Source organism: Ruminococcus sp. zg-924 (assembly GCF_024433635.1).
In the GTDB taxonomy this organism is placed as follows: Bacteria; Bacillota; Clostridia; order Oscillospirales; family Acutalibacteraceae; genus UBA7067.
Genome location: NZ_WNJZ01000011.1, coordinates 1 through 94,159, shown reverse-complemented (window position 1 = coordinate 94,159; position 94,159 = coordinate 1). Strand labels below are relative to the sequence as shown.

At 42.2% G+C, this 94,159-nt stretch carries 83 protein-coding genes and 1 riboswitch; of the genes, 61 read left to right on the top strand and 22 right to left on the bottom strand.

The window, feature by feature from the left end; genetic code table 11:
• Window positions 1–250 precede the first annotated feature (250 nt).
• On the top strand, window positions 251–598 hold the full coding sequence (locus GMA13_RS06735) for a PadR family transcriptional regulator (RefSeq protein ID WP_255883335.1): 348 nt from the start codon (window positions 251–253) through the stop codon (window positions 596–598).
• Window positions 588–1,565, top strand: coding sequence for a hypothetical protein (locus GMA13_RS06730; RefSeq protein ID WP_255883333.1), 978 nt, complete (start codon window positions 588–590; stop codon window positions 1,563–1,565). The genes GMA13_RS06735 and GMA13_RS06730 overlap by 11 nt, the downstream gene beginning before the upstream one ends.
• Before the next feature lie 151 nt (window positions 1,566–1,716).
• Here GMA13_RS06730 and GMA13_RS06725 read toward each other — a convergent pair whose 3' ends face one another.
• The 5 genes from GMA13_RS06725 to aspS are packed head-to-tail and all read right to left on the bottom strand — an operon-like array spanning window position 1,717 to window position 7,331.
• Complete coding sequence (locus tag GMA13_RS06725; RefSeq protein WP_255883332.1) at window positions 1,717–2,343, bottom strand: zinc ribbon domain-containing protein; 627 nt, start codon at window positions 2,341–2,343, stop codon at window positions 1,717–1,719.
• Window positions 2,344–2,380: 37 nt separating this feature from the next.
• Entirely contained in the window at window positions 2,381–3,793 is a 1,413-nt protein-coding gene (gene gatB, locus GMA13_RS06720) for an Asp-tRNA(Asn)/Glu-tRNA(Gln) amidotransferase subunit GatB (protein ID WP_255883331.1), read from the bottom strand.
• Entirely contained in the window at window positions 3,790–5,259 is a 1,470-nt protein-coding gene (gatA, locus tag GMA13_RS06715) for an Asp-tRNA(Asn)/Glu-tRNA(Gln) amidotransferase subunit GatA (protein WP_305119710.1), read from the bottom strand. Before gatA ends, gatB begins: the two co-directional genes overlap by 4 nt.
• Window positions 5,260–5,283: 24 nt before the next feature.
• Window positions 5,284–5,565, bottom strand: coding sequence for an Asp-tRNA(Asn)/Glu-tRNA(Gln) amidotransferase subunit GatC (gatC, locus tag GMA13_RS06710; protein ID WP_255883330.1), 282 nt, complete (start codon window positions 5,563–5,565; stop codon window positions 5,284–5,286).
• A gap of 17 nt (window positions 5,566–5,582) precedes the next feature.
• Entirely contained in the window at window positions 5,583–7,331 is a 1,749-nt protein-coding gene (gene aspS / locus GMA13_RS06705) for an aspartate--tRNA ligase (RefSeq protein ID WP_255883329.1), read from the bottom strand.
• Between the two features lie 272 nt (window positions 7,332–7,603).
• On the opposite strand from aspS, the gene GMA13_RS06700 reads away from it, so the two are divergent.
• On the top strand, window positions 7,604–8,278 hold the full coding sequence (locus GMA13_RS06700; RefSeq protein WP_255883328.1) for a lactate utilization protein: 675 nt from the start codon (window positions 7,604–7,606) through the stop codon (window positions 8,276–8,278).
• Window positions 8,279–8,322: 44 nt separating this feature from the next.
• Here GMA13_RS06700 and GMA13_RS06695 read toward each other — a convergent pair whose 3' ends face one another.
• Complete coding sequence (locus GMA13_RS06695; RefSeq protein ID WP_255883327.1) at window positions 8,323–8,517, bottom strand: hypothetical protein; 195 nt, start codon at window positions 8,515–8,517, stop codon at window positions 8,323–8,325.
• A 63-nt stretch (window positions 8,518–8,580) separates the two neighbouring features.
• Between GMA13_RS06695 and GMA13_RS06690 the strand changes: the two genes are divergently transcribed.
• The 7 genes from GMA13_RS06690 (at window position 8,581) to GMA13_RS06660 (ending at window position 14,833) form a co-directional block, all read left to right on the top strand.
• Entirely contained in the window at window positions 8,581–9,930 is a 1,350-nt protein-coding gene (locus tag GMA13_RS06690) for an RsmB/NOP family class I SAM-dependent RNA methyltransferase (RefSeq protein ID WP_255883326.1), read from the top strand.
• A 9-nt stretch (window positions 9,931–9,939) separates the two neighbouring features.
• Window positions 9,940–10,806, top strand: coding sequence for a 16S rRNA (adenine(1518)-N(6)/adenine(1519)-N(6))-dimethyltransferase RsmA (gene rsmA, locus GMA13_RS06685; RefSeq protein WP_255883325.1), 867 nt, complete (start codon window positions 9,940–9,942; stop codon window positions 10,804–10,806).
• A complete protein-coding gene (locus GMA13_RS06680; RefSeq protein WP_255883324.1) occupies window positions 10,803–10,988 on the top strand; it encodes a hypothetical protein in 186 nt (61 codons plus the stop codon). The genes rsmA and GMA13_RS06680 overlap by 4 nt, the downstream gene beginning before the upstream one ends.
• A gap of 81 nt (window positions 10,989–11,069) precedes the next feature.
• Entirely contained in the window at window positions 11,070–11,660 is a 591-nt protein-coding gene (locus GMA13_RS06675; RefSeq protein WP_255883323.1) for a cyclase family protein, read from the top strand.
• A 12-nt stretch (window positions 11,661–11,672) separates the two neighbouring features.
• Window positions 11,673–13,532 (top strand): outer membrane protein assembly factor, encoded by a 1,860-nt coding sequence (locus GMA13_RS06670; RefSeq protein WP_255883322.1) that lies wholly within the window; start codon window positions 11,673–11,675, stop codon window positions 13,530–13,532.
• 13 nt (window positions 13,533–13,545) lie between these two features.
• Window positions 13,546–14,202 (top strand): HAD family hydrolase, encoded by a 657-nt coding sequence (locus GMA13_RS06665; RefSeq protein ID WP_255883321.1) that lies wholly within the window; start codon window positions 13,546–13,548, stop codon window positions 14,200–14,202.
• Complete coding sequence (locus GMA13_RS06660) at window positions 14,195–14,833, top strand: epoxyqueuosine reductase QueH (protein WP_255883320.1); 639 nt, start codon at window positions 14,195–14,197, stop codon at window positions 14,831–14,833. The genes GMA13_RS06665 and GMA13_RS06660 overlap by 8 nt, the downstream gene beginning before the upstream one ends.
• A gap of 80 nt (window positions 14,834–14,913) precedes the next feature.
• Here the strand turns inward: GMA13_RS06660 and nifU are convergent, their stop codons facing one another.
• Genes nifU through rnhA form a run of 3 tightly spaced genes read right to left on the bottom strand, consistent with a single transcriptional unit; the run spans window position 14,914 to window position 17,013 of the window.
• Complete coding sequence (gene nifU, locus GMA13_RS06655; RefSeq protein ID WP_255883319.1) at window positions 14,914–15,354, bottom strand: Fe-S cluster assembly scaffold protein NifU; 441 nt, start codon at window positions 15,352–15,354, stop codon at window positions 14,914–14,916.
• Window positions 15,355–15,356: 2 nt separating this feature from the next.
• On the bottom strand, window positions 15,357–16,553 hold the full coding sequence (gene nifS, locus GMA13_RS06650; RefSeq protein WP_255883318.1) for a cysteine desulfurase NifS: 1,197 nt from the start codon (window positions 16,551–16,553) through the stop codon (window positions 15,357–15,359).
• Window positions 16,554–16,575: 22 nt separating this feature from the next.
• The gene (rnhA, locus tag GMA13_RS06645; protein WP_255883317.1) at window positions 16,576–17,013 is read right to left on the bottom strand and encodes a ribonuclease HI; all 438 of its coding nucleotides are present in this window, start codon (window positions 17,011–17,013) and stop codon (window positions 16,576–16,578) included.
• A 457-nt stretch (window positions 17,014–17,470) separates the two neighbouring features.
• Between rnhA and GMA13_RS06640 the strand changes: the two genes are divergently transcribed.
• The 9 genes from GMA13_RS06640 (at window position 17,471) to GMA13_RS06600 (ending at window position 30,868) form a co-directional block, all read left to right on the top strand.
• A complete protein-coding gene (locus tag GMA13_RS06640; protein ID WP_255883316.1) occupies window positions 17,471–19,408 on the top strand; it encodes a ribonuclease J in 1,938 nt (645 codons plus the stop codon).
• 27 nt (window positions 19,409–19,435) lie between these two features.
• Complete coding sequence (locus GMA13_RS06635; protein ID WP_255883314.1) at window positions 19,436–21,403, top strand: DHH family phosphoesterase; 1,968 nt, start codon at window positions 19,436–19,438, stop codon at window positions 21,401–21,403.
• Entirely contained in the window at window positions 21,400–21,846 is a 447-nt protein-coding gene (rplI, locus tag GMA13_RS06630; protein ID WP_255883313.1) for a 50S ribosomal protein L9, read from the top strand. The genes GMA13_RS06635 and rplI overlap by 4 nt, the downstream gene beginning before the upstream one ends.
• 15 nt (window positions 21,847–21,861) lie before the next feature.
• The gene (dnaB, locus tag GMA13_RS06625) at window positions 21,862–23,226 is read left to right on the top strand and encodes a replicative DNA helicase (RefSeq protein WP_255883312.1); all 1,365 of its coding nucleotides are present in this window, start codon (window positions 21,862–21,864) and stop codon (window positions 23,224–23,226) included.
• Window positions 23,216–24,598 carry a tRNA lysidine(34) synthetase TilS gene (gene tilS / locus GMA13_RS06620; RefSeq protein ID WP_255883311.1) on the top strand — a complete coding sequence of 461 codons (1,383 nt, stop codon included), beginning with the start codon at window positions 23,216–23,218 and terminating at the stop codon, window positions 24,596–24,598. The genes dnaB and tilS overlap by 11 nt, the downstream gene beginning before the upstream one ends.
• Window positions 24,599–24,641: 43 nt before the next feature.
• Window positions 24,642–26,603: an ATP-dependent zinc metalloprotease FtsH gene (ftsH, locus tag GMA13_RS06615; RefSeq protein WP_255883310.1), complete on the top strand. Its 1,962-nt coding sequence runs from the start codon at window positions 24,642–24,644 to the stop codon at window positions 26,601–26,603.
• Window positions 26,604–26,928: 325 nt separating this feature from the next.
• Window positions 26,929–29,181 carry a formate C-acetyltransferase gene (pflB, locus tag GMA13_RS06610; RefSeq protein WP_255883309.1) on the top strand — a complete coding sequence of 751 codons (2,253 nt, stop codon included), beginning with the start codon at window positions 26,929–26,931 and terminating at the stop codon, window positions 29,179–29,181.
• Window positions 29,182–29,259: 78 nt separating this feature from the next.
• On the top strand, window positions 29,260–30,012 hold the full coding sequence (gene pflA / locus GMA13_RS06605; protein ID WP_255883308.1) for a pyruvate formate-lyase-activating protein: 753 nt from the start codon (window positions 29,260–29,262) through the stop codon (window positions 30,010–30,012).
• A gap of 7 nt (window positions 30,013–30,019) precedes the next feature.
• Entirely contained in the window at window positions 30,020–30,868 is an 849-nt protein-coding gene (locus GMA13_RS06600) for a metallophosphoesterase (RefSeq protein WP_255883307.1), read from the top strand.
• A gap of 55 nt (window positions 30,869–30,923) precedes the next feature.
• Here the strand turns inward: GMA13_RS06600 and GMA13_RS06595 are convergent, their stop codons facing one another.
• Window positions 30,924–32,312, bottom strand: coding sequence for a PLP-dependent aminotransferase family protein (locus GMA13_RS06595; protein ID WP_255883306.1), 1,389 nt, complete (start codon window positions 32,310–32,312; stop codon window positions 30,924–30,926).
• A 153-nt stretch (window positions 32,313–32,465) separates the two neighbouring features.
• On the opposite strand from GMA13_RS06595, the gene GMA13_RS06590 reads away from it, so the two are divergent.
• The 7 genes from GMA13_RS06590 to GMA13_RS06560 all read left to right on the top strand — a co-directional run bounded on the left by GMA13_RS06590 (window position 32,466) and on the right by GMA13_RS06560 (window position 39,858).
• Window positions 32,466–33,146, top strand: coding sequence for a sugar transferase (locus GMA13_RS06590; protein WP_255883305.1), 681 nt, complete (start codon window positions 32,466–32,468; stop codon window positions 33,144–33,146).
• 20 nt (window positions 33,147–33,166) lie between these two features.
• Entirely contained in the window at window positions 33,167–34,660 is a 1,494-nt protein-coding gene (locus GMA13_RS06585) for an O-antigen ligase (protein ID WP_255883304.1), read from the top strand.
• 16 nt (window positions 34,661–34,676) lie between these two features.
• Window positions 34,677–36,587 carry an NAD(+) synthase gene (locus GMA13_RS06580; RefSeq protein WP_255883302.1) on the top strand — a complete coding sequence of 637 codons (1,911 nt, stop codon included), beginning with the start codon at window positions 34,677–34,679 and terminating at the stop codon, window positions 36,585–36,587.
• A 67-nt stretch (window positions 36,588–36,654) separates the two neighbouring features.
• Window positions 36,655–37,137 carry an Lrp/AsnC family transcriptional regulator gene (locus GMA13_RS06575; protein ID WP_255883301.1) on the top strand — a complete coding sequence of 161 codons (483 nt, stop codon included), beginning with the start codon at window positions 36,655–36,657 and terminating at the stop codon, window positions 37,135–37,137.
• Window positions 37,137–38,312: an aminotransferase class I/II-fold pyridoxal phosphate-dependent enzyme gene (locus GMA13_RS06570; protein WP_255883300.1), complete on the top strand. Its 1,176-nt coding sequence runs from the start codon at window positions 37,137–37,139 to the stop codon at window positions 38,310–38,312. Before GMA13_RS06575 ends, GMA13_RS06570 begins: the two co-directional genes overlap by 1 nt.
• Before the next feature lie 12 nt (window positions 38,313–38,324).
• Window positions 38,325–39,200 carry a 4-(cytidine 5'-diphospho)-2-C-methyl-D-erythritol kinase gene (gene ispE / locus GMA13_RS06565; RefSeq protein ID WP_255883299.1) on the top strand — a complete coding sequence of 292 codons (876 nt, stop codon included), beginning with the start codon at window positions 38,325–38,327 and terminating at the stop codon, window positions 39,198–39,200.
• A 55-nt stretch (window positions 39,201–39,255) separates the two neighbouring features.
• Window positions 39,256–39,858, top strand: a complete 603-nt coding sequence (locus tag GMA13_RS06560) for a stage II sporulation protein R (protein ID WP_255883298.1) — start codon at window positions 39,256–39,258, stop codon at window positions 39,856–39,858.
• Window positions 39,859–40,004: 146 nt separating this feature from the next.
• Here GMA13_RS06560 and GMA13_RS06555 read toward each other — a convergent pair whose 3' ends face one another.
• Entirely contained in the window at window positions 40,005–41,453 is a 1,449-nt protein-coding gene (locus GMA13_RS06555) for a TrkH family potassium uptake protein (RefSeq protein WP_255883297.1), read from the bottom strand.
• 25 nt (window positions 41,454–41,478) lie between these two features.
• Window positions 41,479–42,837 carry a Trk system potassium transporter TrkA gene (gene trkA / locus GMA13_RS06550; protein WP_255883296.1) on the bottom strand — a complete coding sequence of 453 codons (1,359 nt, stop codon included), beginning with the start codon at window positions 42,835–42,837 and terminating at the stop codon, window positions 41,479–41,481.
• 267 nt (window positions 42,838–43,104) lie between these two features.
• On the opposite strand from trkA, the gene GMA13_RS06545 reads away from it, so the two are divergent.
• From GMA13_RS06545 to ade, 3 genes are read left to right on the top strand one after another with little or no spacing between them, the layout of a single operon-like run.
• Window positions 43,105–46,407 (top strand): PD-(D/E)XK nuclease family protein, encoded by a 3,303-nt coding sequence (locus tag GMA13_RS06545; RefSeq protein ID WP_255883295.1) that lies wholly within the window; start codon window positions 43,105–43,107, stop codon window positions 46,405–46,407.
• 2 nt (window positions 46,408–46,409) lie between these two features.
• Window positions 46,410–49,928: a helicase-exonuclease AddAB subunit AddA gene (addA, locus tag GMA13_RS06540; protein WP_255883294.1), complete on the top strand. Its 3,519-nt coding sequence runs from the start codon at window positions 46,410–46,412 to the stop codon at window positions 49,926–49,928.
• A gap of 5 nt (window positions 49,929–49,933) precedes the next feature.
• The gene (gene ade / locus GMA13_RS06535; protein WP_255883293.1) at window positions 49,934–51,625 is read left to right on the top strand and encodes an adenine deaminase; all 1,692 of its coding nucleotides are present in this window, start codon (window positions 49,934–49,936) and stop codon (window positions 51,623–51,625) included.
• A gap of 43 nt (window positions 51,626–51,668) precedes the next feature.
• On the opposite strand, the gene GMA13_RS06530 is transcribed toward ade, so the two are convergent.
• The 7 genes from GMA13_RS06530 to GMA13_RS06500 all read right to left on the bottom strand — a co-directional run bounded on the left by GMA13_RS06530 (window position 51,669) and on the right by GMA13_RS06500 (window position 58,835).
• Window positions 51,669–52,124, bottom strand: a complete 456-nt coding sequence (locus tag GMA13_RS06530; protein ID WP_255883292.1) for a DUF3021 domain-containing protein — start codon at window positions 52,122–52,124, stop codon at window positions 51,669–51,671.
• A gap of 13 nt (window positions 52,125–52,137) precedes the next feature.
• The gene (locus GMA13_RS06525) at window positions 52,138–52,578 is read right to left on the bottom strand and encodes a LytTR family DNA-binding domain-containing protein (RefSeq protein WP_255883291.1); all 441 of its coding nucleotides are present in this window, start codon (window positions 52,576–52,578) and stop codon (window positions 52,138–52,140) included.
• A gap of 123 nt (window positions 52,579–52,701) precedes the next feature.
• Window positions 52,702–53,760 (bottom strand): FkbM family methyltransferase, encoded by a 1,059-nt coding sequence (locus GMA13_RS06520; RefSeq protein ID WP_255883290.1) that lies wholly within the window; start codon window positions 53,758–53,760, stop codon window positions 52,702–52,704.
• A gap of 8 nt (window positions 53,761–53,768) precedes the next feature.
• Window positions 53,769–54,584 carry a putative RNA methyltransferase gene (locus GMA13_RS06515; RefSeq protein ID WP_255883288.1) on the bottom strand — a complete coding sequence of 272 codons (816 nt, stop codon included), beginning with the start codon at window positions 54,582–54,584 and terminating at the stop codon, window positions 53,769–53,771.
• A gap of 101 nt (window positions 54,585–54,685) precedes the next feature.
• The gene (locus tag GMA13_RS06510) at window positions 54,686–57,307 is read right to left on the bottom strand and encodes a cation-translocating P-type ATPase (RefSeq protein WP_255883287.1); all 2,622 of its coding nucleotides are present in this window, start codon (window positions 57,305–57,307) and stop codon (window positions 54,686–54,688) included.
• Between the two features lie 236 nt (window positions 57,308–57,543).
• Window positions 57,544–57,858, bottom strand: a complete 315-nt coding sequence (trxA, locus tag GMA13_RS06505) for a thioredoxin (RefSeq protein ID WP_255883286.1) — start codon at window positions 57,856–57,858, stop codon at window positions 57,544–57,546.
• Between the two features lie 44 nt (window positions 57,859–57,902).
• The gene (locus tag GMA13_RS06500; RefSeq protein ID WP_255883285.1) at window positions 57,903–58,835 is read right to left on the bottom strand and encodes a peptidylprolyl isomerase; all 933 of its coding nucleotides are present in this window, start codon (window positions 58,833–58,835) and stop codon (window positions 57,903–57,905) included.
• Between the two features lie 187 nt (window positions 58,836–59,022).
• Between GMA13_RS06500 and GMA13_RS06495 the strand changes: the two genes are divergently transcribed.
• From GMA13_RS06495 to GMA13_RS06465, 7 genes are all read left to right on the top strand, one after another.
• The gene (locus GMA13_RS06495) at window positions 59,023–59,952 is read left to right on the top strand and encodes a S1 RNA-binding domain-containing protein (RefSeq protein WP_255883284.1); all 930 of its coding nucleotides are present in this window, start codon (window positions 59,023–59,025) and stop codon (window positions 59,950–59,952) included.
• Between the two features lie 116 nt (window positions 59,953–60,068).
• A riboswitch (NiCo riboswitch) is annotated at window positions 60,069–60,147 on the top strand.
• Window positions 60,148–60,214: 67 nt separating this feature from the next.
• Window positions 60,215–62,746 carry a cation-translocating P-type ATPase gene (locus GMA13_RS06490; protein ID WP_255883283.1) on the top strand — a complete coding sequence of 844 codons (2,532 nt, stop codon included), beginning with the start codon at window positions 60,215–60,217 and terminating at the stop codon, window positions 62,744–62,746.
• A gap of 291 nt (window positions 62,747–63,037) precedes the next feature.
• Window positions 63,038–63,739, top strand: a complete 702-nt coding sequence (locus tag GMA13_RS06485; RefSeq protein ID WP_255883281.1) for a hypothetical protein — start codon at window positions 63,038–63,040, stop codon at window positions 63,737–63,739.
• A 14-nt stretch (window positions 63,740–63,753) separates the two neighbouring features.
• On the top strand, window positions 63,754–64,287 hold the full coding sequence (locus GMA13_RS06480) for a phosphatase PAP2 family protein (RefSeq protein WP_255883280.1): 534 nt from the start codon (window positions 63,754–63,756) through the stop codon (window positions 64,285–64,287).
• Between the two features lie 239 nt (window positions 64,288–64,526).
• Window positions 64,527–64,874 (top strand): PadR family transcriptional regulator, encoded by a 348-nt coding sequence (locus GMA13_RS06475; protein ID WP_255883279.1) that lies wholly within the window; start codon window positions 64,527–64,529, stop codon window positions 64,872–64,874.
• Between the two features lie 135 nt (window positions 64,875–65,009).
• Entirely contained in the window at window positions 65,010–65,798 is a 789-nt protein-coding gene (locus tag GMA13_RS06470) for an SDR family oxidoreductase (protein WP_255883278.1), read from the top strand.
• On the top strand, window positions 65,798–66,157 hold the full coding sequence (locus GMA13_RS06465; protein ID WP_255883277.1) for an MmcQ/YjbR family DNA-binding protein: 360 nt from the start codon (window positions 65,798–65,800) through the stop codon (window positions 66,155–66,157). Before GMA13_RS06470 ends, GMA13_RS06465 begins: the two co-directional genes overlap by 1 nt.
• A gap of 131 nt (window positions 66,158–66,288) precedes the next feature.
• Here GMA13_RS06465 and GMA13_RS06460 read toward each other — a convergent pair whose 3' ends face one another.
• The 3 genes from GMA13_RS06460 to GMA13_RS06450 all read right to left on the bottom strand — a co-directional run bounded on the left by GMA13_RS06460 (window position 66,289) and on the right by GMA13_RS06450 (window position 68,374).
• Complete coding sequence (locus GMA13_RS06460; protein WP_255883276.1) at window positions 66,289–66,693, bottom strand: hypothetical protein; 405 nt, start codon at window positions 66,691–66,693, stop codon at window positions 66,289–66,291.
• Window positions 66,694–66,769: 76 nt separating this feature from the next.
• Window positions 66,770–67,477 (bottom strand): RNA polymerase sporulation sigma factor SigE, encoded by a 708-nt coding sequence (sigE, locus tag GMA13_RS06455; RefSeq protein WP_255883275.1) that lies wholly within the window; start codon window positions 67,475–67,477, stop codon window positions 66,770–66,772.
• Window positions 67,478–67,519: 42 nt separating this feature from the next.
• Window positions 67,520–68,374: a sigma-E processing peptidase SpoIIGA gene (locus tag GMA13_RS06450; RefSeq protein WP_255883274.1), complete on the bottom strand. Its 855-nt coding sequence runs from the start codon at window positions 68,372–68,374 to the stop codon at window positions 67,520–67,522.
• A gap of 243 nt (window positions 68,375–68,617) precedes the next feature.
• Between GMA13_RS06450 and GMA13_RS06445 the strand changes: the two genes are divergently transcribed.
• The 25 genes from GMA13_RS06445 (at window position 68,618) to nrdR (ending at window position 93,992) form a co-directional block, all read left to right on the top strand.
• Window positions 68,618–68,926, top strand: a complete 309-nt coding sequence (locus tag GMA13_RS06445) for a hypothetical protein (RefSeq protein WP_255883273.1) — start codon at window positions 68,618–68,620, stop codon at window positions 68,924–68,926.
• A gap of 18 nt (window positions 68,927–68,944) precedes the next feature.
• Complete coding sequence (locus GMA13_RS06440) at window positions 68,945–70,963, top strand: V-type ATP synthase subunit I (RefSeq protein ID WP_255883272.1); 2,019 nt, start codon at window positions 68,945–68,947, stop codon at window positions 70,961–70,963.
• Window positions 70,956–71,438 carry a V-type ATP synthase subunit K gene (locus GMA13_RS06435; RefSeq protein ID WP_255883271.1) on the top strand — a complete coding sequence of 161 codons (483 nt, stop codon included), beginning with the start codon at window positions 70,956–70,958 and terminating at the stop codon, window positions 71,436–71,438. Before GMA13_RS06440 ends, GMA13_RS06435 begins: the two co-directional genes overlap by 8 nt.
• Window positions 71,439–71,479: 41 nt before the next feature.
• A complete protein-coding gene (locus GMA13_RS06430) occupies window positions 71,480–72,067 on the top strand; it encodes a V-type ATP synthase subunit E (RefSeq protein ID WP_255883270.1) in 588 nt (195 codons plus the stop codon).
• A gap of 14 nt (window positions 72,068–72,081) precedes the next feature.
• Window positions 72,082–73,050 carry a V-type ATPase subunit gene (locus GMA13_RS06425; protein ID WP_255883269.1) on the top strand — a complete coding sequence of 323 codons (969 nt, stop codon included), beginning with the start codon at window positions 72,082–72,084 and terminating at the stop codon, window positions 73,048–73,050.
• Entirely contained in the window at window positions 73,043–73,360 is a 318-nt protein-coding gene (locus tag GMA13_RS06420; protein WP_255883267.1) for a V-type ATP synthase subunit F, read from the top strand. The genes GMA13_RS06425 and GMA13_RS06420 overlap by 8 nt, the downstream gene beginning before the upstream one ends.
• 37 nt (window positions 73,361–73,397) lie before the next feature.
• Window positions 73,398–75,170, top strand: coding sequence for a V-type ATP synthase subunit A (locus tag GMA13_RS06415; protein ID WP_255883265.1), 1,773 nt, complete (start codon window positions 73,398–73,400; stop codon window positions 75,168–75,170).
• Window positions 75,170–76,543 (top strand): V-type ATP synthase subunit B, encoded by a 1,374-nt coding sequence (locus GMA13_RS06410; RefSeq protein ID WP_255883264.1) that lies wholly within the window; start codon window positions 75,170–75,172, stop codon window positions 76,541–76,543. The genes GMA13_RS06415 and GMA13_RS06410 overlap by 1 nt, the downstream gene beginning before the upstream one ends.
• 19 nt (window positions 76,544–76,562) lie before the next feature.
• Window positions 76,563–77,210 (top strand): V-type ATP synthase subunit D, encoded by a 648-nt coding sequence (locus GMA13_RS06405; protein ID WP_255883263.1) that lies wholly within the window; start codon window positions 76,563–76,565, stop codon window positions 77,208–77,210.
• Between the two features lie 510 nt (window positions 77,211–77,720).
• A complete protein-coding gene (locus tag GMA13_RS06400; RefSeq protein WP_255883262.1) occupies window positions 77,721–79,169 on the top strand; it encodes an aminotransferase class I/II-fold pyridoxal phosphate-dependent enzyme in 1,449 nt (482 codons plus the stop codon).
• Between the two features lie 17 nt (window positions 79,170–79,186).
• Window positions 79,187–80,059, top strand: a complete 873-nt coding sequence (speE, locus tag GMA13_RS06395) for a polyamine aminopropyltransferase (RefSeq protein ID WP_255883261.1) — start codon at window positions 79,187–79,189, stop codon at window positions 80,057–80,059.
• A 4-nt stretch (window positions 80,060–80,063) separates the two neighbouring features.
• The gene (locus tag GMA13_RS06390) at window positions 80,064–81,323 is read left to right on the top strand and encodes a saccharopine dehydrogenase family protein (RefSeq protein ID WP_255883260.1); all 1,260 of its coding nucleotides are present in this window, start codon (window positions 80,064–80,066) and stop codon (window positions 81,321–81,323) included.
• 4 nt (window positions 81,324–81,327) lie between these two features.
• Window positions 81,328–82,455, top strand: a complete 1,128-nt coding sequence (nspC, locus tag GMA13_RS06385) for a carboxynorspermidine decarboxylase (RefSeq protein WP_255883259.1) — start codon at window positions 81,328–81,330, stop codon at window positions 82,453–82,455.
• Window positions 82,455–83,585: an agmatine deiminase gene (aguA, locus tag GMA13_RS06380; protein ID WP_255883258.1), complete on the top strand. Its 1,131-nt coding sequence runs from the start codon at window positions 82,455–82,457 to the stop codon at window positions 83,583–83,585. The genes nspC and aguA overlap by 1 nt, the downstream gene beginning before the upstream one ends.
• Before the next feature lie 10 nt (window positions 83,586–83,595).
• Window positions 83,596–84,474: an N-carbamoylputrescine amidase gene (aguB, locus tag GMA13_RS06375; RefSeq protein ID WP_255883257.1), complete on the top strand. Its 879-nt coding sequence runs from the start codon at window positions 83,596–83,598 to the stop codon at window positions 84,472–84,474.
• 191 nt (window positions 84,475–84,665) lie between these two features.
• Window positions 84,666–85,604: a glycosyltransferase gene (locus tag GMA13_RS06370; protein ID WP_255883255.1), complete on the top strand. Its 939-nt coding sequence runs from the start codon at window positions 84,666–84,668 to the stop codon at window positions 85,602–85,604.
• A 63-nt stretch (window positions 85,605–85,667) separates the two neighbouring features.
• Window positions 85,668–88,262 carry a hypothetical protein gene (locus GMA13_RS06365; RefSeq protein WP_255883254.1) on the top strand — a complete coding sequence of 865 codons (2,595 nt, stop codon included), beginning with the start codon at window positions 85,668–85,670 and terminating at the stop codon, window positions 88,260–88,262.
• A complete protein-coding gene (locus GMA13_RS06360; RefSeq protein ID WP_255883337.1) occupies window positions 88,259–89,116 on the top strand; it encodes a mechanosensitive ion channel domain-containing protein in 858 nt (285 codons plus the stop codon). The genes GMA13_RS06365 and GMA13_RS06360 overlap by 4 nt, the downstream gene beginning before the upstream one ends.
• Before the next feature lie 26 nt (window positions 89,117–89,142).
• The gene (locus GMA13_RS06355; protein WP_255883253.1) at window positions 89,143–89,643 is read left to right on the top strand and encodes a hypothetical protein; all 501 of its coding nucleotides are present in this window, start codon (window positions 89,143–89,145) and stop codon (window positions 89,641–89,643) included.
• Window positions 89,644–89,662: 19 nt separating this feature from the next.
• On the top strand, window positions 89,663–90,418 hold the full coding sequence (locus tag GMA13_RS06350) for an exodeoxyribonuclease III (RefSeq protein ID WP_255883252.1): 756 nt from the start codon (window positions 89,663–89,665) through the stop codon (window positions 90,416–90,418).
• A gap of 10 nt (window positions 90,419–90,428) precedes the next feature.
• Complete coding sequence (ybaK, locus tag GMA13_RS06345; protein ID WP_255883251.1) at window positions 90,429–90,902, top strand: Cys-tRNA(Pro) deacylase; 474 nt, start codon at window positions 90,429–90,431, stop codon at window positions 90,900–90,902.
• Window positions 90,903–91,076: 174 nt separating this feature from the next.
• Window positions 91,077–91,706: a hypothetical protein gene (locus tag GMA13_RS06340; RefSeq protein ID WP_255883250.1), complete on the top strand. Its 630-nt coding sequence runs from the start codon at window positions 91,077–91,079 to the stop codon at window positions 91,704–91,706.
• An 82-nt stretch (window positions 91,707–91,788) separates the two neighbouring features.
• Window positions 91,789–92,610 (top strand): prolipoprotein diacylglyceryl transferase, encoded by an 822-nt coding sequence (locus tag GMA13_RS06335; RefSeq protein ID WP_255883249.1) that lies wholly within the window; start codon window positions 91,789–91,791, stop codon window positions 92,608–92,610.
• A gap of 12 nt (window positions 92,611–92,622) precedes the next feature.
• Window positions 92,623–93,420, top strand: a complete 798-nt coding sequence (locus GMA13_RS06330; protein ID WP_255883248.1) for a sugar phosphate isomerase/epimerase — start codon at window positions 92,623–92,625, stop codon at window positions 93,418–93,420.
• 116 nt (window positions 93,421–93,536) lie between these two features.
• The gene (gene nrdR / locus GMA13_RS06325) at window positions 93,537–93,992 is read left to right on the top strand and encodes a transcriptional regulator NrdR (protein ID WP_255883247.1); all 456 of its coding nucleotides are present in this window, start codon (window positions 93,537–93,539) and stop codon (window positions 93,990–93,992) included.
• Window positions 93,993–94,159: the final 167 nt, after the last annotated feature.

Here is a 94,159-nt window from a genome sequence, read left to right as displayed (position 1 = left end):
ATATCGTATTCAAACAAAAACAAAACTGACTCCGCTAGAAAAACGAAATCAGTTTGTTGCTTAAATTTTAATTTTAACTACATCAAGTAGGCTTTTTTGTACTGTCTGCATAACTTGGGGCAGTTCATTTATACCGTTTGGGGATATTTTTTTTGCAAAAAGGCTTGACATAGTGTGTGATACACATTATAATACGAGTATAGAGTGTGACACACACTATAAATACTTACACAATATTGGAGGGAATAAAATGGACTGTGACGAGATTGTGTCCGGTCTTATCCTTGAATTAAGACGAGGCACGTTAATCCTTTTGGCGCTTAGCCAGCTTAAAAAGCCCACCTACGGCTATGAGCTTGTAAAAAAACTTAAGGAAAATGGTATACCGATTGAAGCAAACACGCTTTATCCGCTTATGAGAAGGCTTGAATCACAGGGGCTTTTAAAAAGTGAGTGGGACACAAGCGAGGCTAAGCCGAGAAAGTATTACAGAATTACAGACGAAGGACTGGTCGTTCTTGAAAAGACAACTGAGCATTGGAGAGAATTCTCAAAGAATGTAAATAACTTGTTGGGAGGAAAAAATAATGAAGAATGATTTAATTGAAAGATATATCTATGCACTTGTAAAGCGACTGCCTGAAAAGAAGAAAGAGGATATATCAAACGAGTTGCGAGGTCTTATTGATGATATGCTGCTTGAGCGTTGCGGTGATTTAACACCGACTGGCCACGATGTAAGGGTAGTTCTTACAGAGCTTGGAAATCCGTATGAGCTTGCCGAAAAATACAGTGGCAACGGTAAAAACTGCCTTATAGGAGCACCGTATTATTCAACATACAAATTTGTTCTCAAAATTGTTCTGATATGCGTAGTATGCGGAATCACTTGTGCAGAAATTTTGTCCGGTATTTTTTCTCCGTCGGGTGTTTGGTATTTTGCAGTTGGAGGCTTTATATCTGCAATCTTTGTAAGCTCTTTTCAAGCATTTGCGTTTGTTACTCTGCTTTTCGCATTTTTCTACCATAAGGATATAAAAATAAATACATACGGTGGTGTTGACAGCCTGCCGCCTGTACCGAAGAAAAACGAGAAAATTTCAAGGGCTGGCTCAATTATAGGAATCTGCTTTTCTGTGGTTTTCCTTATAGTTTTCCTTTTTGCACCTCAGATTTTCTGCGTTATTATATCGGGACAGAACCTTGTAATACCAATACTCAACGCCGAGGTGTTAAGAGAATGTTGGTATATATTAGTGATGTTTGCACTCGCAGGAATTGTGCGTGAAATCATAAGGCTTATTGAAGGCAGATATAATTTCAAGGTTATGCTTACAACGGCAATTGCAAATACATTTTCCATAGTGCTTGCCATCTGCTGGTTGCTCAATACAAATATTATGAGCAATGAGTTTTTATCATGGATTCCCGACGTATTCTCGGATACGCCGCAGTTCATAATTTCAATATTCAACAATTTCCAGCTCTTTTTACTCGTAGTTATCTTGTTTGCAATTCTTATCGACACCGTTGAAACAGTGGTAAGATACATAAAAAGCAGATAGTGAAATGTTCTATAAACCTCGACATTCCGTATGAGGTAGAGAATTTCAAAAAAATAAAGCAACGCGGCACACCGCTATTGTGCTGAGTTGCCACAGAAAAAAGGAACGGCGTGTAATCCGTTCCTTTTTTAATGATGTTAATATTATGTAATCAATACTCTCTTAAAATTCTGATTTTTCCAATAACGGGTAGCTCCCTTGCAAATCCCTTAACGGCGTTGTATATGCCTATTGCTGCAAGCAGCACAAACGAGCCGTAGAGAATAATTGAAATGATTGAATTGATAATTGTAACGGCAATCAATGCACCAATACCAGAGTATCCTGCTATGCCGATTATGCTTGTCAAAACAGTGTTAAGGATTGATACAGCAACAAGATACAAACACAGGGTCAAGCCTTGATTGCCGTGAAATCTCAGATAGCGAGAATACGGCTTTACTATCATCGGGATAAAGAAGAAGTAGCCAAGATAGCTGACAAGCGCTAAAATCTTGTTTTCCTGAACATCGCTGACATCCTGCATTGAGGTTTCATCGGCGGTGTTAAAGAAAAAGGTCTTTGTTTTGTTTACCGCTGAATTAACACCTGCCTTGAATTTGTCTGATGTTGTGCCGTTGTAGTTTTGCTGTGCTGAGTTCTGGAACGGGTTTTGCTGCGCTGTGTTGTTCTGGGCAGCTCCGTTTGGCTGGCTCTGATGCGTTACGTTTGTACCGCACTTTGAGCAGTAAACAACTCCGTCATTCAACTCTGTTCCGCATTTCGGACATATTAACATAATAAATTACCTCCAACTTTTATATTAAGAATAAATTTTAGCCAATCATATTGATAAGCTTCTGCTCGGCTGCCGCAGCGTCTGCTTTGCCTCGGCTGTTCTTCATAATAAAGCCCACAAGAGCCTTAATAGCCTTAACCTTGCCGTTTTTGTAGTCGGAAACAGCATTTGGATTAGCCTCAATAGCCTGCCTGCAAAGCTCATCAAGAGCACTTTCATCCAGACCGCCCATATCGCTTTCATCTATAAGCTCAGACGGCGCCTTGCCTGTTTCAAGCATCTTGGCAAGGGTCTTTTTAGCAAGGTTCATCTTGATTTTGCCCTCGTCAAGCAGCTTGATTAAGGCATTCAAATTCTCGCCGCTTACCTTTATGTCGAACGCTTCCTTTGCGCTGTCATTATCAAGAATAGAGAAAATCTGACCGATAATGAAGTTTGCGGCTGTTCTCGGCGTTTTTGTGTTCTCGCTTGCTTTTTCAAAGAACTGTGCAACCTTGTGGTATTTAACAATAAGCCTTGCATCGTTTTCCGGAATCTCAAGCTCGTTTATATATCTCTCAAGCTTTTTGTCGGGCAGCTCCGGCAAAGTTGCCTTGATTTTCTCAACCTTTTCAGCAGGAACGTGAATGGTAACAAGGTCAGGGTCACGGAAATAACGGTAATCGTTAGCATCCTCCTTGCCTCTCATAGAAGAGGTGGTGTCGCTTACCTCATCATATCTGAGGGTCTGCTGTTCAACCTTGCCGCCGCTTTCAATCAAGTCAACCTGACGTGAAAACTCATATTCCATCGCCTTAGCCATATATGTGATTGAGTTCATATTCTTAATTTCTGTTCTTGTGCCAAACTCCTCACTGCCCACAGGTCTTACAGAGATGTTCACATCACATCTCATAGAGCCTTCCTGCATTTTGCAGTCGGAAACGCCGATATACTTCATTATAAGCTGAAGCTTTTCAACATATTCCTTAGCCTCTTCAACTGAGCGAATATCAGGTTCACTTACTATTTCAATTAGCGGAACGCCGCCTCGGTTATAATCAACGTATGTGTCGCCGTGATTGTGTATGAGCTTACCTGCGTCCTCCTCAATATGAATACGTGTAAGGCGGATTTTTCTGCCGTTGCTAAGCTGAACGTAGCCGTTTACGCACAGCGGCTTGTCATACTGAGAAATCTGGTAAGCCTTCGGCAGGTCGGGGTAGCAGTAGTTTTTTCTGTCCATTTTTGCAATTTCAGGGATTTCGCAGTTTGTTGCAAGTCCTGCCTTAATCGCAAAGTTAACTACCTCCTCATTAAGCTTTGGAAGGGTACCCGGCAGGCCAATACAAATAGGGCAGCAGTGTGTGTTGGGGTCACCGCCGAATTTTGTTGTGCAGCCGCAGAAAATTTTAGTGTTGGTTGCAAGCTCTACGTGAGTTTCAAGTCCGGCTACCATCTCGTATTTCATAGCAATACCCCCATTTCAGTAGATTTGAATATATCTGTTCCAACGCTATGCTCATACTGCCAAGCGGCGTTAAGTATTTTATCCTCGCAGAAACTGTTTCCGATAAGCTGCATACCAATCGGCATACCATTTGCGTTGAAACCGCAGGGGATAGATACCGCAGGAAGTCCTGCAATGTTCACCGGAACGGTGCATATATCGGTAAGATATGTTTCAATCGGGTCGCTTACCGCCTTGCCACACTCAAAAGCTGTCATAGGAACGGTAGGTGCAAGCATAACGTCACAGCACTCAAAGGCTTCTCTGAATGCTTTAACGATTGCGCCTCTGAGATTCTGAGCCTTTTTGTAGTATGCGTCATAGTAGCCTGCACTCAGAACGTAGGTGCCGAGGAGGATTCTTCTTTGAACCTCCTTGCCGAAGCCCTCGCTTCTTGTCTTGCAAATCATATCGTTTACATCGTTGTACTTCGGTGTTTTGTAGCCGTAGCGGATACCGTCGTATCTGCCAAGGTTTGATGAAGCCTCGGCACAGGCGATAATATAGTAAACAGGAAGAGCGTACTTAAGAGAGGGGAGGTCGAAATACACAATCTCTGCTCCAAGGCTCTCGTACACCTTAGCAGCGTTGAGGATAGCCTCCTTAACGTCATCTCTAATGCCCTCAAGGTATTCTCTTGCAATGCCTATCTTTATACCCTTGATTGAATTCTTCAGGGTGTCGCAAGCAGCACGTTTTTTACCCTGTGAAGTAGAATCCATTTTATCATATAAGGATATAGCGTCAAATACTGTTGCCGCATCCTCAACTGTTGTTGTAATAGGTCCTATCTGGTCAAGGCTTGAAGCATAAGCGATGAGGCCGTAACGGGAAACAGAGCCGTAGGTCGGTTTTAATCCTACTATACCGCAGAAGCTTGCCGGTTGGCGGATTGAGCCGCCCGTGTCGGAGCCAAGACCGTAAGCCGCAATATTTCCGCCGACTGCCGAAGCAACGCCGCCGGAGCTTCCGCCTGCAACGTGATTAGTATTGTGCGGATTTTTTGCACCTCCGAAGCAGGAGGTTTCGCAAGATGAACCCATTGCGAACTCGTCCATATTAGTTTTGCCGAGAAGTACGGCATTCTGATTTTTAAGGTTATGCCACACCGTTGCGTCATAAATCGGCTTGTAGCCCTTAAGTATCTTTGAGCAACAGGTGGTTTCGATTCCGTTTGTGGAAATGTTGTCCTTAAGGGTCATTGGAATACCCTCTAAGGGTGCAAGCTCCTCGCCCTTTGCAAGCTTTTCATCAACCTTTTTTGCCGTTTCAAGCGCAGTGTCAGGTGTGACGTTTACATAAGCGTTAAGCTCACCGTTTATTTTATCAATTTCAGAGAGATATTGTTCTGTAAGCTCGGTACAGGATATTTCACGGCTTTTGAGCATAGAGCTTATTTTGCTGATTTTTCCCTGAATTTGGCTCATTTTGTTTCAGTCCTTTCCAATGGATTAAAGCACTCTCTTTTTAACAAGAAAATGATCGTTTTCGCTGTCGTTTGCATTCTTAAGAATCTCATCAACATCAAGCGACGGCACAACCTCGTCCTTTCTGAGTACATTTGAAAGGTTGTTGATATTGTCAAAAGACTCGCCGTCCTCGGCAGCGTTGTTGATTGTATTAGCAAACTCAATAATCTCGCCCATATCCTTTGTCAAAGCGTCAAGCTCCTCCTCGGGGACTGATAATTTCGCAAGATTAGCAATCTGTAAAATATCCTCATGCGTTACCAAAGCATTCACCTCTTTGTTTATCTTAATTTAATGTGTACCTCACGCAGCTGCTGCTCCGATACCTCGTTCGGAGCGCCAAGCAAAACGTCTTGTGCGTTGCTGTTCATAGGGAAGGCAATAACCTCACGGATATTTTCCTCGCCGCAAAGCAACATAAGCATTCTGTCAACACCCGGAGCCATACCGGCGTGCGGCGGTGCTCCGTACTGGAATGCGTTGTAAAGTGAAGAGAACTTGTTTTTAAGGTCCTCCTCGCTGTAGCCTGCAATCTCAAATGCCTTTATCATAATGTCAAGGTCGTGGTTTCTTACAGCGCCGGAAGAAAGCTCTACGCCGTCGCAGACAATGTCATACTGATATGCTAAAATGTCGCACGGGTCCATATTCTGAAGAGCCTCCATACCTCCCTGCGGCATAGAGAATGGGTTGTGTGTAAATATAATAGCACCTGACTCCTCGTCATGCTCATACATAGGGAAGTCAACAATAAAGCAAAGCTCAAAGCGGCTATTGTCAATAAGTTCAAGGCGGTTTGCAACCTCTGTTCTTATCTGACCTGCAAGCTTCGGTGCATTCTCGGCTGAATCGGCGATAAAGTAAATTACGTCGCCTGATTTTGAATTGTTAATTTCAATAAGCTTCTCACGGTCGCCCTCTTTGAGGAACTTGTCAATAGGACCGTCAAAGGTTAAGTCCTCTCTTACCTTTACATATCCAAGACCCTTCATACCGATAGACAGAGCAAATTCCTCCATCTTTTTGAACCAGGTCTTTGACTGTTTTGCAGCGTCGGGTACATTTATTGAACGAACCGTCTTTTTAAGGAACGGCTTGAAGTCTGTTTCAGCGAACATATCGCTTATATCCTTGATGATAAGCGGGTTTCTGAGATCCGGTTTATCCGTACCGTAGGTTATCATAGCCTCTTTGTACGGTATTCTCTTAAACGGCGGCTTTGAAACCTCTTTGTCGCTGAACTTTGTAAAGGTTTCATAAAGTACCTGCTCAGCTATATCAAAAACATCTTCCTGAGTTGCAAAAGCCATCTCAAAGTCGAGCTGATAGAATTCGCCCGGTGAACGGTCTGCTCTTGCGTCTTCGTCACGGAAGCAAGGAGCAATCTGGAAGTATTTGTCAAAGCCCGAAACCATCAAAAGCTGCTTGAAAATCTGCGGAGCCTGCGGCAGAGCATAGAACTTGCCCTTGTGCTTTCTGCTCGGAATAAGGTAATCTCTTGCGCCTTCAGGTGAGCTTGCAGAGAGGATAGGCGTGTTAATCTCGTTGAAGCCAAGCTCTGTCATCTTTGAGCGCAGGAAAGAAACAACTCTGCTGCGGAACAGTATATTATTGTGTACCTTTGGATTTCTCAAATCAAGAAAACGGTACTTAAGTCTTATATCCTCTTTTGTGTCGGTTGAATTGAGAACCTCAAACGGTAGGTTGTTCTTGCATTTGCCGATAACCTTAAGCTCTTCGGTTACAATCTCAACAGTACCTGTTGCAATCTTGGGGTTGATTGTTTCTTCATCTCTTTTAACAACCTTGCCGCTAATTGTAACGGTACATTCCTTGTTAACGTCTTTCAGAAGCTCGTCGTCGTGAACAACAACCTGAACAACGCCGTACTGGTCACGAACATCAATGAACATAACGCCGCCGTGGTCACGGATTGTTTCAACCCAGCCCGAAACTCTGACTGTTTTTCCAATGTCGCTTTCTCTCAAATCACCGCAAAGATGTGTGCGGTATACGTTTTCTTTAATCATAATATAATGTTCCTTTCGGGTAATAGTTTTCTATTAAGCATTGCCAAATCAGGCAGTTTGCCGCATTATTAGCTTATTATAGCATTAATTCAGATTTCTTTCAATATTTTTCCGCCGAAAAATTCCTCTTTGCATAATTTTATCATTCTCATTTTCTATTTTATATATGTCGGCAGTTATTGCGGTGTTTTCCACGCTTTTTGTCGTTTTGCTCTTTTTTTATTTAGCGTAATGTGATATACTAATATAAATATGATTTTAGGGTGGTCTTTATGGAAAAAATACCGATGGAGATTCTTGAATTAAGAATTAAAAAAACTATTGAAAATTTGAAAAAAAATAATATGGAGGCATATTGCTGTGAAAATACCGCAGAGGCTCTGGAGCTTTTCAAAAAGCTTGTTAAGCCCGGCGATACTGTAACTCACGGCGGCTCCGAAACCTTAAAGCAGCTTGGCATCAGGGAACTGTTAAAAAGCGGCGAGTATAATTATCTTGACAGAGACAAGTCGGGTCTTACAAGGGAAGAAATAGAGGAAATTTACCGCAAGGCTTACTTTGCCGATGTTTACCTTACAAGCTCAAACGCCGTTACGGAAAACGGAGAGCTTTACAATGTTGACGGCAACTCAAACAGAATTTCCGCAATTCTTTATGGTCCTAAGTCGGTTATTATGTTTGTCGGCTACAACAAGCTTGTAAGAAATCTTGACGAGGCTATAATGAGAGTCAAAACCCTTGCGGCTCCTGCAAACACAGTCCGCTTAAGCTGTGAAACACCTTGCAGCAAGACAGGCGAGTGTATTTCACTTAAGAAAGATAATCCGTCAATGTGTGACGGCTGTGGCGGCAGCGGCAGAATCTGCTGCAATTATGCTGTTTCGGCACAGCAAAGACATAAGAACAGAATTAAGGTAGTTATCATAAAGGAGCAGCTCGGTTATTAATATGTATCAGGAAACCCGAGGGGTAATTCGGGTTTCCTGCAAAATCAGAAGTTCTGGTTCTGTCTGTTGTTTCTGAAATTCTGATTTTGGTTATTGTTCTGGTTATTGTTCTGGTTATTATTCTGGTTGTTGTTCTGGTTGTTGTTCTGGTTGTTATTCTGGTTGTTGTTCTTATTGTTATTCCTGTTGTTCTGGAAAATGTTGTTGTTATTGTTGTTCTGATTAAATCTGTTGTTCATTCTTTTCACCTCCCGACAGATTTTATTATTAGTAAATACGTTTTGTTTATACTTGGAGATACTATGAATATAAGCTTACCGCAAGAATTTATATCAGATATGAAAAAGCTGCTCGGTGATGAAGCAAAAAATCTTTTTGACGAATACAAAAAGCCGCCTTATAAAGGGCTGAGAGTGAATACATTAAAATGCACTGCTCAGAAGCTTGAAACGGTTTTTTTCGGTAAAATTCAAAAAAATCCCTTTGCTGAAAACGGCTATTATCTCGATAACAGTGTTCAAAGCATTGGTACAACGCCGCTTCACCACGCAGGAGCGTTTTACGTTCAGGAACCGTCGGCGATGAGTGCTGTTACTCTGCTTGACGTTAAGGAAAATGACAAGGTTCTCGATTTATGTGCAGCTCCCGGCGGCAAGTCAACGCAGATAGCAGCAAGGCTTAACGGAACAGGACTTTTGTGGAGCAACGAGATAATAAAATCAAGGGCAAATATTCTTTTGTCGAATATTGAACGCTGCGGCGTTAAAAATGCCGTTGTGTCAAGCGAAACCCCAAAACGCCTTTGTGATGAGCTTGCAGGCTATTTTGACAAGGTGCTTGTCGATGCTCCGTGTTCGGGCGAGGGAATGTTCAGAAAGGACAACGACGCAATAGGCGAGTGGAGCAGGAGCAACGTGTTGCTCTGTAAGTCACGTCAGCTTGAAATCTTGGATTGCGCCGCAAAAGCACTTAAAGAGGGCGGCGAGCTTGTATATTCTACCTGCACCTTTTCTTATGAAGAAAACGAGGAGGTAACAGCCGAGTTTTTGCGAAGGCACTCTGATTTTATTTCGGTTGAAAGCGGTGAAAAATTCGGCAGAAAAACAGATAACAACGGCTTGCGAATTTTTCCTATGGACGGCGGCGAGGGCCATTATGCTGTCAAACTTAAAAGAGTAGGTGAAAACCCGTACCACACGCCTGAATTTAATTTTTTAAGCCTTAACACCCGTGAGTTGACGGCAATTAAAAAGGATATTTTCACATTGTATGAAGGCATAGTGAAAAAACCGCAGGATTGTTGTTTTATGCTTCAAAGGGACAACATTTTGATTTTGCCGCAGATAATGCCGTCCTTTAGCGGACTGAATATACTCCGTGCCGGCGTGCTGTTTGCTCAGCAGAAGAAAAACCGCCTTGAGCCTCACCACAGCTTTTTTATGTCGCTTTCACCGTCTGAAGCTCGGCAGTGTGTTGATTATTCAAGTGACAGTGCAGAGATTAAGGCGTTTCTTCACGGTGAGGAAACAGAATGTGATGAAAAGCTCAAGGGCTATTGCCTTGTTGCGGTTGACGGTGTAAGCACAGGCTTTGCAAAGGCTGTGAACGGACGACTGAAAAATAAATACCCCAAAGGGTTAAGAAATAATTAAGGTTATATAATGGAAAAGCTATCAAACATTTCAAATATAAAATCAATACTTTCACGTCACGGCTTTACTTTTTCAAAATCGCTTGGGCAAAACTTTTTGATAAATCCATCTGTATGTCCGAGGATGGCGGCGGAAAGCGGAGCAACACAGGGAGTCGCAGTTATAGAGATAGGTCCGGGTATCGGCGTTCTGACCTGTGAGCTTGCACGCCTTGCAGACAAGGTTGTTGCGGTGGAGCTTGATAAAAGACTTTTGCCGGTGCTTTCGGAAACGCTTGCAGATTTTGACAATATTAAGGTTATAAACGATGACGCACTCAAGGTTGACTTTAACCGACTGATTGACGAGGAGTTTAAGGGAATGTCTGTGTGCATATGCGCAAACCTTCCGTATTATATTACATCCCCGGTTATTATGCGATTGCTTGAATTGCGGTTGCCTATACAGGCGATAACCGTAATGGTGCAAAAGGAGGCGGCTCAGCGAATCTGTGCAGAAGTAGGAACACGGCAGTCCTCTGCACTTACGGTTGCTGTTAATTATTATGCCGAGGCTCAGATGCTCTTCGGCGTGTCAGCTGGTAGTTTTATGCCTGCTCCAAAGGTGGATTCGGCTGTTATCAGGTTGAATATCAACAAAACTCCGCCTGTGTCTGTGTCTGACGAAGCCTTGCTTTTCAAAATAATAAAAGCAGCCTTTGCCCAAAGAAGAAAGACGCTGCCGAACTGCTTAAGCTCAGGCTTGAACATTGAAAAGACTAAAATAAATATTCTGCTTGAAAAATGCGGAATACCGTCAAACTACCGTGCCGAACAGCTTACGCTGCAAAGCTTTGCTGATTTGTGCAATGAAATGACAAAGGAGAGCGTAAAATGAAATTTATAAATCAATACAGTATCATTTTTTGTATAATCGCAGCGGCGATTGTGCTGCTTATTTCATTTGCCTCGTATCTTTTTGCGTCATCCTCCGAAAGAACGCTTATTGCAATTGCGTCTTGCATGTTTGCTCTGCTTGGAATAGTAATCGGATTGCTTAAATTTGACAAAGAGGAATAAGCTGCTTTTGCTGTAAGGTTTTGTCGAAAAATTTTCTGAAATATGGTAGAATACACTTTATTGATTGAGGGAGTGTAAAATATGCTTCTGTATGATATTTCGCAGGATATATTAAATTCACCGATATATCCGGGCGACCCGAAGCCTAAAGCGGAATGGCTTTCTAAAATTGAATACGGTGAAGAGTACAACCTCTCGGAAATATCTATATGTACTCATACGGGAACGCATATAGACTCGCCATACCACTATCTTGACGACGGTGAAAAAATAGGCGATCTTTCGCTTTCACGCTTTTACGGGCAATGCACCGTTGTAACGATAAGCGGCATAATAACAGGTGAGGATATGGAGCAGATTTTGCCGCACTGCCGCAAAAAGCTTTTGATAAGGGGAGAGGGCGAAGCGTACTTAACCCCAAGCGCAGTGTTTGTGCTGAGCGATTTCGGAATAAATCTAATTGGTATAGACGGGCTTTCCGTTGCACAGCCTGACGAGGAATTTGAAATTCACCGTGAGTTGTTTTTGCATAATATTTTAATTTTAGAGGGTCTTGATTTAAGCTCAGTAGAGGACGGAAACTACATTCTATCAGCGTTTCCACTGAAACTGTCAGCTCTTGAAGCGTCACCTGTAAGAGCAGTGCTGCTGGCACAGGAAAAGGGAATATAAGGAGGAAGGAAAATGAAGAGAAAATTAACGTCTTTTTTGCTTATACTGCTTTTAGCTGTACCGCTTTTTACCTTTTACGGCTGTGGCGAAAAGACCTTTGAATACGAGAGTATGCTTAAAATTGACGCCCAATTCAAGGGTGTTCGCACAATGACGCTGAACTCAGGCTCAGCGTTTACAAGCAGCTCTGATACAAGGGCAAAATTCAACGAGATTATAGGCGAATACTGTCCATCGGTGCTTCAGCGTGAGGAGGTAGAGGAGGACGGAAACTTAAAATATATATTTACGCTCACCTTTGATTCAAGGTCAGATTATCTCTCCAAGCTTGCAGCTATAACCAACAAGCAGGTGCAGGCTTCTCTTGTTCACCCGAACAGCGAGCTTGCAAAGGGCTGGCACTATATTGAGGACATAAAAACAGACGATTTGTTCAGCTGGCTTAAAAACGGAATTGAAGAGAAAAAATACAATGATTTGCAGTTCGATTTAAGCTGTACATCAAACGTAATCAATATGGGCGGCGATATTCAGAGCTGTAAGAGCGAAAACACAGAAATAAACGCTGTTAAGGGTTATCCTGTTACTGCAATATATATTGAAACAACAAACAATAAAAAGGATAATTATGACCGAAAATTTACCTTATCAGTTCCGCAGAAAACATATGAGGAAATGGGCGAAAAGCTTATTTCTATTATGAAAAAAAGAACTCTTCAGGACGCAGCATACAGCGGCTGGACTCAGCAGGGCAACAATCAGGAATACCAGATTGTATATAACGGACTGTCTCTATCGGAGCTTCAAAATGCAACCGCTACATTTTTAGACTGCGATACTGTGTCGCTCTACTATGGCGACCAGAACAACAGCAGTACGCCGCTTGCAGAACAGCTTGTGTTTGAGGAGAATATAAACACGCTTTCCTTTGTTCCGAAAGAGGACTCAAAGGTGGAGCTTAGCTACAAATACTCTCTGCCGCTGAAAACAACACACGGCGAGGGGGTTTTGCTCAAGGACGGCGTATGGGCGAAAACAGGCGAATGGATTGACGGTATCTATTCACTCAAATCCTCCGACACAGTATATGACATAAGAATTCCTGACGGTATTCAGTACGAGATTAAGGGGATTAACGTAACGCTTGAAAGCTATGATAATGATAATTTCACACGCTACTTCGACTTTGTTTACAGCTCCGTAAACGGACAGGAGGGCAGGGATTACGCCTATGATTTTCTGAATAAAAAGGGCGTATCTGTAACTCGAATAAAGTCTGATGACGGCGTTATTTGCCGACTATCCTCAAAAGGCTCGGCAAAGGTTATTTCCGAGGAAATAAATAAGCTGTTCGGCGGAGGAAATTCGCTTTCCTATTCGCAAAGCACCGGTGATATGAGCGTTGTTACCAACGTATCGCTCACAGATGAAATCAATATTTCATATATGCTTACGGGCAAAAACAAGGATGTACCGCTTGTATATAAGCTCTATACAAAGGGTAACGAGAGCGTTTCCGGATTTTCGGGTCTTACAGCAGACGGTTCCGGCGATATTTCTTCTCTTGATATAGATAAAGAAAACGGTTATGTTTTAAACCTCAAGGGCGGTGAAACAACCGTAAAATACACCGCCACACTGCCGTATCCGCAGGGAGTTGTAATATACTGTGTTTGCGCAGGATTTATGATTATGCTGACTGCACTGTTGATTTTTATGTTTAATAAGCGCTCCAAAACGCTGGAAAAAAAGCACGCAGAAATGCTGGCAAGACAGGCTGAAAAAGAAGGGGAAAAGAAAAAGGAAAAAGAAAACTCTGAACCGCACAATAGCTTGCCAGAGGAGCACTATGACGATAGGTTCAACTTTTAACAGGGTGATATAAATGTATAAATGTGTTGTTTTTGATTTGGACGGAACGCTTGTAAATTCGCTTTATGACCTTGCCGACAGCGTTAATAAGGCACTTGAAGCATACGGCTTGCCTTCGCATCCGTATGACGCTTACAAATACTTTGTGGGAAACGGCAGAGCAAAGCTTATTGAGCGTGCTATGGGAGAGGCTTCAAAGGACGACAAGCTGTATTCTCTTGTAACTAAGACATATGATGATTATTATCTTGTTCACTGCCTTGACAAAACAGAGCCATATGACGGCATAGTTGATATGCTTTCAAGACTTCAGCAAAACGGAGTGAAGATTAATGTGCTTTCCAACAAGCCGGATGAGTTTGTGAAGAATATGCTTGATAAGCTTTTCAGCGGAATTAAATTTGACGTTGCATGGGGCAAAATGGCGGATTTTCCTACAAAGCCTGACCCGTCGTCTGTTCTTGCCCTGATAAATGAGCTTTCTGTATCTAAGTCAGAGTGCATCTATGTTGGTGACAGTAATGTTGATGTTATCACAGCGAGAAATGCAGGACTCGACTTCTGCGGCGTTTTATGGGGTTTCAGAACTAAAGAGGAGCTTGAAAACGAGGGTGCAAAAATAACAGTTTCAAGTGCAGACGAGCTATGCAGGGTGATTTTGAATGGCTGAGCCGAACAGGATTAATTATCAGCGTGAAATGGATGCGCTGATTGAAAAAAATAAAAGCTCAGGGTTGGTTCCCAAGCTTTTGCTTCACAGCTGCTGTGCACCTTGCAGCAGCTATGTTATAGAATATTTGTCCGATTATTTTGAAATCACTGTTTTCTATTATAACCCCAACCTTTATCCCAATGAAGAATACGAAACACGTAGCAGTGAGCAAAAGCGCTTTATAAGCGAGTTTAAGTCAAAGCACCCGTTAAGCTACATTGATGTTCCGTTTGTTCCCGATGAATTTTACAGCCACATCAAGGGCCTTGAAAAGGAAAAAGAAGGCGGCAAAAGATGTGAAAAATGCTTTGAGCTGCGTCTTGGAAAAACTGCGTCTCTGGCAAAGGATAAGGGATTTGACTACTTTGCCACAACCTTGACAATCAGTCCGCTGAAAAATGCGTCGCTTATCAATAATATAGGGTTTGAGCTTGAAGCAAAATGCAAAGTAAAATACCTTGCTTCGGATTTCAAAAAGAAAAACGGCTTCAAGCGTTCAACCGAGTTGTCACGGCAATACAATTTATACCGTCAGGATTACTGTGGTTGCGTATTCTCAAAGCAAGAGAGAATGGAGCATAACAATTAATAATATAAAAAATAGACTGTATCAAAATGAAACGGTTTTCTCAACCGTGATTTTGATACAGTCTTTCTGTTTATATTGAATTAAAGCTCGCAGGCGCAGCCTTCCTCGTGGTTACATTCCTCAATCTTGCCGACTATCGGCTCAGGGTCTACTCCGAGTCTTGTGTAATAGTCGGACAAAGCTGCCTTAATAGCCTGCTCTGCAAGCACACTGCAGTGAACCTTAACCGGCGGCAACCCGTCCAGAGCCTCCATAACAGCCTTGTTTGTCAGTTTAAGAGCCTCCTCAATAGTCTTGCCCTTGATAAGCTCGGTTGCCATTGAGCTTGTTGCAATAGCAGCGCCGCAACCGAAGGTCTTGAACTTAACGTCGGAAATAACGCCGTTGTCGACCTTAATGTACATTTTCATAATATCGCCGCATTTTGAATTTCCAACCTCGCCGATTCCGTCTGCATTTTCAATTTCGCCGACATTTCTTGGGTTGGCAAAATGGTCCATAACCTTTTCGCTGTATGCCATAATCAAACAATCCCTTTCTTTTCATTTTCCTTTATATGCTCCCACAAAGGCGACATAGCACGAAGTCTGTCGATAATTGGGGGAATACACTTTGCAATATATTCAACGTCCTCTTTGGTTGTATCGTCGCTGAACGAAAGTCTGAGAGATCCGTGAGCAATCTCATGTGGCAAACCGATAGAAAGAAGGACGTGGCTGGGGTCAAGTGAACCTGAGGTGCAGGCTGAGCCGGACGATGCACAAACACCGTTTAAATCGAGCATAAGAAGCAGCGATTCGCCCTCAATGCCCTCAAAGCACATATTAATATTACCGGGCAGACGTTGAACCCTGTCGCCGTTAATGCGTGAACGCTCTATCTTGAGCAAATCGTCAATCAAATAATCACGAAGCTCAGTGAGTCTTTTGTTTCGCTCATCCATTGTGGAAACAGCGAGCTTTAATGCAGACGCAAGGCCGACAATGCCGGCTACGTTTTCCGTTCCTGCTCGTCTGCCACGCTCCTGAGCGCCGCCGTCAATCAGAATTTCGGGGCGAAGTCCCTTTCTTACATACAAAGCGCCGCAGCCCTTGGGACCGTGAAACTTGTGTCCTGTAAGCGACAGAAGGTCAATATTCTGCTCCTTAACATTAATATCAACATTGCCGACAGCCTGAACAGCGTCGGTATGGAACACAACGCCGTGTTTCTTGCAGATTGCACCGATTTCCTTTATCGGCTGAATTGTGCCGATTTCATTGTTTGCGTACATTATTGTTACAAGAGCTGTGTCCTCACGAATAGCTGCTTCAAGCTCTTCGGGGCGAACAATACCGTTTTCGTGTACGTCAAGCAATGTTATCTCAAAGCCTTTCTTTGCGAGTGCGTCAAGCGAATGAAGCACAGCGTGATGTTCAAATTTGCTTGAGATAATGTGTTTCTTGCCCTTTTTTGCCATAGACTCGGCAATTCCCTTTATCGCCCAGTTGTCAGCCTCACTGCCGCCGCTTGTGAAGAATATTTCAGTAGGAGCTGCGCCCAACACATTTGCAATATCCTCTCTTGCAAGCTCAACAGCCTTTTTTGCCTGTGCGCCGACAGAATAAAGGCTTGACGGATTGCCGTATACATCGGTAAGGTAAGGCATCATATCCTGCAAAACAGCGGGAGATAATTTTGTTGTCGCTGCGTTGTCAGCGTAGATTCTTTTCTTATCCACTTTATATTGTCCTTTCCTGTTGTTATTTAAATTTTTCGGACTCAGCCACTGCAAGACGGTCGCAGCGTTCGTTTTCGGGGTGACCTGCGTGACCCTTTACCCAAACAATCTCAACATTGTGGTACTCGTAAAGCTCTAAAAGTTCTTTCCACAGTTCAGGGTTCAGTGCAGGCTCTTTTTTGTTGCGCATCCAACCGTTTGCTCGCCATTTTTTTGCCCAGCCGAGCTTTAGTCCGTTGCAAACATATTGCGAATCGGAATAAAGCGTGACATTGCACCTTTCCTTGAGCAGCTTGAGCGCTTCAATGGCGGCTGTAAGCTCCATTCTGTTGTTAGTAGTTTCCCGTTCACCGCCGGATATTTCCTTTTCTACGGATTTATATTTCAGTATAGCTCCCCAACCTCCGGGGCCGGGGTTTCCTGAACAAGCGCCGTCGGTAAAAATAAAAACATCCTTCAACAGAATTCCTCCAAATCCGAAATCAGACTTATTATAGCACAGTTTTTGGAAATTAACAATACCTACAATTCTGATAAGAATAATTTATTTGTAAACAAAAAAGGAAAAAATATACAAAGAGTAAAGATATACTAAATGTACTCACAATCAAGGTTATATTTCCCTCTAAGATGACAAATTATAAATAGTGAGCTGTGCCGTTATAAGCGTAATAAACTTTGCAGCCTTGACATATCGACTTAAAAGTTATAGAATTAATCCAAAGTATGTGTTCGGATTACTCTGGTTATTTGTAATTTAGTATTTCAATTTTTTCACAGAATAGTGTATGGGGCACCGTTTGCAACACTCAAAATCAACGTGATTTTCTCTGTGAATTCCATTAAACAGGATAAATTAAACAGGATAATTATTCAAGCGACAGATACAACTACATATTTTTAACGGAGGTTTATTTGTGATATCAGAATTTAGCAATAAGAAAAGAGTATCGGATGAATTTTTTTATGACAAGGCTGTAAGCGCTCAAAACAGTAAAAAAGGTTATTACCAAAAGGTTAAAAGCGGACCGAGCCGTATTGACAAAAGTGCGGCTTCAAATAACAATGCAAAAAGTACAAAGAGTCCAAAGAGCGCTGCGTCTGCTAAGAGTACAAGGCAGGGTGTGAAAAGAACAAAGAAAACTTACTCGACCGCAAAAAAGCCATACTCCGGCAATAAAACCAAAAAGGTTGTAAAGCCGTCAATTAAAATCGCATTTTTGGGTGGACTTAATGAAATCGGAAAGAATATAACGCTGTTTGAGTGTAACGATGATATGCTGTTGCTCGACTGCGGAATGGCTTTTCCGGACGGCGAAATGCTCGGCGTTGACCTTGTATTGCCGGATTTTTCATATGTCGAGGAGAATATCGACAAAATCAAGGGCATTGTAATTACTCATGCACATGAGGATCATATCGGCGGACTGCCGTTTCTTCTTAAAAAGGTAAGCCTGCCAATTTACGCCACAGCTCTGTCAATCGGCTTAATTGAAAACAAACTTAAAGAGCATAATGTACTATACAAGACAAAGCTTAACGAGGTTAAGGCGGGCGATATGGTAAAGCTTGGCTGTATGACTGCTGAATTTATCAGGGTGAACCACTCAATTCCGGATGCTGTCGGCATTGCTATTCACTCGCCGGCTGGTACGGTTGTTCACACGGGCGACTTCAAAATTGACTGCACTCCGATAGCAGGGCAGATGATTGACCTTGCCCGTTTTGCACAGCTTGGCAATGAGGGTGTTCTTGCTCTGCTTGCAGATTCAACAAATGCCGAAAGACCCGGCTATACTATGACGGAGCAGAGGGTTAGTGCTTCTTTTGACAGCCTTTTCAAGCAGGCGGAAGACCAAAGAATTATCATAGCGACCTTTGCCTCAAACATTAACAGAGTTCAGCAGATTATCAACTGTGCCCAAAAGTACGGCAGAAAAGTAGCATTTTCGGGCAGAAGTATGATAAACTATATGACTGTCGCAATGGAGCTTGGTTATCTTGAGGTTCCGGATGGCGTTATAATTGATATAGATTTGCTCAATAAATACCCTGCCGAGAAGATAGTGCTTGTTACAACGGGCAGTCAGGGCGAGCCTATGTCGGCTCTCTACCGAATGGCTTATTCCGACCACAGAAAGGTTGAGGTTGGCCCCGGTGACTTTATAATTATTTCGGCTAACCCAATTCCGGGTAACGAAAAAACAGTCGGCGCAGTAGTTGACGAGCTGTTAAAGCGTGGCTGTCAGGTTATTCACGAATCTATGTATGAGGTTCACGTTTCGGGTCACGCTTGTCAGGAGGAGCTTAAAATCCTGCACGGTATAGTAAAGCCGAAGTATTTTATTCCCGTTCACGGAGAGCAGAAGCATCTGCGTAAGCACGCTGAGCTTGCATATCAGATGGGAATGGATCATAAAAATGTATTTATCGGCGATATAGGCAATGTTGTTGAGCTTAACGAGGGCTATATCAAGCAGCTTGAATCCGTCAAGGCGGGCAAGGTGTTTGTTGACGGTCTTGGCGTAGGCGATGTCGGAAGCATAGTTTTGCGTGACCGCAAGCACTTGGGACAGGACGGCTTAATTATAGTTGTTGCCTCGCTTGATTCATACGACGGTCATATAATATCGGGTCCCGACATTGTTTCAAGAGGCTTTGTATATGTTAGAGAGTCCGAAATGCTCATTGAGGAAATAAAGAAAACAGCTACAAACGTTCTTGAAGATTGTGCTTATGACAATGTTCACGAATGGAATGTTATTAAGAATAAAATCAAAGAGGATGTATCACGCTTGATTTACAGCAAGACACGCCGTACACCGATGATACTTCCGATTATTATGGAAGTCTAATGTTTTATACCCCCGGAGGAGAAAATTATGAAAAAGAGATCATGGACGCTTACACCGTTTTTTCTTGTGTTTTCCGTTGCCATTATGCTGATGGCAGCCTTCTCCTACCGGTGGAATATTTACATATTCGCTATTGAGATGAGCATAGCGATTGTTTCAATTATAGTTGTATTTTTAACAGGAAAATTCTTTCAAAGCTATATCAAGGCGGTTGTAAAAAGCAGCGCAAAAAGCCTTAAAGGTGTTAATGTAACATATCTTGACAAGTTTTCTATACCTGTTGTTGTTGCAGGCGAGAAGGGCGACGTTGTTTGGTACAACAAGTATTTTAAAAAAAATATCTGTCAGGGCAGAGAGGCTGTCGGCGATTTTATAACACAGTACACCTCCGGTCTGTCCGTTGAGCGACTTGTGGCGGCTGATTCGTCAAATGTTTCTTATGGTGAGAGGAGATATACCGTTATAGCCAATGAAATATCTGACGGCGCTGTTTTATATTTTATTGATGATACAAATTACAAAAAGATGGCGCAGGAATACGCAGATACAAGACCTGTTATTGCAATTCTCACCTTTGACAACAGAGAGGAATTTGAAAGAGATTATGATGATGAGCAGCTTGCTCACGCTGTGGTTATTGTTGAAAATACGCTCCAGAAGTGGGCGATGAAAAACAAGGCTATGTATAAAAAGATTGAAGGAAGCAAATACCTTGTTTTAATGGAGGAAAGGAACTACCGTGATTTGCTTGAGGATAAATTTTCTATCCTTGAGGAGATAAAGGCGTTAAGTTTTCCCGGCGGCAAGGAGGCTACCGTTTCAATCGGCGTTGGCAGAGGCAGCAACGGCTACCGTGAAAACGAAATTCAGGCAAGAAAGGCTCTCGAAATGGCTTTGGGAAGAGGCGGAGATCAGGCAGCTGTAAAAACAGGAGAATCCTACCGTTTCTTTGGTGGCGGCACAAGCGGCTATGCAAAGCTTGATAAGGTAAGAGCAAGAGTTATTGCAGGAACGCTTATAGACCACATTAAGGCTTGCGAGAATGTGCTTATAATGGGTCATGCTAATTCTGATCTCGACTGTATCGGTGCGGCTGTCGGTATATGGAGTGCAGTAACGAAAACGCAGAAAAAGCCTGCTCACATTGTTGTTAACCAAAGGCAGTCAGTTGCAACGCAAATTATCGAGAGTATGAAAAGCGCAGGTAACAGCAATATGTTTATGGAGCCTGACGAGGCATTGATGTCTGCAAGCGACAAAACCCTTTTGATTATTGTGGACACACATTCGCCAACCTTCCTTGAAAGCGTTGAGCTTTATGAAAAGTGTAAAAAGATAGTTGTAATCGACCACCACAGAATGATGGTTAATCATATAGACAATTCGCTGGTGTTTTTCCACGAGCCATTCGCATCATCTGCGTCTGAAATGGCAACCGAGCTTATTCAGTATATGGGCGAGAATATTCTCACACGGCTTGAGGCTGATGCGCTTCTGGCGGGAATTATGCTTGATACAAAGAACTTTGTTTTGAAAACCGGAGTAAGAACCTTTGAGGCGGCAGCATATCTGCGCCAGTGCGGAGCTGATACCGTTGAGGTAAAACGTCTGTTTTCAAATTCAATAGATTCATACAAAACAAAGTATCAGATTGTGTCGCAGTCTGAAATTTACAACAGCTGTGCCATAGCCTGCGCAGACGATTTAGGTGGAGATGTCAGGGTAACAGCGGCACAGGCAGCAGATGAGCTTTTAAGTCTGCACGATGTTGTGGCGTCGTTTGTTTTATATCAAAACGGTGATGAAATCTGTATTTCAGCACGTTCACTCGGAGATATGAATGTTCAGCTTATTATGGAGCAAATGGGCGGCGGAGGCCATATGACAATGGCAGGGGCTCAGATTAAAAATTCAAAAATGAGCGAGGCAAGAGAAAAGCTTGTTGATATAATAAGTAAAATTGATATAAAGAAAGTCAAGGAGGAAGAAAGATGAAGGTAGTATTATTACAGGATGTAAAGGGCAGTGGTAAGAAGGGCGAGCTTGTGAACGTATCAGACGGCTACGCAAGAAACTTTTTGCTTCCGAGAAAGCTTGCAAAGGAGGCAAATGCTCAGGCTCTAAACGAGGTGAAGAACGCTGAGAATTCACGCCGCTATAAGATTGAAACCGACACAGCAAATGCAAATAAATCAAAAGAAACGCTTGAGGGCAAGGTAGTTGAACTGTCAGCAAAGGCCGGCAAAAACGGCAAGCTTTTCGGCTCAGTAACCTCAAAGGAGATAAGTGCAGAGATTAAAAAGCAGTTTGCCATTGACGTTGATAAGAGAAAAATCACAATTGACGGCGAAATCAAAGCCTTTGGCACCTACAACTGCGAGGTTAAGCTCTATCAGGGCATAGTTGCAAACATTAAAGTTAAGGTAGCGGAAGAATAATTAAGGAGTATCACAATGGCGGAGTTTACAGGCGGAGTTGACAGCTTTTCATTGCCGTATAGCACCGAGGCGGAGCAGTCTGTTTTGGGCGCTGTGCTTATTGATAACAGCTGTATGGATACCATAGCGGAAATCCTGCCGGAACCGGATTATTTTTACATTGAAAATCACAGAATAATTTACAGCATAATGCTCGAAAATTTTGCCGCAGGCAAGCGTTCAGACTATGTTACGGTACTTAATGCAATCAAAACGCAAAGCGGCTTTGATGAAGCGTCGGCTAAATCATATCTTATGCAGCTTGCAGAAATTGTTCCGTCTGTTTCAAATGTAAGCGCATACGCAGATATTATCAAGGAAAAATACGAGGTTCGTTCTCTTATTTATGCAGCCCGTGAAATTCAGGAGGAGTCCTCATCGGGCGAGCTTTCCTCGGATAAGCTGCTTGACAGCGCAGAACAGAAAATTTATGACATAAGAAACAAAAACGAGGTCAAGGGCCTTAAAAAGCTCAGTGCTGTTATTCTGGAAACAATGGATCGCCTTGATATGCTCAATTCGCCCGAAAGCGATTTGGCTAAGCCTATTTCAACCGGTATTGGTGATTTGGACAGAACAATAACCGGTCTTAACAGAAGTGACCTTATTCTTCTTGCGGCACGACCGGGTATGGGTAAAACGAGCTTTGCGCTTAATATTGCAAAGCACGCTGCCGTTAAGAGCAAAAAGAGGGTTGTGTTCTTCTCGCTTGAAATGTCAAGAGAGCAGCTTGCCTCTCGTTTGCTGTCTTCTGAGGCGCTTATTAGCGGTACAACGCTGAGAACAGGTAAGCTTTCTGACGATGAGTGGGACAGGCTGATTCCTGCATCAGATGTTTTAGGCTCAACCGAAATGTACCTTGACGATACGCCGGGTCTAACCGTTCCGGCTATGAAGGCAAAGCTTAGAAGGCTTAAGAACGTTGACCTTGTTATTATCGACTATTTACAGCTTATGAGCGGTGCAAGACGAACAGACAACCGTGTGCAGGAGATTTCCGAGATAACAAGAAATCTGAAAATTATGGCAAAAGAAATAAACGTGCCTGTCATAACGCTTTCCCAGCTTTCACGTGAAAGCGAAAAAAGAGCCGACCATAGACCTCAGCTTTCAGACCTGCGTGACTCTGGTTCTATCGAGCAAGACGCCGATATAGTGCTGTTTCTGTACCGTGAGGGCTACTATGACAAGGCGGGCGACGATGATGACGCTAAGAGCGACCAGAACAGCGGCGAATGTCTTGTTGCAAAGAACAGACACGGCGAAACAGGCAGCATAAAGCTTCACTGGCAGGGTGAATTTATGCGATTCACTTCTCCGGAGGTTCATCGTGAGGAATAAAATTTTTGACACTATCAAAGACTATAATATGATTGGCGGCAGCAGTAATATTGTTGTCGCCGTTTCAGGTGGAGCAGATTCAATGTGTCTGCTTCATTTTCTTTTTGAGAATAAAACAGAACTTGGCATAAACAGGCTTATCGCCGCACACGTAAACCATAATATCAGAGGTGACGAGGCTAAGCGTGACGAGCTTTTTGTAATGAATTTCTGCAATAGGCTCGGCATAGAGTTTGAACTGCTCGATGTCGATATTCCAAAGCTATCAAAGGAATATAAAACGGGGACAGAGGAAACTGCAAGGCGGGTAAGGTATGAGTATTTTAAAACTCTTTCGGAAAAGCACAGCGCAGTTATCGCTACGGCTCATAACGCAAACGATAACGCTGAAACGGTGATTTATAATCTTGCCAGAGGAAGCGCATTAAAGGGCTTGTGTGGAATACCGCCGAAAAGGGAGTATATTATTAGACCGCTTATTAGGTGCAACAGAGATGAAATTGAGCGTTACTGCCGCAGTTACAGCCTTGAATATGTTACCGACAGCACAAATCTCACAGACGATTACACACGAAATAAAATCCGCCACGGCGTGCTGCCTGTACTGAAGCAGATAAATCCATCTATTGAGCAGTGTATAACACGCAGCGGAGAAATGCTGAAAAATGATGATACCTTTCTTTATAACCTTGCAGATGAGGCGCTTAAAAATGCAAAAATCACAGACGGTTATGACCTGAAAAGACTTCAAAATCTCAATATTTCGGTGCTTTCAAGAGCAGTTATTATTCTGCTGTCAAGAAATTTTGATATTAAACCCGACCGTGAAACAGTAACGGCGGTCTGCTCTGCGATAACAGCTGCTTCAAGGGTGAACATAAAAAACGGCGTTTGCGCCGATGCAAACAGCGGAGTTTTCAGACTATACAAAATAACCCCTAAATCTAATAAATCTGACATAAATCCGATTGTTGTTTCAGACGGTGTAAAAGCACATATACAGGGCAGAACGGTTGAATTTAATGTGCTGACAAAAAAAGAATTTAACAATAACGCAAAATTTAACAATTTGTTATTTAAAAATGCAATTGACTATGATATAATTAACGATGTTACGGTAATGAGAACTCGCCGGACAGGCGATATATTTTCTCCGAAAAACAGGGGATGGACAAAGACTCTTAAGAAGTTTCTCATTGATGAAAAGGTTATTTCAGAGAAAAGAGATAAGCTTATGCTCATAGCGCAGGATAATGAAATATTATGGCTTGAGGGCTTTGGCGTGTCTCGAAAAGCAAGGATAACCTCCGATACGGAAAAAATATTGACTATTACTTTTAATCAATCTTCCGAAAGTAAAAATAATGGATAAAAATATTGAAAGAATATCAATATGAAAACAAAGAGGTGTAAGAATGGATAACAAAAAAAATACCAGAAATATAATTCTCGGTATAGGAATATGTATAGCGGTTATTTTGGTTGCTGTGGCTATTTTTCAGTTAAAACCAAACTATTCCTATAAATATTCCGACATTGTAGCTCTGTTTGCCGAAAACAAGGTTGAGGAATATAAACTCGATTTGGGCAGCGGCAAGATGGAGATTACTCTTAAACCCGGCGAAACAATAGAGCCGGACGACCCCGACAAGGCTCCTAAAACTCCAAAGCCGACCTCAGATGACAAGGGTATAAAAATTGAATATACCGCTCCGAGCGCAAGCCTTATCTATGAGGATATCAAGGGTTATGTACAGGAATACAACGAGGAAAACAAGGACAACCCGATTGTATACGATTACAGTAAGTCAAGCGACAATTCATGGATTTTAAGTATGCTCCCAAGCATGCTTATGCTGGTTCTTTTAGTTGTTTTCTACATTTATATTATGAAAAAAATGTCCGGCGGTATGGGCGGCGACCCGTCTAAGCCCGGCGGCTTCGGCAAGACGAAAATAAAAAATATGAACGAAGAAAAGCACAAGGCTACTTTTGAGGATGTAGCAGGTGCAGATGAGGAAAAGGCGGAGCTTGAGGAAATTGTTGAGTTCCTTAAGGAGCCTAAAAAGTTCAATGAGCTTGGCGCAAAGATTCCTAAGGGTGTGCTTCTTGTTGGCCCTCCGGGAACAGGTAAGACCCTCCTTGCAAGAGCAGTTGCAGGTGAAGCAGGAGTACCGTTCTTCTCAATGTCAGGTTCAGACTTCGTAGAAATGTTTGTCGGCGTTGGTGCGTCAAGAGTAAGAGATTTGTTCGACCAGGCAAAGAAAAACTCGCCCTGCATTATCTTTATTGATGAAATTGATGCTGTCGGCAGGCAGAGAGGCACAGGACTCGGCGGCGGTCACGATGAAAGAGAGCAAACCCTTAACCAGCTCCTTGTTGAGATGGACGGCTTTGGCGTAAACGAGGGTATCATAATAATTGCGGCAACCAACAGACCGGACATTCTGGACCCGGCTCTTATGCGACCGGGCAGATTCGACAGGCAGGTTGTTGTAGGTTACCCTGATGTTAAGGGCAGAGAGGCTATACTCAAGGTTCATGCAAGAAAGAAACCTCTTGCGCCTGACGTTAAGCTTTCTGTTATTGCAAAATCAACAGCAGGTTTTACCGGCGCAGACCTTGAAAATCTCCTGAACGAGGCGGCACTTTTGGCGGCTCGTAAGGGCAGAAAAGCAATTACAATGGAGGAGATTGAGGAGGCAACAATTAAGGTTGTTGTCGGCGCTGAAAAGAAGTCAAAGGTTATGAGCGACAAGGAAAAACTTCTTACAGCATACCACGAGGCAGGTCACGCTCTTACCTTCTATGCCTGTGATACACAGGATCCTGTTCATCAGATTTCAATCGTTCCGAGAGGTATGGCAGGTGGTTACACAATGCCGCTTCCGAGCGAGGATAAGTCCTACCGTTCAAAACAGGAAATGGAAGAGGATATTGTTGTTTGTCTTGGCGGACGTGTTGCTGAGGCTCTTGTGCTTGACGATATTTCGACAGGTGCGTCTAACGATATTGAAAAGGCAACAAAGACAGCCCGTGACATGGTTACAAGATACGGTATGAGCGAAAAGCTCGGTCCTATCAACTATACCTCAGGCAGCAGCGAGGTGTTCCTCGGCAGAGATATGGGTCATGGCAGAGATTTCTCCGAGCGCACAGCGGCTATTATTGACGACGAGGTATTGAGCATTGTTAAGCAAGGCTACAGCCAAGCTGAGGAGATTCTCAATAAATATATGGATAAGCTGCACGAGGTTGCAAAGTATCTTCTCAAGCACGAAAAGATGGACGGCGAAACATTTGAGCAGGTTATGCAGGGTACCTTCGTTGAGGCTGATTTGCCGGATGACGAACCCGAAGAGGATAACAAGGAATAATTAACTTAAGCGGTGATTTTTTCACCGCTTATTTTTTTAGTTTTGTGAAAATATATGTTGATTTTTTTTTGCGTTTGTTATATACTGTTTATGCAACAGGGACGACAGAGCATATATTGTGTTATTATTTGGTTTTGTTAAAAAATGATACAATATGTAGTTGTGAGAATTAGACAAAAAAATTGTGGATGATTATTTTTTTAGTTCACCTTTTTTCGCTTTTGCCTTTCACGCTCTTTTTCCTGTTTTTAACATTTCGACATAATCTCAATGAAGATTATATATTTTTTATTCTATCATTATTCTATAATAGGAGGACTGTTGAATGGAACAGAAAGTTCAGTGGAGAGGCTTTAAAGGCAGACGCTGGCAGGAAGAAATTGATACGAGAGATTTTATCCAGAACAACTACACAGTTTATGACGGTGACGAATCTTTTTTAGAGGGCCCGACAGAGGCTACTAATATTCTTTGGGGTGAACTTCAGAAGCTCCAGAAAGAAGAAAGAGCAAAGGGCGGCGTTCTTGACATGGACACCGACATTGTTTCAACTCTTACATCACACGGACCGGGATATATCAGCGAGCAGTATAAGGATTTGGAAAAGGTTGTAGGCTTGCAGACAGATAAGCCGCTTAAGCGTGCATTTATGCCGTTTGGCGGAATCAAGATGGCTGAAGAAGCTCTTAAAACTCACGGCTACACACCAAACCCTGAGCTTCACAAAATCTTTACTCAGTACCACAAAACTCACAACCAGGGTGTATTTGACGCTTACACACCGGAAATTAAAAAGGCTCGTCATAACAAGATTATAACAGGTCTTCCGGATACCTACGGCAGAGGCAGAATTGTGGGCGACTACCGCCGTGTTGCTCTGTACGGCATTGACTATCTTATGCAGAAGAAGAAAGATGACTTCAATGCCTGCGGTTCAGGCTCAATGAAGGGCGAAATCATCCGCTTAAGAGAGGAAATCACAGAGCAATACAACGCTCTTGGCGAGATGAAGAAGATGGCTGAAATCTACGGCTATGATATTTCTCAGCCGGCTAACAATGCCCGTGAGGCTGCTCAGTGGCTCTACTTCGGCTATCTTGCAGCAATAAAAACACAGAACGGCGCAGCAATGAGCGTTGGACGTATTTCGACTTTCCTCGACATTTATATTCAGCGTGATCTTGAAGAGGGTACACTCACAGAGAAGGAAGCACAGGAGCTTATTGACCATATGGTTATGAAGTTCAGAATGGTTAAGTTTGCAAGAATTCCTTCATACAACGAGCTGTTCTCAGGCGACCCGGTATGGGCTACTCTTGAGGTTGCAGGTCTTGGCATTGACGGACGTTCAATGGTTACAAAGAGCGACTTTAGATTCCTCCACACACTTGAGAATATGGGTCCTGCTCCGGAGCCGAACCTTACAGTTTTGTATTCTTCAAGACTTCCGAAAAACTTCAAGAATTATGCTTCATTAATTTCAATCAAGACAAGCTCCGTTCAGTACGAAAACGATGACGTTATGCGCCTTGTTTGGTGTGATGACTATTCAATCTGCTGCTGCGTATCTGCTACACAGACAGGTAAAGAGATGCAGTTCTTCGGTGCTCGTGCTAATCTTGCAAAGTGCTTGCTCTATGCTATAAACGGCGGTATTGACGAGGTAACAAAGGTTCAGGTTGCTCCTAAGTACAGTGCAATCACATCAGAGTATCTCGACTATGACGAGGTTATTGACAGATATGACGCAATGATGGATTGGCTCGCAGACATTTATGTAAACGCTTTGAACCTCATCCACTATATGCACGACAAGTATTATTATGAGGCTGCTGAGATGGCTCTTATTGATACGAACGTAAGAAGAACATTTGCAACAGGTATTGCGGGCTTCTCACACGTTGTTGACTCTATCTCTGCTATTAAATACGCTAAGGTTAAGACAATACGTGACGAGGACGGCATTGTTGTTGATTATGACGTACAGGGCGACTTCCCGCGTTACGGTAACGATGATGACAGAGCAGACGACATTGCGGTTTGGTTGCTCAAGACATTCCTTTCAAAGATTAAGAAGCACCACACTTATCGTCGTTCAGAGGCTACAACATCTATCCTTACTATCACATCTAACGTTGTTTACGGTAAGGCAACAGGTTCACTTCCTGACGGCAGAAAGGGCGGCGAGCCACTTTCTCCGGGCGCAAACCCAAGCTACGGTGCAGAGAAGAACGGTCTGCTTGCATCACTCAACTCTGTTGCAAAGCTTCCGTATGAGTATGCTCTTGACGGTATTTCAAACACTCAGACAATCAACCCCGACGCACTTGGTCACACAGATGGCGAGCGTGTTAACAACTTGGTTCAGATTATGGACGGCTACTTCGACCAGGGTGCACATCACCTCAATGTAAATGTGTTTGGTACTGAAAAGCTTATCGACGCTATGGAGCATCCTGAAAAGGAAGAGTATGCAAACTTCACAATCAGAGTTTCAGGCTACGCTGTTAAGTTTATCGACCTTACCCGTGAGCAGCAGCTTGACGTTATTTCAAGAACCTGCCACAGTGTAATCTGATTAAATTAATCTAATAATTTCACCGCCTCTCCGCAGAATAACTGGGGAGAGGCGTTTTTGTTAAGGAGGCTTGAAATAATGAAAAAGGGTTACGTTCATTCTACCGAAAGCTTCGGTTCAGTTGACGGACCGGGAGTTCGCTTTATTGTCTTTATGCAGGGGTGCAATATGCGCTGTAAATACTGCCACAACCCTGACACATGGAAAAACAGCGGCGGCAAAGAAGTGACAGCAGACGAGATTATCAAGTCTGCGCTGCGCTACCGCACCTATTGGGGTGAAAAAGGCGGAATAACAATCAGCGGCGGTGAACCGCTGCTCCAGATTGATTTCCTTATAGAACTTTGTAAAAAGTGCAAGGAGCAGGGAATAAACACGGTTATAGATACAGCCGGAAACCCTTTTACCCGTGAAGAACCGTTTTTCTCAAAGTTTAACGAGCTTTTGCAGTACACCGACCTTTTTATGCTGGATCTGAAGCATATCGACAGTAAGGACCATAAGTCTTTAACAGGCTTTGGCAACGAGAATATTCTTGATTTAGCTGAATATCTTTCAGAGAAAAATGTTCCGATGTGGATAAGACATGTGCTTGTTCCGGACATTAATGACGATGATTTTTCACTTAACAAGCTTCACAAATTTATTAAAACGCTTAAGAATGTCCGTCGTGTAGAAATTTTGCCGTACCACAATTTGGGTGAGTTTAAGTATGAGGCGCTCGGAATAAAATACCCTCTTGAAGGGCTTTGTGCGCCGACTAAAGAGAGTATAACAAACGCTCAAAGATTGCTTCACATTACCGAATATACCGACTTTATAAACGATTAAAATTGATATGGAATTTACAGCTTTATTAATTATAATTTGCTCCATACTGTTTGCACTGCTCGTTTTTCTGATTTATCGCTCAAATAGCAGTCTTGACAAAACTGAATATATAATCTCTGACGAAAAAATCCCGAAAGATTTTGACGGCTTTCTTATAGCACAGCTATCCGATTTTCACAACACAAGGTCAGAGGCTGTCCGTGAACAAATTATCTCGGCATTGCTTCAAAGCAAGCCTGATATTATCGTGCTGACAGGCGATTATTTCGACTATTACAGAACTGATGCCGAAATCTCACTCGTCTATTTAAAAAGGCTTTTGCTGATTGCGCCCGTGTATTACATACCCGGCAACCATGAGGCAAGAATATCTGAGTACCAAAAGCTTTCTGAAAATGCGGAAAAGCTTGGAGCCGAGGTTCTTAATGACAGGCTTGTTACTATTGCGAAAGGCAACAGCAAAATTAATGTAATCGGCGTTAGAGATGCATATTTCTATACCGACTATGTAAGCTCTGAGCAAATAAAGCCATTTACTGATATGCTTAATTCACTTTCTGCAAAAAGCCAGAATTACTCTGTTCTCTTATCGCATCGACCTGAGCTTCTTGATGTTTACGCTGATGCAGGAGTTAACCTTGTGCTAAGCGGTCACGCACATGGCGGACAGTTCAGACTGCCGTATATTGGCGGTTTATTTTCACCGAGCCAGGGTGTATTTCCAAAATACACAAACGGAGTGTTTGCAAAGGATGGCACAAAAATGGCAGTCAGCAGAGGAATTGGAAACAGCAGCTTTCCATTTCGCTTCAATAACAATCCGGAGCTTGTGTATATAATCTTAAGTAATAAATAGAAAAAACTGACAGCGGCAAAGGCTTAATGAACCCTTGCGGCTGTCAGTTTTTTGCTTATTTACATTCTTGTATTATTTTGCACAGCTTATCTGCCGCCGCTTCTATATCGTCCTTCTCAATACCTGAAAAGCCTATTTTTACAGTGGTTTTGCCGTTTCCGTTTTCTGCGCTGATAATCGCTATTGACTCATCTCTGAGCTTTTTATTCAGCAAGTCAAGGTCAAGCGGAGAGTTAATCGTAATCTCATAAGCAAGCGAGGTTTCAAACAGCTTTATTCCATACTGCTCACTCGGCTTTAGCCTGTTACTTAGTATTCTTTCTATTACGTTGCTTTTCTCACCGTAGCTTTTCTTAAGGCGGCGCAAATGCCTTTCAAGCTGACCGTCACGGATGTAATCGGCAAGAGCAAGCTGTTCAATTTTAGAGGCGGTCTGGTTTAAATCTCGTTTTATTTTATTGTACGGCTCTAAAAGCCCCTCAGGCAGCACCATATAGCCAATACGAACAGACGGAAGCAAAAGCTTTGAAAACGAGCCTAAATATATAACCGCCTTTGCATCACTGCACTGTAAAGCAGGAACAGAGCGTGAGTTATAAACAAGCTCGCCGTTATAATCGTCCTCAATAATAAATTTATGATTGATATGAGCCCATTCAATAAGCTCAAAGCGGCGTTCCATTTTTATCCTGTCGCCGCTTTTCAGGGAGCCTGACGGGTTTATCAGCAGGAAGTCGGGGTTTTCATTTTTGATTTTATCAATACTCACGCCTTTGTCATCACTGTCGATTTTCACAATCTCAAAGCCGCAGTCTTTGAACACCCTGATAAAGTGCCTTGAAGCGTCATTTTCAACGGCAATCTTTGTGCCGAAGCCTCTGAGCAGACCGCATAAAAGATAGAGCAGAGATTGTGTACCTGCACCGATTACAATATCTTCCTCGGTTGCAACAACACTCCTGACGCTGTAACTGTAAAAGCTCAGAGCACGCCGCAGGCTATATTCACCCTGAGGGTCACCGTAGGAGGAAATTATGTAGTCTTTGTTGAGGTAAGCCTTAACATATTTTCGCCATAGTTTAATGCCCGTGCTGTCAACGGTAACGCTTTTACTGCTGAAATCATGCTTGATAAATTTGCTTGATGCATTCGTCAGCGGTGAGCCGTTCTCGGTTGTTTTTTCTTTAAGAGCCAACACCTGTCCCTGTATGAAAAAGCCTCTCTGAGGGCTGTTCTTTATGTATCCCTCGGCGCATAGCTGGCTGTACGCAGCCTCTACGGTCGTCTTGCTTATGCCGAGCGCATTAGATAACGCACGGATTGACACAAGCTTGTCGCCCTTTGTAAGACCGTTGTTCTCAATAGCCTTGCGAATAGAAGAATACAGCTGCTTATACAGCGGTATTGGCGAGGAATTGTCTAAATTTATAAAATCGTATAGCATATTAATCTCCGCTTTTTTGCACTACTTTGTTTTTATTCTATCATTCAAGCGAATTGTTTTCAAGTCAGTTGTATTGAATTATTTTTTGCGATAGTGTATAATCAATTCAATAGAATTAAGATGCTTGTAGCTGCATCTTTAGGAGAAAAGTGTATGGTTAAATGGCAAAGGCTTCCTTTGTATATGAAAACACCGCAGGTTGAGGAATACTACAATATACTGCAAAAAAAGCGTGTGAGCCTTCTTTTGAAACGCATTATTGATATTGTTCTCTCGCTTATTCTTATTGCAGTTTTGCTTATACCAATGGCGGTTATCGCAGTTGTAGTAAAATCAACGTCAAGCGGTCCTGTTATATTCAAGCAAATTAGAATAACAACAGGAGCAAGAGAGTTTAAAATCTTTAAATTCCGAACTATGGTTGATAAGCAGGATAAGGATTCTTCTCAGGTAACTGTGAACAACGATTCAAGGGTTACTAAATGCGGAGGATTTTTACGAAAATACCGGCTGGACGAGTTGCCTCAGCTTTTTAATGTGCTGTTAGGTCAGATGAGCTTTGTCGGCACACGACCGGAGGTCCCAAAGTATGTTAAGGCTTATACGCCCGAAATGTACGCAACGCTTTTGATGCCTGCCGGGATAACCTCGCTTGCAAGTATCACCTACAAGGACGAAAACAAGTTTTTAACCTCCGGAAATGCAGATGATAATTATATAAATATTCTTCTGCCAAAAAAGATGGAGTTTAATCTTGAATACATTAAGAAATTTTCTGTTTTATTAGATATAAAGATTATGATAAAAACAGTCATAGGCGTTGTGCGTGACTGATAATGAATTGAGGTAATTTTTTGTTAAGTAAAGCATTAAAGGGAATACAGAAGTTTTTTCTCAATCCCTCAAATTTCAGAATAACATATTTGCTTACGCTTTTTTTTGCAAACGTATGCGTGATAAGAATAGGCGCAGTGTTTTTTCAGTTTGTGCTTATGTTTTGGGCGGCGCTTATAATTTTTTTCTATTATATAAAAAACGGAAGAATATTAAAAATCAAGTACGGCAAATACCTTATGATGTTTCTTGCAAGCATTACGATAACTGCGTTAATCAACATAAGCAGTAATTTTTGGCAAAATATGCTTATGACGGCGCATATAGCAATATGCTTTTTCGTTTTTTACGGTATGCATACCGAGAAAAACAAAAAGAGAATATACCGTGAGATATACATTCTTGCTGTTTCTGTTGTTTCGATAACATTTATTTTAAATCTTGCCGCATTTCCGCTTGTGTGTATGAACATTCATTTCAAGTGGATGGATTATCTGTTTATTATCTACGAAAACAGGTTTACCGGCTTTTTTACAAACCCAAACCTTCTCGGCTTTTTGACAGCGGTGTCTATTATTTTCACTCATTTTCTCACTAAGTCTTCGTTTATTGAGCGTTCAAGGGGCAGAAAATTTCCAAAATGGCTGCTGTGTACAGTGTCGGCTTTCAACCTGATTTGTTTGTTTCTGTCCGACTCCAATGCGTCCTTTATTTTTCTTGTAATTTACGCCTGCGCATATATTTTCTTCTGTGTTTTCAAGCGCAGAACAGAGGTTAATTTCAAGCAATTCTGTATTAAGGTGCTTAAATTTGCAGCCTGTTCATTGTCTGTGTGCGTTGTTCTGTACGGTGCAAGGCTCGCAACAGGTTTTTCTGTTTCACAGCTTGCCTCACTTACGCAGGTAAAGTTGCCAAACAGCATAACCCAGCCTATTCCACCGGGGATAATAGATGAGAAAAATGACGAGCCTGTGTCTTTTACACATATAAACAAAAACGTAGACAGCGGCAGAATAAGGCTGCTGGTAGAGGCTACAACACTTTTTGCAAACTACCCGATATTTGGCACCGGCAGTGCAAATTTGGTGCCGTATTCGCAAAAGTATATAAAGGGCGGACTTCATTTTTCCGACCTTCACAACGGTTATCTTACAATACTTGTTTCTTCGGGAATTGTAGGGTTTATAATTTTCTTAGGCTTTGCATTTCACGTTGCAAGGCATATGATAAAAAGCTTGTTTATAGAAAAGAAAAATATGCGTAAGACCATATTCCCGTGTATGTTTTCTTTCTTGTTTTCATACTGCATATATTCTCTGTTTGAAAAAACACTGCTATTTGAACAAAGCTTTATGGTTGTTATATTTTGGGCAATTTTGGGGTATGCTTCTGTATATATGCTGAAATTTGATCACCTGAACGACCCGATTGAAATCAGAGTATTCAATCACAGGGAGGAGGTCGGCACTGATAAGTTTGATGCGCCGACTGAGATGGAAAATATTGACGATTAAACGGAGATGAAAGAGAATGAAAGACGGATTTGTTAAGGTCGCTGCAATAACGCCTGCTATGCGTGTTGCCGACTGTGAATACAACGCAGGAGAAATAATAGCCTGCATAAAGAAAGCGGCGCAAAACGGCGCTGTAATTGCCGCATTGCCGGAGCTGTCTGTAACAGGGTACACCTGCTCGGATTTATTTTTACAGCAGGCTATGCTCGACAAGGCGGAGCAGTGTGTTAAAAGAATTATAGAGGAAACCGAGCAGTTGAATGTCATTTCGGTTTTCGGTGTTCCGGTAAGATATCGCTCGTGCCTTTACAACTGCGCCGCTGTTGTCTGTAAAGGTGAGCTTTTGGGACTTGTGCCGAAAATCAATATTCCAAGCTACTCAGAGTTTTACGAGCTTCGTCATTTTACTGCGGGCGGTGATGAAATACTTTTAAACTTCGCAGGCTTTGAAACCGCAATACTTCCCAAGGCTGTTTTCGTGTGCGAGTCTATGCCGCAGCTTAGAATCGGCGTCGAAATTTGCGAGGATTTGTGGTGTGTTTCTCCGCCGTCAGAGGGGCTTTGCATGTCAGGCGCAAATATAATAATCAATCCGTCGGCAAGCGATGAAACAGTAGGCAAGAAGGAATACAGAAAAAACCTTGTTCAGATGCAGTCAGCAAAGCTTATCTCTGCTTATATTTACTCGGACTGCGGATTTGGCGAATCAACAACTGATTTGGTGTATTCTTCACATAATATCATAGCTGAAAACGGCACTGTGCTTGCTGAGTCGCCGAGGTTCTGCGAAAATATAACCTATGCGGATATTGACGTGTTCAAGCTTGACTCTGAGCGCAGAAGAATGACAACCTATCCGACGGAGGATTACGGTTCTGCCGAGCAGGTATATTTTGACCTTGATATTTCAGATACAAAGCTTGATCGTAAGTTCGACAAAAACCCGTTTGTTCCGTCACAAAAGGACAGTGTAAACAGCCGATGCAACGAGATTTTGTCACTTCAAGCAACAGGTCTTGCAACAAGGCTTAAGCATACGGGAATAAAAAATGTTGTAATCGGTCTGTCAGGAGGGCTTGACTCAACGCTAGCACTTATTGCAACCATACACGCATTCGATATGCTGAAGCTTCCGCATAAGAATATAATTACCGTTACAATGCCGTGCTTTGGAACAACAAAGCGCACTAAGAGCAATGCCGAAAAGCTCAGCGAGGCGTATGGTTCAACATTTTACGATGTTGATATAACAAAGGCTGTAAATCAGCACTTTGCCGATATAGGGCAAGACCCGAATACTCTTGACGTTACCTATGAGAATTCACAGGCAAGAGAGAGAACGCAGGTTTTGATGGATATAGCAAACAAGAATAACGCCCTTGTTATAGGTACAGGCGATTTGTCTGAGCTTGCTCTCGGCTGGGCGACCTATAACGGGGACCATATGTCTATGTATGCCATAAACAGCTCAATTCCGAAAACACTTGTGCGCTATATAACAAAATATGAGGCTGACAATAGCACCGGCGTTTTGAGCGAGGTGCTAAATGATATATTGGCGACTCCCGTAAGTCCTGAGCTTTTGCCGCCAAAGAACGGAGATATTTCGCAAAAGACAGAGGAGCTTGTCGGACCGTATGAGCTTCACGATTTCTTTCTTTATTATTTCGTAAGATTTACCTTTCCACCGTCAAAAATTTACCGTATAGCGAAGCTTGCATTTAAGGGAGAATACGAGAATAAAACTATTTTATCGTGGCTTAAGGTGTTTGTAAGACGATTTTTTGCTCAGCAGTTCAAACGCAGCTGCTTGCCAGACGGCCCAAAGGTGGGCTCAGTAACTTTGTCGCCGAGGGGTGATTTCAGAATGCCGAGTGATGCAAGCGTAAAGCTTTGGCTTGATGATCTCAATAGTCTGCCCGAATAAATATATTTTATGGACTTTTTTGTGTATTTGGTATATAATGTAAAAAAGATTTTAGGAGGAGAATGAAATGGACGAATTGTTAAAGCTTTTAAGCTCAAACTCCAAGTTTTCAACCGAGGAGCTTTCAATGATACTTGACGAGCCTGTTGACTATCTTGAAAAGCAGATAGCAGAATATGAGGCAACCGAAGTAATCAAGGGGTATCAGGCTATTGTTGATTGGGATAAGGTTCCGCATACAGACGTTAAGGCAATGATTGAAATAAAGGTTACGCCCGAAAAGGATAAGGGCTTTGACGATATAGCTGCAAAGATTATGAGCTTCGACGAGGTTGAAAGCCTTTATCTTATGGCTGGCGCATATGATTTTGCCGCATATGTATCGGGCAAAACAATGCAGGACGTTGCAATGTTTGTATCACGCAGGCTTTCAACAATTGAGTCTGTACTTTCAACCTCAACCCATTTTCTGCTTAAGAAATATAAGGAATCCGGCATTAACTTCTATAAGGACGATTCCGAAGAGGATAAAAGGAGTTTGGTGCTGTAATGGTCGATTACGAAAAAATGTTGAATTCAAAAATACAGAAAATCAAGCCGTCAGGCATCAGAAGGTTTTTTGATATTGCAAATGAAATGGATCACGTCATATCCTTAAGTATTGGCGAGCCTGATTTTAAAACCCCTTGGCACGTCAGGGAAGAGGGTATACGCAGTCTTGAAAAGGGCAAAACGTGGTATAGTCCGAACAGAGGCTTTGCAAGCTTAAGAACAGAGATATGCAATTATTTTAAAAGACGCTTTAATGTTGAGTATCACCCTGATAAAGAGGTGCTTGTAACAGTCGGCGGCAGTGAGGCTATTGACGCCTGTATAAGATGCATAGTTGAGGCAGGCGAAGAGGTTCTTATTCCTCAACCGAGCTTTGTATGCTACGAGCCGCTTGCACAGATGGCAGACGCTAACCCTGTGATTATTGAAACAAAGGCTGAAAATAACTTTCGCCTTACTCCGGAGGAGCTTGAAAGCCATATTACACCAAAGTCAAAGCTATTGATACTTCCGTTCCCAAATAATCCGACGGGTGCAGTAATGCGCAGGGGCGATTTAGAAGCTATTGCTGAGATTGTTGAAAAATACAACCTCTTTGTTCTGTCGGACGAAATCTACGGCGAGCTTACATACGGTGGCGAAAGCCACGTTTCGTTTTCGGAAATAAAGGGTATGAAGGAGCGCACCGTTGTTATAAGCGGTTTCTCAAAAACCTATGCTATGACCGGCTGGCGCCTTGGATATGCTCTCGGACCTGAGGCTGTGCTTGAGCAGATGACAAAACTGCATCAGTTTGCTATTATGAGCGCACCAACTACCGCACAGTATGCGGCTATTGAAGCGCTTAAAAACGGCGACAGTGATATAGAGAATATGAAAAAGCAGTACGATATGCGCCGCCGCCTTGTTGTCGGCAGTTTCCAGAAAATGGGTCTTGACTGCTTTGAACCTCACGGCGCATTTTATTGCTTCCCAAGCATAAAAAACACAGGCCTTACATCAGAGGAGTTCTGCTTAGGGCTTATAAATTCAAAGCACGTGGCTGTTGTGCCGGGCAATGCCTTTGGTGAGTGTGGCGAGGGCTTTATCAGAGTTTCATATTCGTATTCTTTAAACCACCTTGGCGAGGCGCTCAACAGAATAGAGGAATATTTAAAAGAAATCAAAAAATAAGCAGGTGATAATATGCTCGTACAGGGTAACGCAAAAATTAACTTGACCCTCAACATAACAGGAAAGCTTGAAAGCGGCTACCACAGCGTAGATATGGTTATGCAGTCTGTGTCGCTTGCTGATGATATTTATGTTGAGTTTCTTGAAGGCAGAGGTATAACGCTGACTGTTGATAAGGACGATATTCCCACAGACGAGCATAATACTGCATATAAGGCGGCTCAGATTTTTCTGAGAGAGTCCGGAATAGAAAAGGCTGTTAAAATCGACATTAAAAAGCACATTCCGTCGCAGGCTGGGATTGCAGGAGGAAGCACGGATGCAGCGGCAGTTTTTGTTGCGCTGAATAAGCTTAGTGATTCTCCGTTTTCAACTGAACAGCTTTGCGAAATGAGTAAGCAGGTTGGCGCTGACGTTCCGTTTTGTATTTTAGGCGGTACATGCAAGGCAACGGGAACCGGCACAGAACTTGAAAAGCTCGACGATATGCCGCAGTGCAACATCTTGATTTGCAAGCCTGACATAAATGTTTCAACTCCTGTTGCATATAAGCTGTGTGATGAATTTGGGTTTGACGAGGAAAGGCTAAACACAGCAAATGTGGTTAACGGTTTAAAAACAGGCAGTCTTTACACAATAAGCTCGAACCTCTATAATAAGTTTGAGGAGGTTTTAAACCTTAAGCCTGTTAAGAAAATTAAGGATACAATGCTTCTCTACGGCGCAATGGGCGCTATGATGAGCGGCAGCGGTCCGACTGTTTACGGAATTTTTAATCCGAGCGATAAGCTTCCTCTTGAAATGTGTAAATCAAAGCTTGCGGAAAGCTTTGATATGGTTTACACAGCTGTTCCCACAAAGGAAGGCTGTAAAATAATATGTGAATAATAAAAAATTATCTGCCCATAATCAAGATGAATATTCTTGAAAGGGCAGATTTTTTATGAGAAAATTTTTTACTTCACATTTTTTTTCAAAGGTGGTGATAACGCTGTTTGTATTTTGCCTGTTGTCAAGCTGCGTTCAGTTTTCGGCTCAGTGCAGTGAAATATCTGACAAGGTACTCAGACTTCATATTCTCGCTAATTCCGACAGCGAAGCTGACCAGCAGCTAAAGCTAAAACTGCGTGACAGACTGCTTGAAAATTCGCAGGAGCTTTTGGGACAGCCCCTATCAAAGAACGACGCAATATTCTGCGCTCAAAGCAAAATCGGGGATATTGAAAAATTCTGCAACACCGAGTTTCAGAGAATGGGCAGTGGCTATAAGGCTCACTGTGAAGTTATAAATATGTACTTCAACACAAGAACTTACGGCAGCAGTACAATGCCGGCAGGTTTTTATGACGCCTTGAGAATTACAATAGGTAAGGGCGAAGGCAGAAATTGGTGGTGCGTACTGTTTCCGCCGATATGCTTAAGCGGCGCAGTAGAGGAACAGGAGGTTTTCAGCGCTGACGACGAGAATATATTGAATAACGAACAGGAGTACGAGTTTCAGTTCAAGGTTGTTGAGGTGTTTGATTATATAAAATCCTTGTTTTAGAAAGCTAAATCACACATTATGCAAAAGTCCCACTTCACTGTCTGCTTACTGCGCAGTAGAGAAGTGGGATGCAATTGTTTAGATAAATAAAACGTTTGCTTTAACGCTTTCTCGATAAAGCCTAAAAGCTATAAACAGCTGTGCATTTACCCATTCTTCTTCCAAGCAGCCGGAAAGAACAGCAGAATAATCGGGAAAAGCTCAAGTCTGCCTGCAATCATTGTAAACGAGAAAACGTACTTTGAAAGCGGAGAGAAAGCCGAGTAGTTGCCGGTTGGGCCTACAAGCGAGAAGCCCGGTCCTGTGTTGTTAATTGTAGCAGCCACGGAAGTAAAGTTTGTCACAAAGTCGAAATTATCAAGTGAGATTATAAGGAATGTTGTAAAGAACAGCATAACATAAATTACAAAGAAAACGAACACGCTTCTCAGTGTTTCGTGCGAAAGCTTTTTGCCGTCCATTTTAACCGCACGAACAGTGTGAGGGTGAACAATCAACGCAAGCTCCTTTTTGACCTCCTTGAACAGAATAATTACTCTTGAAATCTTAAAGCCGCCGCCTGTGCTTCCTGCACAAGCACCTAAGAATGTAAGGATAAGAATAATAGCCTTGCTGAATTCGGGCCATTGGTTAACGTCGCCAATTGAAAAACCTGTTGTTGTAATAATCGAAGAAACATAGAAGAAGCTCTGGTGGAATGAATCGAACAGCGACGGATATTGACTGCTGATATTAATGGTAATAGCAACAGTTGAAAGAGCAATTATGCCGAGATAAACCCAAACCTCGGTAATATGCAGCGACTGCTTAAATTTGCGTGCCAAAATAAGCAGATAAAACGAGAAGTTAAGACCGAACAGCATCATAAATACTGCGATAACGCCCTGTAAATAATAGCTGTCATATGCTGCAATTCCTGCGTTGCGTATACCAAATCCGCCCGTTCCTGCGTTTGAAAGGCTTGTGTTGATTGCATCAAATATTTCCATACCGCCGCAGATGAGCAAAATGAACTCAAGCACTGTAAGACCCAAATATACTGAATAGAGTATTGCGGCGTAATCTCTTATTTTCGGCGTTACCTTGCCGAAAATCGGACCGGGGCTTTCAGCTTTCATAAGGTACATATTCTGCTGACCGCCAACCTTTGGTATGATAGCCAGCAAAAACACCAAAACGCCCATACCGCCAAGCCAAACGGAAAAGCACCGCCAGAAGTTCATACAATGACTGAGGTTTTCAACCTGGGTCAGCGCCGATGCTCCTGTTGTTGTAAATCCGGACACCGTTTCAAAAAAGGCGTCCTCATAGTGTGGAATTTCGCCGCTTAAAAAATACGGCAGAGAGCCGGCGAAGGATAAAACAAGCCACGATAAAGCGGTTGATATAAACCCTTCTTTTTGATACATAGTCATTTTTTTCGGCTTTTTAAAAACAAACAGAAAGCCGATTAGAGCAAGAGCAAGACCAATTACTAAAAAATATAATCCGTTCTTCTCACTGTAAATCAAACCGACAAGGGCAGGCAGCTGCATAGCCGCACCCTCGACTATCAAAATCCAACCTAAAATATATAAAACTATACGCTTATTCATATACTTTATTACTACCCTCGTTTAATTATTTAAGAATATCATTAAGCTGTGACAAGCCCTTGTGCTTTGTCACAACAATTACCGTATCGTGAAGCTCAATAGTATCAAGACCTGACGGCCTGATGATTTTGCCGCTTCTGTTAATGCAGGCAATCTGCAAATCGTCTTTTAAGCGCAAATCCTTAAGTGGAATACCCGTAACCTTCGATTCCTCTTTAACTCTGAATTCAAGCGCCTCAACGTCATTATTTTCAGAGATGTTATACAGGGTTTCAACGCTGCTGCCGAGTGAGTTCTGCATTGAGCGAACGTATTTTGCAATCTGTTCGCCGGCTAAGTGCTTAGGATTTATTATCGAGTCAAGCTTTAAGCTGTCAACAATTGAGCTGAAGGACTCGTTGTTAATTTTTGTAATAATTTTGGCATTCGATATTTTTCTTAAATAAATTGAGATAAGAATGTTCTCTTCGTCATTGTTCATTAGCGCAACAATTCCCGTTGCGTTTTCAACGCCCTCAGCCGCCATAAGCTCCAAGTCCATACAGTTGCCGTTGATTATTTCTGCGTCGTGCAGCATTTCGGCAAGTGTTTCACAGCGCTGCTTGTTTTTTTCGATAATCTTTACGTCAACGCCTGCTTTAATTAAAAAGTCGGCAAGATAAAAGGCAGTTTTACTGCCGCCTAATATAACAACGCTGCGGCTGCGTGAGGTTATAAGCCCAAGCTTTTTAAGAATTTTGTTTGCGTCGGAAGATGATGCAAGCAGTGAAATTTTATCATTCGGGTATATAACAAAGTCGCCGTTTGGAATAAAGGTCTCGCCGTCTCTTTCAACGGTGCAGATTCTTACTTTGCCCTTGAAAAAGTCAGCAGTAGATTTAACCTCAACATTCGACAAAAAAGAATTTTCCGGAACATTGATTTTTATAAGCTCTACAACACCTTTTGCAAATGTGTCAATCTCAATAGCGCCGGGAAATTTAAGAAGTCTGTCAATTTCTCTTGCACAGTTCAGTTCCGGATTAATTGACAGTGAAAGACCAAGAATATCCTTTACCCTCGGCAAATCATTTGTGTATTCGGGATTTCTCACTCTGGCAATTGTGTGCTTTACTCCGGCACTTCTTGCAAGCAGACAGCAGTAAATGTTCAGTTCGTCTGCGCCTGTTACTGCAATAATCAAATCTGTGCTTTCTATTTCTGCTTCTTGAAGTGTTTCATACGAAGCACCGTTGCCCTCTATTCCCATAAGGTCTATTGAGCTTGTAAGATTTTCAACGGCATGCGGATTATTGTCAATTACAACAATATGATGTCCCTCGTCATTTAATTCACGGGCGATAGTTGAACCGATTTTACCGCATCCGACTATAATTATTTTCACTTTTATCCCTCACAACCGAAATAAAGTATTTATTGTCTGTCGGAAAACAGACTAAGAACAATATCACTATCATACTATGTATTGGCAAAAAAATCAAGAAATTATAGACTTATATGTTGTAAAATTTACAAAACAGCATAAAGCAGTCCATAATCAGAAACACCGCCTGCTTCTTTGTATCTTTCGCTGTCATTTGCTTGCAGGTAAGAATCATATGTGATAAAATATATCAAGAAAAATGTATTTTTTTATTGATAAGGTGATGGAATGTTAAGGCTTATATTCGGAAGAAGCGGAACAGGCAAAACCGATTATATTATAAATCATTTGTGTAGGTTAGCGCAGGACGGAGAGGATAGCCTTATTCTTTTAGTTCCTGAGCAGCACAGTTTTGCAAGCGAGAAAAAAATAGTTGACAGAATAGGTCCACGGCTTGCACGCAGAATAAGCGTATTAAGCTTTAAAAGAATTGCAGACGCTGTTTTCAGGAAAAGCGGAGATTTTCCGCAAAAGCCGATAGACGACGGAATGAAAAACATCTTTATGTCGCTTGCTCTTAAGGAATGTGGCGACAATCTCTCGCTTTACCATAATCAGATTGGGAGAGCCGACTTTATTCCGGTAATACTCAACACAGTAAATGAGATGAAAAGCTGTGCCTTAACAAGCAATATAATGTCAGGCTTTGGTGCAAAGGCAGGAAACGAAACTCTGAGTAAAAAGCTCAGTGATGTTGCACTTATTTCTTCAACCTACAATGCGCTTTTAAATCAGGCATATTCTGACCCTCTTGATACCCTCACTCTTATTTACAATAAGCTTTTGGAAAATAATATTTTTGCCGATTTAATAATAGCTCTTGACGGCTTCAGCGGCTTTACAAGGCAGGAGCTAATGATAATTGAGGTGTTGATGTGTGGAGCAAAAGAAATGCTGCTGACCCTGTGCGGCAGTAAATTTGATTTTGACAGCGACAGCGACACTTTCAGAATAACAAAGGAAACAAAAAAGTCGATAACTGAGCTTGCCAAAAAAAACGGCGTTTCCGTTATGACTCCGGTTGAACTTACACGCAACTACCGCTTTAATAATACTGCGATAGCTATGCTTGAGAAGAATATGTATTCATCAAGCGAGGTGACAGAGGATTGCTCATCTGATGGTGTTACCGTATATCGTGGTATTACAATTTATGATGAATGTGATTATACTGCAAGTGAAATTAAAAGGCTTGTTACAGAGGAGGGCTATAAATACTCTGACATTGCGGTAATCGCAAGAAATCTTTCACCATATAAGGGAATAATCGGCAGAGCCTTTGACAAAAACGGTATCTCATATTATATGGAAAATCCTAAGCCTCTGATGCGAAAATCACTTGCGCAGTATCTTGTTTCAATACTTGATACAGTGTGCAGCGGCTTTTCCACCGAGCATATTTTCAAAATGCTGAAAACAGGTTATACAGCGCTTACCGAGGAAGAAATTTTTGCGCTTGAAAACTATACATATATTTGGAATATAAGCGGTTCTAAGTGGCTTTCACCGTTTACCCAGAATCCCGAAGGCTTTAAGGACAGCTTTTCGGAAAGTGATAAAATAAGTCTTGAAAAAATCGAAGCGGCAAGGAAAAAATGTATTGAGCCTTTGGTTAAATTCCGTGACAGCATAAAGGATAAATCAGGCGGAGAGATTACACGTCAGCTTTATTATATGCTTGAAAGCCGAACCGTAAGGCTTGCCTTAAAGGCGGAGGAGAAGGACTGTATTGCACAGAACGATACCCTGCGCTTGCAGGAGCTTGACAGAATATGGGATATGCTGATTGAAAGCCTTGACCGGATATACTTCGGCTTAGATGACGTTATGTTAAGCCTGCGTGAATACACAGATCTTTTCAAGCTTTATATGAGCTCGGCTGATATATCCTACATTCCGCAGAGTCTTGACGAGGTGACAGTAGGCACAGCTGACAGAATCAGAACGGATTCACCCCGGGTAGTGTTTATGCTCGGCTGTATTCAGGACGAGTTCCCGAAAATTCCGACAGCAGCAGGAATTTTTACAGACAATGAACGCTGTGTTCTGCGTGAGCAGGGACTTGGTCTTTATGATTCAGTAAGGCAACTTGCTGCAAACGAGCTTTTCTATGTTTACACATCGGTTTCAGCACCGAGCGAGAGGCTTTACGCAAGCTTTTACACACAGTCATTATCTGGGGAAGAACGCAAGGAATCGTCAATTATTCGTGAGATAATCGGCATACTGAAAATAACAAACTGTGATAATAATTATATTATAGAAAAGCACGACGGTTCGCTTATACGCAGTCAGATGTCTGCCTTTGAATTTTTGGCTTCAAACTTTACTGAGGAAAGCAGCACCGTTTCAAAATTAAAGGAGTATTTTTTAAACAGCGACAAGGGTGCAGTTGTCAGAAAAATTGACTCTATGCTAAAAAAGGAACCTCTTGAAATAGACTCGGAGCCGATTGCGAGAAAGCTGTTCGGCGGTCAAAATATAAACCTGTCTGCTTCCCAAATTGAGAAGTTCTATCTTTGTCCGTATCAATATTTTTGCACTTATGGCTTGAACATAAAGGAGCGCAAAAAGGCAGAGATTAACGCCGCCGAATTTGGTACTCTTGTTCACTATATATTGGAAGTTCTGCTGAGCAAACACACTGTTGCAGAGCTATATAATATGATTGAGCAAAAAAGCCTCGGTACTGAAATTAAAGCCATAATTAAAGCATACCTTGAAAGCTACCTTGGCGGTGAGCAGGACAAGACAAGCAGATTTATGTACGGCTTGAGCCGCATTAAAAAGGGCGCTGAAATATTGGTAACCCATATAATATCCGAGCTTATGTCCTGCGGCTTTGACCCGCTTTGCTGCGAGCTGAAAATCGACTATAAGAATAATGACGGTGATATTGAGCCTATGACAATTACTCTTGACGATGGAACAGCCGTAAGTGTAAGGGGTAAGGTGGACAGGGTTGACAAGCTTGAAAAGGATGGAAATTTCTATATCAGAATTGTGGACTATAAATCGGGAAAAAAGGAATTCAAGATAAACGATATAAACTTCGGTCTTAACCTGCAGATGCTTATTTATTTAAAGGCAATTACGCAAAACGGCGAAAAAAGGTTTGAGCATAAAATCACTCCGGCAGGCGTTTTGTATATGCCGTCGGCACCAAATCTTGTTTCGCACACTCAAGGAGAGGATGAAATAGACAAATCGTATGCAATGGACGGTGTTATTGTTGATGACAGCGGGGATATTGTGGAAACTATGAAAAAAGACGGTAAGTATGTAAAAACTAAAACCGTTATTACGCAAAATGAGCTTAAGGTATACTTTGATAAAATAGACACGTTGATAATACATATGGTTAACTCTTTAATCGGCGGTAAGGTCAACGCTGTGCCTGTTAAGTCGTATGACCACGACGCTTGCAAATATTGTCCATATTCAAGCTGTTGCGGCTATGAAAACGGAATGGACAGCGTAAACCTTAAGGACTTATCAAAATCACCTGTGTATAACGGCGAGGAGGCGTAATTATGGCGAGAGAATGGACTCCTGCGCAAAAGGACGCAATATATGCCAAGGGTGGCGCAGTTATAGTTTCAGCAGCGGCAGGCTCCGGAAAGACGGCGGTGCTTGTTGAGCGTGTTATCAGCAGAATCACCGACCCCGAAAACAAAATAGATATTGATAAGCTGCTTATCGTAACCTACACAAAAGCGGCTGCTGCTGAGATGAGAGAGAGAATATCAGCTCAGCTTGAGCTGCTGTCAAAGAAATTTCCGAGCGAGGCATATTACCGCCGACAGCTTATGCTGCTGCCGAAAGCAAATATCAGCACAATTCACAGCTTTTGCGGCAATGTGATAAAGGAGAATTTCTATCTTCTTGAGGATATTCCGTCGGATTACAAAATAGGCGATGAAAGCGTTCTTGCTGTTATAAAAAATCAAGCTGTTGAAAATGTAATTGAAAGACTTTACGACAGTGAGGATGAGGGTTTCCGATATATGGCTGACTGCTTCAGCACAGCCAAGGGAGAATATAATCTTAAATCCACCGTACTTGATATATATGAGTTCTTGTGTTCACAGCCTTTCCCTGATAAATGGATGAGTGACGTTGAGGCTGATTATTCAATTGACAGTGTTTCGCAAAGTATATGGGGCAGAGCAATTCTTGGCGAGGCAAGGCTTGCCGCTGAGTTCCTCACGGACAAGGCGAATGAATGTTTAAGCTTGTTTGAAAGATATCCGGAAATAGGCGCCGGCTTCGGCGAGGTATTAGAGAGCGAATATAAGGCGCTTGCAGATGAATTTTTCTGTCTTGTTAAAGCTGAGGATTGGGACGGATTGTATAAGTTTTCAAGCACAGAACACAAATTCAGCAGACTCTCGGCGGCAAAAGGATATGCTAAGAACCCGACAAAAATAAAAATAGCAAATATCTGCGCTATGATAAAAAAGGAATTAACTAATAATATTCCTAAGCTTTTTATATGCAGCAGCGAGCAATACTCAACAGCAACGGCAATTGTTCGTCCTGCCATTTCGGCGTTGTTCAAGACGGTAAAACTCTTTACGGAAGAATATGCAAGACTTAAAAAGGAGGAGAGCCTGGCGGATTTCTCTGACCTTGAGCATTGGACTGTTCGTCTTTTATATAATAACGGTCAGATAACCGACCTTGCCCGCAAGCTGTCGGATTCATATGACGAGGTTATGGTTGACGAATATCAGGATGCAAACGAGGTGCAGGATTTAATATTTACAAGCGTGAGTGACAATGGCAGAAAACTCTTTGTAGTCGGCGACGTAAAGCAAAGTATATATCGCTTCCGTCAGGCTAACCCTGAGCTTTTTTTACGCCGAAAAAATAATTATCAGCCGTATGACAGGGAGCTTGATAATTACCCGGCAAAAATTGTGCTTGATAAGAATTTCAGAAGTCGAAGCGGCATTACTGAAAATGTAAACTTTATCTTTTCAAAGCTTATGTCGCCACAGGCAGGAGATATGTATTACCTCAATGAAGATAAGCTTGTGTGCGGCGCAACATACAGTGAGGACAATACCCCCGACTGTACGCTTGATATGCTTTTTACCCCGAATAAATTGGAAGTTACAGCTTATATGGCAGAGGCACGGCTGATATCAAACAGAATCATTCAAATGAAGCAGGATTTCAAGGTGGAAGAAAACGGAGTGAAAAGAGAAGCAAGATACAGCGACTTTGCAATTTTACTTCGCAACAACACACACGCTCTTGATTATCTCAGCGTGTTGAACGCAGGAGGAATCCCTGCACAATGCAGCAGCTCAGACAACTTCCTTGATACTGTGGAAATTTCTATTATTATTTCGTTGCTCAAGGTTATCAGCAATCCTCTTCAGGATGTACCGCTTTTAAATGTTATGACAAGCCCGATTTTCGCCTTTACTCCGACGGAGCTTGCGAAAATCAGAGCAGAAAACCGCCGTGAGCCGCTGTATGCGTCAGTTTCAAAATTTGCCGCAAACGGAGATAAGCATTGCAAGGAGCTTTGCGATGCGCTTAAAAGCTTTAGAAATCATTCAACCACCTGCAGCCTTTCGGAGCTGCTTGAAGAAATATACTCAAAAACTGCTTATCTATTGCTTGTTTCCTCAACTGAGGGAGGACAGCTAAAGCTTAATAACCTTAGACTTTTTCAGCAGTACACAGCCGACTATGATGAATCAGGAGGTAGCCTTTCATCATATATCCGATACCTTGACAAGCTGATTGAGCAGAGCGTCGAGCTTAAGGCAGCTAAGGCTGACAGCGAGATAAGTCGGGTAAGAATAATGACAATACACAGCTCAAAGGGGCTTGAATTTCCGGTGTGCTTTGTTGCCGGAATATCTTCGCAGAAGCACTATGACGCTTCACAGCTTTTAATGCACCCAAAGCTCGGTGTAGGTGCGGCTGTCAATTATATCGACGGACCGTATAAGCTTGAAACAGTCCAGAAGCAGGCTGTAAAAATGCAGCAGGATATAGATGAAATATCAGAGGAGCTTCGTGTTCTGTATGTTGCGCTTACAAGGGCAAAGGAAAAGCTTTTTATGCTCGCCTCATTCCGCAGCGGCGACGTCAAAAAAACGCTGAATGAGCTTTATTCTAAGCTTGATTGTGAAAACGGAAAAATTCACCCGTATGTAGTTCGCAATTTTTCTACAGCAGCACAGAGGCTTGCAGCCTGTGCGATACTGTACGGTGCAAACAGTAATCTGTCAGATATTCTTGAACAGCCGTGCAAACCGTTTGACGGCAAGACGGAGGACTTTTGGAAAACTGAAATATATATGGGCAATGAAATTGCCGAACAATTCCTTGAGATAGAGGAAAAGCCGGACAACAACATTAATATTTCATTTGAAGAAATAAAGCGCAGGCTTTCACTTGAATATAACAACAACGCTCTTACGAAAATACCCGTTAAGGTTTCGGTGTCCGACATTGCTCATAAAGACGACAGCAGAACACATTCCTTCTCAGCACGTCCTGCGTTTTTGGCGGATGAAAAAATGACGGCGGCTCAAAAGGGCACTGCAATTCACACTCTTATGCAGTTTGCCGACTACAAAGCCTTTTCCGAAAACCCGCAAGCTGAGATTGAGCGCCTGGTAAGCAAAAGGTTTATAACGCAGGCGCAGGCTGATATAGTTGATACGCAAAAGGTTTTAAACTGCCTTAACACTCCGATTATGCAAAGTTTTTTGTATGGTGATGAAACCTTCCGAGAATATCGGTTCACCGTCAAAATAAAGGCGAAGGATATTTTTGATGATAACGAGCTTTCGGATAATGACGAACTAATTTTGCAGGGCGCCGTTGACTGTGCTTTTGTGGAAAACGGAAGATTGGTAATAATCGACTATAAAACAGACAGAGTAAAAAATATGAACGAGCTTAAAAGTAAATACGCCGAGCAGCTCAGGCTTTACAGCTACGCTATGAAGCTGTCAACAGGTTTTGAGGTGTCACGCTGCGTTATATATTCCTTTGAGCTTAATGATATAATAGAGGTATGATTGCTATGAATAATATTGAAAAAAGAAAACAGCTTATAGAAACAGCCGCAGGCAGACGAAAAGCTGAGCTTGTGTTCAAAAACGTAAAGTATCTTAATGTTTTTACAAATGAGTTTGTAACAGCCGATGTTGCGGTTGCCGGCGGTTTTATTGCAGGTATAGGTGAATACAACGGCGAAAAAGAGCTTGACTGCACAGGAAAGAGCCTTGTGCCGGGCTTTATTGACAGCCACATTCACCTTGAAAGCTCCATAGTATCACCGAAAAGCTTTGCTCAGGCGGTGTCTGCTCACGGAACAACAGCGGTTGTAACCGACCCGCACGAAATAACAAACGTGCTTGGAACAAATGGAATTAATTATATGCTCAGCGCAACAGAAAACCTCCCGATAGATGTATTTTTTGTTGTTCCGTCCTGTGTTCCTTCAAGTCCGTTTGACGAAAACGGTGCTGTGATTAACCACTGTGATACAGAGCAATATATGAAAAATCCACGTGTTCTCGGACTTGCCGAGATGATGAATTTCCCTGCGACAATCGGTGGAGATGAAGAGATTATTAAAATGATACTTTCAGCCGAAAACGAGGGAAAAGCTGTTGACGGTCACGCACCGGGTTTGAGCGGCAAGAGCCTGAATGCATATGTTGCCGCAGGTGTAATGTCCGACCATGAATGTACCACAACGCAGGAGGCACTTGAAAAGCTGTCAATCGGGCAATACATTATGATAAGACAGGGGACGGCAAGCAAAAACCTTGATGAGCTTACTTCACTGCTTAAAGCTGATACCTGCTCAAGATGCCTGTTCGCAACAGATGACAAGCATCCGGGTGAGCTTGTAAGCAGCGGACACATTGATTATATAATTAAGAAGGCTATTGAAGGCGGTGTTAAGGCAGAAATTGCGTACAAGGTCGCCTCGTTTAATTCAGCTCAGTATTTTAATTTGCCAAAACGTGGAGCCGTTGCGCCGGGATATATTGCTGATTTGGTCCTGCTCGACGATATAAACAGCGTTGGGATTGACAGCGTATATAAAAACGGTGTAAAGCTTGAACCTTTTGCTGAAATTCCGTCTGCCAAAATTGACAGTAAACTTGACTACCTCGCACGGCACACTATGAATACAGCAAAAATCACCGCAGATTTACTTAGAATAAAAAACAGTACAAAGGTGATAGGTCTGATAAGCGGTCAGATAGTCACAGCCGATGAGGGAGAGGCAAGCGGAATTGACGTGGCTAACGATATATTAAAGGTATGTGTAGTTGAACGTCACAAAAACACAGGCCATATTGGCGTTTGCTATATCAAAGGCTACGGATTAAAATCAGGTGCGGTAGCCACAAGTATAGCGCATGATTCGCACAATATTATTGCAGTCGGAACGAATGACAGCGATATTGCGGCAGCTGTTAACGGCATAATTGATATGTGCGGCGGAATGATTGTAATCAATAATCAAGAGATTGTAGAAAGCCTGGAGCTTGATATAGCCGGACTGATGACCGATAAGCCAATAAATCAGGTGGCGGAAAATATAGCTCAGCTTAAAGGCGCAGCGTATTCTCTCGGAGTTAATACGAACATAGACCCTTTTATGACGCTCTCATTTGTCAGCCTGCCTGTTATTCCGCATATCAAGCTTACAAGCCTTGGCGTTGTTGACGTTGATAAATTTGAATTAATAAAATAAATAAACAAGCCGGACGAATTAACCGTCCGGCTTACGCTTATTATCAGCTCTTTTCTGAAAGCTTCTCATTCATTTTCTTTAATTTTATTCTCCAGTATATTGTCATGAAAATAAATACAAGAATATATATGAATATAAAAATCGCAATGTAAGAAAAAACTCCCCAGAAGCTGTGCTCCATCCAGTGGCATATATATGCTATCGGCAGCGTTGACAATGACAGACACAAAAAGTGGATAACCGTCTGCATTAAAAACCCGATTTTTTCAGATGCAAACACAAGAGAGCTTGCCGAGCAAACAAACCCAAACACACCGCCGAGCAGATATTGGAGTGCCGCCGCATTTATCTCGTTGCCGCACTGTTCAATGAATTGCGGAACAATAGGGTAATATTTTCCGTCACCTATGCAGTATGAAATTATCACAGGAATCATTACAGTGATGAATACGCCAATGAAAAAACCGCCGGTACCTCTTAAAATAACTTTTTTTGCCATGCTTCTTACTCCTTTATATCCCTAAAATTTTTTTAAGTTTTGCCACATACCGCCGTGAGGTAAATGTGGTTTCGCCGTTTGTAAACTTAACGCAGATTGTGCCTGAAAGGCTTAAATCAAGGCTCTTGATTTTTTTCAGATTCACAATCTCTGAGTTTGAAATTCTCACAAAGCTGTTGCTGTCAAGTATTTGCTCAAATTCATAAAGCCGTTGCCTTGATAAGAACTCTCCGCTGTCGGTGCGTATCATCACCTTTTTATCAGCTGAATAAATCCTTACCAGTGACGCTACGTTGATTATCTCAACGCAACCATCCTTTATTCCGCTGACAATTTCATGATTGCTTGTTTTCAGTCTTTGTACAATCTCGCTCACCTCGTCTGTGATTACGTCGGTCACTATAATGACCTTTGGTGTTTTTCTGCTTTGGTCAAGCTTAATTTCTATTTCCATGGTTTTCCTCCTCCTGTGCTTACAGTATATGGCAACTGTAATGATATTTCTATTAAAAAGAGATAAGTGGTTGTTTTTAGCCGACAAACGGTAACCACTCCGCCAAAGCGGCGGAGTGGTTGTCTAAATACAGTATAAATTTGTATCCCACGAGGGAATATACGGGTGATGCCGAAGAAAAAAGCTGTAATCCGGGCGCAGTTCCTTGAGCATAAGCGGCAGCTTAAATATATCCTCACCACGGTGGTAAAGCGCTATGTTAAGCTTCGGCTTGCATTGCTTTATTGTTGTTTTAGCGCCAAGCAGCATCTCATACTCGCAGCCCTCAACATCAGCCTTAATATATGAAACATCTCTGCTGCTGTAAAGTTCGTCAACCGAAACGGATTTGACTTTTGCTCCGTTGTCTGAAACGGCAGACATTCTGCCACCTTTTTTGTCAAAGAATATTTCTGTGTTACTGCTCCACGCAGCCGCATTAAAGGCTTCAAATCTATCTAAACACGAGCAATGCTCCATAAGTTTTTTAAACGTTTTCGCATCAGGCTCAACTGCGGTAATACTGCTGTACTTTCCGTCGCAAAACCTTAAAAACTCGTCAATCGTGTCGCCTCTGTATGCGCCCAAATCAAGATAATTTTCGTCGTCAGCGAGCTTAAGGACATTCATAAAAACCTCATCCTTTTCGCTGTCTGCTGCAAAAAGATATTCAAGCCTGCCTGTGTAATTAAAACGCACTATGTTTTCGTAAACCCTGCGGGATTTTTCCTCTTTGAACAACTCATAAGCCGCTTGAAGCTTGTCGCTGTTTTGGCGCACAAAATTCTTATCAAAGAAGTTATTGCCAAACACAGGTGCAGTCGGCGCTATAACGGTGTGCCTTTTTGCAATATTTTTAATGTTGTCAATTACATCGGTTCTTTGTGTTCCAAAGCCGATTAGTATTATAAAGTCGTCAAGTTCCTGTTCAATTTCAAGTAAACGCTTAACCCTTTTCCCATGAAAGCTCTGACCCCTTACAAAATCATCGCTTGCAAAAAAATCAGTTACGCTTATTCCGTATTTGTCAAGCCTGTTTATTATAACGTCTGCTCCGTTTCCCATACCGTATATAACTACCGGCAAGCCGCTTTGACTTATGTATTCCCAGGAGGATATTTCGTTTTTCAGTAAGTCTGTCATTTTATCCCTCAATGCTTTTTGTAAATCAAAACAGAGAATTCAACTGGTGTTTTTAAGCTCTGTATGCCGTTAAGCTTAGCTTGATCCTGTTTTGATGTTTTATAGTAATACGGCGTCATTTTGAATAAATTGTCAATGCTTTCGATGCTTTTCAGTTCAAGCGTGTATTTTACCTCAATGTTTTCAACAAGCGTAAAGCCGTCAATGTTTACTTCCTCGGTTGGGTTTTTGTACGGCTTGTCATAAACCTTTTCCTTAAGACCGAACAGGTGATTTTCAAGAGGAATTACTCTGAATAAATATCCGCCGCACTTTAGAATTCTTGCGTATTCGTCGACTGCAAAAGGGGAGAAAACGTTTAAAATTGCATCTGTGCTTAAATCGGCAAACGGCATTGAGAACACGCTGGCAATCGCAAGCCTTAAATTACTTTTTCTCTTAGCACCAAAAATAACCGCGTCTTTTGAAATGTCAATTCCTGCTATGTCAAGCTGTTTGCTGTAAAGCTTCTCGGCAATGTATGAGCTGTAGCAACAATCTCCGCAGCCTGCGTCGATAATAGACGCCTTATCAGGCAAATATCTGTTAACTGCGTCGCATAGTCTTTCCATCAGCGGCGCATAGTACCCGTCGTTTAAAAACTCATATCTTGCACGTACCATCAGCTTGTCATCACCATGGCGTTTAAGCTTTGATTGCTGGCTTTGCAGCAGATTTACATAGCCCTGCTTTGCAACGTCAAAGCAGTGACCTTTTTCGCATTTGTAGGTTTTGCCGTCTGTATATAAAAAATTGCCGCACACCGGGCAGCTGAAGTTCAGCATTAATGCTCCGCCTTTCGTTTGTTATAGTAAATACGGTAATATATTACCATATTATCAGAAACAAAACAATAAGGCTGCGTGTGCGGCAAATGAAATTAAATTTAACGTTTAAATGAATCTCTTATAACCTTGCAAATCTGAATGATAATTGTCGGAGCTAATGCGAACAGCAGCACATAAAGAAGCTGCAATAAACTCAGCGGCGCAACTGTAAATATCGACTGAAGCGGCGGAATGAACAGCACAAGGGAAAGAAGTATAACGCCGAGTGCGAAAGCTCCAAGGCTCCATGGGTTGCTTGTGAAACCAAGCTTGAATATCGACTTGCTGCTGCGGCAGTTGAAACCATGGAAAAGCCTTGCAAGAGTGAGAGTTGCGAAAGCCATTGTCATAGCCGTGAGCTTGCCGCCTGTGGAAAATCCAATGTGATAGCTGCTCATTGTGAAGATTGCAATAAGTCCTCCGATACCCAAAAGCTTAAGCATAAACTCTTTGGTAAGAATCCCCTCTTTGGGATCTCTCGGCTTTTGGTTAAGCAAACCTCGCTCCGCAGGCTCCATGCCGATTGCAATAGCAGGAAGTGAGTCGGTCAGCAGGTTAATGAACAGCAGGTGTACCGGCGCAAAGGGAACAGGCAGACCCGGAATGAATGAGGCGAGAATTGACACATAAAGCACCGACAAAATAGCCGCCATATTGCCCGAAAGCAGGAATTTGATTGCATTTTTTATGTTCCTGTAAACATTTCTTCCGTTTGTAACAGCCTTGATTATAGTGGCAAAGTTATCATCTGCCAGAATCATTGATGCTGCGTCCTTAGAAACCTCAGTTCCGGTAATTCCCATTGCAACGCCTATGTCAGCCTTTTTAAGCGCAGGCGCATCGTTTACGCCGTCGCCTGTCATAGCAACAATGCTGCCCTTGTTCTGCCATGCACTTACAATTCTTATTTTGTTTTCAGGAGATACCCTTGCGTACACCGAAATTTTCTCAATCTTTTCGTTAAGTTCCTCCTCGCTCATATTGTCAAGCTCACTGCCTGTTACGGAAATGTCGCCCTCGTTCCAAATGCCAATCTGCTTTGCAATGGCGGTGGCTGTAATTTTGTGGTCGCCCGTTATCATAACAGGCTTGATTCCTGCACGCTTAGCATCGGCAACTGCGTCAATGGATTCCTCCCTTGGTGGGTCAATCATAGAGATAAGACCGATAAAAGTAAAGCCATTTTCATTTTCAAGTGACAGCGTGAAATTATCCTCAACCTCTTTGTAAGCAAAGGCGAGAACTCTAAGGCCGTTGTTTGAAAACTCGAAATTCTGATTTGTAATGCTGTCGATGTCCTCTTTTGTAATCTTGCGTATTCCGTCTGATGTTCTTATGTGCGTTGTCCTGTCAAGCAGAACGTCAAGAGCACCCTTGGTGAGAACCGTTGGTACGCCGTGTAGCTTATACTTTGTACTCATAAGCTTTCTGTCTGAGTCAAACGGAATTTCCTCAAGTCTGTCGAGTGCGTCACGCACGAAGTTGTAATCAAGTTCAATTTTATCCGCCATTTCAAGCAAACAGAACTCGGTCGGGTCGCCAATGCCGTTTCCGTCAACAATAGATGAATCGTTCGACAAAATGGCATCGTAAAGCATATATCTGTGAAGCTGGTTTTTGATGTCAATTTCATCAGGGTTAATAACCTTGCCGTCAATATATAGCTGCTGAACAGTCATTTTGTTTTGTGTAAGAGTACCTGTCTTGTCTGAGCAGATTACCGATACACAGCCAAGGCTTTCAACCGCTTTTAAATCTTTGATGATAGCCTGTTCTTTGGCCATCTTTTGTGTGCCCATAGCCTGAACTATTGTAACAATTGAGCTTAAAGCCTCCGGAATAGCGGCAACAGCAAGAGCAACGGCAAACAGCAGGGAATCAAGTACGTGGCCCGACTGCCAATAGGTAAGACCGAAAACTATTGCGCAGATAATCATAATTACAATTGCAAGGCTGCTGCTGAATTTGTCAAGGCTTACCTGAAGCGGAGTTTTCTTTTCCTTAGTTGCATTCATAAGGCTTGCAATCTTGCCAATCTCGGTGTCCATACCTGTTGAGGTAACGGCAACAACGGCTCTGCCGTAGGTAACAAGGCTGCCCGAATAAACCATATTTGTTCTGTCGGCAAGCGGTATTTCGTCGGACAAATCTTCGTCGGATTTGTCAACGTTTGTCGATTCGCCTGTAAGTGAGCTTTCGTTCACCTGAAGCGAATAATTGTTCAGAATTCTTCCGTCTGCCGCAACAAGATCACCTGCTTCTAAAATCAGTATATCGCCGGGTACTACAAGCTTTGACGGAATTTCAATCTTAACTCCGTCACGCAAAACTTTTGCACTCGGAGATGACAAGTTCTTAAGACTTGCAAGCGATTTTGCAGCTTTCTCATGCTGTACTGTACCTAAAATTGCGTTTAGAACAATTACGGAAACAATAACGAGCATACTTTCAAGGTCGCCGGTTAATGCTGAAACTATTGCGGCGACAATAAGTATGATTACCAGCAAGTCAAGAAATTGCTCAAGAAAAACTCGCAGGGTGCTTTTTTTCTTTCCCTCAAGCAGGGCGTTTTCACCATTTTCCTTAAGCAAGGCATTAGCTTGCTCATTTGTTAAGCCGTTCTTGCTTGATTTAAGACGGCTCAGAATTTCCTTTTTCGGTATCAGATACCACGACTCCATAAAATTACCTCCTCAGTTTTGTATATATTAGGGGGTGGGGCAAAATAAAAGACTTTTATCACAAAAGGCTATGATACCTTAAGTGATAAAAGTCTTGCCATTTAAAATATGAGCGAATTGCTGAAAAGCAATTGTACTGACGCAGCATATTACAGTTATCTGCCGGCTACTCCCTTTTATGCATATATTATATATAAATTAAAAAACGGAATTTGTCAACCCTTTTTTAAAATATATTAAATAAGACTGTCTATTATTCCTGTGTAGCTGTCTATCGGCTTGAAACCGACCTCCACAGCCTTGTTTACTCCGTCCTTGAAAATTATAACGGTAGGAATACTTGCAACACCGAAGCTTGCGGCAAGTGAAGAGTTCTCGTCAACATTAATCTTTGCAACCTTAATTTTGCCGTCATAGTTATTGGCAATTTGCTCAATGAAAGGTGATAGCATCTTGCACGGACCGCACCAGTCTGCATAGAAGTCGACAAGAGTAACGCCACTGCTGATTAAATCCTTAAATTCTTCATTAGTTGGATGTAAAATTGCCATAGTATCTCGTCCTTTCTATTTTAGTATTTGCGGAAAAAGTGCAATTATTCGCTGTACGGAACAATTTCAATGCTTTTAATTGTAACATCCTTTGTCGGCTTGCTTGTTCCGTCAACTTCAACCTTGGCAATCTTATCTACAACGTCCATTCCGTCATAAACCTGAGCAAAAACTGTGTGGCCTCTGTCAATTATGTTAAATGCACCGTCAAGAGTTGCGTTGCCGCCGTTTTCCTCATAAAGCTTTTTAGCTTCGTCAGGAACCATATCGGTGTCAAGTCCGTAGATGTACTGAAGCTGTGTGAGAACAACGTCCTTCTGACCCTGAGCTACTAAGTTTGAAATTTCCTGATGAACCTGCTTCCACTGTGCTTCAAGGTTTGCCCAGCCTGTGAAGGCGTCCTTGTCGCCCTGATTGATGAAGAACTGGCTGCCGTTTGTGTCTGCTCCGCTGTTAGCCATTGCAACGCTTCCTCTGATATTGAAAAGCTTGTTGCTGAACTCGTCCTCAAAGCTTTCGCCGTAAATACTCTCTCCGCCTGTGCCGTCACCCTTCGGGTCACCGCCCTGAATCATAAAATCGCTGATTACACGGTGGAAGGTCAGTCCGTCGTAATAGCCCTCCTTGGCGTGTGTGATAAAGTTCTCAACGGATTTCGGTGCAGCTTCTGGAAAGAAACGCATTGAGATATCGCCCATAGATGTGTGCATTATCGCAACCTCTTCGCCTGCGCTTGGCTTGTCAAGCTGATAGCCAATCTCGTGCTCCTTATCGTCGTAGATTTTTCTTTCAATTCCAAGGTCGTCCCAGCTGATAAGCTCTGCGTTAGTCGGTGCCTCGGTTGCGGCAGCAGCGGAGCTTGAAGAAGGGTTTGAAGATGAGCTTGAAGATGAAGAATCGCAGCCGCCGACAACAACCGCAACAGCAGCTGCTGCAAGACAAGCGGCAGTTATAGCCTTGATTTTGTATTTATTCATATAATACATTCCTTTCAATAAAGATGAAGTAAATATTACTTGCATTCTATTGTATATCATTTCCCGTAAAATCGCAAGAAGAACTTTATTCATAATTATAAATGGGGCATCATACTTCACACTGTAATATTTCCCTACCCACCTTAATATAATGGCATAGAAAACCTATATTATGGGAGGAAGAAAAATGACAGAATTTTATCCTGAGGGCAGATTAATAGAAACCGCAGGAAATATATCCGCTTTGCGCTCAAAAACGAGTATTGCCGAGGCATGCGCAGACAATAGAATACTTGAGGCGAGAGCAATTATATGTGACAGCGACCATAACCTGATTGTTGATTTGGGTTGTATGAAGGGCGTTATACCAAGGGAAGAAGGAGCTATCGGAATAAGAGAGGGCACAGTCAAGGATATAGCGGTAATATCACGTGTTAACCGACCTGTTTGCTTTATTGTTGAGAGAATAGAAAATGACGCTTTAGGCAATCCCTGCGCCTACCTTTCACGCAGAAAAGCGCAGGAAAAATGCGTTGAGGCGAAAATAAGCAAGCTTAGAAACGGTGATGTAACTATTGGCAAGATAACGCACCTTGAAAGCTTCGGAGCATTTGTTGACATAGGCTGCGGCGTAATTGCACTTTTGCCTATTGACAGTATATCCGTTTCAAGAATAGAGCATCCGTCCGAGCGGTTTAACGTCGGTATGGATATTAAGGCTATTATTAAGAATATAGAAAACGGAAGAATCAGCCTGTCACACAAGGAGCTTCTTGGAACGTGGAACGAGAATGTACGTGATTTCAAGGCAGGAGAAACGGTAGCAGGCATAATTCGCTCGGTTGAGGACTACGGTGCATTTGTAGAGTTGACCCCTAACCTTGCCGGACTTGCGGAGCTTAAGGAAGATATAAAAACAGGTCAGCAGGCGAGCGTATACATAAAAAGCATTATACCTGAGCGTATGAAAATCAAGCTTATTATTATAGATTCGTTTGACTATAAAATCCGTCCCGAAAAGCCGAAATACTACTTTAGCGGCGACCACCTTGACTCGTTTTTATATTCGCCGGAGGGCTGTAAAAGGTGTATTGAAACTGTCTTTTCGGAAGTGTGAATTTTTTAAAATTTCGGAAGTGTGAATTATTAAAAAAATGTTGACGTTTATTATACCGTATGATATACTTATCAAACACTCTTTGCACTGCAAAACATTTTAGCAAATGTAAATCAACAGTACAAACTGAACAGGCAATGTATTATCATATGCCGGGCCTCAAGGCAGCAGATTATAAGCATCTGCGGGACAGTAGTATTCCCGCAGGTGCTTTTTGTATCTGCGTTGAAAATGTTTTGACAAAACTTAGGAGGCGAATAAAATGAGTGAAAAAAATATCTATGAAGGACTGACAACTGAACAAGCGAAGATTCTGCTGCAAAAATACGGCAGAAACGAGCTTGTGCCACAAAAGAAGGACGGATTTATTTTAAAGCTGCTGCATACAATAGCGGAGCCGATGTTCATACTGCTTCTGGTCGCAGCTGTAATTTACTTTATCTTAGGTGAGCCTCGTGACGGAGCAATAATGCTGGTTTTTGTTATTGCTATAATCACGATTGACTTTGTGCAGGAATGGAAAACCGACAAAACCATAAGTGCGCTTAAAAATCTTTCAGCACCGCATACAATGGTAATCCGTGACGGCAAGGAACAGACTATTCTTAGCACAGAGCTTGTACCGGGTGATATAATGCTCGTTGTTGAGGGTGTTAAAATTCCTGCTGACGGTGAAATAATTAAGTGCAGTGATTTTTGTGTAAATGAATCCTCGCTTACAGGCGAGTCTGAGGGTGTTTGGAAAACTGATATAGCAAATCCCGATGCAGGCGGTGATTATTGGCGCAGTGATATGTGCTATGCCGGTACGCTTTGTACTCAGGGCAGTGCGTCAATTCTTGTAACTGCAACAGGCACTTCAACAGAGTATGGCAAGATAGGCAAGAATGTAGCACAAGCGCCCGATATGCCGACACCTCTGCAAAAGCAGACTAATAAGCTTGTTAAGGTTTGTGCTGTCATTGCGGCTGTTCTGTTTGTGCTTGTAACGCTGATTACATTTTTGAACCTCACAATTCCATCATTTTCAGATAGGCTTGTTGAAAGCATTTTGTCGGGCATAACGCTTGCTATGGCTATGATACCGGAGGAGTTTCCTGTTGTTCTTACAGTGTTTCTCTCAATGGGCGCTTGGAGGCTTGCAAGAAAAAGCTCGCTTGTGCGGACAATGCCTTCCGTTGAAACACTCGGAGCGGTTTCGGTACTTTGTGTTGACAAAACAGGCACAATCACGATGAACGAAATGACGGTAACTAATTTTCATACTTACAACTGTACTGAGAAAGAGCTTTGCGAAATTATGGGCATGGCGTGTGAGGTTGAGTGCTATGACCCAATGGAAAAGGCAATGCTCAGCTTTTGTGAAGCAAACGGCATTTCCGTGAAAGAGCTGTTTTCGGGGGAGCTTGTAACGGAATACGCCTTCACAAACAAAAGCAAAATGATGGGTCACGTTTGGAATAAGGACGGAAAGATTATTATAGCCGCAAAAGGGTCCTTTGAAAAAATTAGTTCGCTTTGCTCTTTGTCAGATGAAGCTTACAAAGATGTTTCTGAAAAGGCGGAGGAAATGTCATCAAAAGGCTTGCGTGTTATAGCTGTTGCAAGTCAGAATGTAAATTCTTCGGAGGAAATTCCGCATGAGCTTACAGACTGCAAGCTGAGTTTTCTGGGCTTGGTAGGTCTTGCAGACCCACCGAGAGAGTTGGTTGCAGCTGATATTGAAACCTGCAAAAAAGCCGGAATAAGGGTTGTAATGATAACAGGTGATAACGGCTTTACAGCGTCAAGCATAGCAAGTCAGGTAGGAATAGAAAATTCAAGCGATATAATAACAGGCGATATGCTTGAAAAAATGAGCGATGATGAACTTTGTGAAGCTGTTCGTCACGCAAACATTTTCTCACGAGTAATACCTGAGCATAAAATGAGAATAGTTAAGGCTCTGCGCAGAAACGGAGAGATTGTTGCAATGACAGGCGACGGCGTTAATGACGCTCCTGCATTGAAGTATGCCGATATAGGCATAGCAATGGGCAAAAGAGGCAGTGAGGTTTCCCGTGAAGCCGCCGACCTTATTCTGCTTGACGATAATTTCTCAACTATTGTTGATACAGTAAGGGACGGCAGAAGAATATTTGACAATATAAGAAAGGCAATAGGTTACATCTTTACTATTCATATTCCTATTGCACTTGCTTCTCTTTTGGCTCCGATGCTCGGCATATCCTCAGGTGAGCTGATGCTTCTGCCTTTGCACGTTGTGCTTCTTGAGCTTTTAATTGACCCGACCTGCTCAATAGTCCTTGAACGCCAGCCTGCTGAGAGCAATATTATGAGCCGACCTCCTCGCAATCCGTCAGAGCCGATTATAAAGCTTTCGGGTATAATTAAAAGCATAGTGCAGGGTATTGTTATATTTGCTGCTTCATTTGGAACATATTTATTTATACTCAATCAAACCGGAAACAGCAGCTATGCCCGTTCTATGTCTTTAACAATAATAATGTTTTCAAATCTTTTGCTTGTTTTTGTCAACTCCAGTGAAAAGGACTATGCCTTTCGTTCAATAAAAGCACTTGCCCACGATAAAGTAATGTGGGTAACATCATTGGGTACAATTGCTTTGGTGCTGCTTGTGCTATATTCACCGATTAATTCATTCTTAAAGCTTGAGCCGTTGTCAGTTGTTTCTCTTCTTGCATCCTTTGCAATAGCTGTGGTAAGCGTTATGTGGTACGAAATAGTAAAGGCTGTTTCAAAACCGGTGAAAAAAAGAGAAATGCAGGAATAACTGTGTGAAACTCTAAAACATTGTGATGATGGCACTTGAATAATTCACAAACAAATATGATACAAAAGTATATAACTCAAGGGCTGCGCAAATTACTCCGTTGTGCAGCCCTTGAGTCTTTCTAAAGTAAAAACATATATTTTTTTGTAGGTGGAATTGTTATTTTTAACTGAAAAGCTGCGGAATTTTAACAATTATAACGATTTTTAATAGCTTTGCAAGATGATTTTTCATTGCAATTGTTTAAGTGTTATTGTATAATGTACCTATTGGTAATCGGAGGCGATAAATTTGTCAGAGGCAGATAAGCTTAAAGTGAGCAATACTGAGGATATTTCTGAGAATATTCCGGAAGATAAAATTGTATCCAAAAATGAAAATACGGCTCAGCCAAAGGTTACAACAGGAGGCTACAGCGAGATTTACGGCGGAGGTTATTGTGAAGGAAGCTATGTTGCGCACGAAATCAGAGATGCAGCAAACAATATTTCTGAGGAAATGAAAAAGCAGGCTAAGGAGCTTGGAATAGATTTAAAGCAGAGAAGAGGGTACTTGAACTTTGGCGCTGGAATACAAATACATATGCTGGATTATGTTGTAAGCGTTCCGACTGCGTTTGAATGGAAGCGTGATTTTCAGAATCACGATGTCATAGCTTATTCAAGTGACTGTGCTGATGACATTTATTCGTCGCCGCTTGTAGTGGAGCTTGAGCGTGTCAAGCTGCCAAAACCGTTGGCACAGGACGAGTTGTTTCGGCGCCAGCAAAACTTAGCCGAGCTTATTGGCGCAACAATAGAAACAACACAGCTATACTATGCCAAGGTGATTATTATTACTGATAAGGTGAGCGATGAAAAGCTTGTTAAGCGTGTAATTGTGCCTATAAAGGAAGGAAAAGAGCTTTTTAACCTGAAGCTTACCTTCTCAAATGAGATAGACAATATTGACGAGATAACAAAGAGAATATATTTTAGCCTGTTTATCTCGTAGATTGGACAGCGTTAATGGAAATTGAAATCTTAAACTTTATTCAACAGAATTTGGAGAATCCTGTTTTCAGCAGTATTCTGATTTTCTTTACGAACATTGTAGAACACGGCGAGGTTTGGATATTAACGGGAATAATAATGCTGATAACAAAAAAGTACCGTAAAGCAGGCTTGCTTTTGCTTATTACTCTGGTTATAACATTTGTCAGCAGTGAGCTGATAATTAAAAATCTTGTGTGCAGACCAAGGCCGTTTTTGGAAAATCCCGATATCCAATTGATGATTTCTCCACCTCACGGATATTCTTTTCCGTCAAGCCACAGTGCAGTGTCGTTTGCCTCGGCTACCGTAATTTTTTACTTTAACAAGAAGTTCGGTGTTGCTGCCTATGTTGTTGCAACATTAACTGCCTTTTCAAGGCTGTATTTATACGTCCACTACCCAACAGATGTTTTGGGAGGCATTGTTTTGGGCGTAGCCATTGCTATTATAGTTATTAGTGTATACAACTCACGCAAAATATTATCAAAGATAAAACGCAACAATTAAATATAAGGTTATTATACCCCTGCTTTTTGCGCACTAAATTTCCTCTATTTCTAATGACAAATTTGTTCGCTTATTCAACTAAATAAAGCTTATTCATTGGATAGTTTACACAAATTTTGCTAAAGAAGAAAAAATCTTATTATAAACTGTTGTAAGTTTTCCGAATATGTTGTACAATGATTACGCAAAGATACAATATATATATCTTTATTTAGTTATTCGTTTTAAGGAGGATTACGATGGGAATTTCAGAAAACTTGAAGAAGGGCACTTCCGAGATGCTTATCCTCTTCCTTTTAGAGAAAGAAGATATGTACGGCTATCAACTGGCACAGGAGCTTAAGCAGCGCAGTGAGGGTTACTTTGTTATGCCCGAAGGCTCGCTCTATCCAACGCTTTATCGCTTGATTGAGAAGGGCGTCATTTCCGACAGACAGGAAATAGTCGGAAAGAGACTTCGCAAGTACTATCATCTTGAAGAAGAGGGCAGGGAATATCTCAAGAATATTGTTGAGGAATATCGTTCAATCAATATCGGTATTCAAAAGGTTCTCGGCGAGGATTTGCTCAAGGATCTTAATGTGTAATTGATTACTTTGGCTGCTGTTTGGAACAGTTCAACTTGATAATTACTAAGACTCCCGGTTGAGAAATCAGCCGGGAGTTTACTTTGGCATATTTTACATATACCTACAAATACTAAAGGAAAGGAGCTTGAGCTTATGGATAATTATACTTTAATAACAGGAGCGTCTTCGGGAATTGGCAAGGAATTTGCTAAAGCCTTTGCAAAGAGAGGTGATAACCTTATTTTGGTTTCCCGTTCAAAAGACAAACTTGAAATAATTGCGAAAAACCTGCGTGAGAAACACGGAATTAAGGTTGAGGTAATCGCCCTTGATTTATCTCTTGAGCATATTGCTGATACCTTGTATAATGAGGTAATAAGCCGAAAGCTTACGGTTGATAAGCTTATCAATAACGCTGGTTTCGCAACAACAGGACTGCTCCATACTACCGATTATCTGAAACAACACGAGGAAATAATGCTTAACGTAACAACTATGACGGAGCTTACCTATTTGTTTATCAAGGATATGAGCAAGGCTGGCAGAGGGGCAATAATTAATCTTGGCTCCTGTGTGTCCTTTACACCGTTTCCGTATTCCGCTGTATATGCCGCAACAAAGGCGTATATCCTTTCTTTTACCGAGAGCATAAGCTACGAATACAGAAACAGAGGTGTGCGTGTGTTTGCAGTGTGTCCCGGCCCTACGCAAACTCACTTTTTTGATAAAAGCGGCAATGTAACCGACAATATGAGAACGCCTGCTCAGGTAGTGAAAACAGCATTAAAAACGCTTGACAATAGTAAAAGAGCGTTCAAAACAGACGGTGCTCTTTCAAAAATGCAGTCGGTTGTGCATCGCTTTGCACCAAGAGGTGCGGTGCTTAACATAGTTGGCAGAATAAGCGGAAAAGCTTGGGGACCTAACAGGAGGGAAAACTAATGAAATATGAATGGATTGATGAATTTCTTTTAAGTAAAACAGGTGTAACAAGAGATTTCAAGGAAGAGTGGAACTGGATTAGATACTTTATCGGCGGCAAAATTTTTGCGGCTATTTGCCTTGACGACGATAATCAGCCGTATTACATAACCTTAAAATTGGAACCAATGGAGGGTGAATTTCTCAGAACCCAATATGAGGATATTATTCCTGGGTATTATATGAACAAGGTTCATTGGAATTCGGTAAGGTATAATGGCAATGTTCCCGACGAGCTGTTGAAGGAAATGCTGACAAAATCGTATGAGTTGGTTCTTCATGGGCTGAGCAAAAAGAAACAAAACGAAATTTTGGGTTAGCTTCAGATCCTCTTGAGGGCAGCTGTCAGTGAAGCAGACTGACGGTCGTGGTGTTAACCTTGAATTGCCAATCTAATAAAAGATACAAAACGGACCGAAGCTCCATTGCTCCGGTCCGTTTGCTGTTATTATCAGTTGTTCTCGTTGTCGCTATTGTCTTCGTTGTTGTTGTCGTTTCCGTCAACTGCATTATCAATTGCCGATGCGCCGTCTGACACAATGTCGCCGACTCCTTGCGCAGCGTCGCCTGCAACTTCACCGGCGTCGCTTACAACATCTCCTGCTCCGCCGATAATATCCTGTCCGGGATTATTATTGTCATTATCGTTGTTATTGTTGGTTTCTTTCTGTTGGTTGTTTGCGTTGTTATTATTGTTGTCTGGCGATGTAGCCGAACTTACGTTTTCAGTGGCGCTTTGGTTGTCCTTAATTGTGCCGTTATTTCCGTTGCCAATCTTGCCGTTGTCGCCGTTACAGCTTGCGAAAACAAGAAGGCACATAAATGCACTTAATACTGCTGTAATTATTTTTTTCATTTGAAAATTCCTTTCATAAAATATTTCCTCTCACAGGAACAATAGTATTTTTTACCTCGTTTTTCAATTCATACATTCAAATTACATTTCCAAGCTCTTTTTTCAGCTTTTTTATTATTTTCTTTTCAAGCCTTGAAATGTAAGACTGCGAAATACCAAGCATATCAGCTACCTCCTTTTGAGTATGCTCCTTGCAGCCTAACAGACCAAAACGCAGCTGCATTATCATTTTTTCTCTTTCACAAAGTCTGCTTACAGCCTCGTTGAGCAAAACAATATCAGCCTCCTGCTCAACTCTTATGTTTATAGTATCGCTGTCACTGCCGAGAATATCGCTCAGCAGAAGCTCGTTTCCGTCCCAGTCGACGTTTAGCGGCTCGTCAATGGAAATTTCATTTTTAAGTTGTGAGCTTTTTCGCAGATACATAAGTATTTCGTTTTCTATGCAACGTGAGGCGTAGGTTGCAAGCTTGATATTTTTCTCAGGGCAAAAGGTGTTTACCGCCTTAATCAAGCCGATAGTCCCTATCGAAATCAAGTCCTCAACGCCGGCTCCTGCTGTTTCAAACTTTTTTGCTATGTAAACAACAAGTCGCAGATTATGTGTAATAAGCGGTTCTCTTGCGTCTTTGTCGCCATTTTCAATCTTTTTCATAACCTCTGCCTCCTCTTCCTTTGAAAGAGGGGGTGGTAGAGTCTGCGACCCGTTGATATAGTGTACATCCTTGATTATCCCTGCGGCTTTCAGCAGCAGCGTTATAATATACTTGATTTTTTTCTTCATAATAAAATTGTATCTCCTTTCAGCTATATTAATCCATATTTGTTAATCTAAACACTGCGGATTAATAATGCACCCAATTTCACTTTCAGTAATCCCTCGGCTTGATACAGCAATAAATATTTCATTCAAGCATAAGCTTTCGCCTATAAAAACTCTGTCAGGCTTAAAGCTCGGTAAAAGTCCGTTGCCTTTTATTGTGCTATAAGGTATCAGGCGTATTTTTTCGGGCTTTGCACAGCAGGCAAGGCATTTTTCGTATTCAAGAATATTTTCGGGTATAATACTTTTGATTTTTTCTTTTTCACATACTATTACAGGACTGCCGCTGAATGGCTCAACAAGGCTGCATCCGGTGTCAAGCTTTCCTTTTAGTATTGCTTCATTGCCGCTGCGCAGGATTTTTACTGTATAATAAAGCTCCTGCGGCTTTTTTCTGCCAGTTATGCGGCATACAAGACGGACAACGGAATATGTAACAAGCGATGATACAATAAGTAAAAGTGGCGAAATATTAAAATACACCGTGCTGTTGTTTATCACCATTCCTTTCGGCGTAAAGGTAAACCACAGTGCAATCATAACGCCGCAGAATAAAAAGCTAATCATAAAAAAAGCGGCAGTGTTTTTAAGAAGGCTTTTAATCCCGCCATATTTAAAGCTTATAAGACATATAAGAAGTGACACAATAAGCTTAACAGCAAAGCTTATGACGCTGTTCATAGGCGGCAAAAGTATAATAAGCGAGCAGAAAGCGCCGAACAATGCGCCAAAAATAAGCCTTAGCTGCCGTACATTACGGCTTAACATACGCCCGACGGACACCAAAATAAAATAATTGATAATCAGGTTAAGACATATCAGCACATCAATATAGATAACTCTTTTAATAAATATCACCCCGCTTTTGTATTGTTATTATCTCACCGTCGGCGTATATTTCTTGTCACAAAAGCACTATAATATTTTAAATAAAATCAGTAATCATTCTTTAGTTTTGCGATTTAAAGCAAAAAAAACACGGCAAATATGCAAGATTTACAGAATTATCCTGCATAAATGTTAAATTATAATAAAACAACATTGACACAAGCCACGAATTTGTGTAGAATAGTAGTTAATATAAAAATGGAGGGTGGTCAGATGGCACTCGACACAGTAAACAAAATTAAGCAAGCCGAGCAAAAATCAATTGAAGATGAAGCTGCGGCAAGGAGGCAGGCAGAGGAAATTATTAAAAATTCGGAGCAAAATGCTCGCACTCAGGCTTCGTCTGCCATAGAAGTGGCGCAGCAGCAGCGTGCAAAGCAGCTTGAAGCGGCGCATAAGCAGGCTGAAACCGTTCTTGATGAAGCTAAACAGCAGGCTGAGTCTGATGCACAAAAGCTTTATAAAAGCTGCACAGCAAGAGAAGACGAAGCAATAAAAAAGATTATAGAAAAGATAATTTAATAACGGAGGTGTTAAACCTTGTCAGTTGTAAAAATGCAGCAGATAAGTATCTGCGCATTGAAAACAAAGCGAAAAGCGATTATGGAGGCGTTGCAGCGACGAGGCGTAATTGAAATTTCACCGCTTGAATATGACGGCGGAGTTTTCGTTAAGGAGGAAACAGCTCAGCAGCAGTCGCTGTTTATGAAAAACTCTGCGACAGCAGCCAAAGCGTATGAAATTTTACTGCGCTATTTTCCGGAGAAATCGTCAATGCTTGATATGTTCAAGGGCAGAGATCAGCTTTCAACACAGCAGTATTACAGCCTTGTTTCGAGGTCTATTGACGTTATGCGTGAAGCAAACAGTGTAATAGCTCTTGATAAAGGACTTTCCGAAAAACGGGCGGATATAGCCAAGTATGAATACCAGATAGAGGCGCTGCTCCCATGGAAAAGCCTTGATATTTCAATGAGGTTCAAGGGTACTGACTCAAGCGCAGCATTTATCGGAACTTTTCCGGAGCTTCTTAGCTACGAACAGATTTTAATGAAAATAGCCGAGCAAAACCCAAACATTTCCTCTGCTGAGGTTGAGGTGATAAGCTCATCAAAGGAAATGACCTGTGTTTTCATAATCTGCAAAAAATCAGAGCAGGCTTTTATGGAGGAGGCTCTGAGGAAAATTGGGTACAGTGCACCCAGCGTTGTATCAAAATATCCTCCGGCTGAAAGAATCCTCAAGCTAAAGGAACGAATTAAGAACCTTGAAAAAGGCATTGCAGATGATGAAGAGAAAATTAAAGCTTTTGAAAAAAGCCGTGATACCTTCAAGTTTATGGAGGACTATTATGTTATGCGAGCCGAAAAATACGGCGAGCTTGAAAAGCTTGTAAACACACGGCACACATTCTTTCTGAAAGGCTATATAAGTGAAAAGGACGCACAGCCGCTTGTGCAGTATCTATCACAGACGTTTGACGCTGTTGTGGAATGTCAGGATATTCCGGAAAATGAGGAAATCCCAATAGTCCTTAAAAATAATGTGCTGACCCAACCTGTTGAAAGCGTGCTTGAAACGTACAGTATGCCTAAGAGATACGAATTTGACCCAACAGGCATTATGGCGATATTCTACTATATTTTCTTCGGTATGATGTTCTCAGACGCCGGCTACGGCTTAGTTATGACAATTGCCTGTGCCATAGTCCTGCTAAAATTCAAGAATATGGAGGATGGTCTTAAAAAGAGCATAAAAATGTTCTTTTTCTGCGGAATCTCCACTACCTTCTGGGGCGCAATGTACGGAAGCTTTTTTGGCGATGCGATAACGGTTATCGGCAAAACCTTCTTTAATGCAGACTGGAAGTTCCCTGCACTGTGGTTTGACCCGATACAGGGAACAAATTCGATGACTCTTCTGATGTTTTGTTTCCTGTTCGGTATTATTCACATCTTTGTAGGATTAGGTATAAGCGGATATATGTCAATCAAAAACGGAAAGCCGCTTGACGCAGTATTCGATGTGTTAAGCTGGTATCTGCTTGTCGGCGGCGGCATACTCGCATTGCTTTCAATGGATATGCTTAAATCAATGACAGGCTTTACACTGCCGCCAATATTCCTTACAATCGGCGGTGTTTGTGCACTTATCGGCGCTTTAATAATACTTTTCTTCAGCGGAAGAGGCTCTAAACCCGTTAAACGGCTGTTAAAGGGAATTTACGGCGTTTACGGCGTGACAAGCTATTTAAGCGATATTCTCTCATATTCAAGACTGCTCGCACTCGGACTTGCAACCGGCGTTATTGCGCAGGTTTTCAACCAGATAGGCAGTATGTTCGGCGGCGGATTCGGCGTAATACCGTTTATTATCGTGTTCCTTATCGGTCATACGCTAAATATCGGCATAAATGCGCTTGGCGCTTATGTTCATACAAACCGATTGCAGTTTGTTGAATTCTTCGGCAAATTTTATGAGGGCGGCGGCGAGAAATTCGCTCCCTTTAAAATTAATACAAAGCATTACAATATCAAGGAGGACATTAATAATGGATAATTTAGGTATATTTTTCGGACTTTTGGGTGCGGCTTTGGCAACATTCCTTGCAGGTACAGGTTCGGCAATCGGTGTTGGCAGAGCAGGTGTTGCAGCTTCCGGTGTTTTGGCTGAGGATCCGTCTAAATTTGGTAAGGTTCTTATCTTTCAGCTTTTGCCGGCAACACAGGGTATCTACGGCTTGCTCGTAGCATTCCTTATTCTCTCAAACATCGGTGTTCTTGGCGGCGACCCTAACATCTCAGTTACAAAAGGACTTCTCTATCTTGCAGCAAGCCTGCCAATAGCTTTTGCAGGACTTTTCTCAGCTATTTATCAAGGAAACTGCTCAGTTGCAGGTATAGGCACAATTTCAAAAAGACCGGACCAGTTCGGTAAAACAATCCTGTTACCTGCAATGGTTGAAACATACGCTATTCTTGCTCTCCTTGTTTCAATGCTCGCAGTATTCAACATTCCTGGACTTAACCTGTAAACCGTAATATTACAGATAACTCTTTGGAACGGAGAATAAAGATGAATGGCTTAGACAAAATTTTACAGCAGATTAAGGAAGACAGCGACGCCGCTGTTGCAAAAATCAAAGGCGAAGCTGAAAAATCTGCATTTGATAATAAGCAGAAAATTTTAAAGGAAGCCGAAAAAGAGGTTGCCGCCATAACAGCAAAAACTCAGAGCGAATGTGAGGATATTAAAACTCGCAGCGAGTCCTCGGCGTCACTTGTAAAAAAGCAAGCTATGCTGAACGCTAAACAGAAAATAATCTCTGACCTTATCAAAAAAGCGCATAAAAGCCTGCTTTCGCTTCCTGAAAATGAGTATTTCTCTATTATCAAAAAGATGGTAGAAAAAAATTCTCACAAAAACGAACAGGGCAAAATTGCTTTCAATAAAGCTGACAGTAAAAGACTTCCCAAGGACTTTGGCAATGCGCTTTCTCAGCTGTCAAACGGTATGCTGACGCTTACAGACGATACGGCGAATATTGACGGCGGCTTTGTTTTGATATACGGCGGCATTGAAGAAAACTGCTCCTTCGATGCTATTTTCAGCGAAAAGTATGATGAGCTTCAGGACGAGGTTTATTCACTGCTCTTTTCATAATCGGAGGTGTTAATTTGAAAAAGGACTACACCTACGCAGTAGCAAGAATACGCTCAAGGGAGCTTTCGCTTCTTTCTCGTCAGGATATAGACAACCTTATTAACTCAAAAAGCTATGATGATTGCTTGCAATACCTCTATGATAAGGGCTTTGGCACAGAAGAGCAGGAAACAGACGTTTCGGCTCTGCTCTCTTGCGAAAGGGAAAAAATCTGGTCGCTTATGGCAGAGCTGACGGACGACCTATCTCCGTTTGATGTATTTCGGTATTCCGACGATTTTCATAACCTTAAGGTATCAGTGAAGGCTGTTACAAGAGATGTAAATCCATTTGGTATGCTTATGCAAAACGGCACAGTCAGCGGTGAAAAAATATATGACGCTATAAAGGCTCACAGCTATAAAGATTTGCCCGACCATTTACAGCAGACTGCACAGCAAGCAATGACAACGCTTTTGCAAACAGGTGACGGTCAGCTCTGCGATGTTATAATCGACACCGCCTGCCTTAAGGCGATATACAAAAAGGCAAGCGAAACAAACAGCGATGTAATAAAGCTGTATGCAGAGCTTACCGTTGCAAGCGCAGACATAAAAACAGCAGTTCGATGTGAAAAAACAGGCAAGAGCCTTGACTTTATCTTAGATGCGTTAGCACCGTGCAATAGCGTTAATATAACGCTTCTTGCAAAGGCGGCGGCAAAATCGCTTGACGATATTTTTAATTATCTCTCAACTACTTCATATGCTTCGGCGGTTGACGCATTAAAAGCTTCGCCGTCAGCCTTTGAGAAGTGGTGCGATGATAAGCTTATTGACAGCATTAAGCCGCAAAAGAGCGAGCCGTTCACAATAGGGCCGCTTGCGGCGTATATCATAGCGAGGGAAAACGAGATTAAGGCGGTAAGGCTGATATTGTCGGCAAAGCTAAATGACCTTGATTCAAATGCAGTAAACGAAAGACTGAGGGATATGTATGTATAGAATTGCAGCAATCGGCGACCGTGACAGTGTATACGGCTTCGGCGTTCTCGGTATTGACGTTGTGGCTGTTGAATACGGTGAAGACCCGACAGAAAAATTCAAGCGGATTGCTAACGGCGAGTATGCAGTAATATATATTACCGAGTCGCTTGCACTGCAGCTTGAAAATGAAATCGACAAGCTTTCCGACAGGCAGCTTCCTGCCGTTATTCCTATTCCCGGTGTTAAGGACAACAACGGCATAGGAATTACAAACGTGAAAAAGGCTGTTGAAAAGGCTGTCGGCTCTGATATTATTTTTAATAACTGACATTACAAAACCCATTGAAGGGAATGACTGATAAAAAATGAGCAAAGGTATTATACAAAAGGTTGCGGGTCCTCTTGTTGTTGCAGAGGGTATGCGTGACGCAAATATGTTTGACGTTGTTCGTGTAAGCGACCAAAGGCTTATAGGCGAGATTATAGAAATGCACGGCGACAAGGCGTCTATTCAGGTTTATGAGGAAACCTCAGGCTTAGGCCCTGGGGAGCCGGTTGAGTCCACAGGCTCTCCGCTGAGCGTGGAGCTTGGTCCCGGACTTATCGGCAGTATATATGACGGTATTCAAAGACCGCTTGACGAGATTATGAGAGTGTCCGGAAACAACCTTGCAAGAGGTGTTGAGGTTCCGTCGCTGAGCAGAGATAAGAAGTGGAGCTTCAATCCGACAGCTAAGGTTGGCGACAAGGTTTCAGCAGGCGACTGTCTTGGTACCGTAAAGGAAACTGAAATTGTTGTTCAGAAGATAATGGTGCCAAATAAAATAAACGGTACGATTAAATCAATAAAAGGCGGCGAATACACTGTTGACAGTGTTATAGCTGTTGTAACAGACGATAACGGTGTTGACCACGACATAACAATGATGCAGAAGTGGCCTGTCCGTGTTGGTAGACCGTACAAGAAAAAACTTTCTCCGGATATGCCGCTTGTAACGGGTCAGCGTGTTATCGACACCTTTTTCCCAATAGCAAAGGGTGGTGTTGCGGCTGTACCGGGTCCTTTCGGCAGCGGTAAAACAGTTGTTCAGCATCAGCTTGCAAAGTGGGCAGAAGCCGATATTGTTGTATATATCGGCTGCGGTGAGCGTGGAAACGAAATGACAGACGTTCTAAACGAATTTCCTGAGCTTATCGACCCAAAAACAGGTCACTCTCTTATGGAGAGAACAGTGCTTATTGCCAACACCTCGGATATGCCTGTTGCGGCTCGTGAAGCTTCAATTTATACAGGCATCACAATTGCCGAGTACTTCCGTGATATGGGTTACTCCGTTGCTCTTATGGGCGACTCAACCTCACGTTGGGCAGAGGCTCTTCGTGAAATGTCGGGAAGACTTGAGGAAATGCCGGGTGAAGAGGGCTATCCCGCATACCTTGGCAGCCGTCTGGCTCAGTTCTATGAGCGTGCAGGACGTGTAATCACCCTCGGCACAGACGATAAGGAGGGTGCGCTTTCAGTTATTGGTGCAGTATCACCTCCCGGCGGCGATATTTCAGAGCCTGTATCTCAGGCAACCCTGCGTATTGTTAAAGTGTTCTGGGGTCTTGATTCGGCTCTTGCGTACAAGCGCCATTTCCCGGCGATTAACTGGCTCAACAGTTATTCGCTTTATATTGATACAATGTCCGACTGGTACAACGAAACAGTTGCTCAGGATTGGATGGAATGTCGCCATAAGCTTATGGCTATTTTGCAGGAGGAGGCAGAGCTTGATGAGATAGTAAAGCTTGTTGGTATGGATGCGCTGTCAGCTCCTGACAGAATCAAGCTTGAAGCTGCACGCTCAATCCGTGAGGACTTCCTGCATCAGGACGCCTTCCATGAAATTGACACCTATACTCCGCTTAAAAAGCAGCATCTTATGATGCTATTGATTCTTGCCTATTACGATTTGGCACTAAATGCTCTTACAAAGGGAGCTGATGTTGACGCTCTTGTAGCCTTGCCGGTTCGTGAGCAGATAGGCAGATATAAATACACAGAGAATGACAAGATTGACGGGGAATACAAGGCTATTCTTGAGAAGCTTGAGGCGCAGATAAACGAGCAGATTGACAAGGGAGGCGAGCTGTAATGCCAAAGGAGTACAGAACAATAGAAGAGGTCGCAGGTCCTTTGATGCTTGTAAAGGGAGTTGAAGGCGTATGCTTCAACGAGCTTGGCGAAATTGAGCTTGCAAGCGGTGAAAAACGCCGCTGTAAGGTGCTTGAAATTAACGGCACAGATGCGCTTGTTCAGCTTTTTGAGAACAGCGCAGGAATCAACCTTTCAAACAGTAAGGTAAGATTCCTCGGCAGAAGTATGGAGCTTGGCGTAAGCGAGGATATGCTCAGCCGTGTTTTTGACGGACTCGGCAGACCTATTGACGGTGGCCCCGACATTCTTCCCGAAAAAAGAATGGATATTAACGGACTGCCAATGAACCCTGCGGCAAGAAACTATCCGCAGGAGTTTATTCAGACGGGCGTTTCCGCAATTGACGGACTTAATACACTTGTAAGAGGTCAGAAGCTCCCTATTTTCTCGGCTTCAGGCTTGCCGCACTCACAGCTTGCAGCTCAGATTGCAAGACAGGCAAAGGTTAGAGGTACAAGTGAGCCGTTCGCCGTTGTTTTTGCGGCTATGGGTATCACGTTTGAAGAATCGAACTACTTTGTTGAAAGCTTCAAGGAAACAGGCGCTATCGACAGAACCGTTATGTTTGTAAACCTTGCAAATGACCCTGCTATCGAGCGTATAGCAACTCCAAGAATGGCTCTCACAGCGGCAGAGTACCTTGCCTTTGACGCAGGTATGCACGTTCTTGTTATTATGACTGATATTACAAACTACGCAGACGCTCTGCGTGAGGTTTCTGCTGCTCGTAAAGAGGTGCCTGGCAGACGTGGTTATCCGGGATATATGTATACCGACCTTGCCTCGCTTTATGAAAGAGCAGGCAGGCAAAAGGGTAAAAACGGCAGTATCACACTTATTCCGATTCTGACAATGCCGGAGGACGATAAAACCCACCCGATTCCTGACCTGACAGGCTATATCACCGAGGGTCAGATAATTCTCAGCCGTGAGCTTTACAGAAAGAACATTGCTCCGCCAATTGACGTTTTGCCGTCACTAAGCCGTCTTAAGGATAAGGGTATAGGCGAGGGCAAAACAAGAGCAGACCATGCTAACACAATGAACCAGCTTTTTGCGGCTTACGCAAGAGGCAAGGACGCCAAGGAGCTTATGGTTATTCTCGGTGAAGCGGCGCTTACCGATATTGATAAGCTATATGCAAAGTTTGCCGATGAATTTGAAAAGCAGTATGTTTCACAGGGGTACAATGCAAATCGTGATATAGAGGAAACCCTTGAAATCGGCTGGAAGCTGCTTTCAATTCTGCCGAGAAGCGAGCTTAAGAGAATCAAGGATGAATACCTTGATAAATATTACGGCAAAGAATAATCTAAAGAGGTGAACAGCCTTGGCTAATAAAACCGTAAACCCCACCAGAATGGAGCTTACAAGGCTTAAAAAGAAGCTTGTTACCGCTGTAAGAGGACATAAGCTGCTCAAGGATAAGCGTGACGAGCTTATGCGACAGTTCCTTGATATGGTCAGAGAGAATAAAGCTTTGCGTGAAAAGGTTGAAAAAAGCATTGAGGAGGCTAACAAAAATTTTGTTTTGGCACGTGCCTCGATGAGTGATGAAGCTTTGAACGCTGCATTGCTTGCGCCAAAGCAGGAGGTATCTGTTGAGGTCGGCTCGAAAAATGTTATGAGCGTCGACATTCCTGTTTTCAACACAAAGACGAGAACCTCAGATGAAAACGATATTTACTCCTACGGCTTTGCGTTTACTTCCTCAGACCTTGATGATGCAGTCAAGTCGCTTGCCGGAGTACTGCCGGATTTGCTCCGACTTGCCGAGTGCGAAAAATCCTGCACCTTGCTTGCAAGCGAGATTGAAAAAACAAGGCGGCGTGTAAATGCATTGGAGCACGTTATGATACCCGAAACACAGCAGAGTATAAAATATATCACAATGAAGCTTGACGAAAACGAGCGAAGCACACAGATTCGCTTGATGAAGGTCAAGGATATGATGCTCAAAGAAGCTCATGGGTATTAGTCTTTGATAAACACCATACCGACTGTTTTTGCACAGTCGGTTTTATCACTTTGTTTGCAGCGTCATAATCTATCTCGCTTTATCTTGACAAATAGACAAAATTGTTATATTATAATTAAAGTATCCGATTTTTTCGGTGCTCTTAGCGTGATAAATAGTGGTTCTGTTTTCATGCAAATATATGACCACTTGCTTGCAAGTTAAGCCCAAGCGGCCGGGCGGGTCAGCTGCCGAGGGTGGCGAAAGCCACATTATTGATTGAGTTAAAAGCTCAAATTTTATAAGTTGATTACTTTATAATCAGTGCTTTGCACACATCACTTGTGAAACGGTCAATAAGAGTAGTAACGTATATTTGCTGAAAGGCTGAAAACGGAAACCTCATACATTTTACGCTTGGCAGCGTTGCCGAATAGCGTTTAAAATTAAGACTAACAGGTGGTGCAATGCGCCGCCTTTTTCTTTTGCCAAAATGCAATTAAGTCGGTGCAGAAGCTGAAAGGAATAGCTATGAATATAGATGCTCAAAGAAAAGCCCCAATATATGAGGCACTGCAAAAATTCAGAAAACAGCGTGTTGTTCCGTTTGACGTGCCTGGGCATAAGCGAGGCAGAGGAAACAGAGAGCTTGTAGAGCTTCTTGGTGAAAAATGCGTTGGTCTTGATGTAAACTCAATGAAGCCGCTTGATAACCTGTGTCATCCTGTTTCTGTTATTATGGAGGCGGAGCAGCTTGCCGCAGACGCCTTTGGTGCGGCTCATGCTTTTTTTATGGTAGGCGGTACAACCTCATCGGTTCAGAGTATGATTTGGTCTGTCTGCAAGGCGGGCGATAAGATAATTCTTCCCAGAAACGTACACAAAAGCGTTATCAATGCCCTTGTACTTTGCGGAGGCGTTCCGGCTTATGTTAATCCGGATGTTGATTCAAAAATCGGAATTTCGCTCGGAATGGATATTTCACAGATTGAGCAGGCGATAAAGGAAAACCCCGACGCCATTGCCGTTTTTGTTAATAACCCAACGTATTATGGCATATGCTCGGACTTGCGTTCAATTGTAAAGGTCGCTCATGCTCACGGTATGAAGGTGCTTGTAGATGAAGCGCACGGAACGCACTTTTATTTTTCAAACGAGCTTCCGGTTTCTGCTATGCAGGCAGGCGCTGATATGGCTGCTGTTTCAATGCATAAATCAGGCGGAAGCCTTACCCAAAGCTCATTTTTGCTGACTAACACAGGTGTTAAGTGGGAGTATGTGTCACAGATTATCAATCTCACCCAAACAACAAGCGCCTCATATCTTTTACTTTCAAGCCTTGATATTTCACGCCGTAACCTCGCTCTAAAGGGTAAGGAATCCTTCTCAAAAGTAATTAAAATGGCGGAGTATGCCAGAAATGAAATAAATGAAATCGGCGGCTATTACGCTTATGGTCAGGAGCTTACAAACGGAAAGAGCGTTTTTGCCTTTGACGTAACAAAGCTTTCTGTTTATACACGCGATATAGGCCTTGCAGGTATCGAGGTTTACGAGCTTTTGCGTGATGAATACGATATTCAGATTGAATTCGGTGATATAGGCAATATACTTGCGTATATTTCAATCGGTGACAGAATACAGGACATTGAACGTCTTGTAGGTGCGCTTGCCGATATTAAGCGATTGTATTCAAAGAGCAATGAAAAGATGCTTAGTATGGAGTACATCGCTCCAATAGTAGCGGCAACTCCCAGAGATGCGTTCTATGCTGAAAAGGAGTCTTTGCCAATTGCTCAGACAGCGGGCAGGATTTGCAGTGAGTTTGTTATGTGCTATCCACCCGGAATCCCGATTTTGTCGCCGGGTGAAATGATAACGGATGAGATTATTGAGTATATTAACTACGCCAAGGAAAAGGGCTGTTCAATGCAGGGCACAGAAGACCCGAATATTGAACGTCTTAACGTCTTAAAATAAAATCGTGGGTGATATATATGGAATTTTGGTTTTCAGAAAGGCATACAGACAATGTAGAGCTTTCAATAAGGGTTGATAATCAGCTTTTCAGCGGTAAAAGTGATTTTCAAAGAATAGATGTTTTTGAGTCGGAAGAGTTCGGGCGCTTTTTAACCTCGGACGGCAATGTGATTTTCTCTGAAAAGGATGAGTTCACATATGACGAAATGATAGTCCACGTTCCAATGGCCGTGCATCCAAATGTACAAAAGGTTCTCGTAATCGGCGGCGGTGACGGCGGCGTGGCAAGAGAGCTTTCACACTATGAGGAAATCAAGGTGATTGATGTTGTAGAGCCTGACGAAATGTTTGTCGAGGTGTGCAAAAAGTATTTTCCGGACAACTCAAAGGGACTTGACGACGAGCGAGTGAATATTTACTATCAGGACGGACTAAGGTTTTTACGAACCTGCCACGGTGAATATGACCTCATAATAAACGATGCAACCGACCCGTTCGGACACACTGAGGGATTGTTTACAAAGGAGTTTTACGGCAGTTGCTACAAGGCTCTTAAGGATGACGGAATAATGGTTTATCAGCATGGCAGTCCGTTCTATGACGAGGATGAGGAGGCTTGCCGTGCAATGCACAAGAGGGTTTTCCGTTCATTCCCGATAAGCCGAGTTTATCAGGCGCATATCCCAACGTGTGCCGCAGGCTACTGGTTGTTTGGCTTTGCCTCAAAAAAATATCATCCGCTTAAGGATTTCAATGCCAAGCGGTGGAATCAAAGAAAAATACAAACGTGGTATTACTCAACAAACCTTCATCTCGGCGCATTTATGCTTCCAAAATACGTCGAGGATCTGCTTGAGCAGGAAGAGGGAAAGGAAAGCAGAAAGGACTAATAAAATGAGCAGACTATTAATTATCGGCTGCGGCGGTGTTGCAAGCGTAGCAATTCACAAATGCTGCCAAAACAGCGAGGTTTTCACAGAAATATGCATTGCAAGCAGAACAAAATCAAAGTGTGACGCACTTAAGGAAAAGCTTCAAGACACAACAAAGACTGTAATTACAACGGCTCAGGTTGACGCCGACAACAAGGATGAGCTTGTAGCTCTAATTAACGATTACAAGCCGCAAGCTGTGCTGAATCTTGCGCTTCCGTATCAGGATCTTACCATTATGGACGCTTGCCTTGAAACAAAGGTAGATTATATTGACACAGCGAATTACGAGCCTGAGGATATAACAGAGCCACAGTGGAGAGCTGCATATGAAAAGCGCTGTAAGGAGCTTGGTTTTACGGCTTATTTTGATTATTCATACCAGTGGGCATATAAAGAAAAATTTGAAAAAGCCGGCATAACAGCTCTGCTTGGCACAGGCTTTGACCCGGGTGTTACAAGCGTGTTTTCGGCTTATGCTCTCAAGCATTATTTTGACGAAATACACTATATAGATATTTTGGACTGCAACGGCGGCGACCATGGCTATCCGTTTGCCACAAACTTCAACCCTGAAATCAATCTGCGAGAGGTTTCCGCAAACGGTTCATATTGGGAAAACGGCAAGTGGATTGAAACAAAGCCAATGGAGATTAAGAGAGAGTATAACTTTGACGGCGTAGGAAAGAAAGATATGTATCTGCTCCACCACGAGGAGATAGAGTCGCTTGCAAAGAACATTCCAAATGTAAAGCGTATCCGCTTCTTTATGACATTCGGCCAAAGCTATCTTACCCATATGCAGTGCCTTGAAAATGTAGGTATGCTCTCAACCGAGCCTGTTATGTATGAGGGTAAGGAGATAGTTCCTATCCAGTTCTTAAAGCAGCTTCTGCCGGACCCTGCTTCGCTCGGACCGAGAACAAAGGGCAAAACCAATATCGGCTGTATCTTCACAGGAATCAAAGACGGCAAGGAAAAGACAATATACATTTACAATATGTGCGACCACCAGGAGTGCTATAAAGAGGTTGGCTCTCAGGCTGTTTCCTATACAACGGGCGTTCCCGCTATGATAGGCGCATCTCTTGTGCTTACAGGACAGTGGAAAAAGCCGGGCGTTTATAATGTCGAGGAGTTTGACCCCGACCCGTATATGGAAGCGCTCAATAAATACGGACTTCCATGGGTTGTTGACGAAAACCCTGTTACAGTAGAGTGATATTATGAAATTTTCAGATTTACCGACGCCGTGCTATGTTATTGACGAGCAGGCGCTAATAAAAAATCTTGAAATACTGAAAGGTGTTCAGGATAGAACAGGCTGTAAAATTTTGCTTGCGCAAAAAGCTTTTTCTGCATACTGCACCTATCCGCTTATCAGCAAATATTTAAGCGGCACAACTGCAAGCGGACTTTATGAAGCTAAGCTTGGCTATGAGTATTTCGGTAAGGAAACCCATGTTTTTGCTCCTGCCTTTAAGGACGATGAATTTTCACAGCTTGCAAAAATCTGCAATCACATTGTTTTCAATTCCTTTTCACAGCTTGAAAAGTTCAGGCCCGTATGGGAAAGAAATAACATAAGTGTTGGAATCCGCATAAATCCGGAGTTTTCGACGCAGGAGGGACACGAAATTTACGACCCTTGTGCATATGGTTCACGGCTCGGAGTTACAAAGGCTAATTTTCAACCGTGCTTGCTAAAAAATGTTGACGGATTTCATTTCCATACACTTTGCGAGCAGAATTCATATGACCTTATTAAAACCTTTTATGCAGCTGAAAAAAGCTTTGGTGAGTATTTCTACAATGCAAAATGGCTGAATCTTGGCGGAGGTCATCACATAACCCGAAGAGATTATGATATTAAGGCACTTGAGGACTTGATAATTTATATCAAGCAAAAGTATGATGTCGAGGTTTATCTTGAGCCTGGCGAGGCTGTTGCGCTGAATGCAGGCTACCTTATTACTGAGGTGATGGATATTGTCCAAAACGGACTGGATATTTTAATTCTTGATATCTCAGCTGCCTGTCATATGCCGGATGTGCTTGAAATGCCGTACAGACCGCCGCTTAAAAACAGCGGAGAAGCTGGCGAGAAAAAGTTTACTTACCGCCTTTCCTCCTGCACTTGCCTTGCAGGCGATGTTATCGGCGATTACAGCTTTGACGATGAAATTAAGATAGGCGACAGGCTTGTTTTTGAGGATATGGCAATCTATTCAATGGTAAAGAACAACACGTTCAACGGTATGCCGCTGCCCTCAATCGTGCTTATGCACAGCGAGGATAACTGTGAGATAATCAAGCGGTTTTCCTATGATGATTTTAGGGAGAGATTATCATAATGTCTGATTTTATCTATATTTTAGGTAACGCTGTCCCTGTAAATGACGGCTACTATATGCCTGCCGAGTTTTCACCGCACTGCGCAACTATTATGATTTGGCCTTACCGCCCTGGCTCATGGTGCTATGAAGCAAAAGCCGCTGAGCGTGTGTTTACGCAGATTATCACAGAAATATCAAAGCACGAAAGGGTAATAGTTCTTGCAGGTGATAATCAGCTTAAGGCGGCTCAATCAGCACTTTCTGAAATTAAAAATGTTGAGATAATAAATATAAACTCCGACGATGCGTGGGCAAGAGATACTGCGCCGACCTTTTTGGTAAACAGCAGCGGTGATTTACGTGCTGTCGATTGGTGTTTCAATGCGTGGGGCGGTAATTATGACGGACTCTACGCTTCTTGGAAAAATGATGATAAAATTCCTTATGAGCTTTGCAAGGCAAAGGGTATTCAGCTTTATGATGCACATCCGTTTGTGCTTGAGGGCGGCTCTATACACACTGACGGAGAGGGAACGCTAATTACAACCGAGGAATGTTTGCTTAGTGCCGGCAGAAATCCACAGCTTACACGGCTTGAAATAGAAGAAAAGCTTAAAGCCTATCTTGGCGTGTCAAAAATAATCTGGCTGCCAAAGGGAATATATAACGATGAAACAAACGGACATATAGACAACATTTGCGCTTTTATTGCACCTGCGGAGGTTGTGCTGGCGTGGACAGACAATAAAGATGATCCGCAGTATGAAATTTCAAAAAAATGCCTTGAGGTGATTCAAGGCTCAGTCGATGCGCAGGGCAGAAAAATTAAGGTTCATAAGCTGCCGATTCCCCAAATTCCTGTCTGCGTAACAGACAGTGACTTGCTCGGCTATGATTTTGAACCGGGCGAGGATGTGCGTGAAGCAGGCGAACGCCTTGCGGCTTCATATGTAAATTTTTATTTTTGCAACGACGCATTAATACTTCCGCAGTTTGGCGGGGAAAATATAGAGAGCGATAAAACGGCGGCTGAAATACTAAAAAGCATTTGCCCGAACCGTGAAATTGTTCCGATTTACGCAAGAGAGATAATACTCGGCGGCGGAAATATACACTGTATTACGCAGCAGATTCCGCAGCATATTTGAGGTGCAGAATATGAGAAAGGTAAAAACAGCGGCAGTGCAGATGCAATGCACAGCCAACATTAAAAATAATATAGAAAAAGCTGATTCGCTTGTCAGAGACGCTGCAAAGGACGGCGCAAACATAATTTTATTGCCTGAGCTTTTTGAACGTCAGTATTTTTGTCAGGAACGGCGGTATGAATATTACGCTTTCGCAAAGCCTGTTGATGAAAATGACGCTGTAATGCACTTCAAAAAGGTTGCAGCTGAATTGGCAGCGGTCATTATCGTAAGCTTTTACGAGCGTGACGGCAACAGACTTTTCAATTCAGTTGCCGTAATTGACGCTGACGGCGAGGTTTTGGGAGTTTACCGAAAAACTCATATTCCGGATGACCATTACTATCAGGAAAAATTTTATTTTATTCCGGGCGACACAGGATTTGTGACATTCAAAACGAAGTATGCAACAATCGGCGTCGGCATTTGCTGGGACCAATGGTTTCCTGAAACAGCAAGGGCGCTTGCGCTTAACGGCGCTGAACTTATCTTTTATCCAACAGCTATCGGCTCGGAGCCAATTCTTGAGTGCGACAGTATGCGTCGCTGGCAAAGGTGTATGCAGGGACACTCGGTTGCAAATGTAATTCCAGTTATAGCAGCAAACAGAATCGGTGAGGAGATTGTTACCCCTTGTGAGGAAAACGGCAACCAAAGCTCGTCACTCGTGTTCTACGGAAGCTCGTTTATTACCGATGAAACAGGCGAAATTATTGCCGAAGCGTCCCGTGATAGGGAAGCGGTCATTTCTGCTGAATTTGATTTAGATGAAATATTTGAGAACCGTCTTGGTTGGGGCGTTTTCCGTGACCGCCGACCGTTTTTCTACAAAACATTGACAGAAAAATAGTTTTATATGCCTGCCGGTTAGCTTTGGCAGGCTTAATTTATACTCCTTTTTTGCAAAATTTATATTTTTCCGCTAAACTTTGCGCAATTCGTTGAAAAAAATCTTGTTTTAGTATATAATAATATGAGATAAGTGTTCATAAAATTGAGAAGAAGAAAAGATATATTCTAACCGATTAAAGGAGTAGGACTATGAGTAAAATAAGCATTATTGTTCCCACCAGGAATAATCAGGATACAGTGCTGAGCTTTGCAAAGGAGCTTATTGACGTTTGCGAAACAAGAATTTCAAATTATGAATATGAGATTATATTTGTAGATAATAATTCAAGCGACCAAACCAAGTCTTATCTTGCTCGTTTGTGCGAGGTTACTCAAAAGGTAAAATGCGCATATACCGTTGCCGATTACGGGTTTGAGCTTGCTGCAAAGTACGGTATGACGCTTGCTGAAGGCGAATGTGTTATAACAATGAAGCCTGACCGAACACACCCCATAGCGGCAATTCCGAAGATGCTTGAGCTTTGGGAGGAAGGCAGTAAAATAATAGTCTGCGCAAGGTCAAAGGGCGGCACAAACCCAATTTTTAACGGGCTTCGCAATATTTACTGCAACATTCTCTTCTCGTCAACAGGCACAAAAACGATGAAGCAGTTCACAGGCTTCTGTCTGTATGACAAAAGCTTTGTAAAAACAATAACAAGCAAGGCATACAAAAATATGCAGATTAGAAGTGTAATTAACACACTCGGTTTGAGCTATATGGTTCTGCCGTATACTCCGTCAAAGTCAGCTCCGGGCAGCAGCTTCTCACAAAAATACGATGCGTCAATGTCCACAATGACTACATACCCAAAGGGAACTATAAGGCTGATTTCAATGCTCGGCTTTTACGGCGGCACAGCTATGATAATTGCAGGAATTGTTACCATGGTTATTAAGATAGTACTGTGGAACAGCTTTACTGCGGCAATTCCGCTTATATTGCTTGTAGGCGGCGTTTTGATGATATTCTCATCAGTAATTGCAGAATATATTTCAAGTATATGTCAAAAGCTTGATGCGGCTACCTTTGTTAAGGAAGAGGAAAGAATAAACGTATCGAGCAATGATAAAAAAGCCAATAAGTAATTTTGTGCGGCAGCATAGACTGCCGCACTTGCGTGTTATTTTGTCAAAGAAGGAGTAAAGGAATTGGATAAGAAAACAAGCCTTTCACAGAATACCGTAATTTTAGCGGTTTATTTTAAAAGTGAGGATGATGCCGACAAAAACGGCGATATTCTGTCGGATGCTCGCCGCAGATACTTCACAACCCACAAAAAAATAAAGGATAGGGTTTTCTTTACCTCAGGAATTGACAGCGTTCGTTGCCGCTATATGCTTGACAACGCAAAGCCGATGAAGTGGCTAAAGGAGGTAAACGGCAAGACCACCGAGTTATCAGTAGCCGATTCCTCCGGCAGTTATACTGTGGTCTGCTCAAATCAAAGCGGCGATATATTAAAGAAAATTTATTTCTCACGTACCAACATATGGCAAAAGAGCGAGTATTACTCACGTGGAGCAGTAACTGCTACCCTGACTGCTTGCAGTAATGACAACGGTCTTTCAATTGCTGTGCAGTATCCTGGTAAGCCTGCGCAGATATTAACGCCATACAAGGATAAAGGCGAAACAGAATCTGAAATTATTGTAACGGCAAAAACCTTGAACGGCGAATATTTCTTCGCTGCCGCAGCTGAAGAAAGCTTTGCCAATACACCCGATTTATCTGAGGAAAACATACAAAGAAAAGGTTTTTTCTTTGACGCTTCACTTATGTACGGCGATTTTACAACGCTGAATATTAAAAACAGCGATACCTCAATACAAGAGGAAAAGTCGGAAAACAAGCCGGAGAACGTAAACACAGATTTGGCTGATGAGAACGAAAAAACAGAAAGCGAAGCTGAAATAACCGAAAATAAGAAGATATCAGAAGAGGAAAACGTTGCTGAAGCTGTATTAAATAACGAATCGGACAATAATACATATGAAGAGGAGCAAGCTGGAAGTATAACCGATAACGGCACACCGAATAAAATAATTGAAAATTCTCCAAAGGAAAAATACTGCTACTTCGGCTCACTAAGCAAAAAGGGCGAGAGGGACGGCGGAGGAGTAACTGTAACCGAAAAAGGCTCTGTTTTGTATTGTGGCGGATATAACGCAGATAAGCGCAGCGGATTTGGCGCACAATTTTTCAAAAACGGTAAAATAAGCTATGTCGGCAAATGGAGTGAGGACAAGAAAAACGGTTTCGGCATTACATTTTTGAATGACGGCAGTATAAGCGCAGGCGGTTTTGAGAATGACAGAAAAAAGGGCACAGCCGCACGTTTTACCTCAGACGGTAAGCTTTCCTCCGTTGTTTGCTATAAAAATGATGAGCCGCATGGAGCTGCTATCACAGTTGACAGTAAAAACGAAAGCCTTGTAGTGCAGAAGTGTGACAACGGAAAGATGAAAAATCCTGCTACTGTTCTCGACTTGTCGGGAAATATTGTGTATAACGGTGAAATGTCGGATGGAAAATATAACGGTACAGGCAGGCTTTTTGATAAAAGCGGGGCGCTTATGTATTACGGAGAATTCAAGGACGGGCTGCAAAACGGCTATGGAGTGCTCTATCTTGACGATAATTCCTTTGTAAGCGGAGAGTTTTTAAACGGTCAGATAAAGGGTGAGGCCACACATAGGTTGCAGGACGGAACTCTTATATATAAGGGCGGATTTAAGGATGGCGAATATCACGGCAAGGGCACTATATATAAAAGCGACGGTTCGTATTATTCCACCAGCTTTGAAAACGGCAGGGAAAAGGGTGCAATTTCGGTTTATTCTAAAAGCGGAGAGCTTTTGTATAAGGGCGGACTGAAAAACGGCGAATATTCAGGCAAGGGTGCGCTCTATCTTGGCGGCGCAAAGGTGTACGAGGGCAGCTTTGTCGGCGGCAAAAAATGTGGACTCGGCAGAGTGTTTAGCGATAATCTTTGTGAATATATGGGAAGCTTTGACGATGATAAAAAAAGCGGCTTTGGCATAAGCTATAAGAATAACGAAGCTGTTTACACAGGCTTCTGGCTTGAAGATAAATACAGCGGACAAGGTGTACTACATGATTTTGAGAGCAATTCTGATTTTGCGGGAATGTTTGAAAACGGAGAAATGTGCGGCAGAATCAATGTAATTAGCGGCGAATATCTGCTCAAAGAATGTATTTATGAATACGGCAAATGCACATATATGCGTGAGTATGATAAAAACGGCTGTGTTCTGTATGAGGGAAGTGCTGCAAACGGTATAAGAGAGGGTATGGGCTGTTCGTACACTTCATATGGTGAAAAGCAGTTTGAGGGAATATTCAAGTACGGCGAGCCGTACAAGGCTATGCGTGTTATACCAAAGACCTTGTCAGAGCTTGAATACTGCGAAAAGCTTAAGGATACTGCGTATCATAAGTATAAAAAGCCGCCCGTGTTTGTGTCTGAGCAGCTTGTCGGCAAGGGTATTTATTCCGGTTCACTTGTAAACGGCAAGCCGAGCGGCAGCGGAACAATGCTTTATACCGACCACAGATACACAGGACGCTTTAAAAACGGAAAGCCCTGTGGCGAGGGTGTATTATACTTTGGTGACGGTAAGGAACTGAAGGGAGAATTTTTTGAAAAGGCGAATGATGATGCAAGTCCAATCAATTTTGCCGATGCTGTTTATTATCTTAAGAATGGCGGTGACGAAAAATAAATAGTTTTCTTTTTGAAACATCAACGGAAGTTGCATCCGTTAACGAGTTTGAAAAATGGCTTGGCGAGCTTACAGATGCATTTCTTGGTTTTATTCCTCATCTTATAGTTGCAATAGTTATATTTATTGTCGGCTGGTGGGGGTCACGCTTTATTTGCAAGCTGATGAAAAAGGCACTCGGTAAGAGTAAAATTGACCCTGCCGCAATTACATTCATATATTCCGTAGTTCTTTGTGCTCTGCGAATTTTTATTATAATTTCTGCTATTGCACAGCTTGGAGTAAACGTTGCGGCACTGTTGACAGCAATTGGAGCGGCAACGGTAACAATCGGTCTTGCACTTCAGGACACAATGAAGAATGTTGCAAGCGGCGTTATGATTATAATTAATAAACCGTTTAAAGCAGGCGAGTATATCCAGTTTGAGGGACTGGAAGGAACGGTTGATAAAATAATGATAACGAACACGTATTTAATAACCATAGATAACAAAGAGGTAATTATTCCAAACTCACGTTTAACAAACAATAATCTTATCAACTACACTTCCCAAGATATGCGCCGTATAGACCTTGTTTTTAAAATTGACTACTCAAACGATATTAAACTTGCCAAAAAGGTTCTGTCAGATATTGCCGAAAGTGAAGATAGAATACTTAAATCACCTGAGCCGATAGTAGGCGTTTTGGAGCAAGGCAACAGTTCAATCGGCATTGCGTTTCGAGTGTGGTGCAAAACAGAGGAGTATTGGAATGTTTACTTTGATTTACAAGAGCAAACAAAGATAGAGTTTGATAAAAACGGAATAACAATCCCGTTTGAACAGATTGATGTACACCTCAAAAAGGATTAGTTTTCTGCTTTCTCGGAGGGATATCTATGCCTTATCACGGCATTATTACTTTTATTCTGATATTGGCGGTACTGCTGCTTGTTGCAATTGCTATAATGTCATACGGCAATTTTGCGGCAGGTATAAGGCTTTTTCGGCTATTCGGTATGTATAAGTGCAATCCCACAAAAAAGCTCGGCTCACTTTGGATAGATGAAAACCGCAGAAAGTGGAGCAGTAAAACTGCCGACAGACTTTATGATTATTCAGATATATTGGATTATGATATTCAGCTTGACGGAATATCAATGAAGCGAAAAGCAAAGCTTCAAGGCTACGGCAGTTTTGGCGAAGCAACAGCACAGCGGTGCAAAACCTTTGAACGAATTGTAGTTGTTGTGACTGTGAGGGACACAGCGACAGAATATGTGAATATTCCGGTAGGAAATTCAAAAACGCAGGAAGGCTCGGTTGAATATCAAAAGTATATTAAGCTTGCAAATGAAATCTGCAACGAGCTTGAAAAAATGAAAAACAACAGTAATTGATAAACTAGGAAGTGGTAATATGAAGCTGATTTCGTGGAATGTAAACGGACTGAGAGCCTGTGTTCAAAAGGGATTTCTTGACTTTTTTAAAAACGCAGACGCCGATATCTTCTGTGTGCAGGAAACCAAACTGCAAGGCGGACAGATTGACTTGCAGCTTGACGGCTATCATCAGTATTGGAACTATGCCGAGAAAAAGGGCTATTCGGGAACTGCAATTTTTACAAAAGCAGAGCCGCTGTCAGTAAACTATGGACTTGGCATAGAAAAACACGATAAAGAGGGCAGAGTAATAACCCTTGAATTTGATACTTTTTATTTTGTTACGGTTTACACTCCAAACTCACAAAATGAGCTTAAGCGTCTTGATTACCGTATGGAGTGGGAGGACGATTTCCTTAAATATTTAAAGGAGCTTGAAAAGTTTAAGCCGGTTATCTTTTGCGGAGATTTAAATGTAGCTCATACAGAAATTGACCTAAAAAATCCAAAGAGCAACCGCAATAATGCAGGTTTTACCGATGAAGAAAGGGCAAAGATGACCGCCTTGCTCAATTCAGGCTTTACCGATACCTTCCGGTATTTTTATCCCGATAAGGAGGGTGTGTATTCGTGGTGGTCATACAGATTTAAATCGAGAGAGAAAAATGCGGGATGGCGTATAGACTATTTCTGCACATCGAAATCTCTTGATGATAAGCTTTCAGACGCTAAAATTCACACCGATATTTTCGGCTCTGACCATTGTCCGATTGAGCTTGATATAGACATTTGAGGGTGATAAAATGGCTGAAACTAAAACAAATGTTATGAGAATACTCGACAAGGAAAAAATAGAGTACAACCATTACGAATACCCACACGGTAAGGAAGCAGTTGACGGAGTAAGCGTAGCAAAACTGTTAAATCAAAATCCTAATTACGTGTTTAAAACACTGGTAACGCACGGAAACGGCGGATATTTTGTTTTTGTTGTTCCTGTCGCTGAAGAGCTTGACCTTAAAAAGGCAGCTAAAGCAGTCGGTGAAAAATCGGTTGAAATGATTCACGTGAAGGATATTAATAAGGTAACAGGCTATATAAGAGGCGGCTGCTCGCCTGTCGGAATGAAAAAGCAGTATAAAACGGTGATTCACAGCTCAGCTTTGAATATTGACAAAATCATTGTAAGCGCTGGTAAAATAGGTTATCAAATTGAGCTTGCGCCGAAGGACTTAATTTTGCTTATTGGGGCAGATACAGCTGATATTATAAAATAATGATGCTATATTATGCACTGTGATTGTGTGTTGATTTTTGACAGCTATATAGTTATGTCGAAAACAAGGCTTTTTCTTAACAATTTGTTAAAAAAAGATGGTTGTTTTCTTGACAAACAGCAATGCGAGTGCTAAACTTAAATTAATATAATACATATTTAGGAGGATATACAAATGGATAATAATAATTTCCCGCAGGATCCAAACTTAAATCAGAATAATGCTCAGCAGCCGCAAGAGCCGTTTCAGCCGCAGCCGTTTGAACAGCCGCAGCCGCAGCAGCCGTTTAATCCGCAGCCTGACAACAATAATCCGTTTGCTGCTAATAATGGCGGTCATAATTTTAACACACAGCCTAATAACCCGTTTATGACTTCAAATAACGGCTTTGTTCCGGGAAGCGACCCGTCTGCACACACAAAGGGTATTATTTCTACAATCTGCGGTGGCGCAAGCATACTCTTGAATCTTATTTCTATGATTGTTTTTTGCGCTTGCATTTGCAATCCTCGCAGCATTTTAACATATGCGAATGATGTTATGACAGGTACAATTACAAGCGGAGTTCTTATTTTCTTGTCCCTTGTAGCCGCAGTAGTCGGCTTGGTTTTTGCGGCAACAGGCAAAAAGACATCAAAGGATCCTTTGCTTACAGCAGGTATTGTTTTGTCTATTGTCGGTGCGGTACTTACATTCTTGCTTTTAGTTGTTTGCGTATCCTCATGCGCTTGCTCATCATGTTGCGTAAATTCAGCTGCAAGCTCAAGCTCTGCATACAATGACCTTCTCAGAAGCTTAAGCTGATTGTAATTTAGAATTACTTTATTTGATTAAATTTTCGGGTGTTCTGAAAATCAGAACACCCTTAATTTTTGGAGGAACATAAATGAGCTCATACATCAATATTTTCGGTCTGCCTATTTCTTCCTACGGCCTTATGGTTGCATTTGGAATAGTCGCCTGTGTAATTTATGCCTTTATCCAGATAAAAAAACAGGACATAGTGAATGATGTAAGTTTAATTTTCGCTGCGTTGTGGATTGCACTTGGTATCTTTATCGGTTCGCATATTTTATACGGTATAACGAATATCGGTAAAATAATTGAAATTTTCAACCGTTTTGACGAATTCTTCAACGATTTCGGAATAGGCTTTTCTATACTGATAACGCAGATAGGCGGAATGGTTTTCTACGGAGGACTCATCGGCGGAGCAATAGCCGCAGTAATCTATTTGAAAACAACTAAAAAAGATGTTGGTGCATACTGTGACTTCATTGTTCCTTGCATACCGCTTTTTCATTTCTTTGGCAGAATAGGCTGCTTTCTCGGTGGTTGCTGTTACGGTATAGAATTTCCAATCGGCTTTACCTATACGAATTCAATTGTAGTAGAAGCAAACGGAGTTTGCCGCCTGCCCATTCCGCTTATTGAAGCATTTTTTAATATTTTGATTTTTATTCTTTTGCTTGTGTGCTATAATAAGCATAAAATAAGGAAAGGAAACCTTGTTTTGGTTTACTGCTTTACATACCCTGTTGTTCGTTTTGTCGATGAATTTTTCAGAGGTGATGCAATCAGAGGCTTCTGGGGTCCGTTCTCAACCTCGCAGTGGATAAGCATAGCTATTTTCACAGTAGCCTTGGTTTATGTTATAGTCGGCAAGATTAAGGGTAAAAAATTTATCAACAGTAAAAAATCAGCTTAAAGCGGTGATAATATGACAGCCGGAGTATCAACAGCCTGCTTGTATCCTATGGAAACAACTGATGCGCTTAAAAGCCTGCTACAAAACGGCGTAAAATGCGTTGAAATATTTTTTAATACTTTAAGTGAAATTCAAAAGCCATATACTACTGAGCTTCTCAATGTTTTAAACGAGTACGGTGCAAAAGTTAAATCAATTCACCCGTTCACCTCTGGTTATGAGCCATATCTTATATTCAGCGATTACGAAAAACGCTTCAGAGAAACCCTTGAATTTTACAAAAGCTACTTTTCCTGTGCGGCGTATTTAGGCGCAGAAATCGTTGTGCTGCATGGCGACAGAAAGACAAGTACAAACGGAATAAGCGATGAGCTATATTTTGAACGCTTTGCACAGCTTGCAAGAGTCGCAAGGGAATACGGCGTAACCCTTGCGCAGGAAAACGTAAATGCTTTCAGAAGTCAAAACCCGGCGTTTATCAGAAAAATGAGAGAATATTTAGGCGACGAAGCAAGCTTTGTTTTTGATATAAAACAAGCGGTGCGCTCAGGTAATGACCCTTATGAAATGTGCAGTGCAATGGGAAATATGCTTGTTCACGTTCATATAAACGATAACGATAATAATAACGATTGCTTGTTGCCAGGCGACGGAACAATGGAATATAAAAGAATTTTTGACGTCTTAAAAACTAACGGTTACAGTGGCGATTTTATTGTTGAGGTATACCGTTCAAACTTTTCAGAGCTTTCCGAGCTTATAGCGTCATACAACCTTGTAGACCAATTGCTTGAACAGAGTTATTGTTAATTTTAATAAAATATCAGCATAAAGCTTGTTAAATCAATATTTAGTATTTTCTTGCAATTTATTCTCAATATGTGATATAATTACTATAAAGAATATTCTGTCGGGAGGATTTTTTTATGAAGTGTCCATATTGCGGATATGAAGAAAGCAAGGTTATCGACTCAAGACCTGCTGATGACGGCGAGAGAATTCGCAGACGTAGGGAGTGTCTTGGATGTAATAAGCGATTTACAACGCACGAGGTTATTGAAACTGTGCCTATTATAGTTGTCAAGCGTGATAAGTCAAGAGAAACCTTTGACAGAAACAAGCTTACAGCAGGAATTTTAAGAGCTTGCGAGAAACGCCCTGTTTCACTTGACTCAATAGAGCAGATTGTAACGGATATAGAAACAAAGCTTCAAAATTCACTTGATAGGGAGGTTACCTCAAAGGCAATCGGAGAATATGTTATGGAGCACCTTAAGAATGTGGACGAGGTATCATATGTTCGCTTTGCTTCGGTTTACCGCCAGTTCAAGGACATCAACACCTTTATGGAGGAGCTTAACAAGCTTTTGCAGGAAAAGTAAATATCAAATTAAGCCTCGTTTCAGTCAAAAACGAGGCTTTTGAACTGCCCCAAGTTATGCAGACAGTACAAAAAAGCCTACTTGATGTAGTTAAAATTAAAATTTAAGCAACAAACTGATTTCGTTTTTCTAGCGGAGTCAGTTTTGTTTTTGTTTGAATACGATAT

What these genes read in the sequence shown, in the direction of transcription:
- GMA13_RS06735 (WP_255883335.1), top strand. Translation starts at nt 251, where the DNA reads ATGGACTGTGACGAGATTGTGTCCGGTCTTATCCTTGAATTAAGACGA.
- GMA13_RS06730 (WP_255883333.1), top strand. Translation starts at nt 588, where the DNA reads ATGAAGAATGATTTAATTGAAAGATATATCTATGCACTTGTAAAGCGA.
- GMA13_RS06725 (WP_255883332.1), bottom strand. Translation starts at nt 2,343, where the DNA reads ATGTTAATATGTCCGAAATGCGGAACAGAGTTGAATGACGGAGTTGTT.
- gatB (WP_255883331.1), bottom strand. Translation starts at nt 3,793, where the DNA reads ATGAAATACGAGATGGTAGCCGGACTTGAAACTCACGTAGAGCTTGCA.
- gatA (WP_305119710.1), bottom strand. Translation starts at nt 5,259, where the DNA reads ATGAGCCAAATTCAGGGAAAAATCAGCAAAATAAGCTCTATGCTCAAA.
- aspS (WP_255883329.1), bottom strand. Translation starts at nt 7,331, where the DNA reads ATGATTAAAGAAAACGTATACCGCACACATCTTTGCGGTGATTTGAGA.
- GMA13_RS06700 (WP_255883328.1), top strand. Translation starts at nt 7,604, where the DNA reads ATGGAAAAAATACCGATGGAGATTCTTGAATTAAGAATTAAAAAAACT.
- GMA13_RS06695 (WP_255883327.1), bottom strand. Translation starts at nt 8,517, where the DNA reads ATGAACAACAGATTTAATCAGAACAACAATAACAACAACATTTTCCAG.
- GMA13_RS06690 (WP_255883326.1), top strand. Translation starts at nt 8,581, where the DNA reads ATGAATATAAGCTTACCGCAAGAATTTATATCAGATATGAAAAAGCTG.
- rsmA (WP_255883325.1), top strand. Translation starts at nt 9,940, where the DNA reads ATGGAAAAGCTATCAAACATTTCAAATATAAAATCAATACTTTCACGT.
- GMA13_RS06680 (WP_255883324.1), top strand. Translation starts at nt 10,803, where the DNA reads ATGAAATTTATAAATCAATACAGTATCATTTTTTGTATAATCGCAGCG.
- GMA13_RS06675 (WP_255883323.1), top strand. Translation starts at nt 11,070, where the DNA reads ATGCTTCTGTATGATATTTCGCAGGATATATTAAATTCACCGATATAT.
- GMA13_RS06670 (WP_255883322.1), top strand. Translation starts at nt 11,673, where the DNA reads ATGAAGAGAAAATTAACGTCTTTTTTGCTTATACTGCTTTTAGCTGTA.
- GMA13_RS06665 (WP_255883321.1), top strand. Translation starts at nt 13,546, where the DNA reads ATGTATAAATGTGTTGTTTTTGATTTGGACGGAACGCTTGTAAATTCG.
- GMA13_RS06660 (WP_255883320.1), top strand. Translation starts at nt 14,195, where the DNA reads ATGGCTGAGCCGAACAGGATTAATTATCAGCGTGAAATGGATGCGCTG.
- nifU (WP_255883319.1), bottom strand. Translation starts at nt 15,354, where the DNA reads ATGGCATACAGCGAAAAGGTTATGGACCATTTTGCCAACCCAAGAAAT.
- GMA13_RS06635 (WP_255883314.1), top strand. Translation starts at nt 19,436, where the DNA reads ATGAAAAAGAGATCATGGACGCTTACACCGTTTTTTCTTGTGTTTTCC.
- rplI (WP_255883313.1), top strand. Translation starts at nt 21,400, where the DNA reads ATGAAGGTAGTATTATTACAGGATGTAAAGGGCAGTGGTAAGAAGGGC.
- dnaB (WP_255883312.1), top strand. Translation starts at nt 21,862, where the DNA reads ATGGCGGAGTTTACAGGCGGAGTTGACAGCTTTTCATTGCCGTATAGC.
- ftsH (WP_255883310.1), top strand. Translation starts at nt 24,642, where the DNA reads ATGGATAACAAAAAAAATACCAGAAATATAATTCTCGGTATAGGAATA.
- pflB (WP_255883309.1), top strand. Translation starts at nt 26,929, where the DNA reads ATGGAACAGAAAGTTCAGTGGAGAGGCTTTAAAGGCAGACGCTGGCAG.
- pflA (WP_255883308.1), top strand. Translation starts at nt 29,260, where the DNA reads ATGAAAAAGGGTTACGTTCATTCTACCGAAAGCTTCGGTTCAGTTGAC.
- GMA13_RS06600 (WP_255883307.1), top strand. Translation starts at nt 30,020, where the DNA reads ATGGAATTTACAGCTTTATTAATTATAATTTGCTCCATACTGTTTGCA.
- GMA13_RS06595 (WP_255883306.1), bottom strand. Translation starts at nt 32,312, where the DNA reads ATGCTATACGATTTTATAAATTTAGACAATTCCTCGCCAATACCGCTG.
- GMA13_RS06590 (WP_255883305.1), top strand. Translation starts at nt 32,466, where the DNA reads ATGGTTAAATGGCAAAGGCTTCCTTTGTATATGAAAACACCGCAGGTT.
- GMA13_RS06580 (WP_255883302.1), top strand. Translation starts at nt 34,677, where the DNA reads ATGAAAGACGGATTTGTTAAGGTCGCTGCAATAACGCCTGCTATGCGT.
- GMA13_RS06575 (WP_255883301.1), top strand. Translation starts at nt 36,655, where the DNA reads ATGGACGAATTGTTAAAGCTTTTAAGCTCAAACTCCAAGTTTTCAACC.
- GMA13_RS06570 (WP_255883300.1), top strand. Translation starts at nt 37,137, where the DNA reads ATGGTCGATTACGAAAAAATGTTGAATTCAAAAATACAGAAAATCAAG.
- ispE (WP_255883299.1), top strand. Translation starts at nt 38,325, where the DNA reads ATGCTCGTACAGGGTAACGCAAAAATTAACTTGACCCTCAACATAACA.
- GMA13_RS06560 (WP_255883298.1), top strand. Translation starts at nt 39,256, where the DNA reads ATGAGAAAATTTTTTACTTCACATTTTTTTTCAAAGGTGGTGATAACG.
- GMA13_RS06555 (WP_255883297.1), bottom strand. Translation starts at nt 41,453, where the DNA reads ATGAATAAGCGTATAGTTTTATATATTTTAGGTTGGATTTTGATAGTC.
- GMA13_RS06545 (WP_255883295.1), top strand. Translation starts at nt 43,105, where the DNA reads ATGTTAAGGCTTATATTCGGAAGAAGCGGAACAGGCAAAACCGATTAT.
- addA (WP_255883294.1), top strand. Translation starts at nt 46,410, where the DNA reads ATGGCGAGAGAATGGACTCCTGCGCAAAAGGACGCAATATATGCCAAG.
- ade (WP_255883293.1), top strand. Translation starts at nt 49,934, where the DNA reads ATGAATAATATTGAAAAAAGAAAACAGCTTATAGAAACAGCCGCAGGC.
- GMA13_RS06530 (WP_255883292.1), bottom strand. Translation starts at nt 52,124, where the DNA reads ATGGCAAAAAAAGTTATTTTAAGAGGTACCGGCGGTTTTTTCATTGGC.
- GMA13_RS06525 (WP_255883291.1), bottom strand. Translation starts at nt 52,578, where the DNA reads ATGGAAATAGAAATTAAGCTTGACCAAAGCAGAAAAACACCAAAGGTC.
- GMA13_RS06520 (WP_255883290.1), bottom strand. Translation starts at nt 53,760, where the DNA reads ATGACAGACTTACTGAAAAACGAAATATCCTCCTGGGAATACATAAGT.
- GMA13_RS06515 (WP_255883288.1), bottom strand. Translation starts at nt 54,584, where the DNA reads ATGCTGAACTTCAGCTGCCCGGTGTGCGGCAATTTTTTATATACAGAC.
- GMA13_RS06510 (WP_255883287.1), bottom strand. Translation starts at nt 57,307, where the DNA reads ATGGAGTCGTGGTATCTGATACCGAAAAAGGAAATTCTGAGCCGTCTT.
- trxA (WP_255883286.1), bottom strand. Translation starts at nt 57,858, where the DNA reads ATGGCAATTTTACATCCAACTAATGAAGAATTTAAGGATTTAATCAGC.
- GMA13_RS06500 (WP_255883285.1), bottom strand. Translation starts at nt 58,835, where the DNA reads ATGAATAAATACAAAATCAAGGCTATAACTGCCGCTTGTCTTGCAGCA.
- GMA13_RS06495 (WP_255883284.1), top strand. Translation starts at nt 59,023, where the DNA reads ATGACAGAATTTTATCCTGAGGGCAGATTAATAGAAACCGCAGGAAAT.
- GMA13_RS06490 (WP_255883283.1), top strand. Translation starts at nt 60,215, where the DNA reads ATGAGTGAAAAAAATATCTATGAAGGACTGACAACTGAACAAGCGAAG.
- GMA13_RS06480 (WP_255883280.1), top strand. Translation starts at nt 63,754, where the DNA reads ATGGAAATTGAAATCTTAAACTTTATTCAACAGAATTTGGAGAATCCT.
- GMA13_RS06475 (WP_255883279.1), top strand. Translation starts at nt 64,527, where the DNA reads ATGGGAATTTCAGAAAACTTGAAGAAGGGCACTTCCGAGATGCTTATC.
- GMA13_RS06470 (WP_255883278.1), top strand. Translation starts at nt 65,010, where the DNA reads ATGGATAATTATACTTTAATAACAGGAGCGTCTTCGGGAATTGGCAAG.
- GMA13_RS06465 (WP_255883277.1), top strand. Translation starts at nt 65,798, where the DNA reads ATGAAATATGAATGGATTGATGAATTTCTTTTAAGTAAAACAGGTGTA.
- GMA13_RS06460 (WP_255883276.1), bottom strand. Translation starts at nt 66,693, where the DNA reads ATGAAAAAAATAATTACAGCAGTATTAAGTGCATTTATGTGCCTTCTT.
- sigE (WP_255883275.1), bottom strand. Translation starts at nt 67,477, where the DNA reads ATGAAGAAAAAAATCAAGTATATTATAACGCTGCTGCTGAAAGCCGCA.
- GMA13_RS06445 (WP_255883273.1), top strand. Translation starts at nt 68,618, where the DNA reads ATGGCACTCGACACAGTAAACAAAATTAAGCAAGCCGAGCAAAAATCA.
- GMA13_RS06435 (WP_255883271.1), top strand. Translation starts at nt 70,956, where the DNA reads ATGGATAATTTAGGTATATTTTTCGGACTTTTGGGTGCGGCTTTGGCA.
- GMA13_RS06430 (WP_255883270.1), top strand. Translation starts at nt 71,480, where the DNA reads ATGAATGGCTTAGACAAAATTTTACAGCAGATTAAGGAAGACAGCGAC.
- GMA13_RS06420 (WP_255883267.1), top strand. Translation starts at nt 73,043, where the DNA reads ATGTATAGAATTGCAGCAATCGGCGACCGTGACAGTGTATACGGCTTC.
- GMA13_RS06415 (WP_255883265.1), top strand. Translation starts at nt 73,398, where the DNA reads ATGAGCAAAGGTATTATACAAAAGGTTGCGGGTCCTCTTGTTGTTGCA.
- GMA13_RS06410 (WP_255883264.1), top strand. Translation starts at nt 75,170, where the DNA reads ATGCCAAAGGAGTACAGAACAATAGAAGAGGTCGCAGGTCCTTTGATG.
- GMA13_RS06400 (WP_255883262.1), top strand. Translation starts at nt 77,721, where the DNA reads ATGAATATAGATGCTCAAAGAAAAGCCCCAATATATGAGGCACTGCAA.
- speE (WP_255883261.1), top strand. Translation starts at nt 79,187, where the DNA reads ATGGAATTTTGGTTTTCAGAAAGGCATACAGACAATGTAGAGCTTTCA.
- GMA13_RS06390 (WP_255883260.1), top strand. Translation starts at nt 80,064, where the DNA reads ATGAGCAGACTATTAATTATCGGCTGCGGCGGTGTTGCAAGCGTAGCA.
- nspC (WP_255883259.1), top strand. Translation starts at nt 81,328, where the DNA reads ATGAAATTTTCAGATTTACCGACGCCGTGCTATGTTATTGACGAGCAG.
- aguA (WP_255883258.1), top strand. Translation starts at nt 82,455, where the DNA reads ATGTCTGATTTTATCTATATTTTAGGTAACGCTGTCCCTGTAAATGAC.
- aguB (WP_255883257.1), top strand. Translation starts at nt 83,596, where the DNA reads ATGAGAAAGGTAAAAACAGCGGCAGTGCAGATGCAATGCACAGCCAAC.
- GMA13_RS06370 (WP_255883255.1), top strand. Translation starts at nt 84,666, where the DNA reads ATGAGTAAAATAAGCATTATTGTTCCCACCAGGAATAATCAGGATACA.
- GMA13_RS06355 (WP_255883253.1), top strand. Translation starts at nt 89,143, where the DNA reads ATGCCTTATCACGGCATTATTACTTTTATTCTGATATTGGCGGTACTG.
- GMA13_RS06350 (WP_255883252.1), top strand. Translation starts at nt 89,663, where the DNA reads ATGAAGCTGATTTCGTGGAATGTAAACGGACTGAGAGCCTGTGTTCAA.
- ybaK (WP_255883251.1), top strand. Translation starts at nt 90,429, where the DNA reads ATGGCTGAAACTAAAACAAATGTTATGAGAATACTCGACAAGGAAAAA.
- GMA13_RS06340 (WP_255883250.1), top strand. Translation starts at nt 91,077, where the DNA reads ATGGATAATAATAATTTCCCGCAGGATCCAAACTTAAATCAGAATAAT.
- GMA13_RS06335 (WP_255883249.1), top strand. Translation starts at nt 91,789, where the DNA reads ATGAGCTCATACATCAATATTTTCGGTCTGCCTATTTCTTCCTACGGC.
- GMA13_RS06330 (WP_255883248.1), top strand. Translation starts at nt 92,623, where the DNA reads ATGACAGCCGGAGTATCAACAGCCTGCTTGTATCCTATGGAAACAACT.
- nrdR (WP_255883247.1), top strand. Translation starts at nt 93,537, where the DNA reads ATGAAGTGTCCATATTGCGGATATGAAGAAAGCAAGGTTATCGACTCA.